Raw genomic sequence first — 97,498 nt, 5'->3', positions numbered from 1 at the left:
TCCCCCATCGTCCGTGCAGCACGCACGTGTCAAGAACTGACCTGCCTACCTTCAGACAGCTCCCTTCCTCGCGCTCGGGGCGCAACAATGCCACTTCCACTAGTTGGATCTTGGGGGTCGTTGGTGTGCTGGTTGTGGTGGTTCTGTGCGGGTAGCGGCATGATCGAACGCTGTGGCGGACACTCGGGTGGTGGCGGACCGCCGGCTGACGGACTGGATCTCGCTGGGAGTCCTGACGTCGTTCGTCCCGCGTGACGCGGTCGACGAGGCCATCGCGGCGACCGGGAGAGGCGCCCGGCGTAGCGACGTGACGATCCCGCCGCATGTCGTGGCCTACTTCGTGATGGCGCTGGCACTGTTCGCCGAGGACGACTACGAGGCGGTCGCGCGCCGGCTCGCCGGGACGTTGGACGATCTCGATGTCACCGGGCCGGTGTGGGACCCGAGTTCGGGTGGGCTGACCAAGGGCCGCCAGCGGCTCGGCGCGGCGCCGATGGCCGCACTGTTCTCCCAGGTCGCGGCGCCGGTCGCGGACCTGGACACGGTCGGGGCGTTCCGCGGGCCGTGGCGGCTGATGAGCATCGACGGGCTGGAGTGGGACGTGGCGGCGTCCAAGGAGAACATTGCCGCGTTCGGCCTGCCGGCCGGCCGCGCCGACGCGCCGGGAGTGTTACCGAAGGTCCGGGCGGTCACCGTGTCGGAGTGCGCGTCGCACGCGGCGGTGCTCGCGGCCCTCGGCCCGGCCGGCGGGGCGAAGGTCGCCAGCGAGCAGGCCCTCGCCCGCCAGCTTTACCCACGTCTCGAGTCCGGCTGGTTGTTGCTGGCAGACCGGAACTTCTACTCCTGGGCGGACTGGTGCACGGCCGCGGACACCGGCGCGGCGCTGCTGTGGCGGGCGAAAGCGAACCTGCGGCCCCCGCCGCTGCGGGCACTGCCGGACGGTTCCTACCTGACGGTGCTGGTCAACCCGAAGGTCACCGGCGCGGCGCGTGAGGCGCTGCTCGCCGCCGCGCGGGCTGGCACGCCGCTGGACCCGGCGAAGGCCCGCTACGCCCGCCTCGTCGAGTACGACGTCCCGGACCGTGAGGGCGACGGGAAACACGAGATCATCGGACTGATCACCACGATCTGTGACCCGCGGGAGGCGACCGCCACCGCCCTGGCCGGGGCGTACCAGCAGCGGTGGGAACACGAGACCGGGAACAGGCAGCTCAAAACCTACCTACGCGGTCCGGGCCGGGTCCTGCGCTCGAAGCATCCCGACACCGTCTACCAGGAGATCTGGGGCTACCTGCTCACCCACCACGCGATCAGTGCCCTGACCTGCCAGGCCGCGACCGCCGCCGGGATCGACCCCGACCGGATCAAGTGCAAGCGCACCGTCAGGATCATCCGCGACCGGGTCACCGACCCGGCTTTTCCCCCCCTGACCAGCGCCGCCGGACCCTCGACCTGATCGCCGCCGACATCACCCGGCCGACCAGGCTCAACACCCGCCGCGAACGCACCTACCCCCGCGCCGTCCGCCGCGCCCGCCACAACCAGTACCCCGTCAAGAAACCCGGCCAGCACGGCGTCCGCCACAACACCCCAGCCACGATCAGACTCGCCAACCCCCTGAAATCCCAGGTCGCAGCTTGATCCAACTAGCGGAAGTGGCATTGGGCTATGACCTGACCGACAGGCGTGTTCAACAGCACCGCCGCGCGTCTCTGGGCCCGTTATTAGTCTCCGTAGCGGCCTGGTCGCCGCGGGGACCTACTCGGTGCTCACCAGGCTGCCGGGCGACGCGCGGCTGTCCGCGCCGGACGCCGCACACCTGCTCGACGCGAGGTGGCGCCGCTGACGCTGAGCGGCCCGCCCGCCAGGAGGTCCAGACCACCCTGAGTCAGCTCGGCATCGCCGGCAGCGCCGGGTACGACGGGCTGGTCGCGCTCGCCGCCAAGGAGCACGGCCTCGCCCTCGCGACGAAGGACGCACGCACGCGCGGGACCTACGACGCGGTAAGTGTCATGATCCTGGCCGGGGTGAAGTACCTCGGGTCAGCAGCACCGGACCGGACGGCCACCGGTGCTGACCCGGGACAGCACCCCACCGCTACGCGGAGCGACCAGCGTCCCCGCCGGCTTGTCGCCTGCGCGCGGACCTTCACCCTCGTCTCCTACACACGGGCCGGCGCCATGCTCGCCGAGGCCAGACTTCCCACGAAGAAACGGCCCGACGTCATCGACGCCCTGGTCGTCATCGCCGCCGCACTGCACGGCCCCGCGCAGATTCTCACCAGCGATCCCGACGACATCACCGCCTACGCCGCCACCCTCGACCGCGCCGACATCGTCGCCGAACCCATCTCATGAGAGATCAGTAGCTATCCCAGGGATCTGGGCTGGGTCGAGCCGTTGGGTGCCGTCGACGGCCACATCGATGCCNGTGATTGCGGTTCGTTGTTCCCCGATCGGCTGATCGATAGCATCAGTGACGAGGTGTGCCGGTGTCGATACGGGGGTGGACGGCTCTCCGCTGTCCCCTGCCTGGCCCGAGGGGGTGGCACGCGCAAATGGCACTGTTCGGTCGTCGGCGCGCCCGACGCCGTGCGTCTGGTGCTTCGGCCGCCCCCGAGGTGGTCGAGGCCGGGGACTCGCCGCTGGATCCGCAGCAGGCGGCCGCGGAGGGCCGCCGGCTGCTGCAGACCGTTCCGGTGGGCGCGGCCGACGAGCGAGCCAGGTTGTCCGTGATCGGCGGGCTCGCGGTCGACCTGGAAGTCCTCTCTGGCCGCACGGGTGCGCCCGGCCTGCTCAACGAGGCCATCGACCTGGGCCGGGCGCTGACCGGGCGCTGCGCCGGCTGGCCCGAGGAGGCCGCGATCCGGTCGAACCTCGCGGGTGCGCTGCTGCGGCGGTTCCAGACCGCGGATACACCCGCCGACCTCGACGAGGCGTTCGCTCAGGCCTGCGCGGCGGTGGCGGCGGGCCCACCAGGCCATCCCGACCGGGCCCGCAGCCTGTCGAACCTCAGCTACGCGCTGCGGATGCGGTCCGACCGGGACGACTCGGCGGGGGATCTCGACACGTCGATCCACGCGCTACGGGAGGCACTCGCCGCGACCGCCTTGACGGACCCGGACCGGCTGGGGCGGCTCGTCAACCTGGGCGCCACCCTGCACAGACGGTTCGACCGTTCGGGCGGCCACGACGATCTCGACGAGTCCATCGAGACCAGCCGGGCCGCCAGCAGGATCGCCGTCGGCGACCAGCGGCTCAACGCGCTCACCAACCTCTGGTCCGCGCTGGTCGACCGAGTGCAGGCGAACGGCCGCGCGGACGACCTCGACGAGAGCGTGGAGGTGGGGCGGGAGCGGGCGCGTCTGCTGACCACCCGTCCGCCCGGTGCGCCGCCAGCGTCGCAGCGAGCGATGTTCCTGTCTCTGCACGCGAGGATGCTGCGGACCCGCTTCACCCACGACGGGGATGTGTCCGACCTCGACGAGGCGATCTCGACGCAACGTCAGGCCGTCGAGCTCGCCACGGCCGCCCATGATGATCTCTCCGGATACCATCGCAGCCTGGCGGAGCTGCTGCGGTTACGGGCACACCCGCCGGCCGCGGCGGACGCGGAGCCCCCACGCCACCGGCGAGACCGGCTGGACGCCCGCGCCCAGCGCAGTGGCAGCCTCGACGACCTGGACGAGGCCGTTCGGGTCGCCCGCGAGATCGTCGATCAGGCCGGCGGCGACCCGGCGGACCCGGCGGACCCACAGCGCTGGTCGGACCACCAGCAGCTCGCCGAGCTGCTTCGCCGCCGCTACGAGCGGACGGGAGACCTCGACGATCTCAGCCGGGCGATCGACCTGTGGCGGGCGACGCTCGCCGCCACGCCGAACGACCACCCCGGCCGGGTCTCCTGGCAGGGGAACCTGGCGGTGGCGCTAGAAATCCGGGCCGAGCGCACGGGGGACGTCCGCGATCTGCACGCGGCGATACCTCTGCAGCAGGCCGTCGTCGAGTCCAGCCCGGCCGACCTGCGCGCGCGGGGCCTGATGCACCTCGCGGACCTGCTTGCGGCGCGTTACCAACATGACGGCGTGTCCGCCGACCTGGACCGGGCCATCGAATTCGGCCGCGCCGCGCTGGCGGCGTCCGGTGCGAACGACAGCGGCTTTGTCCGGACGAACCTGGCGGGGATACTCCTGCAGGACCATGAACGAGGCGGTGCTCCGGGGGCGGTGACGGAGGCCGTCGGGATGCTGCGCACGGCGGTGGCGGAGACACCGGCGTTCAGTCCGCGGCTCGCCACCCGACGGGCGGCTCTCGCCAGGGCGCTGCTTATCCAGGCCGACCGGACCGACGACGCCACGGCGCTGGACGAGGCGATCGGTCTGCTGCGAGCCGCCGTCGACGAGCTGTCGGACGGCGATGAGTCCAGGCGGCCGCAGCTGTTGGCGAACCTCGCGGGCGGGCTGTGGCGACGCCACGAACGGACCGTCGCCACCGGATCCCAGGCGAACGGGGCCGTCGGCAACGACCAGCTCGCCGATTTCGGCGATCTCGACGAGGCGGCGCGGTTGTGGGAGCAGGCCCTCGGCCTGCTGCCCTGGGAGCATCCCGACCGGCAGACACTGCAGGGCAATCTCCACCGGGCGAGGGAAGCTCGCGCCCGGAACTCCCATCAGGATGAGCCCCGCACGGCGCCTGCACCGGACGGTGCGGAGCCGGCCAGCGCGGAGCCGGCCAGCGCGGAGCGCCCCTCCGCTGGTGCGGTGCCATCCCGGCCGGCCGACGGGAGCGACGGGAGCGACGCCAGCGGCGAGAATCTGCGCCTGCTCACGCAGGGGCTGGTGCGTACCGACGTGCACGAGTCGTGGATCGATCTTGTCCAGCCTGGATCCGGGCTGGATCTGACCGCCGCGATCGAGCAGTTCGCGACGATGGCGGCGCACTACCGCGGCGAGCGGGACTACCGAGGCGCGATCATCGCGGAGCAGAACCACGACTTCCTGGTACGGGCGGCGCAGGTGGGCGGGCCCGCGGCTGCCCGGGAGACTCTTCGCCGCGCGGACCTGACGGTGCTGCGGGCCGCCACCCCCGCCTTCTACAGGATCAGAGATCCCGCCGTCGAACGTCTCCTGCTCACCGCGTTCCCCGCCATTCCCCGGTTGGCCTCCCCTCCCCACCGCGAGGACACCGGCGCGAGTCCCGGTTCGGCGGACGAGCCGGCCTGGTATGTCGCGAAGGTGGCGGCGTTCGACGCGCACGCGGCCTTGGGTGTCGTGGTCGCCACGGACGACGCGCTGTGGCGGACGGGGGCTGCGGCCGCCTTCGACCTGGCGCGGGCCTACGACCGCCGCGACGAGTCCGGTCGACCCGACGCGGGCCCGCCGGACGGCGAACTCGCCGAACTGCCCCCCGTCGAGGTGGCGTTCGCGCTGGCTGTGGCCGCGCTGACCGTGCTTCCGCCCGACGTGTCCGAGGACGACCTGCACACGCTGCTCGCGCTTACCGCGAGTCTCGCGCAGCGCCTCCACGATCAGATCGGCACCGAGCTCATCGAAGCACGGCACGCCGAGGAGCCGTCCGACGTGATGCGCTGGGACGTCGACCACCTCATGGGGGCCGCCGACTGGGTGGCCATCCTGGGGGAACGGCTGCTCACCCTCGGGTTGACCGACGCCGAACGCATCGAGGCCCTGCGCTGCCTGGCCATCGCCCTGGTCGAACGCCATGACTGCGACGGCCACGCGGCGGACCTCGACCGACTGATCGACGTGCTGACCGAGCTGACCGAGCTGATCCCCACGGGGGACCCGGAGCGTCTCCGCGTGGGCTTCCAGCTCGCCGTCCAGTACGAACAGCGGTACCTCGACGCTGGCCGGGCCACGGACCTCGATGCCGCGATCGAGGGCTACGCCCGCGTGCTCGGTGCGCTTCCCGCCGGCGAGCAACTCCACTCGATGGTCCGCGGGCGGCTGCGGGATGCCCGACTGCTGCGCTTCCGTGCCAGCCGGCGGATCGCCGACATCGACGCGGTCGTGGATCTGTCCGAGGCGGCCGCCGCGGAGCGGACCACCGGCTCCGATCGGATCCTGCGGTTGATCAACCTCGCCGAGGCCCTGCGGGAACGTCACGACCTCACCCGACGGGTCGCCGACATCGACCGGGCGGTCGCCCTGGGCCGGCAGGCACTGGACGCCAGCGTCGCGGGCGGGCTGCCGCACGCGGAGGTACGCAGCCAGCTCGCCCTGTCGCTGCGCGGACGGTTCATCCAGAACGGCGCGGCCGAGGACGTCGACGAGGCGGTCGAGCAGGGTCGGGCCGCCGCCGCGGCGGCGTCGGAACGCACCGATCATCACCGGTTCCTGGCGGCTCTCGCCAACCTGCTGATGCTGCGGGTCGGTGCCGTCTGGCCGCCCGAGGCCGCAGCGTTGGCACGCGAGCGGGCGCAGGTCGGGTCGGCGGAGCAGCGGCGGCAGGCAGCGGTCGCGCTCGGCCGCTGGTTTCGGACCGACGTCGACCGCCAGGCCGACGTCACGACCGCCATCGGCCTGTACCGGCAGGCTCTCGCAGCCGTCCCCACCGACGATCAGAACCACGCGGGCTACCTCAATGATCTTGCCAGTACCCTGCAGATGAGGCCTGCGCCCGCCGCGGCGTCGCCGACGGCGGACCCCGATGCCGCCGCCGACGCCCCATCGGACGACGACGCCGCGCTCGACGCGCTCATCGCAGCGGCGCGCCTGGTCGGGCCGGGCGATGTCAGTCGGTCGACCATCCTGCGCAACCTCGGGGCGGCGTGGCAGCAACGGGCGGAGCGCAGCGGGTCGCCCCAGGCCTTCGCGGCGGCCGTCGAGTGTCTGCGGGCGGCCGCGACGGACCCGACGGGACCGGCATCGCCGCGGCTGCGGACAGCCATAGAGTGGGGTCAAGCAGCGAGGGCCGCGGGCGACCCGGCTGGCGCCGTCGAGGCGTACGCGTCCGCGCTCGCCCGCCTGCACGAGGTGACCTGGCAGGGCCGCGACCGGCCGCACCAGGAGCGGGAACTGTCAGCCCGGGCCCGGCTCGCCCGCGACGCCGCCGCGGTGGCCCTCGACGCCGGCCAGCCCGAGCGCGCCGTCGAGCTGCTGGAACTGGGCCGCTCGGTGCTGTGGACCCAGCTGTTGGACCTGCGCGGCGACGACAGCGAGCTTGCCGCGCGCGCCCCTGCGCTGCATGCCGAGCTCGGGCAGATTCGCACGACGCTGGACAGCGAGGCCGCGGTGACGCCCGCGCAGCGCATCGCGTTGGCCCAGCGCTGGGATGACCTCGTCGCGCAGGTGCGCGGGCTCGACGGGTTCAGCGACTTTCTGCGTCCGGTGCCGCTGGACCGGCTGCTGCGAGGGGCCGTCGGGGGAACCGTCGTGATCATCAACCTCAGCGCCCTGCGCTGTGACGCGCTGCTCGCCCGCCCCGACGGGGTGCGCGTGGTGCCCCTGCCCGCGCTGTCCGACAAGGACGTGGGCGCGCGGGTCGACGGCTACCTGGGTGCCCTGCGAGCAGCCGAGCAGGCCCGGCAGGCGCAGCAGGCGGCCTGGTCGGCGGTGCCCTCGCCGGCCTCGTCCGGGCCGGGGTTGCAGGCCGCGCTGCAGGCCGCCCAGCGTGCCGAACGCGAGCTGCTCCGGGCGCAGGAGGCGGCCGAGGTCGTCGGCACCGCGACCCTGGAGTGGCTCTGGGACGCCATCGCACAGCCCGTCCTCACGGCGCTCGGCCACCTGCATGCTCCCGCTGCGGACGAACCGTGGCCGCGGGTGTGGTGGTGCCCGACCGGCCCGCTCGCCCTCGTCCCGCTGCACGCGGCCGGTTACCACCGGACTCCCGCCGACGGCCCGGCCCGTGCGGTGCTCGACCTGGTGGTGTCCTCCTACACCCCGACGCTGCGCGCGCTGCTGGCCGCCCGCGCCCCCGACGGGCCGGCCGTGGCCGCTCCCGCCGCCGACGAGAGCGGTCGGCTGCTCGCCGTCGCGCTGCCGGACACCCCCGGGCAGGCCCCTCTCGCGGGCGTCGACGCCGAACTGGCCGTCCTCGCGGACCACTTCGGCGATGACCATCTCACGGTCCTGCGAGCCGACGCCGCGACCCGGCAGGCCATCCGGCGGGCTCTGGACTCCCACAGCTGGGTGCACTTCAGCTGCCACGGCACGCAGGACCTCGCCGACCCGAGCAGCGGCGGTCTGGTCCTGCACGACGGGGTCCTGGCCGTCGCCGACGTCGCGCGTCTGCGACGTCGAGGCGAGTTCGCGGCGCTGTCCGCCTGCAAGACCGCCACCGGCGGCGTCGAGCTCGCCGACGAGACGATCACCCTTGCCGCGGCGCTGCAGCACTCCGGCTACCGCCATGTCGTCGCGACGCTGTGGTCGGTATACGACGGACCGGCCACCACTGCGGTGTTCCGCGCCGTCTACGGCGAGGTCACCGCCGGAGGCACACCACGTGCCGAGCGCCTCGCGGAGGCACTGCACCGGGCGGTGGTGGCGCTGCGTGAGGATCATCGGGACGAGCCGAGTATCTGGACGCCGTTCGCGCACACCGGGCCATGACGGCCCCACCACACATCGCGACATGCTGCGCCTCGACGACATGTCGCGCCGGAAGGAGCTGCCGATGACCGTGATCCCGCCTCGCGACGAGCCGCCGGCCGCCGCGCGTGTCGTCGGCTACGTGGAGGTGACCGACCCCGGCTTCCGGACGCACGCGGAGGCCACCTTCCGGCAGGACCGTCCATCCCGCGGCGGCCTCCTGCTACGTGGCCACTGCCCGCGCTGCGGCCACTACATGACGTACTACGCGACCGACGTGGTGGTCCGCGGCCTGCTGCCGCTGCGCCGCCCGCGCCCGCCCACGCCCGCTGCCGGCGGTGACCTGACGGTCATCTGCACCTGCGCGGAGGAGCACGCGGGCCGTCCCGAGGACTACGAGGGCTGCGGCGCCTACTGGCTGCACCAGGCCGGTCCGGCATGACCGCGACCGGCGCGGACCGGCGGGCGACCCCGGCGGACGCCCACGCCGCGCAGCTGACCCGGCGCATGCTTCGCGAGGAGCTGCCGCGGGTGCGCGCGGCAGCGCTGTCGTGGCGCAACGCCCTGGCCGGCCTCGTCGCCGGTCTGGTCGGCTTCGGCCTCATCCGTGGCCGCTCGGAGATCGACGATCTCGCCGCCCCGTGGGCGGCGGTCGTCGGAATCCTGCTGCTCGCTGCGCTGATGGCGGGCGGGGCCGGCGCTGTGTGCCTGCTGTCCGCCGCGCACGGACGCCCCTCGATCGTTCCCGTTGACGCCCTGAACAGCGAGGTGGTGCGTACCCATGCCGAGGCACTGCGCGCCGTGCGCGCACTGCGGCTCGGCGTCGTGCTGGTGTTCGCCTGCGCCGGGCTGCTCGTCGCCGCGGTCGGCGTCACCTGGTACGGGCCGCCGGCGAGCGGATCGCTGCTCGACGTGCAGGCACCAGCCGGGCTGGTCTGCGGTGGTGTCGTACGCGTCCACGCCGGGTTGCTCACCCTGCGTACCGCCGTCGGCGACGTGGACGTCGACCTGCGGACGGTCACCGCGATCCAGTCCGTCGCCGCCTGCCCGGCGTCACACTGACCGGCTCCGCGCGCGGCACACCCACACGGGAACCAACCAACACAAAGGAACCAACCAGATCCAGCTCAGGACCGCGCGGGCCCCGCGGGGCAGCGCGAGGCGGTGTGGTCGGCAAGCCGTTCGAGCTCGTGGGCGTCCCGAGGCTGCCCGCAGCTGCGGCAGATGTCCACCCGCGGGGGCACGGGGCGCGGCGGCGCGGCGAGCGAGCCGAGCTGCGCCGGCCCCATGACGCTCAACAGGAAACGGTAGAAGCGGCTGGGCCGCTCCCCCACGCCACTCGCCGCGCCCACCCTGCCCGCCACGCCCACCCTGCCCGCCACGCCCGTCCCGCCCGCCGCGCCGACGGTGCTGTCCTGACGCTTCATCCGTCGCCCTCCCTCACCGGCCGCCGCGCGTGTCGCGTCGCCGGCCGACCCCTGGCGCCCGATTATTTTGTGCACACATGAATCGTACGCGATCGCTTCGTCGACGTGCCAGGTATCCTGGACCATGACGCACGCCACGAAGGGAGGGACCAGCCCGTGATCGAGGACGACGCGCGTATCGGCGAGGACCTCGGGGAGGACCCCCTCGCACTGGACCGGCAGGTGTGCTTCGCCCTGTCCGTCGCGTCCCGGCTGGTGATCGGGGTGTACCGGCCGCTGCTGGAACCCCTCGGTCTCACCCATCCCCAGTACCTGGTGATGCTGGCCCTCTGGGAACGCTCGCCGCGCTCGGTGAAGGACCTCGGCGCCGCCCTGCTCCTGGACTCGGCCACGCTCTCCCCGCTGCTCAAGCGGCTGGAATCGGCCGGCTATGTGTCCCGCCGCCGGGCCGCCACCGACGAGCGCCTGCTGACGCTCGAACTCACCCCGGCCGGCAGCGCGTTGCGCCAGGAGGCACTGAAGATCCCCTCCGCCGTCGTCGATCGGCTGGGCGTCGAGGTCACCGATCTGCAGGAGCTGCACGGCGCACTCACCCGGATCATCGAGGCCGCCCGCCAGGTACCGGCCCGCTGACGCCCACCACAACCTCGGACCCGGCCCACGAGGACAGCGGGGCCGGCGGGGCCAGCGGAGGCACCGCAGCCACAGATGCTCCGAGCGGAAGCAGGGGGACGCCTTTCTTCCGCGGATTCGGTTTCTGTGGATCCAGCCTCTGATCGGAAGAGCGGACTCCAGAAATCGCAACCGAAGGCCACGAAGGAATCATCAAACGGTCAATCTCTCGACGTCTCCTGCACTCAGGCACTGAGTCATCCCCGCCTCCGGTCGGCTGCGGTCCGCTGCCCAACTACAGTTCAACCGGTTACGCAGGCTCCCCCGCCGTCAGCGGCGAGGGAAGGCTTCGCTGATCATCGGGAGAAAAGTGCGTCTTGTTCATGCTGCCGATATTCACCTGGACAGTCCTCTGCTAGGTCTGGCCAGGCTTGGTGACGACGCCCTGGCTCATCTGCTGCGCGAGGCCACGCGTCGGGCGTTGGAAAACCTCACGGAGCTGACGGTCACGGTCGCAGCGGACGGGTTGCTGCTCGCCGGTGACATCTACGACGGAGAGTGGCGGGACTACGGGACCGGCCGGTTCTTCGTGGAACAGATGGGGCGGCTGCACGACGAGCAGATCCCCGTGTTCCTGGTCCGGGGCAACCATGACGCGCAGAGCGAGATCACCCGGTCGTTGAGCCTGCCGCCGAACGTGACAGTCTTCGCCGCCGATGAGGCCGGCACGGTGACCGTCGATGAGATCGGTCTGGCGGTGCACGGGCAGAGCTACGCCACCCGGGACGTCGGGGCGAATCTGGCCCGGGCCTATCCGGACGCGATCGGTGGAATGGTCAACGTCGGGCTGCTGCACACCGCGGTCGACGGCGCCGAAGGACATGCCCCCTACGCACCGTGCACCGTCGACGATCTCACCCGGACGGGTTACGACTACTTCGCGCTCGGCCACGTCCACACCCACCGAATCTTCGGCGACGGTGAGCGGGTGGCCGCGTTCAGCGGGAACCTGCAGGGACGCAATCCCCGAGAGACCGGTCCGAAAGGCGCCCTGGTCGTCGAGCTCGAACCCGACCGCGGGCCGGTGCTACGCCTGGAGCCGTGCGATGTCGCCCGCTGGGCCTCGCTGCGGATCGATATCGCGGCGTGCCGCACGTTCGACGACGTCCTGGCCTGTGTCAGCGGACACCTGCAGGCGACGCGCAACGACGCGGGCGCGCGGCCGGTCGTCGCCCGGATCGTCATCGTCGGCACCTCACCCGCCGCCTCCGCTCTGATCGACGAGGAGCGCCTGCGGGAGGAACTGCAGACAGTCGCGGCCGGCCTGACCATGGCGCTCGAGAAGATCGAGGTCCGGGTGGCGAGCCCACGCCCGCCCGCGTCGGTCGACCCGGAGCTGATGGCGGCGATTCGCGCCGCCGCGGCCGATCTGGCCGGTGACACCGACCGGCTCGCCGTACTCGCCGGTCCGTTGGAACGCGAGGTCGGACGGGCGCTGCGCCGCGCCGGTCTGCTCGACCTGAACGATCGTGCGACCCTGGCCGATCTCGCACACCGCGCCGGGGCCGGCCTGTTCACCCGGCTCGTCGGCGACGAGGAGGCCTGATGCGGATCCGCTCGTTCGGCCTGGAACGCTACGGCGCCTTCGAGGGACGCGCCGTCGCGTTCGGCTCGGGGTTGACCCTGGTCGTGGGCGACAACGAGACGGGCAAGTCGACGACGCTGGCGGGACTGTCGGACCTGCTGTGGGGCTTCCGTCCGCATCACCAGGATCACACCTTCGCCGTGGGCACGTTGAGCCTCACCGCCCGTGTCGAGCTGCCCGACGGTCAGGAGGTGGACCTCCGCCGGCGTCGTACCGGCCTGTCGACCAGCCCGGACGGGCAACCGTTCACCCCGGTATGGGGGCAGGATGGCCGTGAACAGTGGCGCCGGGCGTTCGGCCTGTCGCGCGCGGACCTGCAGGACGGCGGCTCCGCCGTCTTTCACGGCACGGGGGACCTGGCAGAGCTGGTGTTCGCGGCGCGCAGCGGGCGAGCGGTGCGCGAGCTGCTGTCCGCCTTGGAGGCGGAAAAGGACAGGCTGTACAAGTCGCACGGCAACAGCAGACGGTCTCAGGTCCGGGCGGCGTGGGCGGAGTTCGAGCGTGCCCGCGCCGCCACGGAATCCTCCATGACCCGGGCGGGCGCCGTCCGCGACGCGCAGGACGAGCAGGCACGCCACCAGCGCAGCGCCGACATCGCGGCGGCCCGGCTGAGCTCCGCCTCCGAGCGGTACGCCCTCGCCGACCAGCGGCGCCGTGCCCTGCCCGGCGTCCACGCCCTGATCGGCCTGCGGGCCGAGCGCGAGCGGCTGCTCGCCACCGGGCTGGTGCTGCCCGCCGAGCAGCTCGACGCGTTCGACACCGCGCAGCAGGAGCTCGACACCGCGGCCGACGACGCGGAACGGCTCGAGACCGACCTCGCCGCCAAGGCCCGCGACCGGGCGGCGCTGGACATCGACGACGCTCTGCTCAGCGACGGCGCCGCGATCAGCCGCCTGGAACGGCTGGTCGAAGCCCGAGCGGGGGACGTCAACCTGGCCACGGACCACCGCCGCGAGGCCGAGGACCAGGCCGACGAGGCCACCAGGCTGCTCCACGGGCTGGTCGGCCCGGGCAGGCAGCGGTCGGCCGAGGATCTGCTCGCCGCGCTACACATCCCGGTCGACGTCGCGGCCGACCTGGACACGCTGGGCGCCCGACTCGACGCACTGACCGCCGAGGTGGAACGGGCCGATGCCGCGATCCAGGCGGCCCTGGCCCGTGAGCAGGCCGCCGCCTCCACGGTGGCCCCCCGCGACCCGGTGCTGATCGGCCTGCTCCGCGGCGTGGTCACCACGATTCGCGCGGAGGGCTCCGCGTCGCGGCTGCTCAGGGCATCCGTGGACACCGCGGCCACCGCGCAGGGGGATCGACGCGACGCGCTGCGCCGCGCGGGCGCCCGCGAGGTCGACACGGCTCCACCCGCCGTGCCGGGCCGGGACGCGGTACGCCTGGCGTGCCGACGCCTCACCGACGCCGAAAACGCCCGGGTTCGCAGCGAGGAAGAGGTCACCGCCGCCGCGCTGGCCGTGGACCAGGCACGTCATCAGCTGGCCAGGACCGACGGGCAGCACCTGCCCGACCCGGAGATGCTCGCGCGGGTCCGGACGGAACGCGACGACCTCTGGGCCCGACTCGTCGAGGCCGCGGCGAGCGGGTTGACCCCGACACGGGCCGCCGAACTGCTGCCCTGCCTCGCCACCACGGTGCGCCGCGCCGACGAGATCGCCGACGATCTGATCGGCCGTGCCTCGGCTGCGGCGAAACAGGCCCAGAAGCAGCGCGCTCTCACCGACGCCGCCAGCCGCCAGCAGGCCGCCGCGGCGGCTCACACGGCCGCGCGCGACGCGAAGGAGCAGGCGGGGCGGGACTGGGACGCCTTCTGGAACGACCTCGGACTCATCCCACCGGCGGTGGACGACGCCGACGACGTCCGCCGCGCGCTCGACGACGCCCAGCAGGCGCAGACCACCCTGCTGGCCGCGGAGCGCCGCGTCACCGCCCTGACCGGCCAGGCCGACGCCCAACGCGCCACCCTGGCCGAGGCCCTCACCCAGATGGCCCCGTCGAACCTCAGCGCCGACCTCGACACCCTGCTGGCCGCCGCCGAGCAGATCCTCACCGACGACGACGACGCCCGCGAGGAACGCGCCAGCGCGGCCCTGCACGCCCGCGCCACCGCCGATGCCCGCCAGGCTCACGCCGACCGTGCCGCCGACCTGCACACCGCCCAGCAGCAGTGGACCGACCAGGTGCGGGCCGCGGATCTGCCGTCGACGATGACCCCGGCAGGCTGGACGGCGTGGCACACCGCGCTGGCCCAGGCCCAGACCGCCCAGCACGCGGCAACCCGGGCCCGCGCCCTGGCGGCCGACGCCCAGGCCCGCATCGACGCCTTTGCCGACGAGGTCGCCGCGCTCGCCGCCCGCCACGACGACGGGCACGACGACGGGCACGACGACCCGACGCCCGCCGCCGTCCTGGACCGGCTCGCCGAGAAGCTTCGCGCTGCCCGCTCGGCCGACACCGCCGCCAGGGTCATGGACCGCACCATCGCCGAACTGACCGACCGGCTCACGACCGCCCGCACCCGGCACACCGACACGGCCGAGCGCCTGAACCGCCTCCGCGACGAGGCGGGACTCCCCCCGGACCATCCACTGGCCGCGGTCCTCGATCGCAGCCGCGCGGTCCAGACGACGCGGGCCGAGCAGACGGCCACCGAGGCGATGATCCGCACCGCGGCACCCGACCACGACCTCGAAACCCTCGTCAAGGACCTCGCCGACCGCGACGACGCCGAGCTGGAACGGGAGCTCACCGCCGCGCAGGAGGAGCGCGACGCCTGCTCGACCGCCCAGGACGAGGCATCCCAGACTCTCGGCGCGAGCATCGAACGACTTCGCCAGCTGCGCGACGGGCCCGGCGTCGCCGATCAGCACGCCCAGGCCCAGGAGCACCTCGCGCTGGTCGCCGAAGGAGCCGAACGGTACCTCATCGCCACCATCCAACATCATCTCCTCCGCGAACAGCTCGAAGCCTACGAACGCCGCCACGCCTCCCCGCTCCTCGGCGACGCCGGCCGCGTCCTCGAACGCCTCACCGGCGGGTCCTGTGTCGCGCTGCGCGCGGTCGACCGCGGCGACCAGCGGTTCCTCCGTGTCGTCCGCGCCGACGAGCAGGAACGCGAACCCGGCGAGCTGTCCGAGGGCACCGCCGACCAGGTCTACCTCGCGCTCCGGCTCGCCGCGATCGACCAGCTGCAACGCGACCGAACCGCCCGCGGCGACGTGTCCCTCCCCGTCGTCCTCGACGACGTGCTGATGGCCTTCGACGACCGCCGGGCCGTCGCCGCCCTGCGCGTCCTGGCGGACCTCGCCCGGAACTGGCAGATCGTCGTGTTCACCCACCACCACCACCTCACCGACCTCATCGCCGCCGACCCGCGCCTGGCGGAATCCGTACACATCAGCCGGCTACCCCACGTGAACACGCCACCGGGCCTACGTGAGGCCGACCAGATCAGGACCTCCCTCGCCGCCACTGCCACCGTCAGCGACGGCGTCACCACCACCGTCGTCCGTCACTCGCCCCCCTCGACCCCACCCGGACGGCTGGCGCGGGAACGANCCCCAGCCCCCGCCGCTGCCTACGACCCAGGGGACGTACGTCTCTGGGCACGGGCACAGGGATACGACGTCGGAGACCGGGGCCGCATCGCCGCGAACATCGTCGACGCCTTCCTCCGCGCACAGCACACCTGAGGCTCAGGAGTGGTGGGCCAGTTCCCGTTCGTCCTCGGGCCGGTCGTCGTCCGCGGAGCCGGAGCCGGAGCCGGCGGCGTGGGTGACGGCCTCGTCGGCGGGTTCGACCGAGACGTGCGGGATGATCCGTTCCAGCCACTTCGGGAGGTACCAGTTGGCCTTGCCGACAATGTGCATCACCGACGGTACGAGCATCGTCCTGAGGATGAACGCGTCGAGGAACACGGCGGCGGCAAGGCCGGTACCGAAGATCTTGATCGGCCGGCCCGGGCTGACCAGGAAGCCGAGGAAGACGGCAATCATGATGAGGGCGGCGGCGGTGATGATGCCGCCGGTCTCACCCTGCCCGATCGTCACCGACCGCTTGTTGTCACGGGTGTGCACCCATTCCTCATGCATGCGACTGACCAGGAACACCTGGTAGTCCATCGACAGGCCGAAAAGGATGGCGAACAGCATGACCGGAATCCAGGCGTCGATCGGTCCGCCGGGGCCGGCGCCCATGCTGTCGGAAAGCCAGCCGTACTGGAAGATCGCCACGACCAGACCGAACGAACCGCCCGCGGCCAGCAGGTTCATGACCGCGGCGGTCAACGGGATGACCAGGCTCCGGAACGCGATAAGCAGCAGGATGAACGACAGGCCGACCACGACCGCGATGAACAGCGGCATCTTCCGGGCCAGCACCGAGGCGAAGTCGACGTTGATCGCCGTATCACCGAAGGTGTAGATGTGGTTGGCGGTGCCGTCGTACAGCGGCGGCAGGGTGGTCGAGCGCAGGTGCCGGACCAGCGTGTAGGTCTTCTCCGACTGCGGTGACGTGGTCGTCTTGAACGTCACGAAGGCGATGTTCCTGGCCAGCGGAACCGTGCTCAGGCTGGCCGGGTCGACGCCCGGGACGGCGGCCAGCGTCTTCGTCACGCGCTGCAGGTAGGCCTGGTCCGCGGCGCCAGGCCCGCTCACCACGGCTTCCAGTGCGGAGTTGTAGCCGACGCCGAAGTCGGCGGCGATCAGGTCGTAGCCGGCGCGGGTGGTCGAGCTCGTCGGATCGCTGCCCTGGTCGCTGGCGCCCAGCTTCAGGGAGAAGAACGGCAGGGCGATGGCGACCATCACCGCACCGGAGACGACCGCGACGGCGATGCGGCGCCGGGCGACGAACTGCGACCAGCGGGCCCAGAACCCCACCGGACGGTCATCGATGAACTCGCCGGCCCGCACCGCCGCCCGCTGCCGGCGGGGCAGCACCTTCAGCCCGAACAGGCTGAGCAACGCGGGCAGCAGCGTGAGCGAGGCGATCATGGTGAAACCGACCGCGAGCGCGGTCGCCACCGCCATGCCGTTGAAGAAGCTCACCCCGAGCGCGATGAGGCCGAGGATGGCAATGCACACGGTCGTACCGGCGAACAGTACCGCCCGGCCGGAGGTGTTGATCGCGTTCACGATCGACTCCGCGACGGGCATGCCGCGTCGCAGATTGCGGCGATGTCGCGTGACGATGAACAGCGCGTAGTCGACGCCGACCCCGATCACCATCAGCTCGGCCAGGTACGGGGTGATGTTGGAGACGTTGATGGCGTGACTGAGGATGTAGATCACGCCGAGGCCGCTGACGAGCGCGACCACCGCGCTGGCCAGCGGCAGCACCGTGGCGGCGACGGTGCGGAACACCAGGGCCAGGATGATGAGCGCGGCCCCGAACCCGATGAACACCGACGAGCCCGAACCGTCGCTCTGCCCGATGCCGGTGAAGGCGTTACCGGTGAACTCCACCTGCAGCGAGTCGCTGCGCAGGGTCTTGAGCTGGTCGTAGACGTTCTTGAACAGCTCGGCGTCGTAGTGGTCGTTCTCCCAGGTGATGGCGACCAGCGCCGTGGTGGAGCCGTGCGCCCTGTTGAGCAGCCCCGGGTTTCCCGGCGCGGCGGCGGTGCTCTTCGAGCAGTCGATCGACTCCCACGGCGTCGCGATCAGCGCCACATGGTTACCGGAGGTGCACACCTTGACGAGGGCCGGCTTGAGCTGCGGGGGCGGGGCGGTGAACGCCCCGGCCCCGTTCTTGAGAACGACCGTGCCCGGGGCACCGTTCTGATTGTTCAGGCCGGCGTTCTCGAGCAGCTTCGCCACGGACGCGGTCTCGGTGTGCGGGAGGCTGAACGTGTCCTTGTACGAGGCCCCGCCCATCGCCCCGGCGATCCCCTGCGCCGCGACGACGAAGACGATCCAGCCGACGACGACGAGCCATCGGCGACGGACGGCGAGTTCAGCGATCCGCTTCATCAGTTCTCCTGCTCGATGTCTGGCGGCTGGCGACATCCTGGCACCGGCGACCGAATCCGGGTCGCCTGAGCCTCGCACATGCTCCCGAGCAGCCAGTACCCGGTTGGATCAGTGTGACCAGATACTGCGGCGTCATGGCGAGCTCAGCAACGAACTGACCAGTACCCGACGTGACCAGACCGCCGCCCGCCGACTCCCAACAGACGATCATCGCCGGGCACGTCCTGATCCGGAACATCCGCCGCAGCTACTACGAAGTGCACAACAACGCCCCCTCGACGGCAGAACGCCCCCCTCGACGGCAGAACGCCCCCTCGACGGCAGGCTGTCGTGATGTGGTCACGACACCCGTGGCCGTCGTGCGCCGTGGCAGAGTCCAGCCATGCGCGAGCCTCGCGACGTCGTCGACGACCTCGAACGCCGGACGGAAGATCGGCCAGACCGGACGAACACGGCGGATCAGCGCGATCCGCGGCAGTCGGCGGGCGAGGACCGGTTCGCGGGCTACGGAATCATGGGCCTACCGTTCCGTTCCGGGCACGTCCTCGGTCTACGCCGGTTTCCGGAGTCCTCGATCGGCCCCGGCTATCGGTCGGTCTGGCATCGCACCCCCGACGACCGCTGGATCTTCTACCAGGACCAGCCCGCCGAGCTGGCCTGTACTCGCTACTTCGGCTCGGCCGTCACCGAGGTGCGCGAGGGCCCGATCCACATCGACTGGGCAGGTCCACGGACATTCCGGGTCACCGCCGGCGACGGCGATCTCGACTGGACGGTGACGGTCACCGCGACACCGGTGACCCGGCTGTTCAGCGCCCTGGATTCCGCCCTGCCGGATCGCGCCTGGCGTTCCCGCCCGCTGCTCGAGGTCATGTCCCGGCTCGCCGGCCCCGCACTCGGGGCGGGCCGGGTACGGCTGACCGGTCTCGCCCCGGACGGCCAGCGATTCGCGGCCAATCCACTGCGCCTGTGGGTCGTGACCGACAGCACCGCGACGGTCCACGGGGTACCCCTCGGCGAACCGGGACCGATTCCCACCCAGGCATTCCTGCGCGATTTCGCCATTCCGCAACGCGGACTGTTCGTTGTCGGCCGAGCAGTTTTCAACGACCCGGCCGCCAACGTCCCGGGTCATCGACGATACTGACGGTGGACTTCTTCCACAGGGACTGCGCCGTGACCCTGCGGCGCCTGTACTGCTTCTTCGTTCCGGAAGTCAGCTCACGCACCGTCCACATCCTCGGGGTCGTAGATCAGGGCAGACGCGGTGGGCGGTCCATGGCGTCCACCGAAGGCTGCCAACCGCCGATCCGCGCATCGCAGGCACGCACCCCCGGTAACTGGTGGGTCGTCCTGTGGTGCGATGGGTGCTATCGTACGGTCATGGGGGTATGGCGCGTTTTCCTAAGCCACACTTCGGAGCTCGCCAGGTATCCGACGTCCCGACCATATGTCACCGCGGCCAAAGCGGCGGTGAGTCGCGCGGGCGAGGCCGTAGTCGACATGAGTTACTTCACCGCGCGCGACCAGCCGCCCGCCCAGTACTGCCGGGAGTGCTTGGAGACGGCGGACATCTACGTTGCTGTCGTCGGATTCCGCTACGGCTCGCTGGTGCCCGACCTCGACCCCATCTCCTACACCGAACTCGAGTTCGACGTCGCCACTGATCTTGGTGTGCCCCGGCTCGTATTCTGCCTCNACGAGGAGTCGGGTGATCTCCGCCTGCCAGGCAGGGCGTTCACGGACCACGAGACGGGCGCGTTACAGGCCGCCTTTCGCCGCCGACTCGGCGAGTCGGCGGAAGGACTGACGCTGTGCCTGGTGGACAGCGCAGAACATCTTGAGACAACGCTCTACCAGGCGCTCGTCGAGCTACGCCAGTCCAGAGACAGACACGGTCGATCGGCGGCAGGCGGGAACGACGGCGCGGCGGACGCCCGGATTCCCGCCGCCGTCCTGCGGTCGTACTTCACCCGGCTCGACCAGCAGTACCGAAGACTCGACCTCGAGGCGCTCACTCCCGCGCAGCGCGATGAGCAGGTGCCCATAGCCCTGCGCAACGTCTTCGTGGCGCAGGACGTGCGGGAGAACCCACCGCCCGTCGAGCTGCCGAAGGAGATCTGGCGGCAGCTCGAGGCCGGTGGCGAAATCCAGCGAGACGAGCTACCGGAGGGCCTCGACGACGCGACCCTCGCCGCCGCGCGCAGTACCTACAGTTCAAACCCGCGCAGGCCGGTCCTCGACCTGCTTGCCGGTGGTGATCGTCTGTTGGTCCTGCTCGGTGACCCCGGCGCGGGCAAGTCGTCGCTGGCCCGCTACACGGTCCTGCGGATTGCCGACGAGCAGTCCACGGCGGCGCCCACCACGATTCCGGTGCTCATCGAGCTGCGGGCGCTTGCGCAGACCCGCGGCCGTTTCGACACGTTCGTCGAGTACCTCGATCATGTCGCGCGCACCGACGGGCTCGGCGTGCAGGCGGAGTATCTGGTCCCATACCTGCGTTCCGGCGGTGACGCGCTGGTGATCTTCGACGGTCTGGATGAGATCTTCGATCCGGCGGAGCGGGAGGGAATCGCCCGGCGGATCGCCGGCTTCGCTGTGGAGTATCCGCGGGCACGCGTCATCGTCACATCACGGATTATCGGCTACCGGCGGACGATTCTTTCCGATGCCGGGTTCGCGCATTACACTGTCCAAGACCTCGACCGTGCGCAGACCGACGAGTTCCTCCAGAAGTGGTACTCGGTCGCCCTGGGCGGGCACGACGAGAAGGCGGACGAGCGCCGCAGCCGGCTGGCCGCGGCCATCGCCGGCTCCCGGCCGATCGAGGAGCTGGCCTCCAACCCGCTCCTGCTGACGATCCTCGCTATCATCGGCAAGCACCAGGAGCTGCCCAGGGAACGCTGGGAGGTGTACGATCACGCCGCGTCCGTCCTGGTCGAGCACTGGGACGTGAACCGTTACCTGAAGGACCGCCGGGTCGACGCCGATTTTATCGGTAAGGAAGACAAACGAGAGCTCCTGCGGCGCATCGCGAACCGCATGCAGAGCGGCCGGCACGGCCTGATCGGCAACTTCACCCATCATGAGGACCTGGTCGGCGAGATCGAGCAGTATCTACGCGAACGCTACCAGCGTGACCCGGCCAGCTCCAAAATCATCGCCGAGGCGATGATCAACCAGTTTCGGGAACGCAACTTCATCCTCAGCCGCTATGGTGCGGAGGTGTACGGATTCGTGCACCGCGCGTTCCTGGAGTTCTTCTGCGCCGAGCACATCCGCCGCCAGTTTGAACGCACCCGCGAGCTGTCCGTCGAGCAGCTGCGCCGCGACGTGTTCGGACGGCGCTGGGAGGACGATTCGTGGCGCGAGGTCCTGTTGCTGATCGCGGGTATGCTGGACGAGCGTTTCGTCAGCGGCATCATCGAGTATCTGCTGGTTGACACCTACCTACCTTGGCCGCCGGAGTTCGACGACCGGCCCCCACGCAACATCCTGCTCGCCGTGCGGTGCCTGGCGGAGATGCGCAACCGGCGGGTCGGCGCGTCCGTGGCGCGGCTGCTACTGCGACAGATCATCGAACTCATCGAGCGCTCCGCCGGCGCCGACCAGACGACCGACGACTTCCTGGAAAACGAGCTCCTTCCCGCCGTCGGCCTGGTGGGAGCGGACTGGCCGGAACGGGAGCAGGCGCTCGCCTGGTACCTCGCGAGCGGGTCGACCCTCATCACTCGGACGCCGGCCTNCCGCTTCGCCAGCGGCCTCGTCGCCGATCTGTTTCCCGACCGTGCCGACGTCACGGCCCTGCTGCGGGCCAGGGCGGTCTTCCTGGAGGACTGGCGCCTGAGGGACGCGGCCGTGGCCGCGCTTGGCCAGAACTCTCCTGTCGACCCGACGTCGCTGGAGGTGTTACGCGACCGCGCCGAGCGGGACCCGACGGCACTCGTCCGCGGGCGGGCAGTGGACATCATCGCGGATCAGTCGCCGCCCGGTCCCGCGCTCTGGGACTGGCTCGAAGGGCGCGCGGAGCGGGACTCCGCCGACTACGTCCGGGCCAAGGCCGTGCTGAAGCTGATCGACGCGCGGCCCGATTCACCGGCCGTCGAGCCGTGGTTGCGCAGCCTCGCCGAGGATGACCCGGCGACGAACGTGCGCCAGCTCGCCGCCGACGAACTCGCGAAACAGGCGGGACGGAGGCCAGCGACGGCCGCCTGGCTACACGCCCAGCTCGCCGCCGGTGTTCGCTGGGAGATCCGCCGCGCCGCCGTGAGCGTTGTTCCGACGGCAGATCCCGGGCTCACCGAGAGTCTGGTGGCACGCCTGCACGATATCTCCAGGACCGACCTGCAGTGGAAGGTACGCGCTGAGGCGGTCCGGGTAGCCGCCCGGCAGTGGCGCGACCGGCCCGGCATACGGGCGTGGGCACGCGACCGCGCCGAGTGCGACCACAGTCCGTTCGCCCGGGAGACGGCGATCGAGGCGGTCGCCGCCATCTGGCCCGACGATCCGACGACGAACACCTGGCTGCTGGAGCGACTGGAACACGAGCCCGCCGTGCCCGGGCGCCTCGCCGCCGCGCGGGCCCTCATCAAGACGCTCCAGCATGGCCTCGAGCACACGGACGCGTTGCGAGCGGCCGCGGCACGGGACCCCGACTGGCAGGTACGTAACGCGATCGTGCAGGGGCTCGCGGACGGCGCCCCCACCGAACCCGCGACCCTTCCATGGTTGCGCCTTCGGGCCGCCGCGGATCCCGACACCGGCGTCCGAGCAGAGATGATCAGGACCATCGCGCGCCGTTGGAAGGATGATCCCACGACGCTCGACTGGCTGATGGACCGCGCCGTCAGCAGCGTGGACGACGGGGTCCGGAGGGCGGCCCTTGCCGCCGTGGCGCGCACCTGGCCGGAAGACCCGCGCGTGGAACCCTGGCTGCGGCGGCGCGCGGAAGCGGACGGCGTATGGTTCGTCCGGCAGTCGGCGATCGTCCACGTGGCACAGCTGCGCCTGTCCGATCCCGAGGACAGCCTTCCCTGGCTGCGGCGGCGCGCGGCCGACGACCCGGACGAGGATGTCCGCGAGACCGCGCTGATCGCCGTCGCGCAGCGGTGGGGCCACACCGCCGACGTCTGTTCCTGGCTGGCGGAACGCGCCATCGACGACCCCGACAAGGACGTCCGGGCGACGGCGCTGACCGCACTCGCGCGTGGCGGCCGAGACCATCCGCGAACGTTGCCGCTGCTACGGGACCAAGCTGGCCGCGACCCGCACTGGACGGTCAAGAAGCGAGCCATCGTCCTGGTCGCGGAGGGCTGGCACGAGGACCCGAAGACGCTGCCCTGGCTGCTGGACTGCGCAGGTCACGACGACTGGTACATCCATTCACCCGCGATCGGCTCGCTCGGCCAGGCGTGGCCGCACCATCCACGAGTGGCATCCCTCCTGCGGGAGATCGCGGTCGGGCACCGTAACGCCGGAGCACGAACGAAGGCCTTGGAATCGATCGCCCTCCATGCGCCGGACCGGGCGGATACTGCCGCGCTGCTCGCGGAACGGGTCACCGCCGACCGCTACGGCGACACCCGCCAATTCGCCCTCTTCGCCTTGGTTCACGGCTGGTCCGCGGATCCGACGTGCGGACGGGTGGTCCGGGAGGCCGTGGTGCGCGAGTTCTCGGGACATGTTCGCCGGCTCGCCGTCACAAGCCTTGGTGTCCTGCCTGCCTCGGCTCGCGTCGGGCGCCTCCTGCGCGAGACCGCCCAGCAGGACGACTCCGCAGACGTGCGGGAGGCGGCCGTTGCCACGTATGCCGGCCGGCGGCCGGCCCCGACACGCCTGCGCAGCTGGCTCTGGCAACGCGTCGACGATCGGTCCTCCGAGGTCGCCACCACTGCGGTGTGGGAACTCGCCCGGTTAGGTAATGATCCGGCGACGTTGCGCCGGCTGCTGGCCGTCGCGCAGAGCGACAGCCGATGGAACGTCCGGCGACAGGCGTTCCTCGTCCTGGACGCGATGCGCCACGACGCCCCGGACAACCTCGTGCTCGCCGTCGGCTCGCGATCCGCCGGTCACGGTCCATCCGGCGGCCCGTCCGGGTCCGCGCCGACCGACGTGACGGCCCTGCCGTGGGCACAGGTCAGCGCACTCCTGCGGAGCAGGAACTGGCGGGAGCGCAGGCAGATCATCCGGACGGTGGCGGCCGCCCGTCGCGACGAGCCTGAGACGGCTCGGCGGCTGGTCGAGCTGGCCAGCGGTGAAGGCGACTGGGCCGTGCAACGCGCCATCATCGACGGCATCGGAGCCGCGGGGCACACCGAGGCGGACATCGCGGTCTGGTTGAAGGAGCGCGCCACCACCGGTCGGAGCGTGTGGGTACGGTCCGCGGCCATCCGGGCCATCGGCCACCAAGGGCGAGACGATCCGGCCGTCCGCTCCTGGATCAGCGACCGGGCGGTCTCGGACCGAGATGCGACCGTACGTAGAGCGGCACTGCGCGCCCTCGTGGCCGGGTTTCCTGACTGGGCCGGTCTCACCGCCTGGCTGGAGGAGCGAGCGCTGGCGGACCACGCGGAATTGGTCCGGTGGACCGCCCTGCGATCCCTGGCCACGATCGCGCCTGGAGCTCCCCGCACCTGGTCCCTGCTGAGCCGCGTGGCCGACAGCGACGTGTACACGGAGGTGCAGCGCTTCGCCCTGGCACTCCTGGCCGACCACGCGATGCCGAACGACCCCGCCACGGTGGCTGTGCTTCTCCGGCACGCCGAGGATGATCCAGACCCGGCCACACGGCGCGGCGCCCTCGACGCGCTCGGGAGAAACTTCTCGACTGTCACGGGCCTGGCGGCCTTCGCGCGTCGCCGGGCCGAGGTCGATGTCGCCGGGGACGTCCGACGAGCGGCCTGCCGGGTCGTGCTGGCCTGCGCCGACGACGACCTCCACGCGACCTGCGACTGGCTCCGGGAACGGGCCTCCCGAGACACCGACGTGAGGCTCCGAACGATGGCTATCCGCCTGGTCGCGCGCCGGCAGGCCGGCAGGCCGGAGACGCTGCGCTGGTTGCGCGCATGTGCCGAGACCGATCCCTACGAGGGCTGCCGCGCGGAAGCGGTCACCGAGATCGCGCGCGGATGGACCGACGCGCCGGAAACCCGGCCGTGGCTGCATGCGTTGACCAGCGCGGCCCAGTGGGGAGAAGTGCGAAGATCCGCCGCGGCGGCGATCGTCGAACACTGGCCAACCCACCCCGCCACAGTCGGCTTGATCAGGCATCTCGGCTACCATGACAAATCCTCGGATCTGCGCGAGGCGATGGCCTGGCTCCTCGCCCGAAACTGGCCGGACGACGAGGAAACCCTCCCCTGGCTGCGTCTCATCGCCATCCGGGAAGCGACCGCGTCGACCCGCGATGCGCTGGCCTGGGCACTCGGGGGACGTCACGATGTCGCGTACTGGCTGACCTACGCTCTGGACCATCACCGTGAGGATTACGCCGAGCTCGAAGCGTCGTTGTTGTCATCTCGTGGAAGGTGAGACCGTGGACACGTGAGCCTCGATCCAACGACGAGCTTCAGTGATCATCGTTGGATCAACCCAATCCGAAGTAGATCTTCCGCGGATTGGTGTCGGTGGCGCTGTTACATGGAAAGAAACCGGGGCATACCGGGAGACTTGCAGTCAGCCACTGGGGTTCACTCAGTGCAACAGCCAGTGAGGAATCAGCGTGGTGGTCGGCAACGCCTCCGCCAGGATCGCGGTGCTCATCGACGCGGAGAACGCGCCGCTCTGGGCGGTCGAGCCGCTGCTCACCGAGATCGCCCGTCACGGGAAGGCGCAGGTGAAGCGCGCCTACGGCGACTGGACGGGCTCGCTGAAGACCTGGAAGAAGACCCTGCTGGAGCACTCCATCCGACCAGTGCAGGTATTCGCCGCCGTCAAGGGAAAGAACGCCTCGGACATGGCACTGGTGATCGACGCGATGGACCTGGTGCACTCCGGGGCCTTCGACGGGTTCTGCCTGGTCTCCTCCGACAGCGACTTCACCCGCCTGGCCGAACGGATCCGCGAGGCCGGCCTGGCCGTCTACGGATTCGGCGAGCGGAAGAAGACGAACCCGGGCCTCATCGCCGCCTACGACAGCTTCGTCTTCGTGGAGACCTTTGTCGCGGGGCCTGCGCTGTCAACCCCGGCCGCACCCGCCGCGGCTGCGCGGGCCGGGCAGCCGCCGACGGACGCGGCTGCGCCGGACGCGGCTGCCGACGCCCCGCAGACCACCCCCGCCGCCCCGCCACCGGCGAAGACAAAGAAGCAGGCGAAGACTGCCACGGTGGCGACTTCTGCGCGCGCAACGACCGCCGAGCTGCGCTCGGACACCGCACTGATCAGCCGGCTCCGCGAGGCCGTCGCGACGAACACCGGCCCGGATGGCTGGACCCATCTCTCGGCGATCGGGGAAGCCATCCGCAGACGTCCCACCATCGTCCTGAAGACCTACCGCTACTCCCGGCTCAAAGACCTGATGGTCGCGACCGACCTGTTCGAGCTACAACAGCGCGGCCCAGGCAAATCCGGCGCCGTGTACGTCCGCGTCAGGTAGCCGCCACGTCCCTGGACCATCGCGACGACCTGGCCGACCGCCGGCCGGCCAGGTTCCGGAGCGAGGGCGAGGTTCGACGCGCTGACGGTACGTCAGGCCGGCCGCGCCTACGTCATGGCGCGGGCAGCGGTTGCCGTGCCCTCCCCGCGTCTGAGCAGCCCAGGACGTCGTCGGAGTGGCGTTCAGGCTTCCCACCGCGGCGCCGCTGTTACAGATCCTTCGGCTGCGAGGGCATCAGCGAGGGCATGGCGGGAGTTGATGCGGAGCTTACGGTAGGTGTTGGTGAGGTGGAGCTCCACGGCGCGTGTGGTGACGAACAGGGCCTGCGCGATCTGACGGTTGGTGTGTCCGTCGACGGCGAGGAGTGCGACTCGGCGCTCGCCGGCGGTCAGTGCCGCCGGCCCGGTGCGCTGGACCCTGCGGGTGCGGATTCCCAGGGCGAGCAGCTCCTGGCGCGCTTGCGCGACCAGCGGCTGCGCGGAGCAATGGGCGGCGAGATCCAGTCCGCGGCGAAGCTGCTCTTCAGCTTCTCTCCGCGCACCGGTGCGCTGCAGCGCGGCACCGTATGCGATCTGGGAGCGGGCGCGCTCCATCTGGGCCTGCGAGGTTTCCAGCGCTGCCACGGATTCGCGGAGCTGCTCCAGTCTGAGGTGGCGATCGTCGGTGACGAGGGCGGCGATCCGCAGCGCGATGCCGATGGCGCGGGCGGCGCCGAAGTGCCGGCTGCGTTCGAGTTCTTCGTCCGCGAGCCCGCGAGCGTGGTCGTGGTGGCCGAGTGCGAGGTGCGCGCGGGCGGCGTCGGCCCGCCACGGCGCGAAGGCGGGGTTGGTGTATCCGGCGGCCTCCAGCGCGTCACCACAGGTACGTAGATCGATCAGAGCGTCCTGGGGGCGGCGCTGGCGCAGGCGCAGCCGTCCGCGGGCGACGTGGAAGAAATGTGCCGCGAGCATGTTCATCGGAACCGGTCCGTCAAGCTGCCGGGAGGACAGCAGAGCTTGCGCGTCCTCGATCTCGCCCTTGTCGACGAGCGCGTCGATCAGGACCGCGACGGCGAGCGGAGGTTCCTCGTTATGGTCGGCGTAGGTGTCCAGGGCGATCCGCGCGTCGGTCTCGGCGTCGAGCAGCCGGCCCGCGTACAGCGCGGTGTGGGAGCGCAGCACCGACAGGTAGGCGAACTCCGCCGCGTTGCCGTCCCGCTGCGCGGCCTCGATACCGGCGGAGAGCAGCGCCAACGCGGGATCGAGATGGTCGGCGATGGCCAGCGCCGGGCCGGCGAGGTTCACGATGAGAAACCGGTCGCGCGCGTGCTGCCGGCCGGCCGGTAGCGGCCCGGCAGCGGCCTGCCTTGCCAGCTCCGCCACATCCGCCGCGCTGCGGTCCGCGATGGCGGCCGCGGCGAAGGCGGCTGTTGCCCGGGCCACCCGCTCCTCGGTCTCTCCGGTGGTGCCACGGGAGGTGAGCTGATCGAGCCGGCCCAGCCACGACTCGACCGGCTGACCCGCGATCAGGTCGGCGAGTGCGATCCCGGCGAGCAGACGACGCGACAGGTCAGGATCGTCGCGGGCTGCACTCGAGCGGACCGGTTCCAGGATCGTCACCGCTTCGTCACTCCGGCCGAGCATCGTCATCAGAGCCCCGAGGCTGAACGCGATCTCGGCCTGAGCGGAGGGGTCTGTGGTGAGGTCGAGTGCCTCACGCAGCACGGTCGCCGCGCGGTCGGGCCGGTTTGCCATCCCCAGGGCCAGCCCCGCCTCCAGCAACAGCCCGCTACGAGCCTCGGCCGCAGGAGGTTCGCCGAGCGCTCGTTCCAGCAGCGCGGCGGCCGATTCGGGCGCGCCGCGGGCCAGGGCCTCCGACGCTGCCGCGCGCAGCCCGGCGACGACCCACTGATCGTTCGCGGGCTCGCAGTTGAGCAGGTGCGAGCCGAGTCGTTCGGCCGGGGCATCGCTGGCCTGAAGCAGCCGCGCGGCACGCTTGTGAACAAGGCCCCGTTGGGCACTGTCCGTGTCCGAGTAGATAGCGGTCCGGATAAGGGGGTGGCCGATTGTCAGCGGCTGGCCGGGAACGAGGATGCCCTCGTGGATGAGCGCGTCGATCGCGCTCGCCGCGCGGGTCTCCTCGAGGTCGGCGAGGCTCGCGGCGTGCCAGGCCATCGCGTCCGGGCCGAGCACGGCGACCGCGCGCGCCAATCGGGCCGCGTCCGGACCGAGCCGGGCCAGCCGGACCAGCAGGGCACGCGAGACATTGTCGGCGTGCAAGGTGTCGAGCCGGCCCACTTCGGCTGCCACCGGGTGGACGTCATCGGCCCGCAGCGCGATGAGTGCCTCGGCGAGGAGGAACGGGTTTCCTCCGCTGGCGCGGGCGCACGCCAGACAGAACTCATCGTCGGCATCGGACGACAACCGCTCACGGACGAGTTCGCCCACAGCATCGGCGCTCAGCACATTCAGTTTGAGAGTTTCCAGCCGCAGACCGGCCAAAGTGCCCGCAATCAGGCCGGAATCGGCGCTATTGATGGGGCGGCCTGCGAGCAGCAGCAGAACGGGCAGATCGGCCGAACGCCGGGCCAGGTAGGCGATAAAGCGCAGGGAGGCATCGTCCGCCCAGTGCACGTCGTCGACGGTCAGCAGGAGTGGGCCATGGTCGGCCAGGTTGGCNCATGCCCAGAACAGGCCGTGCAGACTGCTGCCCAGCGTGTCTCCGGTGCCGGCCGCATGTTCCACGAGGACCGGCTCGGCCAGCGCTGCCGCGCCCTCGAACAGCTCCGCGCGCTGCCGGCGGTCTGCCCGCAGCAAGACTGGTCCCAGAAGCTGCCGGACGATGCCGAACGCATACTCCCGCTCCAGCTCGGCACCCGTCGCGGACAGCACGCGTACACCACGACTGGCAGCGTGGTCACGGGCCGCCGCCAGCAACACGGTCTTACCAATTCCGGCCACGCCCTCCACGAGCAGCGTCGCCCCTCGGCCTGCCACTGCCGTGGTGAGGGCGTCCTCGACGCGCTTCAACTCGCCGTCACGTTCGATCAGACCATTCACGTCGCCCGCGCCTCCCCCGTACCGGCCTGCCGCGAACGCTGGACGCGCAGCGGGCAGAACGGCGAAGCCGAAGGCGGCGAGCCCCCGGCCGCATGATCCCGTAGGGCCACAGCCTACGGCTCTGCCCGGCCGCCGTTGCGAAGACCCTTCGGTGGTCACCACATTGCATAGGCCGGCCACCGGGATCATCGTCAAGGTCATGTCGCCTGACCGAGGGATCCAGCAACTGAAAGTCGAGATCGTCCTCGGCACCGAGGCGGTGGGCGGATCCAGCAACGTCCAGAAGGGCTCGCGCACTCCGTTCAGCGGCTGGCTGCGGTTCCCCGAAGCAGCCGAGCTGCTACGGGCAGAGCAACCCAGCCTCGCACCAGCGCCGGAGACAACCCGAGGGAAACGAGGAGGAAAGGCGGAGGTGACCCGGCGAAAGGCAGACCACCATTCGCCACCCAAAACCGTCGAAAGACACCGACCGCCCATCTCGGCGGCGCGAGTTCCCNACCTGCCGGCGAGGTGGCAACGTTTCAGCGCAACTCCAGCACCAGATTCAGGATAAGGAGATCGTATGGCGCAGAATGTCGGGCCCAAGGCTGAATCGGCGCAGTACCAAGGACCAGCCACTCCGGAGAACGGACCAGGCACCTCGGCACGCGATACCGGTCGAGAGATCGGTGGTTACGTGGGAGATGCGATCGGCCAGGGCGTCGNCATGAGGATAGGACTGCAGGAGGGTGCGCAGGGAGGCCTGGGGCAGGTCGGTAGAGAACTCGGTGAGTATATCGGTGAGCATCTCGGTGACGTAGTCGATCAGGTCTTGGCACCCTCGCCACAATCTATCGATCCGCCTCTGGGGTTGCCCGCCGGAATGTCCATGAGCCCCGGAGTGTCGGTAGATCCGGACACCCTGGGCTGGGGCGGAAGTTCCATGGACCATGGGGACCCGCAGATGTCGGTGGACCCGGCATCACACCTCGAACCGCACATGTCGGTCGACCCGGGTTCGCTGGGCTGGGCAGGGTCCTGCCATGCCCCGGATCCGGGTATGTCGGTGGATCCGTCCGCGGCAGAGTGGGGCGGCATGTCACATGCGGCAGATCCAGGAGTTTCCGCAGACCCGTCCCTGCACCATTCGGACGCCACCACTTCCACCGACGTCATTTTCAATAATCACTGAATCCGCGCGACCTTTTCAAGCTACAACCGGGCGGCTCTCCGCACCACGGTCATCGAGAGGACCACCATTGTCCAGAGATAGCCATCCGACCGTCCCGAACGGCGACCTCCAGCACTCGATCGACAATGCCCATTTCAGCCAGTCGCTGGCCGTGTCGGCAGCCGGCGGGTTTCTCCACGCCCTGGCGGCGGAACATCACGACAGCCCTCCAGTTGATCCGAGCATGTCAACGGATGTCCACCATACACAGGACCCGCAAGCCTCCAGCATTGGACATGAGCACGACCCGAGCGGGCCGCAGGAGCACGGTGCGCCCTGGCACGTCGATCCGGTGCCCGACCTCCACCACCACTGAGAAGCAGATCGAGGATCAGATTCATGACTCAGTACGGTGGAACCGTTTCCGGGTTCGCGCCCCGAGTCGAGGGTCCAGTCATCCGGAAGCGTTCGACTATCGTCTGGAGTTTTCGCATCGAGCGGCCCGGCCAGCGCCGTATCGCGGTAGAGATGCGGGCGAAATACTACAGCGGCGGCTCGATCAACAACGGGGACACCGTCGAGCTGACGGGATCGCAGCGACGAAACGGCGTGGTCCGGGTAACGGAGGTGAAGAACCTGACGGCTGGAACGATGGTTCGCGCCCACCAGTACAATGCACTGCCAATCATTCTGAACATCATTGCCCTCATGATATTCATTGCGATAGTCGCGATCTTTGGCGCCTTTTTCCTGTCAAATTCTTCCGGCTTCGCTTCGCCTTGACAGGCGCTGGAATCCAGGAGTCCATCATGTCAGAAAAGAGCTGGGCTGTCGACCTCAACGAGGACAACCCGGACCCGCGGGTGGCCTGCGTGGTGCTCACCGATGTCTCCACGTCGATGGCCGGCGCACCCATTGCCGAGCTGGAAAAAGGGTTCGCGGAGTTCGTTCACTATCTCAACAACGACAAGCTGGCCAGCAAGCGCACGGAAGTCGCACTCGTGACGTTTGGATCGGACGCCACGGTCCTGGTCCCGATGCAGGAAGGGCGAACCCTGCAGCCCGCGGAATTCGTCTGCGACGGATCGACCAACATGGCGGCCGGGATCAATCTTGCACTGGACATCATCGAAAAGCGCAAGAAGTCCTACCGAGAAGCCGGCATTGCGTATTTTCGACCATGGCTGATCGTCATGACCGACGGCGCACCGAACCGCGACGGGTTCGACGCCGCCGTGCGGCGACTCAACGAGATGGAGGGCAAGAACGGGGTGACCGTGTTCGCCATCGGAGTGGGACCGTCCGTCAACTTCGAGACTCTCGGCAGGCTCTCCGTCGTCCGGACTCCAGCTCCGCTGGCCGGGCTGAAGTTCTCGGAGTTCTTCACCTGGCTCTCCGCGTCCCTTAGCAATGTATCGAACTCCACTCCGTTCAACGGCAACGACGCCGAGGCCAGCGGCGTGGACCAGGTCCCACTCCCACCGCTCTCGGGCTGGACGGCCGCTTGACCACTCAGGCGCAGATGCCCCCAGAGCAGCAGGCGGACTACTGGATCGTCCGTGGTGCGTCGGTCGTCGGGCACAGCCATCTGGAGGAGGACCTGGGCTGCGACGATGCTTACGCCTACGGGACCAACGGCACGTTCGTCGTCGCGGCCGTCGCGGACGGCGCGGGAAGCGTCACCGGGACGTCTGCATGGGGATCGTTCGTCGCCTGCACATCGGTCGTACAGGACGCTCTTACACCCGAGTTCACAAGAGCCTTCGACGCAGCCTCGACCGAGGAGGCTCGCGACCTGATCCGCGGCCTGTTCGCATCTGCTCTCGGGCGTATCACGGCGCAGGCACGCTCGATGGAGCTCCCCAGGTCCCGGCTTTCGACGACACTCGCAGTAGCCATCGCCCGGCCTGACCTGGCGGTGTTCGCCCAGATCGGCGACGGGATCATCGCGGTGGAAGCTGGTGGAGAGGTCCGTACGATCCTGGCCGAGGAGAAGGAGGAGTACGCGAACACCACCTGGTTTGTTCAATCCCCGGGCGCCTTCCGCACCGCCTATCGCTCGGCCGTGGTCGGCGACGTGGCTGCGTTCGCGCTCAGCACAGACGGCATGAGTTACAAGATCACCCATGCGAGCAACGGCACCGCCTACGTTCCCTTCTTCCAAACATCATGGCGGAATGTCCGAGAGGGTCGGGGAAACGACCAGCTCGCCACGATGATGCGCGACATCGTCGAGGATCAGACCGGCGACGACAAGACGCTGGTGCTCGCGACGACGGGGCGTGCCGCACTCGCCTCCCCGCCGCCCGCCGGCTCGACGACGACCGTCGCATCAAGCTGGCCGCCGTCGGACCCCACCGCGTGGCGGCCGGCCCGGCCCGCAGATGGTCCGGCCGTCGACACGCCGACGGAACCCGACACCACTGCCCTGACGGTCCGGGCCCCGACGACCGGCAAACCCGAGCGCAGCGACTCGGTCGTGGCCGGGACAGGGACCGGGAGAAAGGCGAAGACGGTTCCGAACGGCGCGTGGCGGATGCATCTGATTCTCCGCAAACTGGTCACCCCATGGCGCACATGACGCTGCAGAACGGCACCCCCATCCAGCTCGGGGAGCGACTGGCCAGGGCAGGCGAGGGAACCGTTTGGGACGTCGTTGGTCGTCCGGAGTGGGTCGCGAAGATTTTCCATCCGGATCTGAAGGGGCTCGTGGCCAAGCGGGAGAAGGTCACGGCGATGACGCGGGTGAAGCCCGCGGGCACGGTCAGCCGGGACGGGTCGATCGTACTGACCTGGCCACAGCATCTTGTGCTGGAGGGTGGCGTGGTGCGCGGCTATGTCATGCCCAAGGTCGATACAAGAACAACAGTCGAGATCCACAGCGTCAGTAATCCGACGGACCGGCGCGGGCCACTGCCGAACCAGCCGCAATGGCCGAGGCGGGCGGACTGGGCTTTTTTGCTGAACACAGCAGCCAACCTCTGTATCGCCGTCGAGGCGGCACACAGAGTAGGTGCGGTCATCGGCGACTTTCAGGAGCGCAACATCCTCGTCTCCGACACCAGCCGGGTGACGCTGGTCGACTGCGACTCGATGCAGTTCACCGCGGCGTCCGGGCGCAGGTATCTCTGCGATGTCGGCCGGCCCGAGTTCACCGCCCCGGAACTGCGCAACGTCGACCTGAAAAAGACTCCCCGAGACCGATCGTCGGACCTGTTCGCCCTGGCCGTGCATCTTCACCTGCTACTCATGAACGGCAATCACCCGTTCTCGAGGGGAGTGTGGACCGGCCCCGGAGAGCAGCCGGGTGCGTCCGTTCTGGCCGCAGACGGCCACTGGGCGGGCGGCCCACGATCGCTGCTCAGAACGCACCGACTGGCACCACCGCCATCGATCCTCCCCGACCCGATCCAGGAACTCTTCGCCCAGGCCTTCACCTACGGTGCCGCATACCCCACGTCACGTCCACCGGCCAGCGAGTGGCGGCAGGCACTGCGGGCGATCACCACCGTCAGGTGCAGACTCAATCCAAGCCACCGCTATCCCTCCCATAATCAGATATGCCCGTGGTGCACATTGGAACAAGCGCGGGCGACGCGACGGTCTGCGCTCCGGAGGCGGTCCACACCCACCCTCCGCCCCGCGCCGGCCGCGGCGGCAACGCAGCACCGGCCGCTCCTCTCCCAGCAGGCACCACTACCGCCCACTCTTGTTCTGGGCCTCCCCTCGGCACCGGCCTTGGGCCAGCCGGCCCCAGCATCCCGGCCCGGCTGGTGGCAGCGGCTGCGGGCGTGGTGGACGCAGAAATTCTGAGCCGAACAGAAGGGTACCGAACATGGCCGGCTACGACTGGAGCATCACCCTACGCATCGATACATCATTCGCGAGCGCCAACCGCTCCTACCCGGTCATGGACCCTTTCCATATGGGTCACGCCTGGATCACGGTCGCCGCGCCCAATGGCGAGCGCGTCGACTTCGGCTACTACCCTAGGAACGGCGGCCTCGCCGGTCCAGGAGAACTGCGAACTGGCGACACCACACACCAGCCACGTCAGGATGCGGCGTACACCTACCACATCACCCCGGACCAGGCGGCGCATGTTCTCGCCGCAGCGCAACATGTCCAGTCCGACCCCGGTTATTATAACGGTCTCACCCACAACTGTCTCACCGTGGCGAGGGACCTGATGGGCGTCGCAGGCATTGCAATGCCGGGGGTGGCGTCGGATCCTCTGCATATCCTGATAGGCGTCGGTGCCGCCGCGGTACTCGATCTTCCCTTGGTGGGAGCCGCCGGAATAGCCATCGCGATCGCTCATGATCCTGCCGGTTTCAACACCGTTCTTCGATCCACGCCGGAGGGGCGAGCGGCAGAGATGCTCTACAACAGATCGTCGGAGCTGGCCGGAATGAGGTCGACGGGCGATCTGCACACCATGGCCGACCATGCAACCCAGGAGGCACTGCACAGCATTGGGTCTGAGCCGCACGCCGAGCTGCTCCACCCGGCCGAGGATGCATCAGCCCAGGCTGGCGCCTCGCACGCGCCGGATCCGCAGATGTCAGTCGACCCCGGTCCGCTGGACTGGGGAGGGTCGTCCCACGTCCCGGACCCGGCGGGCATGTCCGTGGATCCGTCCTCGTCGGAGTGGGGCGCCATGTCACACGCCACTGATGCAGGAATGTCTGTCGACCCATCCCTGTACCATTTGGACGAGACCATCTCCACTGACCCTACTTTTCATGGGCATTGAATCCTGCCCAGTATTCGTGCTGCCATCACCGCACTCCGTCCGTCCGCGATAGCTGGTTACCGGCGTGGTTGAGCCGGACCTCGTCCACCCGCCGAAGTCCCTTCACCGCCGAAGTCCGTTTACCGCCGAAGTCCGTTTACCGCCGAAGTCCGTTTACCGCCGAGGTCCGTTTACCGCCGAGGGCCCGCTCACCGCAGAGTCACTGCGGGTCGACGTCGATCACCATCCAGCCGGCGATGAGGTCCTTGGTCTCCGCGAACGAGCCGTCAGTGACCGGCGGGCGACCCTCGCCGCCGTACCGGACGAACGTCCCGGAGGGCGCGAGCGCCTGGCTGTCGACGAACTCGCCGGTCCCCTCGAGCCAGCCCGCGAAGTCGTTCATGTACCACACATGGGTCGAAATCTCCGCCGGGACGGAACCAGCCACCGGTTCTCGACATCGTCGTCCGAAGTCCTCGATTGATCGACGCCTCCGGGTTGCCGACGCCTCCGGGTTGCCGATACCTGCGGCTGGGCACCGCCGCTGCGCAGTGACGTGGCACCGCGATGCGGCTGCGGGGCGACGGGGTCCGGCCCGAGGCTTCGGCTACCGGGCTCGCGCCGAGGCGCCTGTTCGACAGCGCGAACAACACAGGCCGAGGCGGAACATCCGCGAAGGCGCCGGGATTGAACGCCATATGACTGTGTCTTCAAGCGATACGGCGTCGTCGAATGGTGCGGCATCGTCTGGCGTTGCGGGGTCTTCGGGTGTCGCGGTGGCTGCGTCCCCGTTGAGCAGCGAGCGCCTGCTGGACGGCACGGACGCGGCGCCGCTGTTCACGCCGTTCTCCCTGTCCGGCGTCGAGCTCGCCAACCGCTTCGTGATGGCGCCGATGACCCGCCAGTTCTCCCCTGACGGCGTGCCGGGCGAGGACGTGGCCGGCTACTACGCGCGGCGGGCGGCGCACGTCGGCCTGATCGTGACCGAGGGCACCTACGTGGATCATCCCTCCGCCGGGACCAGCGACCGGGTTCCCCGGTTCTACGGCGAACAGCCGCTCGCCGGCTGGCGCCGGGTCGTCGACGCCGTGCACGCGGTGGGCGGGCGGATCGTGCCGCAGCTGTGGCATCTCGGTGCCGGCCGGGCGGCGGGTGCTCCGCCGCACCCGGAGGCGGCGGTGTTCTCCCCGTCGGGCCGGCGGGGCGACGGAACGGTGGTCGGCGACGAGGCCAGCACCAAGGAGATCGACGAGGTGATCGCCTCCTTCGCGCGCGCCGCGGCCGACGCGCGCCGAGCCGGGTTCGACGGCGTCGAGCTGCACGGGGCGCACGGCTACCTGCTCGACCAGTTCTTCTGGCTGGAGACCAACCGGCGCGCCGACGGCTACGGCGGAAGCCTGGCCAACCGGGCCCGGCTCGGGGCCGAGGTCGTCGCCGCGGTCCGTGGCGAGGTGGGACCGGACCTCCCGGTGATCTACCGGTTCTCCCAGTGGAAGGGCGGCGACTACGACGCCCGGATCGCCGAGACCCCCGACGAGCTCGAGGCGCTGCTCACCCCGCTCGTGGACGCCGGCGTCACCGCGCTGCACGCCTCCACCCGCCGTTACTGGCGGCCGGCCTTCGACGGCTCCCCGCGCACCCTGGCCGGCTGGGCCAGGAACCTCACCGGCCTGCCCACCATCGCGATCGGCTCGATCGGCGTGCCGACGGCCTTCCGCGGCGACGACGAGGGTGCGGCGGCGACGCTCAGCCTCGCCCCGCTGCTGGACCTGTTCAACCGCGGCGAGTTCGACCTCGTCGGCCTCGGCCGCGCCCTGCTCTCCGAACCCGCCTGGACGACCAAACTGCGCGACCGCCGCCTGTCCGAGATCCGGCCCTACGACCAGGCCGACAACTCCCGCCTGACCTGACGCTCGGCGTCCCGGGGCGCCACCATCCGCGAACTCGCGATCACCCGGCGGCTGGCGGCTGGCGGCTGGCGGCTGGCGGCTGGCGGTGACCTCTACCGCGAAAGTGTTACGCATTCATGGCGGAGAAATGTCTGTAGAGCCGGCATGGATTGCGGTTTTCGGGCGTCAGAGCTAATGTCCGACTGTGCCATGACGGCTCGTACGCAGGAGGTACGGCGGGTGGCATTTCCTGCCCGATCGGCGCACCGGCCGCCCGCCGCGCCCCATTCGAAAACGCGCTCCAGAAAGGCCCGCGAGGCGGCAGCGTCACATTTGATTGCAAGGGAGTCACGGTGACCGCTATCCGCACCGCCACCTACGACATCCGCCCGGCCAGCCCCGTCCTCGGCGCCGAGGTCGTCGGCGTCGATCTGGCCGGTGGCGTCGACGACGCCACCGCCGAGGCCCTGCGCGAGGCGTTCTGGCAGCACAAGGTCCTCGTGTTCCGCGACCAGGACCTCTCGCCCGACGCGCACGTGCAGGCAGTACGGATCTTCGACGAGCCCTTCGACCACCCCAAGTGGCTGTACCGCCACGAGGACAACCGGCTGGTGTACACCTTCAACCTGGAGAAGGCCGGGGGCGCCTCGACGTGGCACATCGGCGGCACGTGGCGGACCCCGCCGTTCCACCTCGAGTCGCTGACCTACCAGGTGGTGCCGGAGATCGGCGGGCGCACGCTGTGGGCCGATCTGCAGGCGGCCTATGACGGCCTGTCCGAGCCGTTCAAGCACCTGCTGGAGTCGGTCAGCGCCGTGTACAACGCCGACCCGGGCGACGGGACCTACAACCGGCCGCCGGTGACCGAGACCGTCGAGCACCCGGTCGTGCGCACCCACCGCCATACCGGTCGCAAGGGGCTCTTCCTCAGCTCGTCGGCNCTGCGGCTGACCGGCGTCGGCGCGGCCGAGGGCGAGGCCCTGCTGCCGTTCCTGCTGGCACACGCATCCTCGCCCAACTACACCGTCAGCTTCGGCTGGAAGCCCGGAGACTTCGTCATCTGGGACAACCTGGCCACCTGGCACTTCGCGGTCAACGACTACGACGGCCCGCGCGTCTATCGCAAGGTCATCGGCGGCTGACCCACGGCGCGGCAGGCCCGCCCCGCCAGCTCCGACGGTCCCCATCCCGTCCGATGGACGAGATCGACGGTTCCGGCACCGCCGACACCGCGCGTGTCGGCGCGTCGCTCCCCTACCTGGGACTCGAAGAGTGATTGCCTGACTTCTCAGAGTGTCCGACGGCATGACGGCGGTCGGCCACCTCTGGGGAGGCGTCGATGGGTGCGGTGCGGGCGATCAGGGTGGCGGCGGCAACGACGGTGATGGCGGCGGTGACCGTGACCGGTACCGTCCTGTCGACCGGGGTGGCGGCGGCGTCACCCGCCGGGCCCGTGCAGCCGGTCGATCTCGGCGCCCTGCCGGGCATCACCCACAACAGCGCCACCTCGATCAACAACCACGGGGACGTCGTCGGCTCCGGCTACAGCTCTTCGTTCGACAGCCATGGATTCCGCTGGTCGCGGGGGACCTTCACCGCGCTGCCCGACACCGCGCGAGCACCCTTCCTGATCAACGATGCCGGGCAGATCGCCGGTGAGCTTCCGGGTCGCTTCTCCTCGCCCGGCTTCGTGATCCGTCCCGACGGAACCGTGATCGACCCCGGGTTCACCCCGGTCGACCAGAACGAGCACGGCCAGGTGGTCGGGACGGGTCCGGTCGCCGGTGGAACGCACGCGATGAGCTGGCGCGACGGCCGGACCGTCGATCTCGGCGCTCCCGCGGGCCACACCAGCGAGGCCATCGCGGTCAGCGACAACGGGTGGGTCCTGGGTGAGGTACAGCGCAACGACCACCACGACGACTACTTCGCCCGCTGGATGCACGGCCGCTGGGTGCCGCTGCCCGGCCCGAACGGCCGTGCTGTCGACATCAACGACCGCGGGGACGTCGTCGGCTGGGCCACGAACCCGGCGGGGAACACGCACGCCATGCTGTGGCAGCGGGACCGCGCCATCGACCTGGGCCCCGAGGACGCGGCCCTCAGCGAGGCAGTGGCCATCAACAACGCCGGTCAGATCGTCGGCTCGACGTTCGATCCGGTGACCGACGCAGGGCACGTCCTGCTCTGGGATCCGAGCCACCGGACCGATCTGGGAACCTTCGGTGGCTCCTTCGCCCGGCCGATCGCCCTCAACGACCGGGGCGACATCGTCGTGGCGACCAGCACCGCGTCCTTCCGCCGGCACCACGGCCGGACCGTGCAGCTCGGCGGCTCCGCCGAACCGGTGGCGCTCAACAACCGCGGCCAGGTCGTGGGCGCCGTGCTCCTGCCCGACGGCTCAAGCCACGCCGCCCTGTGGAACTGACCCGCCTGGCCCCGATGCCGCCCCGCCCCTGGATCGCCGATGCCACGCACCGATCTTCGCGATCGGTGACCGGATCCAGCGCTGCAGCCAGTGATGGTGGGGATGGAGAGCCCGGCCTGCTGGGATGCGCGCCGATGTCACACGTAGAACCGGACCGGGCCCGAGAATGCGGTGTTCTGCCAGTGGGTCCGGATCGGTCCATTCCTGCGCCGATTTCCGCATGCTCCCGGTACGCTTCTGCCGCCTCATTAAGGGTTTACCAAGAATCACAGGAGAGCCTTAGAGAAGTCACATGGTAATCACAGAGAACTCGCCACCCAATCTTTCCGGCCGGCGTTGACGCGAACACGCCGGCCGCAATCCGTCCGGTGGGAGCTACGCACGGCTAACCTTCCCGCTGCAGGTAGCCGATCGATAGTCTCGATGACGGGAGAATCATGGGAAGATCCCTGAAAGGGAAAGCAGCGGTCGCCAGCCTTTCCGCCATGGCGGCGGTCTGCGTGACGGTGGGACCGTTGGCTTCAGGCGCCTGGGCCGACGACCGTGTTCCGCCGCGGCCCGCAAACCAGTGGCACGCCACGGACGGTTGGGAGCGGAACAACCAGAACAGGGAGGGTGCGGAGAGGTCTCGGCAGAGCTGGCCTCGCCAGAGCGGGTCTCGCCAGGGCTGGTCTCGCCAGGGCTCGGATCGTCAGGCCAGATGGCGCCAGAACCAGGGCCGCCAGAACCGGGGCCGCCAAATCCAGACCCCCAGGGGCGGGTGGCGCCAGGACTGGCGGCGCCAGAACCCGGGTACTGGTCGCCAGGACCCGCAGTGGCGGAACCAAGGTTACCAACCGGGCGGGATAGTTCGATAGAAAGGGGCGTCGGTCGGCCGGTCCGGCGCCTTTGCGCCGGACCGGCCGGAGCGGGTCGAGGGCTTTCCAACCCTCGGCGGGTAGGCGGCACGCCCCTCGGGGGNGTTGGTGAGCAGGGCGCGAGCATGCGTGAGCACGATCGGTACGACCCCAGGTTGCAGATGTCCGCAAAGAGGGACTACTGGATCGTCGCTGTCCCGGGCTCACGGAGACCGACCGCGTCGTGCCGCCAGAACAGTTCCGAGTAAACCAGCGTCCCCGTCATCCACGGCTGATAGCCGGGAAGCGTGACGACCTGGAAGGCCGCGTCCGGAATACGCAGCGACGGCTTGCGGAAGCTCAGGTCCCCGCCGGGCACGAAGCCGAAGCGGCGGTAGTAGTCGGGGTCGCCTTCGAGGAAGACGAGTGGCACCGAGGACTCGGCGAGGATGTCGAGGCCGCGGTGAACGAGAGCCGAGCCGACCCCGTGCTTCTGGTATTTGCGTACGACCGCCAACGGGCTGAGGACCTGGACCTCGACCAGCCGCCGAGGCGCGTCGAGCAGGCTGCGAGTGAACATCGCGTGGCCGATGACCTCGCCATCGTGCTCGGCGACAAGCGAGAGGCCAGCAACAGGCGTGATGGTGGCGCGAAGGTCGTCCACAAGGTCTGCCACGACCGCTCCGTGCTCTCCACCGAACGCCTGCGTGACGACGTCCCGCACCGATTCCCGATCACAGGCCAGTTCGCGGCGAAGATTCACGCACCGGACGGTAGGGGCGCCCGGTGACGATGGCAACCCGTTTTGTCCAGTGCGAACGGGAGCACGACCGCGCCCGGTCGATGGGCGACCGCAAGGAGCACCACCCCTTGGTCGCACATGGCGAGGGGTGGCGACCGCTGACGGGACTTACGACACCACGATCATCGTCGTGATCAAAGCCCCGGCATTGATGGTGGTGTCACGATTCAGCCAACTGGAAATGCCAGATGACCAGCGCCGGCACACCGGCCCTGGCGGCTCGTGCTGCTTCGGGCACCATGTCGTCCAGACACCACGGCCACAGCTCCCACGGTCCTACCGCTCCGAACGTGTCTTTTCGGTCGGCCGGCCCCGGCGGTTCGTTGGTCGGCGCGGAAGGTTCCTCGCAGCGACGCACGCGCAGTCCCACCGCCAGCGCGGCCCGCAGATAATCCCCGATCAGGTGCCGGTAGGCACTCAGATGTCCAGGTCGGCCATCAGCATCGCGGACGGAGGGAATCGAGCCCAGCGCCACGGTCTCGGGGTGCATGTCGGAGATCACCAGATGACCGCCCGGACGCAGGACCCGGGCGAACTCCGCCATGACCGGCTTGAGCGCCCCGATGTGGGTCAGCGCCAGGGCGCACACGACCAGGTCAACCTCGGCGTCGGCCACGGGGAGCTGGTGCAGATCACCGAGCAGGAACTCGCCCTGCGGCACCCGAGGACGCGCGCGGGCGAGCATGTCGGGCGAGCGGTCCACGCCGATAACCCGATGGCCACGCCCGGCCAGAAACTCGGCGTAGCGACCGGTCCCGCACGCGGCATCCAGAGCAACACCCACGGGCAGCGAGTCCACGATCTCCTTGACCACGGGTTCGTCGACGTCGAACGCCCCGTTGGGCCCGTCATACGTCGCTGACCACAGCCGATAGCCCGTAACCGTGTCCACCCGGTCGACTTCCACTGCTGCGTGTGCCAACGCCTCGTCAGCGAGCACTCTGCGAATCTCCGCGATCCGGGCTTCCACGAAATCACGGTCCGACGCTCCGGTGAACGCTCGCAACAACGCAACGCCCTCAAGCCCGAGCAGGTACGCACGCGGGTCCTCGTACATCACTCGACGGAGGTTATCGATCCGCCTCCAGACAGGCCACCGAATTATGTGGCGTCGAGGGGCTTCGCGGGTACACGGTTACCACCGGTGGACGCCGGCCGACCNTCCCCTCGACGAGCTCTGGAAGGATCAGGCCATGGATCAGAGGGCCGAAGGACAACTGCGCGTCATTCGCAAGGTCCTGTCGGTGCTGCCGGCAGTCAGCATCCCGGCCTGGCTGTTCGGAGGTTGGGGACTGGACGCGAGGATCGGGCGGATCACTCGCGAGCACGGTGACGTCGAGTTCTGGGTCGAGCGCCGCCACGCCGAGCGATCGAAGGTGGCGCTCGCGGACGCTGGGGCCATGGCTCTGGCGACCCAGCCGCCAGCGGAATCCTGCGAGTTCACCTGGGGCGATGTTCCGTTCAGCACCGCGTACTTCGACAGGTGGCCAGACGGGTCATTCAGTCAGCCCATGGGCCGATGGTCTGACTGGCTATTCCCACCGGGGTCCTTCGGTGAAGAGCGTGTGACGCTCGATGGCACGGCGATGTTAGTCATGAGTGCCGCTGGCATGCTCGCCATGAAGGAGCAGTTTCCGCGCCTGCGCCATGGCCGGCCATGGCGGCCGAAGGATGTTGCCGATATCGAGACACTCCGAATACTGGTCGCCCAGGAGAGGGCGGCACATCGGATACAGGTCGAGACGCGGGAGACGCGGGAGACGCCGTAGCGTGCCGGCGCGGGCACGATCGGGCCGTTGTCCGTGTAGACCACCCGAACCTCTGGCGCTTGGGGTGCCGGGGCAGTCCTTCGTCGGGCTCCGTTCCCATCAGCCGGTGGAGCCCGACGTCGGCGGCGGCTGCGCTTCCGACGCCGATACTGGATCGGTCGCGCGGGATCTCGCAGAAGATCGGGGGCCGGTCTTGCTTCCAGCGGAGGACGCTCCGCCTGGGCTTCACCGCAAAGCCGGATCTCCGCATTATCCGATCTTCGCCGGGCGACAAGCCCGCGCGATCAGCCCAGGAGGTGCCGTGCCGAGGGCGATTCTGACGCACCTCTCCGACAGAATCTGCCCAGCGGACCCGGGGCGGCTCAGACGAGACTGCCCACCTCGGCCGCGGCCCGCGCGGCGAGCAGGGTGTTGCGCAGCAGCATGGCGATGGTCATCGGCCCGACACCGCCGGGGACCGGGGTGAGCCGGCCGGCGACCTCGCGCACGGCGTCGAAGTCGACGTCGCCGCGCAGGCCCTGCTCGGTGCGGTGCATGCCGACGTCGATGACGGTCGCTCCGGGCTTCACCGCATCCGGGCCGATGATCGCCTGCTTGCCGGCGGCGACGACCAGCACGTCCGCGCCGCGGCAGACGGCGGCCAGGTCCCGGGTGCGGGAGTGGCAGATCGTGACGGTCGCGTTGCGTCCGACCAGAAGCTGGGCGACCGGGCGGCCGACCAGCTCGGAACGGCCGACGACGACGGTGGGGGCACCGCTGAGCTCCACGTCGTAGGCGTCGAGCAGCTCGATGATCCCCGACGGGGTGCAGGGCCGCAGGCCGGGCAGGCCGCGGGCGAGCAGGCCGACGCTGGCCGTCGTCAGGCCGTCGACGTCCTTCTCCGGCGGAATCCGGCCGACCAGGGCCGCTCCGTCGAGTCCCTCGGGGACGGGAAGCTGCAGCAGGATCCCGGAGACGGCCGGGTCCGCGGCGAGGGAGTCCAGCAGCGCGGCGATCTCGTCCTGGGGGGTGTCGGCGGGCAGGTGCTGGTGCAGGTCGGCCATGCCCGCCTCGACGCAGGACCGACGCTTGCCGCCGATGTAGACGGCGGACGCCGGGTCGTCGCCCACCAGGACCGTCGCGAGACCCGGCTGGCGGCCCGTGGCCGCACGGAACTCGGCGACGTCCCGGGCCACGTCCGCCCGCACCCGGGCGGCAACGGCCTTACCATCGATGATCACTGCGCTCATGTCGGCCTTTCGCCCTCACGATGTCCGGTCGGATCCGCCGTCGCGACCCCGAGCGCCGCCGTGCACCGCGACACGCGGCCGGCGTCGGCGACGGCCCGACCGAGCACGCTACGCCATTGCGCCCCGGCGTGACCTGCGGGCGTCACCGCCACCCGTCGAGGGGGCGCCGAGGGGGCTTAGCCTCGACGGGTGGCGGATTCCGTGAGCTTCGACCGCATCGCCGACCGGTACGACGCAACCCGGGGCGGTGACGAGCGGGGCCGGCTCGTCGCCGAGGCGGTCGCCCCGCGCCTGCCCGGGCAGCGGTTGCTGGAGATCGGCGTGGGCACGGGGCTGATCTCGCACGCCTTCGCCGAGCGGGGCCGGTCGGTGCTCGGCGTCGACCTGTCGGCCCGCATGCTCGCCCAGGCCCGCGGGCGCCTGCCCGGGCGGATCGTCCGCGCCGACGCGGCGGCCCTGCCGTTGCGCACCGCGACCGTGGATGCCTGCCTCGCCGTGCACGTTCTGCATCTCGTCGGGGATCCCGATCGGGTCCTCGCCGAGGTCGCCCGGGTGCTGCGGCCCGGTGGCCGGCTCGCGGTCGTCGGCGCGGGGCAGCACGCGGGACGCAGCGACGTCACCGCCGTGCTACGGGACCTCAACGAGGCGCTGCGAGCCGAGCGACCCCGCCGGGACCGGCCGGAGCTCCTGCTGCCGGCCGCGGAGCGCTGCGGGCTGCGGCTGGTCGAGGAGTTCTCCTTCGCCCGGGAGGAGCGCGAGACGCTCACCCCGGCCGAGGCCTGCGCGCAGATCGAGAGCCGGGTGTGGTCGACCCTGTGGGACCTCTCGGATCGGCAGTGGGCGACGATCGTCGAGCCGGCCATGGCCGCGCTGCGCCGGCTGCCCGACCCGAACCGTCCCCGGCCGGCCGGCCGGGGTTCCCACGCGATGATCCTGCGGTTGGTGGACGCCGCTGGCGCGCCACCACAGCGCTGACCACGCCCTTGGCCGGCGACGGCCACCTGCTGCCGGCCACCTGCTTCCGGCCACCTGCTTCCGGACAGCCGCCGCCGAACGACGGATCAGGTGCCGAGCGGGCCCGCGGACAGCGACCGCACCATCGGCAGGCTCGGGGCAGCCACGGCCCCGAGCCACAGCCGCACCTCCCGGGCGGTGCACAGCCGCACCACCCGAGCGGCGGCACCGTGCGCGTCGAGGGCCCGCAGCAGGCGGACCCGGCTGTCCCGCGGGTAGTTCCACAGCCAGCGCAGGAATGCCAGGTCCAGCTTCTCCGGGCATCCGGGGGCGGCGTCGGGACGGTTGCGGCCACGCCACCGGGCCCAACGGCGCAGCACCCGGGTCATCGTGATCCGCCGTGGCAGGTCGAGGAAGACGATGAGCTCGGCGGCGGGGATGCGCAGGTCCAGTGTGCCGCTGTAGTTGCCGTCCATCACCCACGCGGGCTTCGCGACGAGGCTGGCGACGATCGCGCGCCACTCCTCCACCGGCGTCGCAACCCAGCCGGGCCGCCAGAAGTGCCGGTCGAGATGCACCACCGGCAGGCCCGCCTGCCGCGCGAGCTCGCGGGCGAGGGTGCTCTTGCCGGCGCCGCCGCTGCCGACGACGAGGACCCGCTGGACGTCGGAGGTCATCGACGGCGGGCCCTGCGGGCCCCTCCCGAGCGCATTCACGATGCCAGTGTCCCACCGGGGCGATCGTTCCGCGTGCGGAACGTGCCGCTTCGACCCACCCGTGCCCACCCGGATCGGGCGCGCCCGGTGGCTCCCCTCAGCCGGCGAGGGTGTGGTGGGTGAAGAACTCCCACATAACGACGGAGGCGTTCGGTGCGGGCGGCGGCGGATCGGCCTGCTCGCGTGGTCTGCTGCCCCCCGGCCAGGCGTGCCCGGCGCCGGTGATGCTGTACAGCTCGACCGCGCCGCCGGGCGCGCACGGGCCGTAGACGTCGTGGACGACGGCGCCCTGCCGGGAGCGGACCGGGGTCGCCGGGCAGCCGTCGCGGCGGGTCCAGTAGGCCATCGCCTCGGCCACGGACCGGTCGGCGCGCTCATCGCCCTCGCGCAGCCCGATGGACGACTCGCCACCGTCGTAGCGGACCTTGTCGTCGGCGGTGCCGTGAAAGGCGATGACCGGCACGGGCCGGCTCGGCGTGCAGGAGGTCGTGTTCAGGGCACCGGAGACGGGGGCGATCGCCGCGATGCGCCCGGCGAGTTCGCAGCCCAGCCGGTAGGACATCATGGCGCCGTTGGACATGCCCGTGACGTAGATCCGCGCCGGATCCACCGGGTAGTCCCGCGGCAGCCGGTCGAGAAGGGCGGCGATGAAGCCGACGTCGTCGACGCCGTTGCCGTGGGCGTACCCGCAGCAGGTGCCCGCGTTCCAGGTCAGCAACGCCGTCTGGCGCCGGCCGGTGCCGTCAGGGTAGACGGCGAGAAAGCCCGCCCGGTCGGCGACGGCGCTCATCCCGGTCTGCTGCTCGGCCTGGCGGGCCGATCCGCCGCCACCGTGCAGGACGAGCACGACCGGCAGCCCGTGTCCGACCGCGGTCCCCGTTGCTGTGGCGGTCCCCGTTGCTGTGGCGGTCGCCGACGCCGTAGCGGCCAGAGTCGTGGTGCCGGGAGAGCGCGGCGTGCCGGCCGCGGTGGCGACCGAGGGCGGCACGTGGACGAGGTAGGTACGCTGCCGGCCGTCGGGGGTGGTCAGCGTGTGGCCCGTGGTGCCGGGGCGCAGTGCCGGCCCGCCGGCGCCCCCGGCCGTCCCTGGCGAGGTCGACCTCGGCGTGGCGTCGGGTACGGTCGGCCCCGAGCGGCCTGCGGCCTCCCCCGCGCCGGCCGACGCGCCGCCCCCGCACGCGGCGAGGGCCGCAAGCAGCACGGCGCCGACGGCGAGTCCGGCCACCGCGGTCCGTGTCGGACCCGGGAACCGCCGACGCCACCGCCGGCCACGCGCCGTCCCGACCGGTCTCTCGCGGTACGTCCCGGACCAGTTCCCCGGACGACCCCGCCTGGTTGCGCCGGCGGTGTCCCGCCGCATCGACGACCTCACGGGGCGACGGTAGGTCCGCCGGATGTGAAGCGGATGAGACCGGATGTGAGGGAGGTGAGCGGTCGCCCGGACGGCTCAGCCGAGGCCGCGGGAGTCCTGCTTGAGCGCCGTGTCGATGGTGAGGGCGGCGGCGACGACCATGCTGTGCAGTGGCTGCGGCAGCGGCCGGTGGAGCTGGACGACGTAGTTGTCGGCCGTGGTGAACATCGTCCGCATGAGGCCCTCCCAGGTCTTGGTGACCCGGGCGACCTCGACGTCGGTGTGGTCGACGATCGAGAAGTTCCACGCCCGCCAGTTCTCGGCCTTGATCGCGCCGATCGTCGTGCCGCCCNCCTGCAGGTCGAACCGGATCCGGCCGAAGACGTTCTGCTGTGCGATGACGCCGAGTTCGGACCCGTCCGGCAGCGAGACGATCACCTTGGACTTGAACACCTTCGCCGGGCGGTGCAGGAGCAACTGGACGGTGCCGGCGGCGTCGCGGACCTCCAGGCGGTGGGAGAGGAACTGGTCCCACGAGGTGAGCACCCGCGCGGCCTTCTTCAGCGCGCTCTGGCCGACCTCGACGACCGAGCCGATCTGGTGGCCGCCCTGATCGAAGACGGCGTACTCGTTCGTCACCTCGATGATCTTGGCTTTTTGGTTGACCACGAGCACGGGCTCGCTGAACAGCGTCCCGCCACCCGGACCCGTCGGCTGCACCCCGGCCCGCTCCTGGACCTGCCGCTGCACCTGCTCGGCGCTGTAGTTGGTGTGCACCGCACCCGGCTGCACCCCCAGCGGCGTGCCCCACGTCTGCCCCGGCACGGCCGCGACCTGGCCCTGGCCGTACTGCCCGCCCTCGCCGTACTGGGCAGCCCCGCCGCGCTGGGCAAGCGGCGCCGGCTGGGTGTGCTCGGTCCACTGGTTTCCGTCCCACCATCGGGAACCGTGCTGCCCGCTCGGATCGGTGTACCAGCCTGGCGGGACGGTCTGCGTCATGACGCCACTCTGGCATCTTCCGCCCGCGCCGGGCCAGACCGTCACCGCTGCGACACCAACCGGACTCTCCGTCCCGGCGACGCGAGGCCGGAGCCCCGCGTCACCGAGAATTCCGGAGGATGCTCCGGCCTTCAGGCCGGGGAGGAATCCGGCTCCCCGCACCCGCACCCGCGGAGCGGGGTAGGGATAGGCGATGCACCATCAGGTGAACTGCCGTGCGAACGCAGCCTGTAACAGGTGGATGATTTCCCTGTTCGGTGAATAGTCGTCTTCTTTGATGGTTTCGGTGATGCGGGATCGCGGGTAGTCCGGGAATCTTGGGCCCGTCTTCTTCGCGGCCCTGGTGGTGGGTTAGGATCGGTTTATGTCGAGGTTCCGGCTGTATCCTGACGTGGCACAGGAAGAGGCTCTTCTTGTGCATTGCGGGCATGCGCGGTTCGTGTGGAATCTGTGTGTGGAGCAGCAGTCGTGGTGGAACCCGCGGCGTGGTCCCGCCCCCGGCTACGCCGAGTGGAACCGGCAGTTGACCGCGGCGCGCGGCGCGTGCGACTGGCTTGCTGCTGGGAGTGTGATCGTGCAGCAGCAGGCGTTGCGGGACTTCGCCACCGCGAGGGCGAACTTCTTCGGGGGGTCGCATCGGCGACCGACGTGGCGCCGACGCGGGCGGGGTGAGGGTTTCCGGATCGTCGCGGTCAGGTCGGGTGATGTGCGGCAGGTCACCCGCCGCTGGTCCCAGGTGCGGATACCCAAGGTGGGCTGGGTCCGGTTCCGCCGCAGCCGCACCGTCCCGGACGCCAGGTCCTATCGGGTGACGCGAGATCGTGCGGGTCGCTGGCATGTCGCGTTCGCCACCGTGCCCGAACCGATTCCCGCCCCGGGTACCGGTGGGATCGTCGGGGTGGACCGGGGTGTGGCAGTGTCGGCGGCGTTGAGCACCGGGGAGTTGCTGCGCTGCCCTGGGCTGCGCCCCGGTGAGGCGACCCGACTGGTCCGGTTGCAGCGTCGCCTTGCCCGAGCGAAGCGGGGATCGCACCGGCGGCCCCGACTGGTCGGGCAGATCGCCCGAGTGAAAGCCAGAGAAGCCGCCCGGCGTAAGGACTGGGTCGAGAAAACCAGCACCAGTCTTGCCCGCCGGTACGACCTGATCCGGGTCGAGGCATTGCCGGTCGGGGCCATGACCCGCTCGGCGAAAGGTACCGTCGCCGAGCCGGGGCGCAACGTGCGGCAGAAAGCCGGCCTGAACCGAAGCATTCTCGCCCACGGCTGGGGGCTGCTCGTCGCCCGGTTGGAGCAGAAGGCCCCCGGCCGGGTCGAGAAGATCAACCCTGCGCGGACGTCGCAGACCTGTAACACCTGCGGGACCCGGGATGGGGAGGCGCGCGAGAGCCAAGCCGTCTTCCGGTGCCGGGCCTGCGGGCAGCAGGCGAACGCGGACGTGAACGCGGCACGCAACATCGCCCTGGGACATCAGTGGGAAACCACGTGGGTGACTGCGCGGGGAGGCGACGCCGGTAGGCGGCCTGCGAACCGCGAACCTCAACACTGCACACCCCCTCTCCTGGTGGACGGGTAGATGTTGGAATCCTCCGCGTTCACGCGGAGGAGGATGTCAAAGCGCCTTCTCGGTGACGAGACCGCCGTCGACTTGCAGGCGGCGGTTGACCGCGACGGTGTCGAGCATGCGGCGGTCGTGGGTGACGAGCAGCAGCGTGCCGGTGTAGCCGGCGAGCGCCTGTTCGAGCTGTTCGATGGCGGGCAGGTCGAGGTGGTTGGTGGGCTCGTCGAGAACCAGGCAGTTCACCCCGACGGCCTGCAGCAGCGCGAGACCGGCCCGGGTCCGCTCCCCCGGCGACAGCGAGGCGGCGGGGCGGGTCACCTGGTCCGGGCCGAGGCCGAACTTGGCGAACAGGGTGCGGACCTCCGCCGCGGGCCATGTCGTCGCCCGCTCGGCGACGGCGAGGGCGGTGGTCTCGCCCCGGAACAGGCCCCGGACCTGGTCGATCTCGCCGAGCCGCACACCGGCGCCGAGGGACTGGCTCCCCGCGTCGAGCGGAAGCCGGCCGAGCAGGGCTGAGAGCAGGGTTGTCTTGCCGCCGCCGTTCGGTCCGGTGATGACGATCCGGTCGGCCCAGGCGACGGTGAGGTCGACCGGGCCGAACGTGAAGGCGGGTCGGCGCACGACCGCACCGGTGAGGGTCGCGACGACGTCGCCGGAGCGGGGGGCGGCCGCGATCGACATGCGTAGCTGCCACTCTTTGCGTGGCTCCTCGACCTCCTCCAACCGGTCGAGGCGGGACTCGATCGACCGGACCCGCGCGGCGCTCTTCGTCGCCGCCTCGATGCGCGCGCCCCGGGCGGCCCGGTCGTTGTCGGACATCCGCCGCTTGGCTCGCACCGAGCCGCGTACGGACTGCTCCCGCTGGCGCTGCGCCTGCGCGGTGAGACCGTCACGCTGGTCGGCGTAGTCCTCGTAGCGGTCGCGGGCCTGCCGCCGGGCGACCTCGCGGGCCTGCAGGTAGGCCGCCCACCCCCCGGCGAACAGGGTGAGGCCGTGCTTGTGCGGGTCGATCTCGGCGACGGTGTCGATGGTGCGGTCGAGGAACTCGCGATCGTGGCTGACGACGACGAGCGCGCCGGACACGCCACGGACGAAGCGTTCGAGCCGGTCCAGCCCGTCGAAGTCAAGATCGTTGGTGGGCTCGTCGAGCAGGGTGATGTCGAACCGGGACAGCAGAACGCTCGCGAGCGAGCCGCGGGCGGCCTGCCCACCGGACAAGGCGGTCGTGGGGCTGTCGAGGGCATCGGCGGGCAGGCCCAACTCGGCGCAGACCTCCTCGGCGCGAACGTCGAGGTCGGCGGCGCCGAGGGCGAGCCAGCGCTCCAACGCGACGCTGTACCGGTCGTCAGCGCCGGGGACGCCCGCCGACAGCGCCTCCCCGGCGTCGTCGAGTTCCCGCTGCGCGGCGCCGACCCCGGTGCGGCGGGCGAGGAACGCCCGCAGGGTCTCGCCGGGCAGCCGGTCGGGTTCCTGGGGCAGCAGGCCGACGCCCGCGGTCGGCGGCGCGAGATCGACCCGCCCCTCGTCGAGGGGGACCAGGCCGGCGAGGGCCCGTAGCAACGTCGACTTACCGACGCCGTTCGGCCCCACCACCCCGAGCCGGTCGCCGGGTGCGACGGTGAGCGAGATGCCGTCGAGAACGGTCGCCCCACCGCGGGTGACGGTGAGGCCGGAGGCGACGAGAGTTGCGGACACCTGGCCAGTCTCGCGCATAACCGGCGCGCGTCGNCCGCCCGCCCGCGTACCGCGGCCGCGAGGGCAGCCAGGCCACGCATGATCATCCCCCGAACCCGGGCAGGGCGAGCTGCTCGTCGCGGCGGCCCGGCCCGGCGGGGTCGGCCGGCACTGCCCGCTCGGCCGCTCCGTCGGGCTGCGGCGCGGACGCCGCGAAGCGCCCACCCGGACGCGGCACCGCGGCTCCGATGCGGGCCCGTTCGGCGAGCTCCCGCACCTGCGCCGCAATCCGATCCCGATAGACGCGCGGCGCGTATGCCCCGGACCCGTAGAGCCGGCGGTACGGGCCGACCAGCGCGGGATGGTGCTCGGCAAGCCAGGCCAGGTACCACTCCCGGGCGCCGGGCCGCAGGTGCAGCACCAGCGGCGTGACCGACGACGCGCCGGCCTGTGCGATCTGCTCCACCGCCCGGGCGAGCGCCGCAGGGGAGTCGGTGAGATACGGCAGGATCGGCGCCATGAGAACCCCGGTGGGGACCCCGCGCTCGCCCAGCGCCGCGCACGCCTCCAGCCGCCGCCGGGGATGTGGGGTCCCGGGCTCGACGAGCCGCCACAGCTCGTCGTCGACGAAGCCGACGGACAGCGCGACGCCGACCTGCGTCACCTCCGCGGCAGCGGCAAGCAGATCGAGATCGCGCACGATGAGCGAGCCCTTCGTGAGCACCGAGAAGGGGTTGCGGGCGTCGCGCAGGGCGGCGAGGACCCCCGGCATGAGCCGGTAACGACCTTCGGCCCGCTGGTAGGGATCGACGTTCGTGCCCATCGCCACGTGTTCGCCGCGCCAGCGGGGCGCGGCGAGCTCCGAGCGCAGCCGCTCGGCGACGTTGACCTTGACGACGATCTGGGTGTCGAAGTCGCGCCCGGTGTCGAGATCGAGGTAGGCATGGGTGCCCCGGGCGAAGCAGTACCGGCAGGCGTGGGAACAGCCACGGTAGGGGTTCACCGTCCAGCGGAACGCCATTCGCGACGCCGGCGGAACCCGGTTGAGCACGGACCGGGCGTGGATCTCGTAGAAGGTCAGATCGGCGAACCCAGGGGTGTTGAACGTACGGGTGACGGCGCCCCGGGCGAGCAGCGACGGCGCACTCGCGCCGGCCGCGACGGGCTGCTCGGTGGCGGCGAGCCGGAGGTTGTCCCAACGCATGCCTTATGGGAACATGTGTTCGACAGATTGTCCAGTCCGAGCGAGGTCCCGCCCGCAAGCAGGCCGCAGCCCGCAAGGCTGCCGGCCTGCGACGGGCGCTGACCTCGGGCAGGCGGACTTGGGGCAGGCGGACTTGGGGAGGCTGCGGGGATAGTGAAGGGATGCGGCTCAGTGGGCTCGAGGCCCGGAAGCGGTTCGCGGCGGCCCGGGTGGCCCGGCTGGCCACCGCCGGCGCGGACGGTCAGCCGCTCGTGGTGCCCGTGACCTTCGCCGTCGAAACGGGGGGCGCCGGCGGCGACCGCGGCGACGCTCGCGGCGGTGCGGACCCACCCGCGACGATCGTGACCATCGTCGACCACAAACCGAAAAGCACCCGCACCGAGCTGCGACGCCTGCGCGACATCCGCGCCAACCCGCTGGTCAGCCTGCTGGTCGACCACTATGACGACGAGTGGGCGCGGCTGTGGTGGGCCCGGGCCGACGGGCTGGCCCGCATCGTCGAGGCCGGGGATCCACGGCACGCCGCGGCCGCTGCGGCCCTGACCGCGCGCTACCGCCAGTACCGGCAGGTCCCACCGACCGGTCCGGCCATCGTCGTGGCCGTGACCCGCTGGTCCGGCTGGGCCTACTCCGAATCCCCCACGGCCCCGTGAACCGCGCCGGGTTCGTCCGCCCAGGCCCCGGGATCAGGCCCCGGGATCAGGCCCCGGGATCAGACGCGGGGACGGTCCCAGCCGGTGGGCAGCGCGTCGGGGGTCTGCCAGGATGGTTCCGGGCGGAAGTCGGTCCAGGTGCCGTCGAAGGGGAACGCGCCGGCCTCCACCAGCCGCAGCAGCCGCTCCCCCTCGGCCCGCACCGCGTCTGGATCGGGCACCCAGTAGTGCTCGGGGAAGGCGAGGCGTTCCTCCAGCTCGTGCTCGTCCTTCCACTCCCAGGTCCGCTCCGGCGTGACCCACAGGTCGAGGTCATGATCGGTGGTGTCGACACCGACGAGGCCGTCGTGGCGCCAGGCGACGGCGGGCTCCTCCAGGTTGATGTACCAGCGGACGAACCGGCCCTGCCAGTCCCAGAACCACCACACCGAGTTGGCTCCCTGCGGCGGGACCAGCATGAAGATGTTCGGCCCGCGCCAGACGGTCGTCGTCATCACCGTCGGCTGGCGGACCCACTCGGCAAAGGGCATGTCCCGCAGCCCGCGGCCGTCCGCGCTGAGCTCGACGGCCATCGGGCAGCCGTGCGGAATCCACAGCCGCAGGCCGCGCTCGTCATGGCCGACGACATGGCCGGTACGGACGAACACCAGCCGCTTCGTGGTGAACGACCGGTGCACGACCACCTCACCGGGCGTGTACGGTGCGGCCGCCGTCAGGCTCCTGGCGGCTCCCGGCGCCGCCGCGTCGGCGGCGAGGCGGGAGACCGGGTCGGTCGGGGATCTCCCCGCAGACGAGACCCCCGCCAGCGGGGGCGGCGGGGAGGCGGGACCGTTGACCGCGGCACTCTCCGGCACTGTCACCGCCTGACTGTACGGCGATGCCATCCCTGGCTGTGAAGTGCGCGGCCACCTGACAGCTGATCAGGCGTCGGTCGTCCCGTCCACTGCCGAACCATCTCCTGCGGGCGCGCCGTTGACGAGGATATCGGCCCGGCCGGCGACGTCCTCGTCGGCGAAGTACCGGTCCTCGTGGCGGGCCCAGCGTTCCCAGTGCGGGGCGAAGATGTCCCCGTCCCGGGCAAGCGCGCGCCGCCGCCGCACCTGCACCGGCGCCGCGACACAGACCAGCCCGCCGAGCAGGGGCGCCGCGGCCCGCGCACCGGCGCCGACACCCTCAACGACGAGGATCGCGGTCGACGGGTCCAGGATCTGGTCGGGGCCATAGCATCCCTGGTGCCAGTCGTAGCGACGCCAGGACGCCCGCTCCCCGCGAGCCAACGGCCGCAGGACCCGCGCGACGAACTGGTCGATACCGGCGGCGAGTCCGTCCCACCCGTCGTACAGGTCGTCCATCCGCAACACGGGCGCGTCGAGGCGTGCTGCGACGGCCTGTGCGAGCGTCGTCTTACCCGCGCCGGAACGACCGTCGACGGCGAGCACCCGGGTGTCCCCCGCCCTCGGCCGTCGACCGGCCACCCACAGCGCGATGTTCACAGCCGCCGCCGGAGTCGCCCCGACGCCCCTTCCCGCGCCGCTGTCCACCACACCGCTGTCCACCACGCCGCAGCTCCCCTCGCCGATCGCCTCCCCGCCGACCCACCCCGTTCCTGACGAGGTTCCCCTCAACGCTGGGGCCGTGCCGGCAGATCGGGTCACGAGCCGGCGCCGGATCGACGGGACCAGTCGGCGCGGCTGACGGCATAGATGGCGTGCGTCTCCTCGTGGAGATACTCGGCGCCCGTCCGGTGCATCCCGAGGCGCTGCGCGACCCGGACCGATCGGATGTTCGCCGGGACGATGGCCGCACACACTCGGTCGAGTTCGGGCCGCACCCGGAGCACCCAGGTGATCGCCGCGGCGGCCGCCTCCGCCGCATAGCCACGTCCCCACCAGGGCCGACCGATGTACCAGAGCGCCTCCACGCCCGGCCAGCCCGGTTCGTCCCATAATCCCGCCCGCCCGACGAGCGTCCCGCTCTCCCGCTCCACCACGGACCAGGGTCCGACCCCGGTGAGCAGCCAACACCCGATGCACCCCGCCATCTGGTGCCACACGGCATCCGGCGACGTGACCGGCCCGCCGACATGGCGGGCGAACTCGGGGTCGGACCAGATCCGGGTGAACCCGTCGACGTCACCGTTCTCGATCGGCCGCAGGATCAGCCGCGCCGTCGTCAGCGTCGGAATGACCACAGCGCCATCATTGCACTCACGGCCACGATCGGGAACGCGGCTCTGACGTTGGCTCGGGAGTATGGGCACCCCAAACAGCCCACCCGGCTCGGGCCGCACGCCGTCACGAACAGCGAAGCGCCTCCAGGACCTCGTACGCGGCGTCTGGCCCTTTGTCACGGCCATCGGCACTCACCACACCAGTATTGCCGCCTACACTCTTCCGTTGCCAGAAAGATCAGAACAGAAGGCATGACGACTGCCGCAAGGAACGAGCCGCTCAAAGTGCCGTGCCGCGGCCGACCAGCCCGAAGGATGGAATTCCGCGGCACGGCACAGTCATTCTTGATCGCCAGTTCGCCCCCAGCTCCACATCCCTTGCGCCGCCGGTGAACATGCGGCTTTTCTTCGTACAGGGACGACGGCGGACAGGTCAGCCGGCGGGCTGGAGGGACCAGCCGCGGTCCTCGTCGAAGACAGGTGACAGTGCGACCAGCGGCGGGAAGATCAATGCCGGGTGCAGCCCGAGGGTGAGGTCGTTCTCGACGACGCCGATGGTCACCGTGCCCGGCCGCGGACCGTCGACGATCCGCCATTCGCGGGCTTCCGGGAGGGGGCGGACCCGCTCGAAGACGTCCGGGGAGCCGTCGAAGCCGACGAAGAGCGGCGCGGAGGCCTGCCGGATCGTGTAGGTGTTGTTGCCGTTGCTACCGTTTCCGGTCTGCTGGATCTCCCATTCCTGCCCGGGGCCCTCACCCGGCAGGAGAAAGATGTTGTTGCGGTCGGGCGAGCTCAGGGTCAGGTTCTCCCGGCCGTCGATGCGGATCCGGTACACACCGTCAGCGATCTTTCCCACGGTCAACCCCGTTTCTGGTCGTCAAACAGCCGGCCGTGTCACGGCCGGCTTCGGGCGGGATGGTGCCGCGCCGCGGCAGAATCTCCCCTCCCGCGGCCGACGCCGGCATGGTGCCGGTGCGGCAGGTGCTGCGACGGCGCACGGGCAGGTGGATGCGCGGTGAACGTGAGGTTCGGAGGTGAGGTGCGCCGCCCGTGGCGCCGGGCACCATCATGCCCGTGCACGGTCCGGCGGGCCGTGCACGCCACACACCGATTCCGCGGGGCGGCGACAACGACCGCAACTCGGTCGCCTCGTCATGTTCGCTCCTTCCGCGCCTCGGCCTCCACTCCCAGCTTCTTCGCCAGCTCATCGGCGATAATGTCGCAATTCCTGACACGCGCCGCCCGGTAGAACCACGGCGAATATGGTTACCCCTCAACTCGACCGAGAGAAAACCGCCCGATGATGGCGGAGAGGTTGCGCGGTGGGCTCCATGCGGCCGCCACCCGCAGGCGAAGCCAGGACGGGAGCAGACCCGAAACGGAATCCCGGCCTGAACGGCTGCGGCTACTCGATGCTCTCGAAGCTCCAGCCACGATCCTCACCGAAGATCGGCGAAAGCGCGAGCAGCGGCGGGTAGATGAGTGCCGGGTGCAGGCCCAGGGTGAGCTGGTTGTCCGGCACCCCGAGGGTGAAGGTGCCGGGCTCGGGGCCGTCAGTGATCCGCCACTCCCGTGGCCGGGGCAGCACCTGGACCCGCTCGAAGGTCTCCGGCTCGCCATCGAAACCGAGAAACCTCGGCGAATTCGCCTGCCGGATCACCCAGGTCTCGTTGTCCGCCCGCTGCACCTGCCACTCCTGCTGGCCGGACTGCTCCGGCAGGAGGACGACGTTACTGCCACTGGCAGCGGTCAGAATCTGCCGTCCATCGAGCGTGATCCGATAAATGCCGTCGTTCACACCAGCCATGATCCACCCCGTTTCCTGGTGCGCGGCCGACCCGGCGGTGAAGCAACCGTGTTTCCGCGCAAGAATCAGCATTGATACCACTCGCAATCCTTCGCGGGCCGGCTGGCGTCGTCAATCAGATTGGAGATTTCCGTGCGGATCGGTGACGAAGCATTCCACCGGCTCCCGCCACATCAGGGAAAACCCTGACGGACAAGGCGCACACTTGCCCAGCAATGCTGGCAGATCCGGCCAGGTGCCAAACGGGTGAGAGAAACCCGGGCCGGAGTCCAGACGGATCAACCCTCGGTGGCTGGTCCCTCAGGCGGGTGGCTTGCGGGTTCCCGCGAATACAGATCCCGCACCTGCCCACCGAGGGGCGAGGCGCTCCATCTGCCGAGAAGATCACCGAGGGCGGCGGCCAACTGCGGCCGGCGCGGGTCGTCGCCTGGAAGTACACCAGCGATCAGCTCCCGCGCGTGATCCACGCAGGTGAGCGCGAGCCTGCCCGGTGGTGGGACGGGGACGGTCTCCCAGGGTGACGGCGGGCGCGAGGTGTCGTCACCGGCGAGAACGGAGACTAGGTACTCGAGCTTCGCGAGGACGGGCCCCGTCTTGTCGATGTCCTTGTCGTGGCTGGCGAGATGCCACAGGATGGCAGACTTCGAGGAGGCAAACACGTCGTCCAGGTACTGACGCGCATCCCACTCTTCCTTGAGATACCCCTGCAGTTCCGGCAACTGCGGCCTCCGGAGCGGCTCCGACGGGGGCAGCGGGCTCGACAGCGGAGCCCGATACTCCTCGCCCTCCTCGTCTCTCTTGCCGCCATGTGTCCGGAAGGCACGCGCCTCGGCTCCAAAGGTGATCAGACCAAGCGCGACCGCCACCAACACCCAGACGAATGCCGGGCCGCCGATGAGCAGGCCTAGCAGCAGCGGGGCCGCGACCACCCCGATCAGGTGCATCGCGGCGATGAGCCGACGATGTCGCGCGATCACCAGTCCTCCTCATCGTTGCTGGCGGGTGTGTCTTCACCCGCGGATTCCAGGACAGGCCCCCCGTGGGCCGCCCGACCCAGCCCCGATCCACCTGCCGGATGCTCCATTGCGCAATCCGGCTCGCCCTCGCCTGCCAGCAGACGGTCAATGCGGGCGATCACGTGGGCTCGTACCCCGCCCGGACCCAGTAGGTCGTCGGCGGGTGGCGCGCCCCGCGGGTGCGGGGCCATCGCACGAGGCCGCTCCGCACCGACCGGCGGTACCGCTAAGGGACCGTCCGATCGCTGGCCGGCGATGATCCTGATGGTGGCAAGCAGGTCGAAACGGTCCCGCACTCCGTCGACGAGCAGATCCGCGAGATCCGCGGCAGGCGGGGCCAGGGCGGCCGGCGGGCCATCCAACCAGTCGTGTATCCGCTCTTCCACCGCCGGAGAGAACCGCCACGGGGCGTGACGGCCCGGCGCCGCCGCAAGATCCTGATTGAGAACCAACCGCCAGCCAGCACACAGCAGAGCGCGGACGTCGGGGTCGTCGAGAACTCGCCGCCCACCACGTCGGAGGTACAGGCGGTCGGTGGCCGACAGCCGCAGAAAGACCATCGAGTTACTGGCCGTGCCGCGGACCGCCCGTGGTGCGCGTATCACCCGGTCCAGCAGGTGGCGGTAGCCGTCGTCATCCGCGGCCGCGATCTCCGCGGCGGTGTCGATGGCGGTGTCAGCCACCTCGCGGTTGTCGTGCGCGGTGAAGTTGTGCAAGCGCGTGAGTGCCTGACGCGGATAGGTCCCCGCGATGAATCGCCCGCAGAGCTGCACGCAGATCTCGGCGAGATGGACGTTGAGCCGGTGGTCCTCCGACCAGTCGAGAATCCTCTGGCGGAACGCCTGACCGCCCGTGCCATCGAGCCCCTCCTCCAGGCCCTTCGTCAGCAGCCGCGAACAACTCGCCGTCGCCTCGGATCCGCGGGCCTCCAGCCATCGCCGGGCGAGCGTCAGGGCATCCTCAGGCTGGTGGACCCGAAGCGACTGTTCCGTGAACCGGATCGCGAAATCGGTGAGGTCCCGCCGGGACAGGCGCCGGTCGGCAGTGGTTACGAGCCCGGTGGCCCAGTCGAGTAACGTGGGGCGCAGTGCCGGATAATTATCCCACACGTAGCGGCGGCCGGCAGCGGCTCGCCCCGGAGGGTCGAACCGGACTCGCCGGGAATCGTCGCGGCGAACACCGAGCTGATACAACCGCAGCCGGTATCCCGGGGCCGCGAGCGCGTGCGCGTCGGCAGGCGGGAACCCACAGGCCGTGGCGAGGCTGCCCTCGGCGTGGAAGACGGCGTCGGGATCGGCGCCCTCCAGCATCACCGCGGCGACGAGCAGAGCCGCCTGCCCGCCCGTCGGATCCCGGATGAGCAGACCGTCGATCTCCGCACTGTGCCCGCCGTCCCGCCGGGCCATCTCCTCCCAGGACTGGCGCAGGCAGAGCACCGGGGCGTCGTCGGGATGGTCGCGCGACCGACGGGCGGCGTCGTCCGCGACCTGGCTCACCTGGCGGATGGTGGCATCGGCGAGTCCGGCGAACTCCGGACCGTCGAGGTTGGGCCGGAGTTCGGCGAACAACCGTCGCGGCCGCTGCGCATCCCAGTGTCGACCCAGTACCTCCTTCCACCCCGGCCGGGTCAGCGGCACGACGAGGCCGCGCAGCTCGTTGGGAAGCTGGTCATCCTGGTCTGCGGCGAGGAGGACGACCAGGTGCTGGTCCTGCGAGCTGGCGATCCGAGCGCGTAACGCCTCCAGTCGCCGGCCCTGCCTGGCCACGGAGGATGGGTCGGTTCCGCGCAGGTCCAGTAGCAGCCCGGCCGACGAGGGAACATCTCGGGGCAACGCGTCAAGATCGTCCCCAGCATCGACGTCAGCGGGGATGCGCCACACGCCGTTCGACCCGCCGCCGCCGGCCTGGGCGGCGAGCATCCATGCGGCCGCATGCCGACCATCGCCCGCCTGGCCGGAGAGCAGCACCATTCTCGCCGCCTCCAGCCTCTCCCGCGCCGGTGACCAGCCGCCTGGTCGGACGAAGACGTGGGCGAGCTCCCGTAACGACTGCGCTGACACCGGCTGCGGTCGTATCGCAACGCGGCTGGCCTGCAGGATCTGGTACGTGATGACATCCCGGCCGGCCGTCGTGGTGTTAGCCGCGCCGTCGGCCGTCACGACGCTCTGGGCGCCGTGACCGCTGAGGGCCGCGCCCGTGTTGCCGTGGACGATGCCGCCGTCGACCGAGTCGACGGTCCAGCTCTCGCCGGCCGCACCCGGATGCGCCGGACCACCGCCGGGGCCGCTCTGCTCAGTCATTCCGTGTCCCCATGCGTCTCGCCGTCCTCACCGTCCCGAGGCCGGCGGCGCCGCGGTCGGGCGGGCGGCGGACTCTGGGAGAAGGTGGAGTCGCCGAAGGTGGACCGATCGACCTGGCCGCTGAACAGGTGGCCCTGGCCGTGATGCTCCGTGTGTTGCTCGGTGCGCGGTCCACGGTGCTGGTCACGGCCGGCGGTGTTGATGTCACCCCGCGCCGCCTGGCTATCACCCGAGGTGGAGCTGGCGAGAGCACCGCCGCCGGCGTTGGCGATACCCTGGTTGTCATTGATGATCCCTCCGTCGACCCGGCCGACGGTCCAGGTCGCGGCCGGCCGTGACCTGCTAATGTCCGGCTCGCCGTCGTGTGGGCCGGAGGTGTCCGGGCGCCCATGGGCACCGGACCCGCCGGGAGAGGTCGGTTGCTCCGCCGATGCCCGTGCGGTCGCGATCTCCGAGCCGGCCGGCGCGGTCGGGACCCGGAAGCCGCGGGCCAGCAAGCCGCCCGTCGGGCGCGGCACGTGGACGTACGCCTCTCCGCGGTAGGACTTCTCCTCGACCGAGACCCGGACGAAGTGGGCGGGGTCAAGGACGCTGTAGCCGCCGACCACGACATCCTCGAAGACCCTCGAGGACAGGATCGCGGCCACGAGCGTCCCTCGCGGACTGGAGTCGTCCAGCAGATGCCGGACCGCGGCGGCGTCCAACAGCCGGTGCAGCGCGATCCTGGCGTCGCCGTTGCCGTCACCGAGTCTGTTCGTCCCGGAATCCGTCACCGGTCCGACGTGCAGGCTGACCCGCATCCGCAGCGGCCGGTCCGCCGGGCCGGCGCCCGTCGGCGCGACCCGGTTGCGGAATTCCAGCTCGCGCTGAAGGTTCTCGAGGAAGGGATGGACCAGAAACGGCAGGGCCCATGGTTCGAACCCGAGGACGTAGCCGTCCCCGGTGGTGGCGCTGAAGCGTTCCGCCGCGGACCAGTCCCGCCAGCCCGAACCGGCGAAGGTCTGGCCCAGCAGCTCCGGCACCTCGCGGGAGAGGTCCTGGTGCCAGCGGCCGGGGACACCGCTGAAGTCCTTGATGTCGACGACCAGCATGGCCCGGTAGTCCGGGAGCAGATCGGCGGGAAACGGATCGGGTGCCGGCGGGGAGGTCATCGTCGGTCCTCCTGGTGAGGGCGGGGATTGGCGGACTGGATGTCCGCGCCTCCCAGCGTCGCGACCGGCGCGGGACGGAACCGTCCAGCGATGGACGGTTCGACAGTGGGCCGGATCACACTGCCCGACCTCAGGTCGGCGGCAGTCCGGCCTCCATCCGCAGCAGGCGCACGTCGGAGACGGCGAGGCGAGGACCGGGACGCAGCACCCCGGCCGTCCGTAGGGAGGCCACGTGTCCGGCCACCGTGCTGCGTCCAAGCCCCAGCGAACCAGCGACCATCTCGAGGGAGAACGGAACCCTCATCGGGTCGGCGAGCTCCGGACCGGCGAGGGCGACGACGTCCAGCATCAGGCGCGCGATCCGCTGCCGCGGGGAGAAATGGATGAGCTGATGCTGGTAGGGAACGGTCTCGGAGAGCTTGCTCACCAGATAGTCGGTGAGGGCTCCCTGGACATGGTGTCGATCGAGGAACGCCTCGAATGCGGAGGAGGTGACTCGGTGCGCGACACATCGGTCGATTGCCTGCACGGAGGCAGTACGACCCTCGCCGAGTCGGGCCATCTCGCCGATCACGTCACCGGGTGCACGCAGGGCCAACAGCAGATCCGCGCCCTGGTCGTTCGAGCGGACGACGCTGACCCGTCCACTCGTCAGCAGAAGCAGGAAATCACCCGGGTCGCCCTGGCGGACCAGAGCCTGGCCGGATTTAAAATGGCAGCGACTTCCCACCGCTATGATCTTGCTCCAGAGCTCGTCGCCGAGCAGTGACCTCATTCCCCGTTGGACGGGTCGAACAATTCCGGTCATACCGCAGGAATATCGCAGCCGGATTCCGGACGTGGCGTCGGCGGCCGACCTGTGCGACTGTCGTGACCGGCGAACCGGTCTTACACCAACAATCCGCTATATCTATGGTTTGTCAGTGGTGCAGTCCGCGCGGAAGGGACCGCCAGGCCTGGCGCGGGCGAGCAGGGACGTCGGCGGTGCCGGCCGGGGCGGGTGGTATCCCCCGGCGAATGCGCATCGCCCAGCGCGCGGGCATGGCGGCTCGCTCGGTGGGCGAGTAAGCCGGCCATGGCCACGACACCCGCCACGGCACGGCGAGGGTACGGGCCGGACGAGCGAAACGGGACGGGGCCGGGCGGGCGGCGCGGCGGCGCAGGGCGGGGATGGTGGCGGCAAGCGCGCCGAGGGCGAGGGCTGCGGTATGGCCGATCCCGTCAAGCTCGCCGTCGGTTACTCCGTACATCATCGCCGGGGCGATGGCGACGAGGGTAACGCCGGCGACGGTGCGCAGCCGGCGGGGAGTGGGCAGCGCGACCAGGGCGGCCAGGGCGGCACCGGCGGCGTAGCTCGGGCCGACGTCGAGCACGTGCAGCGCGCTGGACGGCAGGTCGCCGGTCACGACCCGAAGCCCCAGGATCCCCTCGGAGATCAGCGTCGCCGCGGTATGACCGCCGAACGCGACCGCGAGCGCCGCCACGCTCCCGACCGTGGCCTCCAAGCCGCCGACGGCCAGGGCGGCGAACGCCAGCCACGGCGCCACCGGCCCGTCGGTCACCCAGGGGATGCTGCCGGCGAGGACCCCGAGGGGGTGGTGCAGCATCTGGTGCAGCGTCGTGCTCGTCGCCCACTGCCAGCGGGTGGCGCGATCCGGGTCAACCCCGCGTAGCACGCGCGCCGCGAGGAGCACTGCGAGCAGGACGGTCGTCACCGGGAAGCGCCGCAGCTCCGAATGCAGCCACGACGTCGCCCTCGCCGCAGTCCGGCGGGCAGCCGACCCATGGCGCGATGCCGGTCGCGGTGGCGATGCCGGTCGCGGTGGCAGGGCGGTGCTGCGCAGCGCAGCGACTCTCAGGTGCTGAGCGCCATGGCATCCACCCGGCAGCATCACGGAACACCCCCGCCCCACGAGGATCACTGTCACCTTCATGACATCGTGACCTGCCACGGCATTCCCCGCCACGTGTTGCGGCCGCGTGGATGTGCCCACCGCCACACCTCGCCCGCGGCAGACGACGGGCGACAGACCGCACCGTCCGCCTGGCCGGTCCGCGCCGACGACGCCCGCGCGCCAGTCCAGTCCGCCGGCCGCGTCCGAGGTCAGGCCGCCGTGGCGACCCGGATGCCCAGGCGGAGTGCCGTGGGGCGACGAACCGTCGACCGCCGTCCGGGTTCGACCGCCGTCCGAGTCTGCTCGCCAGCTGCGGTCAGGGCGCGCCCGGCGCCTGCGTCCGGTCCTCCTCAGGCAGGTGGCACTCACGGCGGGGGCGGCGGGCGGCGGCGAGCAGCGCGCCGGGGCGAGGAAGATGGTCGCGCCAGCGGGGCCAGACGAGGAACGCCTCGGCCTCGAGCATCGCCAGGGCGATCCGCGGCAGTTCGGCCGTCGCCGGATAGCAGACGAAGCGGGGCTGCCAGGTGGGCTGGAACTTGGCGTTGAACCGGTAGAGGCTGTCGATCTGGAACCAGCGCGACAGGAACAGCAGCATGCCGCGCCAGGACCGGACCACCGGCCCCGCGCCCAGGCGCTCGCCGCGTTCGAGGGCGGAACGGAAGAACGCGAAGTTCAACGACACCCGCGTCACGCCGAGCTGCGGCGCCTGGCGCAGGGTGCTGACGATGAGGAACTCGTTCAGACCGTTGTCGGCCGAACGGTCGCGCTGCATGGCGTCGAGAGACAGCCCGTCGCGCCCCCACGGCACGAAGTGCAGCAGCGCACGCAGCCGCGACTCGGCGTCGGACGGGAGCCCCCCGCCGGACGACGCCGACCCGTCGGGCGAAGCCGCGGCGCCGCTGTCCTGCGCCGTGTTCTCGTAGGCGAGGACGACGACGCAGTCACCGTCCTCGGCATCGCCCAGCCGGCCGAGTGCCATCGAGAAGCCGCGTTCGGTCTCGCTGCCGCGCCACGCCGCCGCCTGCGCCTTCAGCCGCGCGACGTCGGGCGGGGCAAGATCGCGGACCCGGCGGGCGACGGCCGTGTACCCGGCGCGTTCCACCCGCGCGACGGCCTGCCGGACGTTGCGCATCGCCCGGCCGTCCAGGGTGAAGGTGGCCGCGTCGACCACAGCCTCGTCGCCGAACTCCAGCGCGCTCAGTCCGGCGCGGGTCCACGCCGTGCCGCCGGCCTCCGAGCAGCCGATCACCGCCGGAGTCCAGGCATGATCGGCGGCCTCGCGCAGGAACTCGCGGATCGCCCCCGGCCACGCCTCCCGGTCCCCGAGCGGATCGCCGCTGGCGAGCATCACGCCGGAGACCACCCGGTAGGCCACGCACGCTTTGCCGGACGGCGACCAGATCACCGACTTGTCGGAACGCAGCACGAAGTAGCCGAGCGAGTCGGCGTCGCCGTGCCGGCCGAGCAGCGTCCGCACCCGCGCCCGGTCCTCGTCGGTCAGCCGCGGCTGCGGCCGGGGTGGACGCAGCGCCAGGTAGCCGGTGGTCCCGATGGTCACCACGCCCAGGGTGAGCAAGACCCGGTCGGCAAGGTCGGCGAACCGGTCGGAGGTGAAGTGCAACGNGCCGGGGACGCCGACGAGCCCCAGCACGATCTGTTCGAGCTGGGCCGACCAGGCGTGCGGGCCGGCGATGCGGTGCTCGCGCAGGTGCAGCAGCAGGAAGCCGATCGCGATCGAGACGACAGTGAGCAGCAGGCCGGCGCCGAGTGCCCGCCAGCGGGTCGTCGGGTCGCCTTTGGCTCGAAACTCCCCGCGCACCAGCACGAGCGCGCCGAGCAGGGCGGCCGACGCCGCCGCCTCGTCGTAGTCGAGCCCCTTGGCGACGTGCAGCAGGACGCCCAGCCCGAGCAGGACGACGACGGCTCGCCACGCCCGCCGCTTGCGCCGACGCAGCCCGGCGGCGAGCAGGACGAGCAGCATGCCGACGACGACGGTGAAGGCCGCCGCCTGCCGGGAGGCCGCCGCCGGCAGCAGGACCCGCAGATCCGCCAGTCGGCTCCGCCATTCGGGGGTCAGCGCGGACACCACGTCGCCCAGCCCGACGGTCAGGGTGAGCAGCGCCGCGACCCGCGGCACCCACGGCCGGCCCCACGCCGGCAGACCCGGACGCCGGCGCCTGCGGGCGTCCCGCGGACCCGGCCGGACGGCGCCGGGGAGCCCGCCGGTGTCGCCGGCGGCGTCCGGGCCCGGCTGGGCCGCACGGGCCACGGCCGACCCGGGCACCCGGGCGGTGAGCGGCGTGCGCCCCCGCGCACGCCGTCGGCCGAGTTCCGTGCCGGGTCCGGCCCCGCTGGAGCTACTCATGTATGGCATCGTCCCCCGAGGTGGTGACAGTAACGGCACATGGTCGCCGAGACGATAAACCGCCGCTCGATTGCTCCCGCGACGAACCACCCGAACGTGACCGTCCGGTACTGGAAAGCGGGCAGGACGACGCTGGAGACCTGCGACTTCCGCGACGGTGGTAGCGCCAACATCACCCACCGTGCCCCCAATACGGGGTGGAACGCACCACTACCGGTCAAGGTGTACGCATCGCGGCCACCCGGCACGGATCCACGCTCAGGCCGCCCGAGCATCTCGTGATGTGCTGTCCGGCATCCCCGCCGGCACGGGTCACGCAGGGCGCGGGAACGGGTGGCACCGCAGCGACGGGGGAGACGGATGGCCCGGTCAACGACGGAGCACGGGAGCGGATCGCCGTGCGGGTGATCTCGGTCGTGAACTACAAGGGCGGCGTCGGGAAGACCACGCTGACCGCGAACATCGGCGCACAGATCGCCGCCTGGGGGAAGCGGGTCCTGCTCCTCGACCTGGATCCGCAGGCCAGCCTGACCTTCTCGTTCTACCGACCCGAACAGTGGCGGGCTGGGCTCGCCGACAACCGGACGATCAAGCAGTGGTTCGAGGCGTGGCGGATGGACGGCCCGGTGCCGCCGCTCGCCCCGCTGATCACGTCGCCGGCGGTGGTGAACTCCCGGATCGCGCAGGGCAGCGGGGCGCTCGATCTGATCGCCTCCCATCTCTCCCTCGGCGACGTCGAGATGAACCTCGCCGCGCGCCTCGGCGGCGCGGAGGTGCACCGTTCGACCCGCCACTACTTCGACGTCTACCTGCGGCTCGCCGCCGGGCTGGCGACCCTCCCCCCGACCACCTACGACCTGGTCCTGCTGGACTGCCCGCCGAACTTCGGCGTCATCACCCGCGCGGCGGTCGCGGCCAGCGACCAGTTGCTGATCCCCGCCCGCCCGGACGAGCTGTCGACCCTGGGCATCGAGCACCTGCAGTCCCGGCTGCGCCGGTTCATCTGGGAGTTCAACCGGATCGTCGACCTGCAGTCGGATCTGCATCCGGCGGTGAAGAAGCTGGAGCCGATCATCCTCGGGGTCGTCTTCACGATGGTGCAGTACTACTCGGGCAAGCCGATCGCGGCCCTGCGCCCCTACATCGCGCAGACCCGGCAGCTCGGGCTGCCGGTCTTCGAGGCGATGGTCCGCGAGAGCAATCACCACTTCGCCGGCGCGGCGCGCACCCAGCTTCCCGTCATCCTCTCCGACCAGGTCACCCCCGCTCTCGCCTGGGAGCTGCACCGCCTCGTCGAGGAGTTCCTCAAGCGGATCAGGACGCCTCAGCCATGACCGACGCCCGCAACGCCCCCGAAACCCCCCACGCCCCCGAAACCCCCGGAGCCCCGGAGGCCCCCGAAGCCGCCCGACTGAGCACACTGCTCCTGCGCCAACTCGCCGACCTGGTGGCCGGACTCGACGAGCAGCAGATCGGCGAACTGCTGGCCGGGCGGGCGCGGCTGACCGTCACGGCCGCGCCCGGTCGCCCGGCGAGATCGACGCCGACACGGGCGACGCCAACGCAGCAGACGCCGGCGAGGCAGACGCCGGCGTCGAAAGCAACACCGGCGACGCGGCGGCGGACGACTCGCCCGGAGGCGGGCTCGAAGGCGGAGACGGGCCCGAAGACTGGGGCGGCGCCTCCGGCCTCGGTGGACGTCGAGGCTCTGCGGGCGGCGCTGCTCGGCGCGGCGAGTCGGGAGGAGGCCGCCGAGCGCCTGGCCGCCCTCGGCCGGGTGTCGGTGCCGCAGTTGCGGGCGCTGGCCGGCGCCCTCGGAGTCGACGGGGTCGGCGGAAAGGACCCGAAGGCGACCGTCATCCGCAAGATCGTCGACGGGACCGTCGGCTTCCGGCTCAGCTCACAGGCGATGCTGAGTGAGGAGGCCGACCTCTGAACGAGAGGAGACCGGCCTCAGCGCGAGCAGGCCACTCGGAGGTCACGCCGGACCGGTGCGAGCCCGTCCGGGGGCCCGCACCGGCGACCGGCGGGATCAGCCGACGTGTGCCGGGGCACCCTCCACGTTCACCGCGGACTCCCGCCCGGCGCGGATGAACACGAAGATCACCACCGCGGCGATCGCGATGAGGATCGCGCCCCAGAGGAACGCCGTGGTGTATCCCTCGATCTGCGACTGCGCGAGGGCGGCCGGACCGTGGCCGTGGCCGTCGAGGTAGCTGCCGACAGCGGTCGCGTAGACCGTGTTGAGCAGGGCGGTGCCCAGCGAGCCGCCGATCTGCTGGGTGGTGTTGACCAGGGCGCTCGCGACCCCGGCGTCGTGCGCGGCGACGCCGACGAGGGCCAGGTTCGACAGCGGGACGAACGAGAAACCCATGCCGAAGCTGATGAGCAGCTCCGACGGCAGCACGTGGGCGACGTAGCTGGAGTCGACCCCGATGGACATGAGCAGCGCCATGCCGACCGCGGCCATCGCCGTCCCGACGCCGGCGAGCACCCGCGGACCGATCCGCGGCAGGAGCTGGCTGGCCGTGCCCGCGGAGAAGATGATCCCGGCACTGAACGGCAGGAAGGCGAACCCGGTCTTCAACGCACTGTAACGCAGGGTCTGCTGGAAGTAGTAGGTCAGGAACAGGAACATCGCGAACAGCCCGGCGCCGATCAGCAGCGAGGCCAGGAACGACCCGCCGCGGTTACGTTCCCAGGCGACCCGCAGCGGCAGCAGCGGCGCGGTGGAGCGCGCCTCGATGACGACGAACGCGGCGAGCAGCGCCACCGAGCCGATGAGCAGCCCGAGGGTGCGGACGTCGCTCCAGCCGTCCTCGGCGGCCACCGTGAAGCCGTAGACGAGGGCGACGAGGCCGGCGGTGACCGTCACCGCGCCGGGAAGGTCGTAGCGGGCCTCGCCCTGCGCGCGGCTCTCCCGCACCACAGGCACCGCGAAGGACGCGGCCACGAGCGCGATCGGCACGTTCACCAGCAGGCACCAACGCCAGGAGGTGTACTCGGTGAGCAGGCCGCCGACGATGAGCCCGATCGCCGCACCGCCGCCGGAGATCGCGCCATACACCCCGAACGCCTTGGCCCGCTCGCGGCTCTCCGTGAACGCGACGGTGATCAGGGACAACGCGGCCGGCGCGAGCAGCGCGGCGAACGCCCCCTGCAGGGCCCGGGCGGCGAACAGCATGGCGGCGTTCGGCGCCAGCCCGCCGAGCGCCGAGGCGAGCGCGAAGCCGATCAGCCCCCAGACGAAGGCCCGCTTGCGGCCCAGGTAGTCGGCGATGCGCCCGCCCAGCAGCAGCAGGCCGCCGAAGGCGAGGGTGTACGCGGTGACCATCCACTGCCGGTTGGCGGTGGAGATGCCCAGGTCTGCCTGGGCGTGCGGCATCGCGATGTTCACGATCGAGGCGTCGAGCACGACCATGAGCTGCGCGACGGCGATGATGCACAGCGCCAGCCACCGCCGGGGATCGGGCTCGCCGTCGGCCACGCCCACCGGGGGATCCCCAGCCTTGCGGTCGACAGTTGTGGTCACAGGAGGCTCCTTGCCGAGGAAGACGAGCTGCCGGGACATCGAGCGAGACATTCACATCAAGCGGGGCGTTCACATCGAGCGGGCGTTGACGAGCGGGCGTTGACGAGCGGGACGTCAGTCCCGCGCGGGCAGGGGCGACCGGCGCGCGGGACAGCGACGCGGCGGCGAGCGGACGCGGATGCAGGCCGCCCACATCGGGCCGGCAGCAGGTGATGGAACCCGCACAGGGTGGGACGCGGCGGGGTGGGGCGGGTGTGACACGCGGGCTGGGTCGGCGCCATCTTCGCCGCCCCTGGTCGATCTCTCCACTCGTTTTCAGGTCCGCTGGGCGGCACGCCCAGACCACTCCACCTTCGCTCGGGTGTTCGAGACAATATTAGCTCAGACGTTCGATCCCCATCGCGGGCGGGGTCGATCGACCGGCGAGCAGCGGAAGCACCACGTCATCGACGACGTGGCCGGCGAACGCCTCGTCCAGCGGCTCCCCCGTGACGAGCAGACGGGTGAAGATCATGGCGAGGATGACCTCGACGAGCACCTCGGGTTCGGTCTTCGCGAGCAGTTCTCCCCGCTGCGCCGCCCGCTCGAGCAGGCAGCGGCCGAGCTCCACCTTGCGTTGCAGGATGTTGGCCTGGATCACCGCGGCCAGCCGAGGGGACTCGCTGGCCGCCCGCAGGACGCCGACGAGCAGCGCCCCGTCCTGACCCGAAACGGTATCGATCATGAGGCGGACCTCGGCGGCCACGTCGTCTCGCAGGCAGCCGGTATCCGCGGGGACGTGATCGGCGGGACCATGCCGACGCAGCGCCTCCACGACCATCTCGTCCTTACAGGACCACCGACGATAGATCGTCGCCTTGCTGGCCCGGGCCCGGGCCGCGACAGCAACCATGCTCATCCGCTCGTAGCCGACCTCGATGAGCAGCTCCAGCGCCGCGTCCAGGATCGCCTGCTCGCGGGACTCGTCCCGGGGCCGACCCCGACCGGCGGCGGCCGGCGGCGAAATAACTCGCCACCCCCTTCCTTCGGATCAACGCCCGGCGGACACTCCGGGGCGGGTCGCAGGCCCCACCAGGGACTTCCGCGCGACCATGAAAACAGTACCGTACTGTACCGAAAAAGTCGTCCTACGAACTCGCATGGCGTCGCTCACATCCCGCCGGCACCTCGAGCTCTCATCCCGGGTCGGACTGGCGGCAATCGCGCATATCCGGGCAGGCATGATGGCACGCGACCAGCCAGTCGCCGGGACCGCCAGCCGCCGCCCGGCCCCCGAGAGGACCGCCGCCATCCACCACGTCCCGCACCGCCTCATGGCCGCGGCCACGGGCGGCCTGCTCGTCCTGGGCCTCGCCGTCGCTGCCTGCTCCCGGTCTGACACCACCCAACCGGCAACGTCGACGCCGACCAGCGGCCCCGTCCGGCTGGACGGCCCGGCGGGGACGCCCGACAAGGTTGACGGGATGTGGGTGCTGCGGGATGTGCCCTACGCGCCGGTCTCGCCCGCCCAGCGTCTGGATCTCTACCTGCCCGAGGAACCACCCGCCACCGACGCACCGTCCGCCGCCGACGCATCCCGCGCCGGGACGGGGCTGCCGGTGGTCATCACCATCCACGGCGGCGCGTTCGCGCTCGGCGACAAGCACGACGACCTGCCCGTGGTTCGCGCTCTGGTGCGCGCCGGCTATGCCGTCGCCAGCCTGAACTACCGGCTCTCCGGTGAGGCCCGTTTCCCCGCCGCGGTCCAGGACGTCAAGGCCGCGGTGCGCTGGGTGCGCGCGCACGCCGCCGACCACGGTCTCGACCCGGACCGGATCGCGGCGAGCGGGGCGTCGGCCGGGGCGTACCTCGCGGTCATGCTGGGGACGACGCCGGGGGTCACGATGTACGACGACCCGGCGCTGGGCAACCCCGGCGTCTCCAGCGCCGTGCAGGCCGTCGTCGACTTCTACGGCCCGGTCAACTTCAGCTCCATGGACGACCAGCTCCGCGCGAACGAGCGCTGCGCCGCGTCCGACGCCGGGCACGGCCGCCCCGACTCGCCGGAGTCCCGTTTCCTCGGCCGCACGGTGGCCGCCGTGCCCCAGCTCGTCCGGGTCGCGAGCCCCCTGAACTACCTCGGCCGCGCCCCCCTGCCGCCGTTCCTCATCGAGCACGGCGACGCCGACTGCACCGTGCCGCACCGCCAGTCCCTCGAGCTCGCCGACGCGCTGCGGGCCGCCGGCGCGCCGGCCGTCGAGGTCACGATCGTGCCCGGCGCCGGCCACGGCGGCGCGTTTCCGACCGCCGAGCGGATGCCCGCCGTCCTCGCCTTCCTCTCCCGCGCTCTCGGTCACTGACCTGCCCCTGCTCACCACCTCACGCCCTCGGTCACCGGCCACCACCCGTGGTCCCCGCTGTCCTTCCCCAGCAAGGCAAGGACCGGGACCGGGTCAAGGGCCCTCCGGCCCTGTCCGGCCCGGCCACCCGGCCGTCCCTCGGATGGCGTTCGGCGTGTCGCCGCAGGTCACCGCACGGGCATGGTGGACGGTGTCGGGAATCACGGTGGCGAGAAGGGTGACAACGATGGCGCAGACCACAGGCCGCACGGACGGGGCGGACCAGTCGAACGTCACCGGCCAGTCGGACACTGCGGGCCAGTCGGGCACCGCCGCGGCTCAGCCGGGCGTGGTTCGGTCAGACGCGGTTCAGCCGGACGCGGCCGGCACGGGCGGCATCGTGGTGGGGGTCGACGGCTCCCCGGAGTCGATCGCCGCCCTGCGCTGGGCCGTCGACGAGGGTGCGCGGCGCCGGCTGCCGGTGACGGCGGCGCTGGTCTGGGACGCCGTCGGGGAACCTCGCGCGGTCTTCGACAGGGCGGCCGGCGCCGACCGCGCGGGGCTGGAGCAGGCGGCACGGCGGGTCCTGGCGGACACGGTGGCGGCGGTGCGCGTCCACGACCCGGCGGTCACGGTGACCGAACGCGTCGAGGAGGGCAGCCCGGTGCCCGAGCTCCTGGGGATCGCGACCGGCGCGCAGCTCGTCGTCGTCGGCGAGCGCGGGCCCGGCGCGCTGCACCGGCTGGTGGCCGGGTCGGTGTGCCAGGGAGTCGTCCACCACGCGCCACTGCCGGTCGTCGTGGTGCGCGGCGGCGCCGACCGGTCCGGCGGGGCAACAGGGGCGACAGACGCGGTGGGCGCGGACACGACGTCGGTGGACGAACGCCCGGTCGTCGTCGGCGTCGACGGGTCGGCCGGCTCGCTGCGGGCACTGCGCTGGGCGGTGGAGGCCGCCGCCGCGCGCAAGACCGCCCTGCGCGCCGTGCATGCCTGGCATCTCGACGTGCCGGTGTACCCGGGGATCTACGCGGACTTCGGCTCCGCGCTCGCCGAGCAGGCGCAACGCACCCTCGACGACGCCGTGAACACGATCATCGCCGAGCATGGCGGCGGGCTGCCGGTCCCGGTGGTCAAGGAGGCCGTCGCCGACGGCGCCGCCCGGGCACTGCTGCGCAGCGCCACGGACGCGCAGTTGCTCGTCGTCGGCAGCCGCGGCCACGGCGGGTTCGCCGAGCTGCTGCTGGGCTCGGTCAGCCACCAGTGCGTGGCGCACGCCCCCTGCCCGGTGGCCGTGATCCGCTAGCAGCCGGCTACGTCACTCGCGCCAGCAGGATCGTTCTGATACAGATATTCTCTGTACCAGAACTAATTTTCTGACCTGTGAGGCGCCGTGAGCCCGTTGGCCGAGATCGTCGCCATCACCGCCGTCTGCGTGGCGTCCGGCTGCCTGGGCAGCCTGCTGGGACTCGGCGGCGGCACCTTCGTCGTCCCGATCCTGACGCTGGCCTTCGGTCTCGACGTGCGGCTGGCGATCGGCGCCTCGGTGATCTCGGTGGTCGCCGGCAGCGCCGCGGCGTCACCGCGCTACCTCGACGAGGGCTTCGCGAACCTGCGCGTCGCGGTCACCCTGGAGGTGGCGACGGTGATCGGTGCCGTCGCCGGGGCGCTGCTCGCCGGGCACCTCAGCGCCCNCACGCTCTACACGGTGTTCGGTGTCGTGCTGGTGTTCAGCGCGGTGCAGATGCTGCGCAACCGGCAGGACCGCGCCGGCACGGCCGTGCCGGCCGACCGCATCGCCGACACCCTGAGCCTGCACGGCACCGGCACCCACACAGCCGCCGGCACGGCCGTCCGCGACGTCCGGCCCTACCGAGTCACTCGCACCGCGACCGGCCTGACCATGATGACCGCCGCCGGGGCGGTCAGTGGCCTGCTCGGCATCGGCTCGGGGGCGATGAAGGTGCCGGCCATGGACCTCGCGATGCGGCTACCACTCAAGGTGTCGACGGCGACGAGCAACCTCATGATCGGGGTGACCGGCGCGGCGAGCGCCGTCGTCTACCTGCAGCGGGGCGACGTCGTGCCGGCTCTGGCCGGCGCGGTGGCGCTCGGGACCGTCGTGGGCGCGCGCCTCGGGTCGCGGCTGCTGGCCGTGGTGCCCGTGGGGGCGCTGCGGGTGATCTTCCTCGTCGTCCTGCTCGTCATCAGCGTCCAGATGCTGCTGCGGGGCCTCGCGTGAGGGCGGTCCGGTGGCCCGGCCGGCGGTCCGGCCAACGGTTCACCGCCCCCGGGCCCCACCCCCCGGGCCGCGGCCCCTCGCCGGCAGTTCCCGGAGAGGCAGTTCCCGGAGAGGCAGTTCCCGCCATGGTCCCGGCGCCGACATCCCCGACGTCGACATCCCCGACAGGGACATCCGAGACGGGGGCATCCGAGACGGGGGCCCGTCAGGTCGCGCTGGTGCTGCGGATCGGTGGGGCGCTCGGTGCCGCCCTGGTGCTCGCCGGGCTCGCGGTCGCCGTCGCCCAGGGCGGCGCGGGCTGGCTGCACGGCGCGGGCGGGGATCCGCTCGGCGGCGGCGCGGCGATGCGGCTGTCCGACCTGGGTGGCGGGCTGCGCCACGGGCGGGCCGGCGCCGTCATCCTGCTCGGCATGCTCGTCCTGGCGGCGACGCCGGCCGCCGGCGTCGCCGCGGCCGGATGCGCCTGGCTGCGAGCGCGCCGGGCGTGGCTGGCGGGTGTGGCCGTTATCGTGCTGCTGCTGCTCGTCCTCGCCAGCGTCCTCGGCGCCGCCGAGTAGCGCGACATCACCGAGCGCCCTGAGCCGACCGAGCACCCTGACCCGACGGAGCACCCTGACCCGACGGAGCACCCTGAGCCGACGGAGCACCCTGAGCCGACCGGGGACGCAGGGCACGTAGCAGATCGAGGGCACGCTCGGTGAACTCCTCGGAGCGCCACGTCAACCCGCCGCCTGCCCCGGCCTGCGTCGTCCCCCGGACGAACGACGGCTCCAGCCGGACGTAGAGCTGGACCGCGGTGACGCCCGGCTGAACGAAGGCGGCGATCTGGTCGCGGCACTGCTGCGGCGTGCCGTGGATGAACAGCCGATCGATGACGTCGTCGGGCAGGGCCGCGGCTGCGCCGTGCTGGTCGCCGGCGCGCCAGCGTTCGTGGGAGGCGGCGAGCAGGTCCCCGTTGCCGAGCCATGCGTGGAAGGCGTGGTACGGCGTCTGGTTGAGGATCCAGGCGAGGAACGGGCGGCTGCCGCGGCGGGCCGCGTCGGCGTCCGCGGTCGGGCTGACGAACACCTTGACGACCAGTTCCTTGCCGGCCGGCTGCGGGCCCACGGTGGCGCGCACCGTGGCCAGGTCCTCGGCGGACAGGAGGTTGGTGACCGCACCATCTCCCTCGGTGAAGCCGAGACGGAGCATGCCCGGCCGCAGCGCACCGAGGATGACCTTGGGGGTTTCGGCCGGCGGTTCGGGCAGCGCGAAGCCGCGAACGGTGAACGTGTCGAACGCGCCCGACACCACCTCCCCCCGCAGGGCTCGGGTGAGGAAACGCAGCGTGTCCCGGGTCCGGCGGAACGGCTCGTCGAACGGGATGCCATTGAGGTCGGTCACGTGGGCGGGCACGGACGAGCCGATGCCGAGGACCAGCCCGCCGGCGGTGAGATCGGCCAGCGTCGTCGCGGTCTGGGCGAACACCGCCGGCCCGCGGGTGTGCACGGGCACGATGGCACTGGCCAGGCGCAGCCGAGGATCCCACGCCGCGGCGGCCGCGAGCGGGGTGAAGGCGTCCGCTCCCCCGCCCTCGGCCGTCCACACGTCGCTGTAGCCGGCGTCGACGAGTCCGGTGACGATGCGGCGGTGCTCCCGCAACGGAATGCCGGGCAACGGCAGGGTGACGCCGAAACGAACCTCGGTCATGGAGACACCTCGTGGATGCTGGTCGGAACCCGGCGGCACCGCCGGGGGCGGGTGGTGGGGGTCGCGGATGGGGGCCGACGCAACGGCCACCCCGGACCGCGTTACGCTCATCATCGACTTCCCTGCGCTCGTGCCTGAGGACCATTCCAGGCGGCTCGCCGCGGACCGTCCAGAGGCATCCCGATGCTGCTACCGGCGCCTACCGGATGATGACGCCCGACGGGTAACACCGTCTTGACCGTCGTCGAACATGACACCCAATCTGAGCATGAGTTCTTTCTCGCCGCATTCCAGCCGGCGCCGACGCCAGCCGGCCAATCCCACCCGCATGAATTCCCGGACGGCCCCATTCCCCGGGGCACATCCAGCCCGCGATACGCGGGGGCATGGCGACCAGGCAGCCGTCCCCCGATCCCTATCGACCGCCGGGGCCACCAATACCGCCGCACCCGCCAACGGCGGAACCGATTGTCGGCTTGCCGCCGCCCGCGACCACGGCTTCCACCGAGGCGTTACCATGCCATCTCGCCGGTGGTTCCACCGCCGTAGGCGCATTTGGGGCGGTGCAGGTGGCACAGGTTTTCATCAGTCACGCCAGCGTCGATTTCGCCATCGCGGAGCGGCTGTCGGCCTGGTTGCGGGCAGCTGGTCACCGGACGTTTCTCGATCACGACCTGGAAAGCGGTCTCGGAGTCGGTGACATCTGGGCCAGACGACTGTTCGAGGAGCTGTACGAGGCGGACGCGCTCGTCGCCGTCGTCACCGACGCCTTCGGGCAGTCGCCCTGGTGCGCGGCGGAGGTGGGCATCGCCCTGGCCAACCGGCTGCGGCTGCTACCGGTCCGGGTCGACACGCACGTCGACCACCGGCTGATCTCCAACGAGATCCAGTGGACCGATCTCGACGGCGATGGGGAGTCGGCGCGCGCGGCCCTCCTCGAAGCCCTGCGGCGACTCGACGGTGTGGACAGCGGGCCGTGGTCGGCGGACCTGACCGTGTACCCGGGCCTGGCCGCGTTCACGGCGGGCCAGGCTCGGATCTTCTTCGGCCGGGCGGCGGAAAGCCGCCAGCTCGCCGAACGGGTCCGTGCGCAGGCCGGGCCGCGCACGGACGAGCTTGTCCTGGTCATCGGCCCGTCCGGCTGCGGGAAGTCGTCGCTCGTCCGGGCCGGGCTGGCGCCGCACCTGGCCGCGGATCCACAGTGGCTCGTCCTGCCGCCGCTGGTCCCCGCCGCGCGCGAGAAGGCGACGGCACTGTCCTCCCTCGCCAGCCTGCTCGCCGTCGAAGGCCGCCGCCGTGGCCTGGCCTGGCGGACCGACGCCCTCGTCGATGCGCTCGACGACCCGGGGGAGATCACGCGCCTGCTGGAGGTCCTCCTCGACGCCGCCGGGGCGCGCCGGCTGCTGCTCATCGTCGACCAGGCGGAGGAACTGCTGGTCGAGACCAGCGAGGAGCAGCAGATCCTGTTCGCCTCGGTGCTGCGGGAGGCGGTGCGGGGACCGGCTCGGGTGGTCGCAACCGCCCGGTCGGAGTTCGTCCACCCGCTGATGTCGCTGGCCTCCCGTACCCGCCTTCCCGTCGACACCTTCTCGGTCAGGCCGCTGAGCCCGCAGACGCTCCCGCTGATCGTCACCGGACCCGCCCGGCATGCCGGCATCGAGGTCGACGACGAGCTGGTGGCCCGCCTGGTCGCGGACACCGGAAGCGGCGACGCCCTGCCCCTGCTCGCCTTCGTCCTGGGGGAACTCGCCGCCGGCGTGCCCCGCGGCGGGGCCCTGTCCGCCCAGCACTACGAGCGGCTCGGCGGGGTTCGGGGCGCCCTCGTCCAGCAGGCGAACAGGGCGCTGTCCGACGCGGCCCGGGAGGGCGGGCGCACCCGCCGGGAGGTCCTCGACAGCCTGCTGCAGCTCATCACCATCGACGACCACGGCCAGTTCACCCGTCGACGGGTCCCTCTTGACGACCTTCCCCCTCTGATCAGGGCTGACCTGCGATTCTTCGTCAACCGGCGGTTGCTCACCATCCACCGACCGGCCAGCGACCCACCCGGCGGCGAGGCCAGGTCCGGCGGCGAGGCCGGAGAGGACGGCCGGCCCGGCCGAGGCGATGACGGGGGGAGCGCCATCGGCGCCGGGCCCGGTCGAGGGCTGCAAACCGGAACCACGGGGTGGCGTGCTCGGGGCATCCCCGGTCGACGGCGGGCACCCGGGGCCGGCGCGGCGCAGCCGACCGGCGACGCCGCGGACACCGGGCAGGTCATCGCCATCGCCCACGAGCAGATCGTCACGGCGTGGCCGCCGCTGGCCGACGTCATCCAGGCATCCACCGCCCGGCTCCGGCTGGGCGCGCAGGCACTCGACGCCGCCGGTCACTGGGCGCAGGAAGGCCACCCGGCCAGCCACCTGTGGGACGCCGACCGGGCCCGACGAGCCGAACACACCCTCGGCGGCCGCGACGTTCCCGAACTCACCCGGATGTTCCTGGCCGCGAGCCGGCGGCGCAGGCGGATTCAACGGCGACGGGTCGCCCTCGTTCTCGCCGCGACACTCCTCGCGGCGGGCCTGATCGCGGCCGAACAGCACGGCGTCGCCCTCGCCCGCGAGCGGTCCGCCATGGCCCGCCTGCTGGCCGCTCGCGCCGAGCAGGTGGACGACGGCGACCTGCCTCGAGCGCTGCGCCTGGGACTCGCCGCCATCGCGCTACAGGACACCCCGGAGAACCGACAGAGCCTCGCGGGTACGGTCGCGGGCACGTCCTGGGCAGCCAGCGTCGACGCCGGCATGGGCGACGAGGTGACCGCCACGGCGGCAGCCGTCAGCCCGCACGGCGACGTCCTCGCCACCGGCGGCCGGTACCGCTCCGATCTCAGCGAGCCGCGACGACGCGGGCGGATCTGCTGGATGCCCGCGGCCCGACTGTCCTCCCCCGCCGTTGCCGCACCTGGCGGGTCGATCGGAGTCGACGTCCCGGTCACCGCCGGCTGCGTCGACGATGACCAGGAACCCGCCGCGCTGGCGTTCCGCCCCGACGGCCGGATGCTCGCCGTCCTCAGCCGAAACGTCGACCGGCCCGGCGGCTGGCTGCGGCTGTGGAACCTCGCCCACACCCGCCCGCCCGCCCTCGCCGCCAAGGTCGAGATCCCCAGGGAGACACCCGCCGCCCTGACGTTCGGCCCCGACGGTCGCCTCCTGTCTGCCGGCCAACTCCCCGACGGCGGCGGCAGCCGGCTTCGCCTGTGGTCCTTCACCAGCCCCGGCACCCTGCGCCTGGCAGTCTCCGCCGACGACGACAGGGAGTTCCTCACCTCGGTCGCCAGCGACCCCGACGGACGCTTCCTCGCCACCACGGGCCGCCGCCGCGACGGCCGGGGCGGACTGCTGCGCCTGTGGGCCATCTCCGGGGCCGACCGCCTCCGTCCCGGCTCCACTGTCCGCCTCGATCCGCTCGCCTCGGTCGACGACGACCAGGCTCTGATCGGCGTCAGCTTCGGCAGCGGCCGGCTCGCCACCGTCGGCCGAGGCGACGCCGCCGGCGGCGGACGGTTACGAATCTGGGACACCACCGGCCAGCGCCGCCCGTCTCTGCTGGCCGAGGTCGACGACGACCAGCCCCCGACCGCGGTCGCGGTCAGCCCCGACGGACAGACCGTCGCGACCGCCGGCGACATCGGCAATGGCACCGGCGGCCGGCTGCGGCTGTGGGACCTCGCCGATCCAGTCCGTCCCAGACCCGTCGCCAGCCTTGACGACGACCAGCTCCTGACCACCCTGACGTTCAGTCAGGACGGCCACCACCTGATCACCGCCGGTGCCTACCCGCCGGGCACGGGCGACGGCGGGCGCTGGCGACGCTGGGATCTCACCGACCTCGGCCGGCCGGGGCGCGTTCTGGACATGGGAACCGACGGCGGCATCAACGCGGTCGCGTACGGCCCCGACGGCTACACCCTGGCCACCGCCGGCCGCACCGGCTGGATCACGCTCTGGAACGCCGCCAACGTCCGCCATCCGGTCCGGACCAGCACCGTCAACGCCGGCGGGGCGACGACAACGACCGTGACGTTCAGCCCGGACGGCCGGCTGCTCGCCACCGTGGCTGTTCAAGGCACGGCCGGAACTCGGGGACGGCTGTGGGACGTCACATCGCCGCGCTCGCCCCGCTGGCTCGTCGACCTGCCCGAAGAGCAGAAGCTCACCGCGCTCGCGTTCAGCCCCGACAGCCGCACCCTCGTCACCGCGAGTGCCATGGCTGACGGTGGCATCGGTGGCCGGGTGCGGTTGTGGGACGTCACCCGTGCCCGGACCCCCCGTCTGCTTGCCGACCTGGCCGACGACCAGCGGGTCGCCGCGGTCGCCGTCAGCCCCGACGGACACACCCTCGCCATCGCCAGCGGCCGGCCGTACCCTGTGCCCGGTCCCACCCCCGCCGCGACGGACGTCAGCGGCCGGCTCCGGCTGCTCGACGTCACGGACCCCGGGCGTCCCGTTCCGCTCGCCGCGGTGCGAGTCGCGGACAACCTCTCTGCGGTCGCGTTCAGCCCCGCCGGTGACACCCTGGCCGCCACCAGCCGTCCCGCCGACGGCGGGGACGGGCACCTACGCCTGTGGAAGATCGCGGACCGCCGGGTTCCCGCCCTGCTCGCCGACGTCAGCGGCACCCCCGGCCTGCGTGACCAGCGCGGCATGTCAGGGGTGGTGTTCAGCCCGAACGGGCGCGCGGCCGCCGCCGTCCTGGACAGAGGCCCCCTCGCCCTGTGGGACACCTCCGACCCGATGCACCCGGCGCTCATCCCCGACGACCGGCATCACGCCAGCCCCCACGACGAGGGCGACACCGTGCCCGCCCCCATCTCCGCGGCGGCGTTCAGCCCCGACGGACGCGTCCTCGCCACCAGCAACTTTGCCGACGACAAGCGCCGACCCGAGGACTGGTTACGACCGGCTCGGCCGGGGTCGGACCCGCGCGTCCGGGCCTGTGCGGCCGCAGGTGGCGGGCTGTCGCGGTCGCAGTGGGCCCGCGAGGTGCCGGGCATCGCGTTCCGGCGAAGCTGCGGCTGAGCCGCGTCAGACGACACCCGCCCGCGGGAATTCGGGTTTTGCTAAAGTTCCTCCCACGTCTTGAGCGCCAGCGTTCAGCCCCGGCTTGCTGGCCGGCAACCCTCCTTATGCAGCGGGGTGCCCCGGGTGGTGACGAGGCCGCGGCAACCCCGCCGACGGCAAGTGCCGACCCTTCGTGGGTCCTACCAGGAGCGATGATGACGTCGATCATCTCTGCCGTGCCCCCGTCCCTCGCCCGGCAGGCCTGCCCCGCCCGGCCGACCGGACGGCAGGCCGGCCGGGCGCCCACCGGCGACGAGGCCGCCGGCGCCGAGCCCACCGGCGACGAGCCCACCGGCGCCGCCGCGCCCGGCCTTCCGAACCCGCACCAGAGGCAGCACCCCGCGCCCGGCGCGCTGCTGGCGGTGCAGGGAGCGGGGCTGGGCGTGCCGCTGGTCGGCGGCGGGTGGGCAGAATACGCCAACCTCGACCACGCGGCGAGCGCACCGTGCCTGACCGCGGTGGCCGAGCACGTCGCCCGCGTGCTGCCCTACTCGGCGAGCGTGCACCGCGGCGCCGGATTCGCCTCCCAGGTGTGCACGACCCTCTACGAGGGCGCCCGGCGCGACGTCGCCCGATTCGTCGGCGCCCGCGACGGTGACCTCACCGTGTTCACCCGCAACACCACCGATGCAGTGAACCTGCTCGCCCGGTGCCTGCCCGCCGCCGACGCGGCCGGCGGGGTCGTCGTGTTCGACGTGGAGCATCACGCGAACCTGTTGCCCTGGCGCGCCCGCGCGGGCTACCGATCCGTCGCCGCCCGATCGACCCTGGCCGAGAGTCTCGCCGCGCTCGAGGCCGAGCTGACCGCGGCACCGACGGCTCTTCTCGCGGTGACCGGTGCCTCCAACGTCACCGGGGAGACGCCCCCGCTGGCCCGGCTGGCCCGGCTGGCACACCGCGCCGGCGCACGGATCTTCGTCGACGCCGCCCAGCTCGCCCCGCACCGCCACCTCGACATGGCCGCCGACGACGTCGACTACCTGGCGTTCTCCGGGCACAAGCTGTACGCGCCGTTCGGCGCGGGAGTGCTGGTCGGCCGGGCCGACTGGCTCGACGCCGCACCCCCCTACCTGGCCGGCGGCGGGGCCGTCCGCGAGGTGAGCACCGACGCCGTCGACTGGGCCACCGGCGCGGCCCGCCACGAGGCCGGCACCCCCAACCTCGCCGGCGCGACCGCGATCGCCGCCGCGTGCCGCACGCTTGCCGCGCTCCCCCCGGGCGCCTGGGAACGCCACGAGTCGGACCTGCGCACGCGGCTGCTGGGCGGGCTCGCCGGGCTGGACGGCGTCGTGATCCACCGCATCTGGTCCGACCCCGAGGCCACCCCGAACAGCGCTGGCGGCCCGAGCACGGACGGCGGCCGGCGTACCCGCGACGGCGCCGGAGCCTGGCAGGACGCGGTCGGCGTCGTCACGTTCTCGCTGCCCGGGCACGACCCGGCCCGGGTGTCGGCGTACCTGTCCGCCGAGCACGGCATCGGGGTGCGCGCCGGCCGGTTCTGCGCGCACCCGCTGCTGGCCCGGCTGGGGGCGCCGGGCGGGGCGCTGCGGGCCAGCATCGGGGTGGGCACGACGGACGATCATGTCGACCGCCTGATCGCCGCGGTGGCGCGATACCTGCGGGTCGGGCCCGGCTGGGACTACGCCCTGCGCGACGGGCAGTGGCAGCCGACCCCGGACGATCGGCGTCTTCCGGACTGGGCCGAACAGTACGCGGCCGCGGCCGCCCACGACCTCCCCGCCGCTCCCTGCGGGACCTGACGATCCCGGTGACCCGGCGGGCGGGCTGCGGCTCGCCCGCCGCCCGCTCCACCGGGTCACGCCAGGGCCGGGCCCGCCGGGTTGCGTTCCTGGGTGACCGCCACCAGCAGCTCCTCTGCGCTGGACGGGGCAAGCCCGTCCGACCTGCCGGCGAAGTAGCGGCGGGCAAGGCTCGTGGCCGACACGTGCCGTGCCGCGCCAAGGCCGGCGTCGCGGGCCAGCGCCAGCATGTCCTGCGGGGCGTAGAAGCTGACGAAGGGCGTGCCGGCGGCCCGCGCGGCGCGTTCGGTCGCCTCCCGTAGGGGGCGCTCCGCCGGTTCGACGAGCTCCAGCGGCAGCATGAACGTCATGGCCAGGGTGGAGCCGGGCGCAAGGGCCGCGACCTGGCCAAGCGTGGCCGCGATGGCGTCCCCGGTGAGGTACATGGAGACGCCGGCGGAGGCGATGACGGCCGGGCGGCCCGCGTCGAAACCGGCGGCCACCAGCCCCTGCCGCCAGGAGCCGCCCGCCTCGAAGTCCACGGGCACGAACCGCAGCCAGGGCGGGGCGCCGAGACCGAGCTCGGTCAGGCGCCGCCGCTTCCACTCCTGCGGACCCGGCTGGTCGACCTCGAACACCCGCATGCCGGCGGCGAGCTGCGGCCGACGCTGGGCGAAGGTGTCCAGGCCGGCGCCGAGGATGACGTACTGGTCGACGCCGAGGCCGGCCTGTTCGACGACCAGATCCTCGATGAGGCGTGCACGCGCCACGATGGACGCCCGGGTGCGGCTCGTGGCGGAGGGGTCCATGTCCGGGCGGCGCAGCCATCCGCCGTCCGGGGCCGCCAGCCGCAGCCCGATCTCGTCCTCGAACACGTGCGGCGGCGGGTCGACCTGGACGTGGACGGCCCGCCACAGCGCGACCCGCACCGCCGTGTTGTCCGGCTCCGCGGTTCGCAGCCCGTTGATCATTTTGCCGTTCCTCTCGACGATTCCATCTGCGGCGGCGCCCGCTTCACCGCTTCACCGCGCGGATGGGCATCGGCGCGCAGGCGCACGTCGATCACTCCGGGCTGCCGCTAGGTAGGATGCTAGCATCCTAGATTGACGTGACAGGTCTTTTCTCGAGACGAGGGGGGCAACCGACCGCCGGAAGACACCTGGGATGCACGCCGGGCCCGGCACAGGGTGATCCACCGACGACGGGACGTAGGAGTCGCCGGCGATACCTTGACAATCACGACTGAGGGTTACGCAAGCCTGGATCCAGGGTCACCATGGCCGAAACTCATCTTTTATCGAGCGGAAATCGCCCGTAGACCGCCGGGCTGGACAGTGTTGGCGTGATGAACATCGGAGCGGCTGCGGACGCCACCTGGCGTGGCGCGGTCGCCCGGTGTCCCAAGTCGCCCGGTGTCCCAACAGGATGGACCACGGCCCCTGTGGAGGAGTCCAGTCCGACGGTCGCTGCGAGGTCCCGGAACTCGGCCCGTGCCCCTTCCTGGACGCCCTCGACGCCTGGCCGTACCTCGACCAGCCCGCCATCGCCGGCCGATCGGTCCGGCCAGCATCGGCCCGCTCCGCGGCGGCCGCGGCGTTCCTCGCGGCCGCGGCGGTACGACCGGTGATCGTGGCCGACCTGCCGGCGGCGGCGATGTCCGCGAACAGCCTGCGCGCGTGCGGCGCGGAGCTCGCACCGGTGGCCGACGCCTGCCTCCTCGGCGATCACGGCGGTGCCCGCGTCCAGTTCCCGCCGTCCTACCGGGCCAGGCTGCTGACCGACGCCGGCGTGTCCGTCCGGGCCGGGGTCAACTGCAGGGACCGCAACCGGGTGGCGATCGAGGGCGAGATCGCCCACCGGATCCTCGGCACGCGGGCGCGGACGTCATGAGCTGGCTTCGGGGCGCGATGACCGCGCACGGCGACGTGGTGGACGTGGAGCTGTCGGACGGCGTCATCGGGCGGGTCGTCCCGAGCGGCGCGGGCGTCGACGTCGCCCGGGTCGGCCCGGGCGACGTCGACCTCACCGGCCAGGTGCTGCTGGCGTCGTTCGTCGAGCCGCACGCGCACCTGGACAAGGCGCTCACCGCGTCACTGGCCCGCAATGTCACCGGCGATCTCGCCGGCGCGATCGAGGCGATCCAGACCCTGCTGCCCGGCTCGACGGTCGAGGACTTCACGACCCGGGCCGAGGCGGCGCTGCGCATCCAGCTCGCGATGGGCACCACCCACATCCGCACGCACGTCAACGTCGGGGTGCAGTCGGGCATGCGGGCGCTGGAGGCACTCGTCGACGTGCGGGAACGCTGGCGCGGCCTGGTCGACCTGCAGCTCGTCGCTCTCGTGTCGAACCCGCTGGACGGCCAACCCGGCCGAGACCTGCGCCGCGCGCTGGCCGAGGGAGCCGACGTGGCCGGCGGCTGCCCACACCTCGACCCCGAGCCGCACCGCGCGGTCGCGATCTGCCTGGACGCGGCCGGCGAGGCCGGCCGCCCGCTGGACCTGCACACCGACGAGACCCTCGACCCGCGGCTGCTCACCCTCGCCACGCTCGCCGACCTGGTCGGCCGCACCGGTTTCCCGCACGGCGTGACGGCCAGCCACTGCGTCAGCCTCGCGATGCAGCCCCCGGACGTGCAGGACAGGGTCAGCGAGCAGGTCGCCGCCGCCGGCATCGCCGTCGTCGCGCTACCCCAGACCAACCTGTTCCTCCAGGGGCGCAACCATGCGGTCGGCACCCCGCGCGGGCTGACCGCCGTCGCGCCGCTGCGCCGCGCCGGGGTGACCGTGGCGGCGGGCGGCGACAACCTGCGCGACCCGTTCAACCTCGTCGGCCGCGGCGACGCGCTGGAGACCGCGTCGCTGATGGTCACCTGCGGGCACCTCGCCCCGGACGAGGCGCTGGTGGCGGTGAGTGACGCGCCGCGGCGCGCCCTCGGGCTGCCGGCCGTCTCGATCACCTCGGGCAGCCCGGCCGATCTTGTCGCGCTGCCGGCGGCGAACGCCCTCGAGGCGCTGGCCGCGGCCGGCGAGCAGCGGACCGTGTGGCGGGCCGGCCGGGTCGTGGCCCGCACCACGGTGCACTCGGAACTCACCGAACCGCGCCGACCGGCCCCGCGCGCCGAGCCGGTCCGGCGCCCCGGGACCGAGCCGTACGACGCCCAACCGGACCAGTGGGAGGCCGCCTCATGACGATCGCCGACACCGCCGCCGGCGCCACCGCCGACGCCACCGGATCCGGCGCGCCGGCCCTGCACTTCGCGGGGGTGCGCAAGCGGTTCCGGGACGGCACCGTCGCGCTCACCGACACCGACCTGACGATCCGCCCCGGCGAGTTCGTCTCGATCGTCGGACCGTCGGGGTGTGGCAAGAGCACCCTGCTGCGCATCGCCAGCGGGCTGGACGAGGCCACCGACGGAACCGTCGAGGTGGCCTCGAAGAACGTCGGCTACGTCTTCCAGGACGCCACCCTGCTGCCCTGGCGCAACGTCCGCGACAACGTGCGGCTGTTCGCGGAGCTGGAGCACCTCGACTCCGTCGAGGGGGGGCGTCGCGTCGCCGACGCGATCAGCCTCGTCGGGCTCGCCGGCTTCGAGAAACATCTGCCCCACGAGCTGTCTGGCGGCATGCGGATGCGCACGTCGCTGGCCCGCTCGCTCGTGCTCGACCCCTCGATCTTCCTGTTCGACGAGCCGTTCGGCGCGCTCGACGAGATCACCCGCGAACGACTCAACGACGAGCTGCTGCGGATGTTCATGCTGCGCCGGTTCGCCGCGCTGTTCATCACCCACTCGGTGGCGGAGGCGGTGTTCCTGTCCACCCGGGTGGTGGTGATGAGCGGTCGGCCGGGACGGGTGAAGGCGGATCTCGCCGTCCCGTTCGACTACCCACGCTCGCCGCACCTGCGTTACAGCGCCGAGTTCGCCGCCCTGTGCGGCGAGGTCTCGCACCATCTCAGGAGCGAGTCTTGAGCGTGACGGTGCCTTCCGCGGTCGAGACGGACGCGACCGGCGACGCGGCCGCGGCGACGCCGGCGATCGGCGCGACACCGCCCCGCCCCCGATCTCGCCGGCGCGGCGCCGGGCTGGTCAGCTTCGTGCTGCTGCCCGGGGCGGTGTTCGCGGTGTTCATCGGCATCTGGTACGCGGTGTCCGACGGGGTGCTCAACGACCAGCAGCGGTTCATGCTGCCGCCGCCGCACGAGGTCGTCCGGGTCGGCTTTCTCGACTGGTCGAACTTCACGACGATGATGATCGCGCTGCGGTTGACCTGTGAGGTCACCTTCGCCGGCCTGGCCATCTCGATCGTCATCGGGGTCACCGTCGCGGTGGCGATGAGCCAGGCCAGGTGGATAGAGAACTCGCTGTACCCGTGGGCCGTCGTGATCCAGACGGTGCCGATCCTGGCGCTCACTCCGGTGCTGAGCTTCTTCTTCGGTTTCGCCCTGACCAGCCGGATCATCGTCTGTGTCATCATCGCGTTCTTCCCCATCGTGTCGAACACGCTGTTCGGGCTGCAGTCGGTCGACCGGGGCATGCACGAGTTGTTCAGCCTGCACCACACCAGCCGGCTGACCCGGCTGTGGAAGCTGCAGTTGCCAGCGGCGCTGCCGTCGATGTTCACCGGGTTCCGCAACGCGGCCGGACTGTCGGTCATCGGGGCGATCGTCGGCGAGTTCTTCTTCAAGCAGGGTGAGCCGGGGCTCGGCACGAACCTGTCGGTGTTCACCTCCCGGTTGGAGGGCGAGCGCCTGTGGGCGACCACGCTCACCGCGAGCCTGCTCGGCGTCGCGGTCTTCGTCTTCTTCGGCTGGCTGGCGCGGCGCGTGGTCGGCCGCTGGTACCAGCCGAAGCGCGGCTGACCCCCTCGGCGCGACCCACGCGACGGCGCACCCTGCGCGCCGCCGCTCCCTGCCGCCGCGCCCCCACTGCACCGCACCCTCCGGCCCGAACGGCCGATGAACTCGGGGAGACCTAGTTGACCAGATCTCGGCGACGGCCCGCGCGGCTCGTTGCGCTGACCGCGACCGCACTCGCCCTCACCGCCGCCGCCTGCGGCAGCAGCGGCAGCGACGGGGGGGCCACCGGCGCGGCGGTCCCGTCCGCGGCGGGCGCGGCCCCGGCGGCGCTCAACCTCAAGGCCGCCGGCTGCCCGTCGACGATCGTGCTGCAGACCGACTGGAACCCGGAGTCCGAGCACGGCGGCCAGTACAAGCTGCTCGGGCCGAACCCGAAGATCGACGCGGGCAAGAAGTCGGTCACCGGTGAGCTGACGGCCCACGGCGGCGTCGACACCGGGGTGAAGCTGGAGATCCGCGCCGGTGGCCCGGCGATCGGCTTCCAGACGGTGACCTCCCAGCTCTACAAGGATTCCGGGATCACGCTGGGCTACTTGGGCACCGATGAGCAGATCGCCCTGTCCAAGACGCAGCCGACCGTGGCGGTGCTGGCGGGTCTGGAGAAGAGCCCGCAGGTCATTCAGTGGTCGCCGGACAAGCACCCGGGCTGGAAGACGATCGCCGACATCGGCAGGACCGACACAAAGGTCCTGTACTTCCAGGGCGCGTCCTACATGGACTACTTCACCGGCTCCGGCATCCTGAAGAAGGGTCAGGTCGACGGCAGCTACGACGGCACGCCGACCAACTTCGTGGCCTCCGGCGGCGCCGACGCCGTGCAGGGCTTCGCGACGTCGGAGCCCTACACCTGGTCCCACGAGGTGCGCTCCTGGGACAAGCCGTTGAAGTACCAGCTCATCGCGGACGCGGGCTTCGACTTCTACCAGCAGGCGATCGGCGTCCGCAAGGACAAGCTCGACGCGCTCAAGCCCTGCCTGAGCAAGCTCGTCCCGATCATGCAGCAGGGCGTCGTCGACTTCATGGCCGACCCGGCCGCGACCAACACGCTGATCCTCGACCTGGTCGACAAGTACAACAACGGCTGGGTCTACTCCCAGGGCGTCGCGGACTACGCGGTGCAGACGATGAAGTCGCTGGGCATCGTCGGCGACGGCGCCAACAGCACCCTCGGCGACTTCGACGACGCGCGGCTGCGGAAGCTCATCGAGATCCTCGACCCGATCTACCAGTCGCAGGGCAAGCCGGTCCTGTCCGGGCTCAGGCCGGCGGACCTCGTCGACAACAGCTTCCTCGACACCAAGATCGGGCTTGGTACCTGAGCGATGTCGGATTCGACCCTCGCGGCGTCGCACGGCCGGGCCGGGGAACGCGCGCTCCCCGGCTTCGGCCGGGCGGCGCTGCCCGCCGTGACCCCTCTCGACCCGGCTGTGCTCGACGCGCTGACCGCCGAGCTCGCCACCCTGGTCGGCGCCGACGCCGTGCTGCGCGACGAACCGGCCCGCCTGGCGGCCTCGACGGACTGGGCGCACATGAGCCCGGTGCTGGCGCCGCTGCTGCCCGGCGGTGTCGCCGACGTGGTGATCCGCCCGCCCGACGCCGCCGGGATCGCGGCGGCGGTCGGGGCCGCGCACCGCCACCGGGTGCCGGTGACCGTGCGCGGCCAGGGCACCGGCAACTACGGGCAGGGCATCCCGCTGTTCGGCGGGCTCGTCATCGACACCACGGCGGCCGCCCGGATCCTCGCGGTGGAGAACGGCTGGCTGACCGCGGAGGCCGGCGCGTCGTTCGTGCTGATGGAGAAGGCTGCCCTGGCCACCGGGCAGGAGCTGGCAATCCTGCCGTCGACCGTGGGCAGCACGGTCGCCGGATTCATCGCCGGCGGCTCCGGCGGCACCGGCTCGATCGCCAACGGCGCGATCTGGGACGGCTACCTGCGCTCGCTGCTCGTCGTGCCGTGCACCGACGATGCCATCCCGGTGGAGGTGCCCTTCCCGGACAACACCGCGATGGCGCACGCGTTCGGGGTCAACGGGGTGATCGCGCAGGCGACCGTGGCGCTGCGCCCCGCGCGCCGCTGGACCGGGCTGTTCGCGTCCTTCCCGGAGCTGGCCGGCGCGGTCGCCGCGGGCGAGGAGCTGTTCGACCTGGAGCCGACCCCGCGGCTGCTCTCCCTCGACGAGGCCGGGATCATCGCGACCTACCGGCCGGTCGACCCGGCGATGCCCGCCGGCCGGGTCAGCGTGCGCGGGATCGTCACCGAGGACAGCGTCGCCGCGGCGACCGCCGTCGTCGAGCGGCACGGCGGGCGGGTCGACGCCGTGCGCCCCAGGGGCCCGGCGCACATCGCCTCGCTGTCGTACAACCACACCACGTACCGCGTCCGCAAGGTCCGCCCGGAGCTCACCCACCTGCAGTGCATGGGCCCCGGTCTCACTCGGCGCCGCGCCGAGGTCGCGGCACTCGCNCCCGAGTCGCTCATCCACCTGGAGGGCTTCCTCACCGCGAACGGCCGCGACTGGGTCTCGATGCTGTTCCTGCGCTACGACGGGCCCGACGACCTGTACGAGCGGATGGCCCGCCTGGCCGACGTCGAGGTGTACGTCGACGACCCGCACACCTGGGAGCTGCACCACGGCCGCCTGGACCTGGTCCGCGAGGCCGCCGCCCGGCTCGACCCGGACGGCCTGCTCAACCCCGGCAAACTCCCCGCCCCCACCCCCGCCACACCGTCCTGAACCGTCACGCCGACGCACGGCAACGAGCGCCAGGGCGAACAACCACCGTGCGAGGGGCGGCCAAGGACGGGTGGCGAAGGTCATGCATCAACGCTAGAGCCGACACGGCCCGAATGTCGAACGTATGTTCGGATCCGTGACCGGCTGGCCGCGGGATCAGCCGAAGGTGTTGACCTTCGTCGGGGTCACGGCGATGCTGTAGCGGTGCTCACCGGGCGGGGTGAGCTTGCGGATGTCGTCGGCCGTGCGGCCACGGCTCTCGGCGATCTTCGCGGCCCAGGTGTAGTCGTCGTCGAGGATGACCTCGGCGGTGCCGCGAACCTCCACCGTGCGGTAGACGTTGGTGATGTCCAGCAGGAACAGCGAGCACTGCGGCGTGCGCTGCAGGTTCTTCAGCTTCTGCTTGTCCGAGCTGACGGAGATGCGGAAGACGCCGTCGTCGAGCAGGTAGCCCACGGCCGTGGTCTGCGGGGCACCGTCGGGGCCGAGGGTGGTGAGGATCGCGACCTCGGCGTTCTGCGCGAGGTCGCGGTGGGTCTCTGGGATGAGGGTCACCGGAAAATCGTACGCACACCGCGCTTCAGTCCAGGCCTGGATGCACCGCGCGCTATGCCTGCCCGTTGGGGTTCCTGAACGCGAAAGTGCCCTCCGAGCTGGGAGGATGGGAGTTCTCTATGCTTCCGTCCACCGGATCGAGAGGGCACTTCACAGGTGCGCTTGTTGCATGCGGCCTCGGGGACACACGCGCGGTTCGACAACGCTGATGCGTCGGCGCCTGAACAAGCTGATCACCACGCATCTGCGCATCTGCGCATCTGCAGTACACCTTCGGACGCTGGCAAGCGAGATGGGAGCTGGTGCGTTGCGCGGAGTCACAGCATGACGCGCCCTCCCGAACGGCTGATCAGGCCGCCCGAGCGAGCCCGGCGACGGCAGCGGGCCCCATCGCGGCCAGTGTCGCTGCGGCGGGACCAGCGCGACCAGCGCCGCTGCGACATGGCCGGCGAGATGGAGGAAGCCCGGCCGGGCCCGACCTACTGGGCGGTGAGCCCGCCGTCGACGATCTGCTCGGTGGCGGTGACGTACGACGACTCGTCGGACGCGAGGAACAGCACGACCTGGGATACCTCGTCGGGCTCGGCCATCCGTGCAAGGGGCACCAGGGCGGCGATGCCGCCACCCTGCTCGTCGGTGGCCGCAGCCATCATCGGCGTCTTGATGTAGCCGGGGTGCACCGAGTTGACGCGGATGTTGTCCTTCCCGTACTGCGCGGCGACGTGCTTCGTCATCCCTCGGGAAGCGAACTTGCTGCCGACGTAGGCGAGGTTCGGCGCGCCGACGATCGAGACGATACCCGCGATCGAGGAGACGTTGATGATCGAACCGCCTCCGGCCTTCTGCATCGCGGGGATGACCGACTTCATCCCGTAGAACTGGGAGTGCTGGTTGATCGCGCAGACCTTCAGGTACGCGTCCTCGTCGAGATCCACCGTGGAGACGATGGGCCCGAGGACGCCCGCGTTGTTCACCAGGACGGTGGGCGGGCCGAAGGTCGCCTCGGTCTCGTCGACGACGCGGCGCCAGTCGGCGAGGGACGCCACGTCGTGGACGACGAAGTGGGCGTTCTCTCCGAGCTCGACGGCGATCTGCTTCCCGCGCTCCTCGTTCAGGTCGGTCAGGACCACCTTGGCGCCCTCGGCCACGAACCGGCGCGCGTGCGCCTCGCCCATGCCCTGTGCAGCACCGGTCACGATCGCGATCTTGCCGTTCAGTCTGCTCATGTGCCCCTCTTCCTCCTCGTTGACCTGGGGGTCCGAGATCGGAAAGTCAGCGTCGAGCTCAGACCGAGCAATATGGTACTCGATACCGAAATTGGTGTGACCGCCGATGCACGGTCGTTTCGCCCTCCCGCGCGGCTGCGGACGACGGGTAGACTTGGCGGATGGCCGGCGCGAGCAACGGCTCACGCGGTGCCGGGCGGCCACGGGTCACGTCTCCCGAGGCCGTCGAGCAGGTGGCCATCCAGCTCCTGCTCCGCGAGGGCTACGCCAACGTCTCGGTCGACCAGATCGCGGCCGCGGCGGGCGTCGGCCGGACGACGTTCTTCCGCTACTTCCCCTCGAAGGCGGCCGTCGTGTGGAGCGCGTTCGACCACACCAACCGCCGCCTCGCCGAGCTGCTGGCCCGAGCCGACGGAGCCTGCCCGCCCATGACGGCTGTGCGAGAGGCGGTCGTGGGTTCCACACGCGACGCCGTGGACACGCGCGGTGTGTGGCTGGAGCGCTTCCAGCTTCTGGACACCTCAAGCGCCCTACGTGCCAGCGCCGCCGAGCACTGGGAGACGTGGCGGGCAACCGTGGCTGCGTTCATCGCGCAGCGAATCGGCGCGGCGTCCCAGGATGTCGTGCCGGCCGCGATCGCCGGTGCCATCCAGGGCGCATACATCGCCGAGCTACGAGGCTGGCTGCTCCTGACAACCACGACCGACGACCTGCTGGAGCGCTTGCGGCGCAGCCTGACCACGGTCGGCGACGCCCTCGAGGCGCTGACGGCACCCCCGCCCATTCCGTCGGCCGGCTGACCGAGGTGCTGACCTGAAAAACCTGGAGCACCGTCAACCGAGCCATCCTGGCCCGCGCTTCAGAGAACCGGGATGAAAAAGGATCAATGATGTGCAGGAGTGGGCATCCCCCGTCTTCAGCAGCAGGCGGGGGAGGACGTCAACGCGTCGATCGCGGGTCGAACCGGGCGATCTCGGCGAGCGACTGGCCCGCCGCGACCACCATCGCCTCGTAGAGTCGTGTGCCGCGCTCCGCGGTGGCCCCGGTCGGGTCGCCGATGGTTCCGTCGGTGCCGAAGTCGTCACTGAGCCACCCGAACGAGACCGCACCGCCGAAACGGACCCGATCGAACGAGGCGAGCTGCTCGGGGACGCTGCGCACCCCCAGATCGAGGCGGACCAGGTCGGGACGCAGATGCAGCAGCAGCGAGGTCTCGTCGATGCCGGCGTGGATGCCCATGCCGAGCTCGGCGGCCGGCGAGGTGCCGCCATGGTCCGCCGGCAGGGACGGGTGCATGACGAACGTGCGCAGCCCGTGCGCAAGACGGATGTCGCGGCTGGCGACCTGCAGCAGCGCGCTGTTGCCGCCGTGGCCGTTGAGGAACACCAGCCGACGCACCGGGGTGGTCGCGAGGCAGCGGGCCAGATCGTCGAGGACCGCGAGCAGCGTCGTCGCCGACAGCCACATCGTGCCCGGCGACCAAGCGTGCTCGTTGGACTTCGTATAGGCCAGCGCCGGCAGCAGCCACAGGTCACAGGCGTCACCGAAGGCGTCGACGGCGTCCCGGGCGAGCGTCTCGGCGACCAACAGGTCGGTCGACAGCGGCAGGTGGGGGCCGTGCTGCTCGATCGACCCGACGGGCAGCACGGCGACCGCGTCCGGCGAGAGCCCGGCGGCCTCGGGGGCCCGCAGGTCGGCGAAGTACCGGGTCATCCTGGCTCCTCAGCGGTCATGGTCACGGTCCCGGCCGCGGCCGCGGCCGCGGCCGCGGCCGGCAGCAGGGGCACCACGTCGCGGACGAAGCGCTCCATCTGCTCGCGGGCCCGGTCGTAGGGGTCCCCGGGCATGGCCGGGAAGATCACCAGATCGGTGAGGCCAAGCAGGTCGTCGAGGGCGGCGATGTGCGCGGCGACGTCGTCGGCGGTGCCGACCGCCCACGGCCCCTGCGCCATCGAGTCCTCCAGAGTGGGGATGAACGAGCCGTCGGCGGGCCGCCCGTCCGGGCCCACGTAGCCCCGCCCCCAGCCGTAGGGGGCCAGGAAGCGCCAGAACTCGTCGTGGCCCGCGCGGACGGTGGCCATCGCCTGCGCGCGGGTGTCGCCGACGGCGACGTTGAGCACGAGCATCCGGCGTTCTCCGCGTTCCAGCGGGCGGCCGTGGACCTGCTCGAAGGTCTCGGCGAACGCCCGCCAGTCGGCGGCGAGCCGGTGGCGTTCGCGCAGCCAGAAGACGCCGCCGAAGCCGCGGGTCGGCGCGGCGCGCAGCGTCGGCGGGCTGGTCACCGCCTGCCAGGTCTGGAACGGATAGCGCGGACGGGGGACCAGGGTGAGCTCGCGGACCTCACCGCCGCGGTCCGGGATCCCCGGCGGCGGCAAACAGAAGTGCCGGCCCGAGTAGCTGAACCGCTCGTGGGTGAACGCGGCGTGCAGGACGTCGAGGCTCTCCTCGGTGATCTCCCGGTTGAGCCGGTCGGCCGCCGCCGCCGACGGGTTGTCGTAGGAGCCGACGGACACCGTGCCCGCCGTCAGCGGCAGCATCTCGCGGGGCACGGTCCCGCGACCGACACCGAGGATGCCGCGCCCGCCGCTGAGGTTGTGCAGCAGCGCGAAGTCCTCGGCGAGGCGCAGCGGATGCCACTGGCCGACCACGTTGAACATCGTCCCGATCCGAATCCGGCCGGTGCGGGCGGCGAGGAAGGCGGAGAACATCAGCCCGTTCGGCACGACCTCGTAGCCCTCGTGCTGGAAGTGGTGCTCGGTCAGCCAGAAGCTGTCGTAGCCCAGCCGGTCGGCCAGCTCACCGCAGACCAGCAGCTCCCGGTGGGCGTGCTCGATCGCCGCCTGGTCGTAGCGGCGCTCGGTGGGCTCGGTGCCGCCGATCCCGGCGTCGGCCATCTCGACGCCACCGAAGAGGAACACGCCGATCCGCACGCTGCCTCCGAATGTTGACGGGATCAACATCGTCGCGCGGGTGCGTGACGGGACCGTCAGAGCCGAATGTCGGCGGCGCTAAACCTGGCCCCGCAGGTGGGACGGTCAGGCGTTCTGCTGGACGACGACGAGGCGCACCTGCTCGCCGTCCAGGCCGCGCCAGCGGTGGCGCACTCCCCCGGCGTAGTAGACGCTCTCGCCCGCGGCCACGGTGTGCAGCACGCCGTCGACGTCGACCTCGATGCAACCGGAGACGACGTAGACGAACTCCTCGCCGTCGTGCTGGAAGTAGTCGTGGAACGACGCCGGGGCGCCGGTGTACTCCGAGGGCAGCATCGCCCGGGCGCCGCGCACGAGGCTGCGCACCGACCCGCCGGGCGAGTCGACGGAGACGGTGTCGTGGCGCACCACGCTGACCGGTTCGACGAGGGGGACGCTCGCCTCCGCCGCGGCCATCAGGGCCTGAGCGCTGGTCCCGAGCGCGGAGGCGATCGCCGTCAGCGACCGCATGCTCGGCCGGGCCAGCCCCCGCTCGAGCTGACTGAGGAAGGGATGGCTCAGTCCCGCCCGGCCTGCCACGTCGACGAGGGTGAGGCCGAGGGCATGCCGCTGCGCGCGAACCGCCCCGCCGAGCCGGACGCCGACATCCTCGGCGAAGGCGGTCACGACGCGGCCGTGCCGGCAGCGGCCACCGCCGCGTCGAGCAGCACCCGGTCCGCACCGGGCGGGCCGACCAGGGCCAGTCCGACCGGAGCTGGTCCGACCGGGCGGCGCGGCGACCCGGCCGCTGCGGGAAGGGGGTCGCCGCCCTGGGTCATCCGGTCCGGCACGACACAGCTTGGCAGGCCGTACGCACTAGCCATAACTGTCCAGCCTAGCGTCGCCATACGCCAGGCGTCCCGATCACCTGTGCCGCTGCGACGAAGGTGCCCCGGGCCTCCGGCGGCGGGCAGCGCGAGCCAGGCGTCCGTGCCGAGCCGGTCCAGCAGCCGCTCCCGCCCGGCGGCGATCTCCCGCCGGGCGTCGCGTTCCACGTCGGCGTCGACCTCGGCGCCGAACCGGAATCGCGCCTCGACGTCGGCGCCCAACGCACCTGGGTGAGCGGTGATCCAGGCCCCGTGCAGCCGCCACGCCTCCGCGGCCTGCACCGCGCGAAACGCCGCCAGCAGCCGCGGGACGTCATCGAGTTCGCGCAGCGGCCCGAGGTCGAGCTCCGCGCCCAGCGCGTCGGCGAGCGAACATACGGCCTCCTCCGGCGGGTGCACGGCGACGAGCAGGCGCGCCACCGACCCCGCGGTCCCGGCCGGGCCCGCCGACCCGGACGATCCCGCCGGCAGCAGAATCTCCCCGACCGCGCGCAGCAGGCCCGGATCGGCGGTGAGCCAGCCGACCGTGTCGAAGGACGGGGCGAGCCCCAGCACGCCGCCCACCGCCACTGCGCCGTGCGTCGGCCGCAGCCCGTACAGCCCGCAGACCGAGGCGGGTACCCGAATCGACCCGGCTGTGTCGGTGCCGAGACCGACGTCGGCCTGCCCGGCGGCGACCGCCGACGCGGGCCCGCTGCTCGACCCGCCGGTCACCCGGTCCGGCGCCGCCGGATTGGGCGGGGTGCCGTAGTGCACGTTCACGCCGGACAGGGAGAAGGCAAGCTCGTCGGTCTGCGCGATCCCGACGATCGCGGCGCCCGCGGCCCGCAGCGCCCGGACGGCCTGCGCGTCAGCCGGTTCCACCGGCGCCTCGGCGAGCCAACGGGGATTGCCCGCACCGATCCGGTACCCGCCGACGGCGAACAGGTCCTTCACGGCCACGCGCAGCCTGTCGAGCGGGCCGCTGCCGGTCGGCGCGAGCAGCGGGTCGCCGCGTTCCCGCCAGACGGCCGGCGCCCACCCGCCCGTCGAGTTCACCGGCCACCCGCCGGGGAGGGGTCGTCCGTGGGATTCGGGTCGCTCATCGGTGCGACGCAGGCGGCGATCACCCGCCAGCCGTCGTCGGTGCGGGCCCACACCTGGGTCTGGGTACTCAGGCCGACGATCCGGCCGTCAGCTCCCAGCCGCTCATTCGTCGACACGGTAATGATGGTCTCCCCGGGGCTG

69 protein-coding genes, 13 pseudogenes and 1 riboswitch (1 of these 83 running past the window's edge) are annotated in these 97,498 nt (G+C 71.5%); of the genes and pseudogenes, 45 read left to right on the top strand and 37 right to left on the bottom strand.

Annotated features, from left to right (window positions below; translation table 11 throughout):
* Positions 1-172: 172 nt before the first annotated feature.
* From UK82_RS12375 to UK82_RS12355, 6 genes and pseudogenes are all read left to right on the top strand, one after another.
* Positions 173-1,456: an IS4 family transposase gene (locus UK82_RS12375; RefSeq protein ID WP_044886163.1), complete on the top strand. Its 1,284-nt coding sequence runs from the start codon at positions 173-175 to the stop codon at positions 1,454-1,456.
* Between the two features lie 279 nt (positions 1,457-1,735).
* A pseudogene (locus tag UK82_RS42615) lies at positions 1,736-2,027 on the top strand (VapC toxin family PIN domain ribonuclease); the annotation flags it as partial.
* Positions 2,013-2,357, top strand: a complete 345-nt coding sequence (locus UK82_RS12370; RefSeq protein WP_236705849.1) for a hypothetical protein — start codon at positions 2,013-2,015, stop codon at positions 2,355-2,357. The pseudogene UK82_RS42615 and the gene UK82_RS12370, both read left to right, overlap by 15 nt.
* Before the next feature lie 200 nt (positions 2,358-2,557).
* Positions 2,558-8,566 (top strand): CHAT domain-containing protein, encoded by a 6,009-nt coding sequence (locus tag UK82_RS12365; protein ID WP_152989867.1) that lies wholly within the window; start codon positions 2,558-2,560, stop codon positions 8,564-8,566.
* Between the two features lie 64 nt (positions 8,567-8,630).
* Positions 8,631-8,987 (top strand): hypothetical protein, encoded by a 357-nt coding sequence (locus UK82_RS12360; RefSeq protein WP_128423332.1) that lies wholly within the window; start codon positions 8,631-8,633, stop codon positions 8,985-8,987.
* Positions 8,984-9,607 (top strand): hypothetical protein, encoded by a 624-nt coding sequence (locus tag UK82_RS12355; RefSeq protein ID WP_044886161.1) that lies wholly within the window; start codon positions 8,984-8,986, stop codon positions 9,605-9,607. Before UK82_RS12360 ends, UK82_RS12355 begins: the two co-directional genes overlap by 4 nt.
* 65 nt (positions 9,608-9,672) lie before the next feature.
* Here UK82_RS12355 and UK82_RS12350 read toward each other — a convergent pair whose 3' ends face one another.
* Positions 9,673-9,972, bottom strand: coding sequence for a hypothetical protein (locus UK82_RS12350; protein WP_236705848.1), 300 nt, complete (start codon positions 9,970-9,972; stop codon positions 9,673-9,675).
* Positions 9,973-10,128: 156 nt separating this feature from the next.
* On the opposite strand from UK82_RS12350, the gene UK82_RS12345 reads away from it, so the two are divergent.
* The 3 genes and pseudogenes from UK82_RS12345 to UK82_RS42610 all read left to right on the top strand — a co-directional run.
* Positions 10,129-10,605 (top strand): MarR family winged helix-turn-helix transcriptional regulator, encoded by a 477-nt coding sequence (locus tag UK82_RS12345; RefSeq protein WP_082121999.1) that lies wholly within the window; start codon positions 10,129-10,131, stop codon positions 10,603-10,605.
* Between the two features lie 349 nt (positions 10,606-10,954).
* Positions 10,955-12,190, top strand: coding sequence for a DNA repair exonuclease (locus UK82_RS12340; protein ID WP_055407178.1), 1,236 nt, complete (start codon positions 10,955-10,957; stop codon positions 12,188-12,190).
* Positions 12,190-15,795: pseudogene (locus UK82_RS42610) on the top strand (AAA family ATPase); the annotation flags it as partial. The gene UK82_RS12340 and the pseudogene UK82_RS42610, both read left to right, overlap by 1 nt.
* A gap of 138 nt (positions 15,796-15,933) precedes the next feature.
* Here UK82_RS42610 and UK82_RS12330 read toward each other — a convergent pair.
* Complete coding sequence (locus UK82_RS12330; RefSeq protein WP_055407174.1) at positions 15,934-18,204, bottom strand: efflux RND transporter permease subunit; 2,271 nt, start codon at positions 18,202-18,204, stop codon at positions 15,934-15,936.
* Between the two features lie 382 nt (positions 18,205-18,586).
* On the opposite strand from UK82_RS12330, the gene UK82_RS12325 reads away from it, so the two are divergent.
* From UK82_RS12325 to UK82_RS12315, 5 genes and pseudogenes are all read left to right on the top strand, one after another.
* On the top strand, positions 18,587-19,351 hold the full coding sequence (locus UK82_RS12325; protein ID WP_055407172.1) for a hypothetical protein: 765 nt from the start codon (positions 18,587-18,589) through the stop codon (positions 19,349-19,351).
* A gap of 131 nt (positions 19,352-19,482) precedes the next feature.
* A pseudogene (locus UK82_RS42605) lies at positions 19,483-19,902 on the top strand (DUF4062 domain-containing protein); the annotation flags it as partial.
* Between the two features lie 123 nt (positions 19,903-20,025).
* A pseudogene (locus UK82_RS42600) lies at positions 20,026-21,949 on the top strand (NACHT domain-containing protein); the annotation flags it as partial.
* A 113-nt stretch (positions 21,950-22,062) separates the two neighbouring features.
* On the top strand, positions 22,063-25,734 hold the full coding sequence (locus UK82_RS42595; protein WP_396230534.1) for a HEAT repeat domain-containing protein: 3,672 nt from the start codon (positions 22,063-22,065) through the stop codon (positions 25,732-25,734).
* Positions 25,735-25,924: 190 nt separating this feature from the next.
* The gene (locus tag UK82_RS12315; protein WP_055407168.1) at positions 25,925-26,797 is read left to right on the top strand and encodes an NYN domain-containing protein; all 873 of its coding nucleotides are present in this window, start codon (positions 25,925-25,927) and stop codon (positions 26,795-26,797) included.
* Between the two features lie 182 nt (positions 26,798-26,979).
* On the opposite strand, the pseudogene UK82_RS42590 reads toward UK82_RS12315, so the two are convergent.
* Together UK82_RS42590 and UK82_RS42585 are read right to left on the bottom strand one after the other, a co-directional pair.
* Positions 26,980-29,454: pseudogene (locus UK82_RS42590) on the bottom strand (LuxR C-terminal-related transcriptional regulator); the annotation flags it as partial.
* A gap of 1 nt (position 29,455) precedes the next feature.
* Positions 29,456-30,024: ATP-binding protein (locus UK82_RS42585; RefSeq protein WP_396230533.1), on the bottom strand; the 569-nt coding region annotated here is incomplete at its 3' end.
* Between the two features lie 1,360 nt (positions 30,025-31,384).
* On the opposite strand from UK82_RS42585, the gene UK82_RS12300 reads away from it, so the two are divergent.
* Genes UK82_RS12300 through UK82_RS12285 form a run of 5 tightly spaced genes read left to right on the top strand, consistent with a single transcriptional unit; the run spans position 31,385 to position 35,741 of the window.
* Positions 31,385-31,768, top strand: a complete 384-nt coding sequence (locus UK82_RS12300) for a hypothetical protein (RefSeq protein WP_044886154.1) — start codon at positions 31,385-31,387, stop codon at positions 31,766-31,768.
* A gap of 26 nt (positions 31,769-31,794) precedes the next feature.
* Entirely contained in the window at positions 31,795-32,493 is a 699-nt protein-coding gene (locus UK82_RS12295) for a VWA domain-containing protein (RefSeq protein ID WP_199865759.1), read from the top strand.
* Entirely contained in the window at positions 32,490-33,566 is a 1,077-nt protein-coding gene (locus tag UK82_RS12290; RefSeq protein ID WP_128423329.1) for a PP2C family serine/threonine-protein phosphatase, read from the top strand. Before UK82_RS12295 ends, UK82_RS12290 begins: the two co-directional genes overlap by 4 nt.
* The gene (locus UK82_RS32690; protein ID WP_152989865.1) at positions 33,563-34,798 is read left to right on the top strand and encodes a hypothetical protein; all 1,236 of its coding nucleotides are present in this window, start codon (positions 33,563-33,565) and stop codon (positions 34,796-34,798) included. The genes UK82_RS12290 and UK82_RS32690 overlap by 4 nt, the downstream gene beginning before the upstream one ends.
* A 22-nt stretch (positions 34,799-34,820) precedes the next feature.
* Entirely contained in the window at positions 34,821-35,741 is a 921-nt protein-coding gene (locus UK82_RS12285) for a hypothetical protein (RefSeq protein WP_055407163.1), read from the top strand.
* A gap of 208 nt (positions 35,742-35,949) precedes the next feature.
* On the opposite strand, the pseudogene UK82_RS12280 reads toward UK82_RS12285, so the two are convergent.
* Positions 35,950-36,123 (bottom strand): annotated as a pseudogene (locus UK82_RS12280) (YciI family protein); the annotation flags it as partial.
* Between the two features lie 295 nt (positions 36,124-36,418).
* Between UK82_RS12280 and UK82_RS12275 the strand changes: the two are divergent.
* The 4 genes and pseudogenes from UK82_RS12275 to UK82_RS12265 all read left to right on the top strand — a co-directional run bounded on the left by UK82_RS12275 (position 36,419) and on the right by UK82_RS12265 (position 40,037).
* Positions 36,419-37,630 (top strand): NADH:flavin oxidoreductase, encoded by a 1,212-nt coding sequence (locus tag UK82_RS12275; RefSeq protein WP_396230529.1) that lies wholly within the window; start codon positions 36,419-36,421, stop codon positions 37,628-37,630.
* A 332-nt stretch (positions 37,631-37,962) separates the two neighbouring features.
* Positions 37,963-38,549: pseudogene (locus UK82_RS12270) on the top strand (TauD/TfdA dioxygenase family protein); the annotation flags it as partial.
* A gap of 1 nt (position 38,550) precedes the next feature.
* The coding region (locus tag UK82_RS37485; RefSeq protein WP_236705847.1) for a TauD/TfdA family dioxygenase at positions 38,551-38,751 on the top strand (201 nt) is incomplete at its 5' end.
* Between the two features lie 197 nt (positions 38,752-38,948).
* A complete protein-coding gene (locus UK82_RS12265) occupies positions 38,949-40,037 on the top strand; it encodes a hypothetical protein (RefSeq protein ID WP_055407159.1) in 1,089 nt (362 codons plus the stop codon).
* Positions 40,038-41,072: 1,035 nt separating this feature from the next.
* Here UK82_RS12265 and UK82_RS12260 read toward each other — a convergent pair.
* Positions 41,073-41,549, bottom strand: coding sequence for a GNAT family N-acetyltransferase (locus tag UK82_RS12260; protein ID WP_236705846.1), 477 nt, complete (start codon positions 41,547-41,549; stop codon positions 41,073-41,075).
* Between UK82_RS12260 and UK82_RS37480 the strand changes: the two genes are divergently transcribed.
* The gene (locus UK82_RS37480) at positions 41,457-41,663 is read left to right on the top strand and encodes a hypothetical protein (RefSeq protein ID WP_236705858.1); all 207 of its coding nucleotides are present in this window, start codon (positions 41,457-41,459) and stop codon (positions 41,661-41,663) included. The two genes, UK82_RS12260 and UK82_RS37480, sit on opposite strands and share 93 nt — an antisense overlap.
* A 172-nt stretch (positions 41,664-41,835) precedes the next feature.
* On the opposite strand, the gene UK82_RS12255 is transcribed toward UK82_RS37480, so the two are convergent.
* Positions 41,836-42,735: a class I SAM-dependent methyltransferase gene (locus tag UK82_RS12255; protein ID WP_044886149.1), complete on the bottom strand. Its 900-nt coding sequence runs from the start codon at positions 42,733-42,735 to the stop codon at positions 41,836-41,838.
* Between the two features lie 133 nt (positions 42,736-42,868).
* On the opposite strand from UK82_RS12255, the gene UK82_RS42580 reads away from it, so the two are divergent.
* Complete coding sequence (locus UK82_RS42580; RefSeq protein ID WP_055867844.1) at positions 42,869-43,444, top strand: nucleotidyltransferase domain-containing protein; 576 nt, start codon at positions 42,869-42,871, stop codon at positions 43,442-43,444.
* Positions 43,445-43,806: 362 nt separating this feature from the next.
* Here the strand turns inward: UK82_RS42580 and folD are convergent, their stop codons facing one another.
* A complete protein-coding gene (folD, locus tag UK82_RS12245) occupies positions 43,807-44,673 on the bottom strand; it encodes a bifunctional methylenetetrahydrofolate dehydrogenase/methenyltetrahydrofolate cyclohydrolase FolD (RefSeq protein WP_044886147.1) in 867 nt (288 codons plus the stop codon).
* Positions 44,674-44,862: 189 nt separating this feature from the next.
* On the opposite strand from folD, the gene UK82_RS12240 reads away from it, so the two are divergent.
* Positions 44,863-45,648, top strand: coding sequence for a class I SAM-dependent methyltransferase (locus UK82_RS12240; protein ID WP_044886146.1), 786 nt, complete (start codon positions 44,863-44,865; stop codon positions 45,646-45,648).
* A gap of 86 nt (positions 45,649-45,734) precedes the next feature.
* Here UK82_RS12240 and UK82_RS12235 read toward each other — a convergent pair whose 3' ends face one another.
* The 4 genes and pseudogenes from UK82_RS12235 to UK82_RS12225 all read right to left on the bottom strand — a co-directional run.
* Entirely contained in the window at positions 45,735-46,304 is a 570-nt protein-coding gene (locus tag UK82_RS12235) for an adenylate kinase (RefSeq protein WP_044886145.1), read from the bottom strand.
* A 136-nt stretch (positions 46,305-46,440) separates the two neighbouring features.
* Positions 46,441-47,568, bottom strand: coding sequence for a PHB depolymerase family esterase (locus UK82_RS12230; protein ID WP_236705844.1), 1,128 nt, complete (start codon positions 47,566-47,568; stop codon positions 46,441-46,443).
* A gap of 222 nt (positions 47,569-47,790) precedes the next feature.
* Positions 47,791-48,046 (bottom strand): annotated as a pseudogene (locus UK82_RS37475) (phospholipid scramblase-related protein); the annotation flags it as partial.
* 1 nt (position 48,047) lies between these two features.
* On the bottom strand, positions 48,048-48,693 hold a 646-nt coding region (locus UK82_RS12225; RefSeq protein WP_236705843.1), incomplete at its 3' end, for a DUF2510 domain-containing protein.
* Positions 48,694-49,057: 364 nt separating this feature from the next.
* Here UK82_RS12225 and UK82_RS12220 point away from each other — a divergent pair.
* Positions 49,058-50,266: an RNA-guided endonuclease TnpB family protein gene (locus UK82_RS12220; protein ID WP_055407153.1), complete on the top strand. Its 1,209-nt coding sequence runs from the start codon at positions 49,058-49,060 to the stop codon at positions 50,264-50,266.
* Positions 50,267-50,302: 36 nt separating this feature from the next.
* Here UK82_RS12220 and UK82_RS12215 read toward each other — a convergent pair whose 3' ends face one another.
* Positions 50,303-51,946, bottom strand: coding sequence for an ABC-F family ATP-binding cassette domain-containing protein (locus tag UK82_RS12215; RefSeq protein ID WP_044886181.1), 1,644 nt, complete (start codon positions 51,944-51,946; stop codon positions 50,303-50,305).
* 82 nt (positions 51,947-52,028) lie between these two features.
* The gene (locus UK82_RS12210; protein WP_055407151.1) at positions 52,029-53,129 is read right to left on the bottom strand and encodes an Rv2578c family radical SAM protein; all 1,101 of its coding nucleotides are present in this window, start codon (positions 53,127-53,129) and stop codon (positions 52,029-52,031) included.
* Between the two features lie 161 nt (positions 53,130-53,290).
* Between UK82_RS12210 and UK82_RS12205 the strand changes: the two genes are divergently transcribed.
* Positions 53,291-53,782: a TIGR03668 family PPOX class F420-dependent oxidoreductase gene (locus UK82_RS12205; RefSeq protein ID WP_044886141.1), complete on the top strand. Its 492-nt coding sequence runs from the start codon at positions 53,291-53,293 to the stop codon at positions 53,780-53,782.
* Positions 53,783-53,841: 59 nt separating this feature from the next.
* Here the strand turns inward: UK82_RS12205 and UK82_RS12200 are convergent, their stop codons facing one another.
* From UK82_RS12200 to UK82_RS37470, 12 genes and pseudogenes are all read right to left on the bottom strand, one after another.
* Positions 53,842-54,642 carry a DUF402 domain-containing protein gene (locus UK82_RS12200; protein ID WP_236705842.1) on the bottom strand — a complete coding sequence of 267 codons (801 nt, stop codon included), beginning with the start codon at positions 54,640-54,642 and terminating at the stop codon, positions 53,842-53,844.
* Positions 54,643-54,702: 60 nt separating this feature from the next.
* Positions 54,703-55,341: a dephospho-CoA kinase gene (locus UK82_RS12195; RefSeq protein WP_236705841.1), complete on the bottom strand. Its 639-nt coding sequence runs from the start codon at positions 55,339-55,341 to the stop codon at positions 54,703-54,705.
* 92 nt (positions 55,342-55,433) lie between these two features.
* Positions 55,434-55,973: a GNAT family N-acetyltransferase gene (locus UK82_RS12190; protein ID WP_055407149.1), complete on the bottom strand. Its 540-nt coding sequence runs from the start codon at positions 55,971-55,973 to the stop codon at positions 55,434-55,436.
* Positions 55,974-56,385: 412 nt separating this feature from the next.
* On the bottom strand, positions 56,386-56,808 hold the full coding sequence (locus UK82_RS12185; RefSeq protein WP_055407147.1) for a hypothetical protein: 423 nt from the start codon (positions 56,806-56,808) through the stop codon (positions 56,386-56,388).
* 549 nt (positions 56,809-57,357) lie between these two features.
* Positions 57,358-57,759 (bottom strand): hypothetical protein, encoded by a 402-nt coding sequence (locus tag UK82_RS12180; RefSeq protein ID WP_055407145.1) that lies wholly within the window; start codon positions 57,757-57,759, stop codon positions 57,358-57,360.
* Positions 57,760-58,037: 278 nt separating this feature from the next.
* The gene (locus UK82_RS12175; RefSeq protein ID WP_055407144.1) at positions 58,038-58,736 is read right to left on the bottom strand and encodes a hypothetical protein; all 699 of its coding nucleotides are present in this window, start codon (positions 58,734-58,736) and stop codon (positions 58,038-58,040) included.
* A complete protein-coding gene (locus tag UK82_RS12170) occupies positions 58,733-61,075 on the bottom strand; it encodes a hypothetical protein (protein ID WP_055407143.1) in 2,343 nt (780 codons plus the stop codon). The genes UK82_RS12175 and UK82_RS12170 overlap by 4 nt, the downstream gene beginning before the upstream one ends.
* Entirely contained in the window at positions 61,072-62,226 is a 1,155-nt protein-coding gene (locus UK82_RS12165) for a hypothetical protein (protein WP_055407141.1), read from the bottom strand. Before UK82_RS12165 ends, UK82_RS12170 begins: the two co-directional genes overlap by 4 nt.
* A gap of 130 nt (positions 62,227-62,356) precedes the next feature.
* Positions 62,357-63,001 (bottom strand): Crp/Fnr family transcriptional regulator, encoded by a 645-nt coding sequence (locus tag UK82_RS12160; RefSeq protein ID WP_236705840.1) that lies wholly within the window; start codon positions 62,999-63,001, stop codon positions 62,357-62,359.
* 145 nt (positions 63,002-63,146) lie between these two features.
* The gene (locus tag UK82_RS12155; protein ID WP_313949808.1) at positions 63,147-64,118 is read right to left on the bottom strand and encodes a rhomboid-like protein; all 972 of its coding nucleotides are present in this window, start codon (positions 64,116-64,118) and stop codon (positions 63,147-63,149) included.
* Between the two features lie 319 nt (positions 64,119-64,437).
* Positions 64,438-65,744: pseudogene (locus tag UK82_RS12150) on the bottom strand (phosphatidylglycerol lysyltransferase domain-containing protein); the annotation flags it as partial.
* A gap of 1 nt (position 65,745) precedes the next feature.
* A pseudogene (locus tag UK82_RS37470) lies at positions 65,746-66,258 on the bottom strand (hypothetical protein); the annotation flags it as partial.
* A gap of 626 nt (positions 66,259-66,884) precedes the next feature.
* Here UK82_RS37470 and UK82_RS12145 point away from each other — a divergent pair.
* A complete protein-coding gene (locus UK82_RS12145; protein WP_044886134.1) occupies positions 66,885-67,820 on the top strand; it encodes a ParA family protein in 936 nt (311 codons plus the stop codon).
* Positions 67,817-68,422, top strand: a complete 606-nt coding sequence (locus UK82_RS12140; RefSeq protein ID WP_055407132.1) for a hypothetical protein — start codon at positions 67,817-67,819, stop codon at positions 68,420-68,422. Before UK82_RS12145 ends, UK82_RS12140 begins: the two co-directional genes overlap by 4 nt.
* Before the next feature lie 96 nt (positions 68,423-68,518).
* Here the strand turns inward: UK82_RS12140 and UK82_RS12135 are convergent, their stop codons facing one another.
* Entirely contained in the window at positions 68,519-70,018 is a 1,500-nt protein-coding gene (locus tag UK82_RS12135; RefSeq protein ID WP_044886175.1) for an MFS transporter, read from the bottom strand.
* 376 nt (positions 70,019-70,394) lie between these two features.
* Positions 70,395-70,964: a TetR/AcrR family transcriptional regulator gene (locus tag UK82_RS12130; protein ID WP_255354287.1), complete on the bottom strand. Its 570-nt coding sequence runs from the start codon at positions 70,962-70,964 to the stop codon at positions 70,395-70,397.
* Between the two features lie 193 nt (positions 70,965-71,157).
* On the opposite strand from UK82_RS12130, the gene UK82_RS12125 reads away from it, so the two are divergent.
* The 5 genes and pseudogenes from UK82_RS12125 (at position 71,158) to UK82_RS12110 (ending at position 75,132) form a co-directional block, all read left to right on the top strand.
* A complete protein-coding gene (locus tag UK82_RS12125) occupies positions 71,158-72,357 on the top strand; it encodes an alpha/beta hydrolase (protein ID WP_236705838.1) in 1,200 nt (399 codons plus the stop codon).
* Positions 72,358-72,583: 226 nt separating this feature from the next.
* Entirely contained in the window at positions 72,584-73,639 is a 1,056-nt protein-coding gene (locus UK82_RS12120) for a universal stress protein (protein ID WP_236705837.1), read from the top strand.
* A gap of 87 nt (positions 73,640-73,726) precedes the next feature.
* A pseudogene (locus UK82_RS37465) lies at positions 73,727-74,027 on the top strand (TSUP family transporter); the annotation flags it as partial.
* Between the two features lies 1 nt (position 74,028).
* The coding region (locus UK82_RS37460; protein WP_236705836.1) for a sulfite exporter TauE/SafE family protein at positions 74,029-74,575 on the top strand (547 nt) is incomplete at its 5' end.
* A 218-nt stretch (positions 74,576-74,793) separates the two neighbouring features.
* Positions 74,794-75,132 (top strand): DUF1634 domain-containing protein, encoded by a 339-nt coding sequence (locus UK82_RS12110; RefSeq protein WP_236705835.1) that lies wholly within the window; start codon positions 74,794-74,796, stop codon positions 75,130-75,132.
* A 7-nt stretch (positions 75,133-75,139) separates the two neighbouring features.
* Here UK82_RS12110 and UK82_RS12105 read toward each other — a convergent pair whose 3' ends face one another.
* Complete coding sequence (locus UK82_RS12105; RefSeq protein WP_236705834.1) at positions 75,140-76,264, bottom strand: LLM class F420-dependent oxidoreductase; 1,125 nt, start codon at positions 76,262-76,264, stop codon at positions 75,140-75,142.
* Positions 76,265-76,833: 569 nt separating this feature from the next.
* Here UK82_RS12105 and UK82_RS12100 point away from each other — a divergent pair.
* Complete coding sequence (locus UK82_RS12100) at positions 76,834-81,321, top strand: TIR domain-containing protein (RefSeq protein WP_161849109.1); 4,488 nt, start codon at positions 76,834-76,836, stop codon at positions 81,319-81,321.
* 56 nt (positions 81,322-81,377) lie between these two features.
* Positions 81,378-81,492, top strand: a riboswitch (SAM riboswitch).
* 26 nt (positions 81,493-81,518) lie between these two features.
* A complete protein-coding gene (locus UK82_RS12095; protein WP_052681198.1) occupies positions 81,519-83,123 on the top strand; it encodes an aminotransferase class V-fold PLP-dependent enzyme in 1,605 nt (534 codons plus the stop codon).
* A 56-nt stretch (positions 83,124-83,179) separates the two neighbouring features.
* On the opposite strand, the gene UK82_RS12090 is transcribed toward UK82_RS12095, so the two are convergent.
* Positions 83,180-84,073 carry a class I SAM-dependent methyltransferase gene (locus tag UK82_RS12090; RefSeq protein WP_055407128.1) on the bottom strand — a complete coding sequence of 298 codons (894 nt, stop codon included), beginning with the start codon at positions 84,071-84,073 and terminating at the stop codon, positions 83,180-83,182.
* Between the two features lie 424 nt (positions 84,074-84,497).
* On the opposite strand from UK82_RS12090, the gene UK82_RS12085 reads away from it, so the two are divergent.
* The 7 genes and pseudogenes from UK82_RS12085 to UK82_RS37455 form a co-directional block, all read left to right on the top strand.
* On the top strand, positions 84,498-84,992 hold the full coding sequence (locus UK82_RS12085) for a methylenetetrahydrofolate reductase C-terminal domain-containing protein (protein ID WP_161849108.1): 495 nt from the start codon (positions 84,498-84,500) through the stop codon (positions 84,990-84,992).
* Positions 84,989-86,293 (top strand): amidohydrolase family protein, encoded by a 1,305-nt coding sequence (locus tag UK82_RS12080; protein WP_055407127.1) that lies wholly within the window; start codon positions 84,989-84,991, stop codon positions 86,291-86,293. The genes UK82_RS12085 and UK82_RS12080 overlap by 4 nt, the downstream gene beginning before the upstream one ends.
* A complete protein-coding gene (locus tag UK82_RS12075; RefSeq protein ID WP_055407217.1) occupies positions 86,290-87,072 on the top strand; it encodes an ABC transporter ATP-binding protein in 783 nt (260 codons plus the stop codon). The genes UK82_RS12080 and UK82_RS12075 overlap by 4 nt, the downstream gene beginning before the upstream one ends.
* Complete coding sequence (locus UK82_RS12070) at positions 87,069-87,962, top strand: ABC transporter permease (RefSeq protein WP_055407126.1); 894 nt, start codon at positions 87,069-87,071, stop codon at positions 87,960-87,962. Before UK82_RS12075 ends, UK82_RS12070 begins: the two co-directional genes overlap by 4 nt.
* A gap of 116 nt (positions 87,963-88,078) precedes the next feature.
* On the top strand, positions 88,079-89,278 hold the full coding sequence (locus UK82_RS12065; RefSeq protein ID WP_055407125.1) for a hypothetical protein: 1,200 nt from the start codon (positions 88,079-88,081) through the stop codon (positions 89,276-89,278).
* Positions 89,279-89,281: 3 nt separating this feature from the next.
* A pseudogene (locus UK82_RS12060) lies at positions 89,282-90,423 on the top strand (FAD-binding oxidoreductase); the annotation flags it as partial.
* A gap of 1 nt (position 90,424) precedes the next feature.
* Positions 90,425-90,694 (top strand): annotated as a pseudogene (locus UK82_RS37455) (FAD-binding oxidoreductase); the annotation flags it as partial.
* A gap of 156 nt (positions 90,695-90,850) precedes the next feature.
* Here the strand turns inward: UK82_RS37455 and UK82_RS12055 are convergent.
* Both UK82_RS12055 and UK82_RS12050 read right to left on the bottom strand, forming a co-directional pair.
* Positions 90,851-91,249 (bottom strand): PPOX class F420-dependent oxidoreductase, encoded by a 399-nt coding sequence (locus tag UK82_RS12055; RefSeq protein ID WP_011605381.1) that lies wholly within the window; start codon positions 91,247-91,249, stop codon positions 90,851-90,853.
* Positions 91,250-91,728: 479 nt separating this feature from the next.
* Positions 91,729-92,475, bottom strand: a complete 747-nt coding sequence (locus UK82_RS12050) for a glucose 1-dehydrogenase (RefSeq protein ID WP_044886124.1) — start codon at positions 92,473-92,475, stop codon at positions 91,729-91,731.
* A 161-nt stretch (positions 92,476-92,636) separates the two neighbouring features.
* Here UK82_RS12050 and UK82_RS12045 point away from each other — a divergent pair, with 161 nt between their 5' ends.
* Positions 92,637-93,275: a TetR family transcriptional regulator gene (locus UK82_RS12045; protein ID WP_052681186.1), complete on the top strand. Its 639-nt coding sequence runs from the start codon at positions 92,637-92,639 to the stop codon at positions 93,273-93,275.
* Between the two features lie 139 nt (positions 93,276-93,414).
* On the opposite strand, the gene UK82_RS12040 is transcribed toward UK82_RS12045, so the two are convergent.
* The 5 genes from UK82_RS12040 to UK82_RS12020 form a co-directional block, all read right to left on the bottom strand.
* Positions 93,415-94,188 carry a creatininase family protein gene (locus UK82_RS12040; RefSeq protein WP_055407123.1) on the bottom strand — a complete coding sequence of 258 codons (774 nt, stop codon included), beginning with the start codon at positions 94,186-94,188 and terminating at the stop codon, positions 93,415-93,417.
* A complete protein-coding gene (locus tag UK82_RS12035; protein WP_236705833.1) occupies positions 94,185-95,405 on the bottom strand; it encodes an LLM class flavin-dependent oxidoreductase in 1,221 nt (406 codons plus the stop codon). The genes UK82_RS12040 and UK82_RS12035 overlap by 4 nt, the downstream gene beginning before the upstream one ends.
* Positions 95,406-95,510: 105 nt before the next feature.
* Positions 95,511-96,071 (bottom strand): helix-turn-helix domain-containing protein, encoded by a 561-nt coding sequence (locus tag UK82_RS12030; RefSeq protein ID WP_044886121.1) that lies wholly within the window; start codon positions 96,069-96,071, stop codon positions 95,511-95,513.
* Positions 96,068-97,309 (bottom strand): amidase family protein, encoded by a 1,242-nt coding sequence (locus UK82_RS12025; protein WP_055407121.1) that lies wholly within the window; start codon positions 97,307-97,309, stop codon positions 96,068-96,070. The genes UK82_RS12030 and UK82_RS12025 overlap by 4 nt, the downstream gene beginning before the upstream one ends.
* Positions 97,306-97,498: the end of an AtzH-like domain-containing protein gene (locus tag UK82_RS12020; RefSeq protein WP_236705832.1), read on the bottom strand. Its footprint extends 1,136 nt past the window's final position; only the last 193 of its 1,329 coding nucleotides appear in the window; the start codon falls outside the window, past its right edge — the gene reads right to left on this strand; its stop codon occupies positions 97,306-97,308. Before UK82_RS12020 ends, UK82_RS12025 begins: the two co-directional genes overlap by 4 nt.

Source organism: Frankia sp. ACN1ag, from assembly GCF_001414035.1.
In the GTDB taxonomy this organism is placed as follows: domain Bacteria; phylum Actinomycetota; class Actinomycetes; order Frankiales; family Frankiaceae; genus Frankia; species Frankia torreyi.
This window is presented reverse-complemented; position numbering and strand designations above follow the sequence as displayed.

Coding starts and splice junctions, on each gene's coding strand:
- UK82_RS12370 (WP_236705849.1), top strand. CDS start 2,013: ATGATCCTGGCCGGGGTGAAGTACCTCGGGTCAGCAGCACCGGACCGG.
- UK82_RS12365 (WP_152989867.1), top strand. CDS start 2,558: ATGGCACTGTTCGGTCGTCGGCGCGCCCGACGCCGTGCGTCTGGTGCT.
- UK82_RS12360 (WP_128423332.1), top strand. CDS start 8,631: ATGACCGTGATCCCGCCTCGCGACGAGCCGCCGGCCGCCGCGCGTGTC.
- UK82_RS12355 (WP_044886161.1), top strand. CDS start 8,984: ATGACCGCGACCGGCGCGGACCGGCGGGCGACCCCGGCGGACGCCCAC.
- UK82_RS12350 (WP_236705848.1), bottom strand. CDS start 9,972: ATGAAGCGTCAGGACAGCACCGTCGGCGCGGCGGGCGGGACGGGCGTG.
- UK82_RS12330 (WP_055407174.1), bottom strand. CDS start 18,204: ATGAAGCGGATCGCTGAACTCGCCGTCCGTCGCCGATGGCTCGTCGTC.
- UK82_RS12325 (WP_055407172.1), top strand. CDS start 18,587: ATGCGCGAGCCTCGCGACGTCGTCGACGACCTCGAACGCCGGACGGAA.
- UK82_RS12300 (WP_044886154.1), top strand. CDS start 31,385: ATGACTCAGTACGGTGGAACCGTTTCCGGGTTCGCGCCCCGAGTCGAG.
- UK82_RS12295 (WP_199865759.1), top strand. CDS start 31,795: ATGTCAGAAAAGAGCTGGGCTGTCGACCTCAACGAGGACAACCCGGAC.
- UK82_RS32690 (WP_152989865.1), top strand. CDS start 33,563: ATGACGCTGCAGAACGGCACCCCCATCCAGCTCGGGGAGCGACTGGCC.
- UK82_RS12285 (WP_055407163.1), top strand. CDS start 34,821: ATGGCCGGCTACGACTGGAGCATCACCCTACGCATCGATACATCATTC.
- UK82_RS12275 (WP_396230529.1), top strand. CDS start 36,419: ATGACTGTGTCTTCAAGCGATACGGCGTCGTCGAATGGTGCGGCATCG.
- UK82_RS12265 (WP_055407159.1), top strand. CDS start 38,949: ATGGGTGCGGTGCGGGCGATCAGGGTGGCGGCGGCAACGACGGTGATG.
- UK82_RS42580 (WP_055867844.1), top strand. CDS start 42,869: ATGGATCAGAGGGCCGAAGGACAACTGCGCGTCATTCGCAAGGTCCTG.
- folD (WP_044886147.1), bottom strand. CDS start 44,673: ATGAGCGCAGTGATCATCGATGGTAAGGCCGTTGCCGCCCGGGTGCGG.
- UK82_RS12235 (WP_044886145.1), bottom strand. CDS start 46,304: ATGACCTCCGACGTCCAGCGGGTCCTCGTCGTCGGCAGCGGCGGCGCC.
- UK82_RS12220 (WP_055407153.1), top strand. CDS start 49,058: ATGTCGAGGTTCCGGCTGTATCCTGACGTGGCACAGGAAGAGGCTCTT.
- UK82_RS12210 (WP_055407151.1), bottom strand. CDS start 53,129: ATGCGTTGGGACAACCTCCGGCTCGCCGCCACCGAGCAGCCCGTCGCG.
- UK82_RS12205 (WP_044886141.1), top strand. CDS start 53,291: ATGCGGCTCAGTGGGCTCGAGGCCCGGAAGCGGTTCGCGGCGGCCCGG.
- UK82_RS12180 (WP_055407145.1), bottom strand. CDS start 57,759: ATGGCTGGTGTGAACGACGGCATTTATCGGATCACGCTCGATGGACGG.
- UK82_RS12170 (WP_055407143.1), bottom strand. CDS start 61,075: ATGACTGAGCAGAGCGGCCCCGGCGGTGGTCCGGCGCATCCGGGTGCG.
- UK82_RS12165 (WP_055407141.1), bottom strand. CDS start 62,226: ATGACCTCCCCGCCGGCACCCGATCCGTTTCCCGCCGATCTGCTCCCG.
- UK82_RS12160 (WP_236705840.1), bottom strand. CDS start 63,001: ATGAGGTCACTGCTCGGCGACGAGCTCTGGAGCAAGATCATAGCGGTG.
- UK82_RS12155 (WP_313949808.1), bottom strand. CDS start 64,118: ATGCTGCCGGGTGGATGCCATGGCGCTCAGCACCTGAGAGTCGCTGCG.
- UK82_RS12140 (WP_055407132.1), top strand. CDS start 67,817: ATGACCGACGCCCGCAACGCCCCCGAAACCCCCCACGCCCCCGAAACC.
- UK82_RS12125 (WP_236705838.1), top strand. CDS start 71,158: ATGGCGTCGCTCACATCCCGCCGGCACCTCGAGCTCTCATCCCGGGTC.
- UK82_RS12120 (WP_236705837.1), top strand. CDS start 72,584: ATGGCGCAGACCACAGGCCGCACGGACGGGGCGGACCAGTCGAACGTC.
- UK82_RS12105 (WP_236705834.1), bottom strand. CDS start 76,264: ATGACCGAGGTTCGTTTCGGCGTCACCCTGCCGTTGCCCGGCATTCCG.
- UK82_RS12095 (WP_052681198.1), top strand. CDS start 81,519: ATGACGTCGATCATCTCTGCCGTGCCCCCGTCCCTCGCCCGGCAGGCC.
- UK82_RS12090 (WP_055407128.1), bottom strand. CDS start 84,073: ATGATCAACGGGCTGCGAACCGCGGAGCCGGACAACACGGCGGTGCGG.
- UK82_RS12080 (WP_055407127.1), top strand. CDS start 84,989: ATGAGCTGGCTTCGGGGCGCGATGACCGCGCACGGCGACGTGGTGGAC.
- UK82_RS12075 (WP_055407217.1), top strand. CDS start 86,290: ATGACGATCGCCGACACCGCCGCCGGCGCCACCGCCGACGCCACCGGA.
- UK82_RS12050 (WP_044886124.1), bottom strand. CDS start 92,475: ATGAGCAGACTGAACGGCAAGATCGCGATCGTGACCGGTGCTGCACAG.
- UK82_RS12045 (WP_052681186.1), top strand. CDS start 92,637: ATGGCCGGCGCGAGCAACGGCTCACGCGGTGCCGGGCGGCCACGGGTC.
- UK82_RS12040 (WP_055407123.1), bottom strand. CDS start 94,188: ATGACCCGGTACTTCGCCGACCTGCGGGCCCCCGAGGCCGCCGGGCTC.